This is a genomic window from Mesorhizobium sp. LNJC394B00, assembly GCF_000502555.1.
In the GTDB taxonomy this organism is placed as follows: Bacteria; Pseudomonadota; Alphaproteobacteria; order Rhizobiales; family Rhizobiaceae; genus Mesorhizobium.
Genome location: NZ_AYWH01000001.1, coordinates 731,423 through 843,793, shown reverse-complemented (window position 1 = coordinate 843,793; position 112,371 = coordinate 731,423). Strand labels below are relative to the sequence as shown.

Here is a 112,371-nt window from a genome sequence, read left to right as displayed (position 1 = left end):
GACGTCACCTATCCAAACGTCAATCTCGTAGTGGAATTTGTGGACAATGGCGGGTGAACGCGATTGTCGAGGAGAGTATTTTTGCCAAATCACCAGCGGCAAAAGGCTCTACATAATAGTAATCCATTTCTCACCTATATATTCCGAGAAGTGGAATGAGTGACCCAGAATTGGCAACTCTGGTGGATTAGGGTGACTTATTCATTGCATCGGCCCTCGTCATGAGTCTCTTTCGCCAAAAGGCTCAATCACCGCAGAGGGAATTCCTAGTCTTTCAAACAAATCAAGGACTCGCTCTGATATGACGAGATCGTAATTCGAAGCGATGCCAAAATCGTCGCGACCTGCTTGCCCGTCCACTTTTAACCAGACGAAATGTGGCAGTTCCTGCCCAGGCTGCAACTCATGAAATTCCTCCGACTCTGCCACCTCAGCATCGGAAAAATCAGCACCAGATATCCCCATCTTCAGCAACGCCTCCTTTGCTTCATCCGTTACAAGAAAGCATGGAAAGGTTGTGACAAGCGCGTCGCCGAACCATCCTTCTACCTCATAGTGCAGCTTGTGGACGACTGGTGGGTGAACGTCGGTGTCTAAAACCGTATGGTTACCCAGCCCACCAGCCACATCCGGCCTGATATCAAAATATCGCATTATTCACCTATCGGCGGGTCGAACAAATGGCCATATTTCTTGTCGATTTCTGTAATTTTATCAAGCCATTGCTCGCGCGTGAAATTGGGGTTGCGTTTATAGAATTCATCCCATTCAAACCTGATTACCTTTTTGTGTAGGTTTCTATCTCGTTTTTTTGGGATTCCTCGAAGATTTTCGTATGAATTTATTTCTTCTATATTTGTAATTCTTGGATCTCTCTCGACAACCTGCCTCTCGCTAGCATGATGAACAACGTTATCACTGCTCTTTAATTTCGGATTTCTGGCGTAAAAAATCTTGCGGTAATCCTCTGACTCGGCAACGCCTAGTTTTGCGCCGGAGTATCTGACCTTGTCTGGATCCCGGGCGAGCATTGCGCCTAGCATTGCATTGTCAAATGCGCGGTCGGATTTGGGGACCGATTGGAAAGCGAAGCTGGCCAGCCCCTGCTGGTATCGGAGCGTTTGGGCGTCCACGCCACCAACAAGCGCCTCGCCTTCGTCAGCTAACTCGCCCGGCCGCTTGGCGACGAGGCCTTCGGCTCGCTCGGCCGCGATAGCGCTCATAGACTCAACTGCTCGCGGTATGCCTTTCTCGGCGGCTCGGCCAAATCCGGGCATCGGTATCGCCCAGCCGAATGCGTCACCTCCCTGACGCATCATCACTTTCTCGGTGGGATTTGCAGGCTCGTAGTAGCCTTGGCTGAAATCGGGAGGGTCGATTGATCCGAAGGAAAGCCCGTAGCCAACTCCCTTCGTCAATTTGCCCGCGAATATCCCGGCATTTGCACCCGCCTTGCCAAGCGCCTTGGCGTCAGCTCGAAACACCTCGCCCGCTGAAAGGCCAGGCTTGCCGCCGGGGAGTATGCCGCCCAGGCCGGCTTCATCCAATTCCCGGACCAAAGCTGCCCGCGCGACAGGATCTTTGGTGCGCGCAAACAACTCGCTCGCCTTGGCGTAGCGGTCCATCAAGTACGCGCTTCCGCTGTCGCGCTGTTCGGCAAGCTCGAGCAGGTAGGAAAACGTTATTGGCTGAAGATTTTCATCTTCGATGCCCAATACTTTTTGCAGAGCGACAGACAAGGCTATCGTCTGATCGTAAAGGTTCGGATCATAGTTCCCCGGATTCGAAGCCCCGCTGCCAAACACGGCTTGCCAGCCCTCGAAGGTCTTTTGAGACAATCCGCTGACGTAGCCACCGGCACCGACCCGCCGCCTCTCCCGCACCAGCTTTGCCGCGGCGTCGGTGATCTCATAGCGCTCCTGGTCCTCAGGTGAAGCGTTCGGCCCCGGCTCAGCGCTGACAACAGCGGCATCGATCGCCTGGTTCGACATGGTACCCATGTCAAAGATTTTCTTTCCGACCCCGGCTCGCCATTCGAGAACCCGCCGGCGCCTGTCGCCCTCATCGAGGCCATAGATGATCCGGTAGGCATCCTTGCCCGGTATTCCGCCGGAGTAGGCGCCCGTGCGTGCGAACTGGTCCGGCGCTTCCGCCTCGGCGCGACCGATGGCAATGCGCGTCTGGATGTCCTGCGAGAACTTGGCGACCTTTGCCTTTAAGGCCAGGACATCCTGTTCCTCCTGGGGAAGATCGTCCCTGAATGCCTGCGCTATGCGTTCGTCCGGAGTCTGCGTGCCGACGCGGCCTTCTTCCCGGGCGCCATCCTTGGGCCTTCCACAAAGGAGTTGCCCGCAGCCTGCGCGCTGTCGCCCATAGCCCCACTGCCGGCGGCCGGGGTGCCAACGCCAAATATCGCCAGCGCGCGCTTCGGGTCCCTGGAAATCAGCGCCTCGAACCGCGCCTTGGCGGCGGTGCTGTGCCAGTCCTTGGCCAGTTGCTGCCTGATACCAGGATCGACCCCCATCTTGTCGATGAGATCGAGCCCGTCCTGCCTGGCCGCCTCGAAGGTCACGTGGTCGTCGGGGTGCGCCTTGCCGATGGCGATGGCGTTGGTTCGCAGCGCCGTGTCGACTTGGGCCCGCTCATAGTCTTTGCGGCGTTGCAGCTGCTGCGCCGCCATCCGCCAAGCACCCTCGGTGCGCAGCGTCTCCTTGCGAGCGCTGAGGCCGGGGTGCAGCTCGGGCGGCACCTGGCTCAGGAAACCCTTGAACAGGGTGTCGAACCGACCCGTTTGCAGCACGCGCCCCGTGTGCGGGTCGACCTGGCCATACATGCCTTCGTGCAGGCCGGCGCCATCTGCCGGCGCATTGGCTACAGCGTCGGCCTCGGCCTGCGCGATCTCGCCGTTCAACTTGCGTGCGGCGACCTCGGTATCGAAGGCCTGCTGCTGCGATATGAGCTGCTCATAGCGCTCGGCAACCTCCTGCCAGTAGCTGTCGGGCTGCTGGCTTGCCCCGCCTGCCGGCGAGGAGCCAGTACCTTGCGCCGTATTGCCGGGCCGGCGCCGGGCAACCGAGAGAGGAATGATGTGGACCATGTGTCTGGTTCCTGCCGATGGAGCGCTTTGCCGGAGGCATGGCAAGCCGCAACGCACGCCGATCGCGTCGTTTGCGGACTTTTGGAGTGGCGTTGTTGGAAACACGGCAACGGTTGAGCAGAGCGCCGGTGACAGCTAATCTCCCCCCTCGTGGGGGAGATGTCCGGCAGGACAGAGGGGGGCGCCGTAGAGTGCCCGCATCGGGGCTTTCATAATGCCGCACACACCTTTGCCCCCAAGGCATCGTTCAAAAGCCAGATCGATGCGCAAGGTGATGACCGACGCCGAGTTGAAGCTTTGGAATGAACTTCGCGCGCATCGATTGATGGGGCTTGGCTTCCGCCGGCAATTTCCGATCGCCGGCTACATTGTCGACTTCGCTTGCCCTGAAAAGAAGCTCACCGTGGAAGTTGACGGCTCCCAGCATGCGGAAGCGGATTCAGCCGCGCGCGACGGAGCGAGGACGACGCGCCTTGAGGAAGACGGATGTTCTTCGCTTCTGGAACGACGACGTCCTTCGCGACATCGATAATGTTTGCCAGCATATCGTGATTGCGGCTGGGCTTGGCGCAGCGCGTTGATTGGGAAATCGATCTGTAGAAACGGCAAACGCTAGCGGGACAGCGCCCCCCTCTGTCCTGCCGGACATCTCCCCCACACGGGGGGAGATTGGCAGCTTTGCGGATGCCGCCTATCCTTCCGCCCGTGCCGCCTTCTCCAGCGCCGCGAGCTGCGTCTCGTCCAACGTCAGAAATCCCATAATGTGCTGCACCACTTCAGCCCGCGCATTGCTGAGCGCGCTGTGCAATTCGAAGCCGTTGGGCGTCCTGGTCCTGGCCATCCACTCGCCATAGGACGGGCGGCGGTAGTAGCCGACGGTTGCCGCGAGGTCGGCCAGCACCATTTCGCCGTCCTCGCCGGAGAACACCCTGAGATAGGCCTTGGTCAGCGCGTCGCGCGCCTTGGCGGGGCCGCCGGCCTGACTGGCGCGGGCGAAGCGTTTGCCGCTCATGCTCCCTGCTCCGGCGCGGCCGCTCCGGCCGTCGCCCGCGCGGCCGCTCCGGCCGTCGCCCCTCCCCCGCCGCCCCCCCGCCGCATCAATGCCNGCTCCGGCCGTCGCCCGCGCGGCCGCTCCGGCCGTCGCCTCTCCGCCGCCGCCCGCCTGCAGCATCAATGCGTCGAGTAACCCGCTGTCGCGCGCCTGGACGGCTGCGGGCACGGCATCCTTGGCGACCTTGCCGGCGGAAGCGATCGCCGCCATGCCGGCCTGTGCCTGTTGGGCCTGTGCTCTTGCTCCACGCAGACCCTCCACCTCGTCCTTGCGGCGGAAAATGCGCTGCGGGCTGCGGCCGGCGCTCTGCACGATCTTCAGCGCCTCGTCGCCATCGATATTGTCCATGATGCCGGGATCGAACTGCGCCATCTGCATGGCCGTCGTCACCACCTGGATGGTGTCGCGCGCTTCGGCCGAGCGGCGCAGCACATCGAGCGGGCCGGTGAAGGTCGGCCGCACCGCCTTGCCGGCGAGGCTGTCCGGCGGCGCGAAGCGGCTGTCCTCGTCATAAAGGCCCTTGTCCTCGAGAATTCCGAGCTCGCGGTCGAGATTCGAGGCAAATCCGGCCTGGATGATCGAGCCCGAGGGGCCGAGCAGCGCGCCCTTCTCCTCTTGGCGGATCAAGGCTTCGGTCGCCGTCATCTGCGGGTTCTGCACCAGCGTCTGGAACAAATTGACGAACATCATGTCGCGGATTTCCTCCGCCCGGCTCGCCGCATAGTTGAAGGCATAGGTCGGGTTCTGTCCGGTCGCGATCGGCTGGATCAGCGGCCTTCCATTGTCGTCGATGAGGCCGGGATAATTCTCACCGGGGTTGAGCACCGGGACATAATCGAGCCTGGCCTTGGACGCCGTGGCCGGATCGGTGATCTGCTGCAGGGCCCGAAGGCCCGAGCGGCGCACCGCGTTCTCCTCGCGCACCGTGGTCAGCGCCTCGATAGCAGGCGAAATGCCATAGGGGTCGCCCTCGTAGCGGCGCCAGTTGAAGGTCGACACCGGGAAGGACCGAAAACCGCTCTCCCTGACGATCTCCTCCTCGTCCTCGATGACGTGATAGGAGGCAAAGGCCGTGTCGAGATACTGATAGTCGCCGGAAAGCCGGTACATCTTGCGCTCGTCGCGCGGCTGGATGCACTGGATCAGCGAGATTTTCGTCTCGCATTTGGCGGGATCGTCGACCAGCATCTTGATCCGCGCCGGCATTTTTTCGTAGCCGAGCAGCTGCGCCGCCTGTCTTGCCGTGCGCTCGTAGCGGCGGTGGAAAATGTCGACCTGGCCCCAGCGGTTGCGGGCGAGATAACCCTCGACCACGGGGATCGAGGCATAGCGGATCAGCGTGCCGCCAAAGCCTTCCTCGGCATAGAGATAGGCCGGGCCATAACGCACGACATTGCGCAGGCAGGCTTGCGTGGCCGGCACGAAATTGGAGTTGGCGGAATAGCGCAGCGCAAACAGGAAGTCGCGCAAGCCTTCCGCCCATTCCTTCTCCTCGTCGGTCTCCTCGTCGTTCATTTCTGCGGTGGTCAGCCCGTGCCATTTTTCCGACTGCGGGATGATCAGGCTTTCGAGCCCGGCGGCGAGGCGATTGGCGGCCGAGTTGATGGTGTTGGCATAGACGCGGGCACCGCGCCGCTCCTGCCGCTCGGCCTGCGAATGCAGTCCGCCGCTCCTGCGGCCGCTCCAGACATCGGGCGCATCGGGATCGCAAAATTCCGCCACCTGCTCCCACACCGCCTCGTACTGAGAGCGCTCGGTCTCGAGCTCGGATTGGCGGGACAGGATATCGCGGGCACGGGAATCGGTCATGAGGGGCTCGCTGGGTAGGATGTGAATGGACGGCGAAGCGGCGCTTCTCCCCACTTGAGGGGGGAGATGGCCGGCAGGCCAGAGGGGGTCGCCGCGCGTAGAGCGCTAGCCTCATCTGTCGGTGGCGGGAGGTCGCGTCCGGTCGCACCGACCCCCTCTGTCGCCTTCGGCGACATTTCCCCCTCGAGGGGGAGATCGGCAGCGTCAGCCGACTACGCGCTGCGCTTGATGCCCTCGAGCACCGGCGCAGTTTTCCGGCCAAAGCGCTGGACGACGAAGCGGCCCGCCTTCTGGCCGGGGACCTCGATCAAAGTATAGGTGATCCAGGACAGCAACGTCACCGTCGGCAGCACAACGGCAACGACGATGGCGAAGCGCAGCGGCGCCGACAATTGGTGGCCGAACTCACTGATGACGAACGCCGCGACGGGCTGCAGCACCAGCAGATGGATCAGGTAGATGCTGAAGGAAAGCTCGCCCATCAGGTGGAAGAACCGGTTGCTGAGCGTCACGGCGATCGCTCGCGCCAGCGTTCCCGCCCTTCCAGGCAGCATGCGGTAGAGAACCAGCGCAAAGAAGCCCGCCACCAGCGCTTCACGCACCAGAACCTTGCCCAGCCCCTGGTCGCCGCCAAAGGGCAGCGCCGCCAGCAGCAGCGCCAGTGCCAAGTACAGGATAGATCGCGGCTGGCTCTGATGCACGACTCCGGCCAGCAGCATCCCGCACAGGAATATCTGTATCTTGAGCGGCAGAAAGGACGGCATCGGAAAATGGATCGACAACAGCCGCATCGCAAACACGATGACGCAGCCGGCCGCCGCGACCACAAGGGCGCTCCTCATCCAGTCCAGCCTGCGCACCAGCAGCATGACGGCCGGGAACACGGCATAGAACTGCATCTCCAGCCCCAGGCTCCAGTCAGGCAGCGGCGTGCGATAGGCGAGGTTCGGCACCAGCCCAAACAGGAACGTGAGATGAGCGACGATGTTTTTCAGGCTGCCGTCGAGGTAGCGTTCCGGCGCCTGGTGCGATCTGGAGAGGAAATCGTCGATGATGATCCTGCAATCGTAGAGATAGGGGCCAAGCGCCAGCGCCAGGCAAAGCATGACATAGAACAGCGGCGCGATCCTGAAATAGCGGCGCGTCCAGAATTTCAGCCAGGTTTCCGGTCTTTGCCAAGGCTCCTTTTCCTGGCGCAGCTGATAGTGGAACACCATCAGGAAGCCGGACAGTGATGAACAGGTCGACGCCGAGATCCGGCTCGCCGACGATCGGAATTTGCCAGCCGGTCAAAAGCATGCAGTGCCCGACCAGCACCCAGATCGCCGCAAGCGCGCGAAGCCCGTCCAGGCATTCGATGCGCGACGACTTGATGATGCTGGTTTCGTAGCTAGCCATGTTGCACTGCAGCATGGCGCCTGAGGGGCGATTGTCAAGCCGCTGAGAGATGACGAATTGCTACACCCTCCCCCTTGTGGGGAGGGTCGGCGAGTTCGCTTTGCAAAGCAAAGCGAGGGAGACGGGGTGGGGGTGCAGCGCAGACCCCACCCCGTAGGCTGAACCGCACGTACCGTGCGGCTCAGCCTACGACCCTCCCCACAAGAGGGTAAGATGCGTCACCTCCGCTTCACCAGCCTGGCATGCCGTCGCCAGTACCACCACGCCAGCACGCGCTTGCTGAAACTGCGCTTCATCGCGGTCATGGTCATACCCCCAGCAGAACGCGGCGCTGGCCGGTGAGGTCGCCGGGCGCGAGGTCGGTTTTCACCGTCGCCGCCGTGCCCTGGCGCTGTTCGAGTTCAGCCCGCAAGGCTGCCTCGCGCGCCTGCACGTCCTTGTCTTCAATGGTCGGGGTCGGTGGCAGCGGCTTCAGCGCCGGCGGCTTTTGAAAGAGACACATGGTTCCAGCCTTCTCTTGTCCAGTCGTAAAGGAAAAAGTCTTCGCCGTTGCGGCCATATCCAGGCAACCGGCAGCGTTGGGTGGCGCCGAGCCGGCCGAGCCAGCGCAGAGCCAGTTCGTTGGCGGCGAGCGCCCGCGCCTCGACCCGCCAGGCGCCCCGCGCCGCAACCTTCGGCCCAAGCACCGCATGGAAGTGGCCGGTGATGCCAGGCACGCAGCGCTTCATGCGGCGCGTGCCCCAGCTCCAGGCGATCCACAGCCCGCCGCGCTGTTCGGCGGCGCCAAAGCCGGCCTCCGGATTGCCGTCGAGCTCGGCAACATAGGCAAAGCCCTGCAGCGCGGTGACCGCCAGCAGGGCCGGCGACCAATGGTCAAGCTGGCAGTCGATCTCGGCCCGGTCCTCGGCACGCAGATTGGCGGCGATGTAGGAGAGATCGCGCAGCGTGGCGGGAATGATGCGGACGGCCATGGATATCCCATCCCGCGCGAGGCAGCGTTGCGAAGACCCTCGGAATCCTGCCATCAAAGGCGTCGGAAGATGACGTCGATGCTTTCGCAGCGCTTGCCACAACCATAACAGGGCTATAACGTTCGAAATACAACCATAGGAGGTATCGTTGCGATCGCTCATTCTCGCCGCGATGGCGGTGTTTGCGTTGCCATTTGGCGCGGCTCAGTCGGACGACGTGGATAAGACGGACACTCTGTGGCAAAGCTGCCCAAAGGGCGTGCTCTTCAAGGAACTCGAGTCGGGGATTGTCGTGACCGTCATCAGACAAGGTTCCGGTAAAGCCGCCTTCACGGCGGATAAGAAGCTTTTGCAGCCGGCCACGGCGGCGGAGCTGGTGACGAAAGAGGGCGACCACGGATTTATCAGTGGTCCGATGCCTTCCTATATGTTTGCGGTAGGTCCGGATACAGTCAAGAACTTCAATTGGAGGTCCGCTGAAACTTACCCAGATGCATTCTATACCGTTCGGGACGATGAAGGCGTCGAACCACTACTAAATTTTGTTGATGTTGGCTGCGCGCCGTAGCTGAACGGATGATGATTGTTTTCACAATAAAGGACACCGCCTAATAAAGAGGTGGCCCTTTCTGAGCGGCACCGATATCGATCTATTTTACGGCCAAGCTGAATAGTAGTCCTCTGGTAAATTGATACCAAATTTTCCCGGAAGGAACCGCAGCAAATCGGGAGGCGTACCATGCAAATGAAGACCACGCTTCATTTTTAATTTCAGTAACCACTTAAGACCAGATTCGTCTGCATAATCTGGACTACCATAGCTAAGATTATCATCAACCGATGACGGCTCGCCTGATGCACGCTGCATTAGGTATTCGTCAACTATCCTCGATGCTTTAGGAAAACGTGGGTCGCCGATGGGTACTTGATCGATGTCGGATCGATTATGCTTAGACCTGGAGGTCGGACCATTAACGTCTGAGAATTGATCCTTGCTTTTTACTACGCTTTCAATGCTGTAGCCCCAATCCGTGTCTTTGCCGTGCTATCCCGCCACGCGGCTTCGGCCTGCAACTTGCCCTGCGGGTCGAGGCCCATCTTGTCGCGAACATCGAGGCCGCGCCGGCGAGCGGCGTTAAAAGCCACAGTGTCGTTGGGATTGCTTTGAGCGATGGCGTCAAGCTCGGCGCGCTGGACCCCGGACCATTGGTTCTGTTCATAATCCTTGCGCCGCTGGAGCTGCCGCTGCGCCATGCGCACCGCGCCTGCCATGCGCATCGCCTCCTTCTGCTTGGCAAAGTTGGCGCGTTGGCTTTCGGGCATGCTCGGCAAGACCTCGCCGAACATCTTCTCGAACAGACCGGGCTTCACCGCTCGGCCGTCATACGGGTCCAGCTGGCCGTACATGGCCTCGTGCATGCCCGCGCCGTCGGCCGGCGCCTTCGCCGCCAGCTCGTCTTCGGCCAACGCGATCCGGCCGTTGAATTGGCGGCGTGCGATCTCGGCGTCGAAGGCCTCCTGTCGCTCTGTCATCTTCCGGTAGTGCTCGGCCAGTGCGGAAAGCTCGTCGCCAAAACCCTGCATGGCGCCGCCGATGGGCGACCCTTGCGGATACTGCACTGCGTTCCCCGTATCGAGCCGTCGCCGACCAACGGAGAGTGGGATGATGTGTACCATTGTTGGCTGCTCCCTGGCTTTGAACAAAGGCGCGCAGCGCTGGCGACCACAGCAGGGCCGGGCCACACGCGTTCGCCGCCCGCCTCGCGGGCTTTGTCGGATCGAAGACTCTTGGAAAGATCGAGGGCGCTTGCCCCTCACCGAAACGCCCCCAGCGGATCACTCTGCCCGGTCGTCCGCCTCGCGCTCTTGAACTCCGCGGGATCAACCACCGCTTCCCGCAGCATCATCACGCCATAGCGCGTCGCGGCCATCAAATCGTCGCGCAGTTTCACCACCTTGCCGTCCTTGCGATGGTAAAGCCGAAATTCCTCGAACCAGGGCAGCAGCGACGAGAACACCTTGAAGCGGCCGGACTGCATGCGGTCGAGCATCTCCATCAGCCCGGCCTCGACCGAGACCGAGCCGTCGGCGAAGCGGGCGTGGCCGGTGAGCATGTTCAAGCCGTGGGCGGCATATTGCCTGGCGAGCGCCGTGCCCGCCCCTTCCAGCGTCTCGCGGCGGCCGTCGCGCGGCCAGGCCCAGGGCAGCCATTCGCCCCATGGCTTCAGCGCCAGCACCTGCATCGCCGGCGTCTGCTGCGAGGCCCTGGCTGCTTTGGTGACGTAAACGATATCAGCCTCCGTATCCCAGGCGAGTTCGACGGCGGCCGACGGATGGTCCCAGCCGAAATCGAGGGCGCCGATCCGCGGCCAGTAGCGCGGCAGCCGGAACGGCTCGCAGGCAATCAGCTCCTCGGCAATCGGAAAGATGCGGCCGGAGCCCAGCACCGGAATGCCGCGCGCCCGCGCCTCGCGCTCATGCTCGGGATAGGCGGCAACGATCGCGGCGCGCTCGTCCGGCGAATAGTGTTCGGCGTCGTCTATGGTCATGAAGGTGACGTGACGGGTCATGCAAGCATGCTCCAATAGAGTGTGGCCATTGATACCACCGCTCATCAATGCGAAGCTGACCCAAGACTTGGGGGAACACATGATTCGGATTGCAATCGTTGTCGCCATTGCCGCCAGTGCATCGGCATGCACCAGCCAGGCGAATGTTCCTTACGATACGAGTAAAAAAATCTGCAGAACCCGTACCGATCCAGGAACAGGGTTCAAACGCGAGGTCTGCGTCCCCGACACTCCCAATCAATCCTGTATGCTCTATATATACCAGTATACCGGTCGAGAGAAAATATTGTGCGGCCCATTAACGCGCAAATCGCCAACCGCCGAGGGTCGTGCCAGGCAGCTTGCGGGCACCAAATATCCCTGATTGGACTCATCAACTGCCTTTGATGCGGATCACCTTTGGCGCCTGCGCATCCATGAACATGTAGCACCTGCCAAGCAGCGCCTTTTTGCCGAGCTCATCGAACACATTCTGCCCCAGCGGCGTGATCAGCACCTCGCCCGTAGCCAGCCCATCCTGGTGGCGGGCCTCGATCTCTTGCCAATGCGCATTCGCAACGTCGGAAAGCACGACATTGAAGGCTGGATGATTGTAGCTGACCAGCACGTTGCCATCATCCATGTCGGACGGCTTCATGTCCGGGTGATAGTTGTAAATCATGGCAAGCGTCTGGATGGCGGCCATGGCTGCCGCCTCATCGGACAGGCCGGCTTCCGTCAGCACGCAGGTGCCGTTTTCAAGGATGGCAAAGTCACGGCCTCTGTCGAAGTAATAGCCGAACCGTTCCTCGATGCGATCGATGGGTTGTGAAAACGAGGGTCGCCATTTGGGCACCTGGGGCTTTGATACCTCAGCACCACCCGCCGGCGACACGACAAGCGACGACAAACCGCCTGTCAATACCTGCCGCCTGTTCATGGACTTGGTTCCTCGACAACCTAGCCACTAGTCGCGGTTCGCGATTCCGCAACGCGCCGAAACGGGAAAGCTTCGCTCTCATCTTTTCCTTTATCGCTTTATGCGGTAGGTCTTGCCGTGCATCGGCGACATCGATGCGTCTGGGCTGGTGCATTCTGCGCGGCCTGTACTCTACGCGGGTGGGACAGCCACTCTTTGCCATGACAGATCTATTTGAGGCGATGCGCCTGTCCGCCGAGGACAGCGAGGTTGCTCATCTTTTTTTCAGCGAAGGCGGTAAGATCCTGCTGCCACTCGGCAAATCGACAAATGCCATGACAGGTCAGGAGATGCTGGAGCGGCTGCTGTCGTCCCCGCATGATGACGATGGCGCGCTTGCCAACGACCTTCTCGGCGAGCTCGGCAAGACGGTGCCGTTGGAAAGCCTTCGTCTCCTGCTGACATCTGCCAATGCTGAGACGCGAGCGGCGGGTGCGTTTATTGCCACCTTTCAAAACCAGAACATAAGTTCGATGGTGGGTGAGCTGGCCGCGCTGCTTGGGGACAGCAACCCGCGCACGCGCTTCGATGCCGTGGAGTCTATCTTGCGATGCAGTACGCGGAACGATGGTCAGCATCTCGCGCAGGCGTTGTTTGCCCTTGATGATTATCACGATGGTGTACGCATGGGAGCCGTCAAATTTGTGCGCTTTGCAAAAGACTGGCAGTTAAAGCTTGCGCGTCAGCACGCCGCGTTGCTCAGGCCGCAAACGCCGTTTTCGGCGATCGCCGATATCTCCGGGCAATGGCGAGGTGATGCATCAGGCATGATCCGTGCGATGCTCGACCATTCAGAGCCGGTAGTGCGCCGTTACGGCCTGGGGCTGGCCAGCCGGGCGAGGTTGGTCGTTGTTGACGCGTTCGTCGAATGGGCGCAGGCGTCCGCCGATCCTGAAATCAGCAAACTGGCAACCGATTGCATCGAGCACAACCAGATATCGCACCACGCCGTATGGCAATCATCATTGCCGGCAATCGCCTGAGGCACCGCTGATCTCGGGGTCAAGATAGCGACGTGACAGGACGTAGAGCCTGCCGAACTGATTCAAAGTAATGTCGCATGATGTTGTCCGAGCACGATATTTGCGCCGGGCGTGGCGATTCTTACCTTCTCCCCTTGTGGGGTGAGAAGCGGTCCGCGTGGCGGACGAAAAGCCAATTGATTGGCTTTTCGAGCTTCGAACGCCCTGAGCCTGCGAAGGCCCGGGTGGTGGCCGATCCAACCTGCCGGGTCCCCGCTGCTCTGCAGCGTCCCGGCGTTCGCCGGCCTTTCGTCGTGCCACTGGCACGACGAATTCGCTTCGCGAACCAGCTGCTCACCCCACAGGGGGAGAAGGAAGAGCCTCCTGCGCAGACAAAAACCGCAGCACTACGTCGCTCATGCCCAGCAGCGGCGTAAACGTCACGATGGTGATGCCGCCCGTCGCGTTGGTGCGGGTCAGGCCTTCGGAATAGATATCGAGCGGCGGCTCCTCGTCGAACCAGACGCCGTGCAGGGTTTCGCCCTGCCACTTTTCGCGGCCCTTCTCATAGCTCTTGAACGACAGCACCGATTCATCGGCCTGCACGTCGCCGCCGCCGCCCCAGCGCACCACGATGCTGTCGAGCGCGCCCGGCGCGCAGCGGCCCATCGTGGTCTGGCGGATGGCATCGGCGGGGATCATGCCGGTGCCCCATGCCGCCTGCTGCTGCGGCGGGCCGACCAGCACGCGCTGCGGGTTGTCTCGCGTGCCCTCGCCGGTCACGCCGGCAGCCCATAGCCTGACGGCGGCGTCGAAGGTCTTGCCCTGCCACCACGCGGGATAGCGGCCGGTGAGATGCATGGCCCATTCGGCGCCGCCGGCCCTGGTCTTGCCCAACTGGTTGCCGGCCATGAACAGACGTTCCCGGTTCTGCGCGCCGGCGGCGTGAAACTGCGCCTGCCTGGGATAAGGCCGGTAGGCGGCAAGCTGGTTAGTCCTGCGCCTGCGGTCCAGCTCCTGCAGCAGCGCCAGATAGTGGCGGCGCGTCTTCAGGCTGGTCGCCAAACGGCCCGAGGACGGCTTCGAGGCCACGGATGCGGCGGCGGATCTCGTCATCGCTCAGGGCTTCCAGATTGTCAGATGAAACATGCAAATCCTTGGCCAGATCCTTGGGCAGCACCGATTGCACGATCTTCAGATACTGGTCGGGCTTGTCGGCCCGGACCGCGGCAATCACGCCGGCGCCATGGGCGCTGAAATCGGCGCGAACCGCGTCGAGGAAATCATCGCCAAGCGTCTTCTTCGTCCGCTTCGGCTTGGCAGCGGCGGCAGTCGCCTTGCGGCCAGGGCGCGCACGCGGCGCCGTCCGGTCAGCCATGATCCGAGATCCCGGCGGGCTCGGCGGTAGGTGCCTGTTTCGCTGGCCGCTTGATCTTGCCGGACTTGATCTTGCCGGACTTGCGCCGTGCCGATTTTGGCCCTGACCGTGTTGGGGCGGCCTTGCGGGCTGCATCAGCGGCCGGCGCGTGGCGCTTTCCGGCAGACGCGGCTTTCAGGCTTGCCCTGGCGATCGCCCTTGCGTCGTGCGCGCCGCGCGGAAAGCCGAAGCCGCCGATGGCATCGACAGGACCACCGCGAACCATGCCGATCAGCACGCCCGGCACGACCGGCTCGATACGGCCGATGCGCGCCTGCGGGGCAGCGCCCTCGAACACGCCAATGGCGCTGACGACCTCGCGGCCGTCATCGTCGGTGATGATGGTGGCATAGCGGTTGGACAAGGGAGGCCTCGCGGATAAGGCAGAATGAACCGAGGATAGCGTTCCTTCACGCCCCCCTCTGTCCTGCCGGACATCTCCCCCTCAAGGGGGGAGATTGGCAGCTCCAGGGTCGCGACCAATTTGCAGCGCTGACGATTGGCGAAAGCAAGGCGGCAGTCCGATCTCCCCCTTTGAGGGGGAGATGGCCGGCAGGCCAGAGGGGGGTGCTGTCCCGCCGACATCCGATATCCGCACGTTGTGGCATCAGGAAAACAAAACCCGCCTCGTGGGCGGGTCGGTGGCGCAAATCAGCACCATGGACAAATCATAGCAAAGCTGCCCTCACCCGTCAATGCAAAAAAGGAAATAATTCCTACTTCGGTCAAAGCCGCGTCTTGGCGCGGCCGCGCATTGCGCGAGGGCCGCTTCGATGGGATGCTGGGCCTCGTCGGAGAGCGCAATGAGCGATGTGACCAGTCACTATGGCAGCGGCGGCATTGTCGAGCGCATCCTGTCGGCTGTGCCGGACGCAAAGGCCGGCAGCCTCGCAGCCAAACAACTCTATCCGTTCGATCAGCTTCATGGCCGCGAGCTGATCGCCACGCAGGACCATGCCGCGCGTCTTGCGCCCTCCGCCGGCGATCGGGTTCTGGACATCGGCAGCGGCATTGGCGGCCCGGCCCGGTTCCTTGCCGAGACCTATGGGTGCAGCGTCGACGGCGTCGACCTGACGCAGGCGTTCGTCGAGGCATCCCGCCGATTGACCGAGCTCTGCGGCCTAGGCGACAAAGTGCGTTTCCATGAGGCCGATGCGACAAGGCTGCCTTTTGCGGACGACACATTCGACGCGGCAATCTGCTTCTATGTCGGCATGAATATCGCTGACAAGGCGGCGGTCATCGGGCAAGCGTGGCGCGTGCTGAAGCCGAAAGCCAGGCTTGTCTGGACCGAGGCGGTGCTGGCGGACGGCGAGCCTTACTATCCCTTGCCTTGGGCGGTGTCGTCGGCGGCCAGTCATCTTGTCGACGGCGAGACCCTGAAGGCTCTGTTTGCTTCAGCCGGATTCCGGGTCGACGATGTCATCGACGAAACCGGCGATCATGTCGAGCTGGCGTTGAAACGGGCAAATTCCGGCATCGTGCCCTCGCCCGCCCAGCAGCAGGCCAATGAGATCGTGCTCGGCGCCGAGTTCGTGCATCGGCGAAAAAACTACATAAGCAGCCTGAGCGAGGGAAAACTCGCGTCACTGGCCATCATCGCTTCCAAGCCGGCCTGAAACAAAAAACCCGCCTCGGCGGCGGGTTGGTGGCGCAAATCAGCAACATCGACAAATCATAGCATAGCTGCCCTCACCGGTCAAGATATGTCAGGAAAGAATTCCTACATCGACATCGATCGGAGACTCGGCGATGCTAGCGCTACCACATCCGGCGTCAAGTCATATGCATATGTTCTAAAGTGCCATGCCGTCGGCGGATGTTGTCTGATAATTTGTCCTTTGGCATCAAGGGGGCAAAAGAAGCCATGTCTGAGGACAAAATCCGAAATATAAATCTGACCGCCGACATCGTCGCGGCATTCGTGCGCAACAATTCAGTGCCTCCGGATAGCCTGCCGGCGTTGATCGAGAGCGTCAATGCAGCGCTCGCGGCCGTGGACAATCCCGTTGCTCCGCCGCAACCTGCGCCTGAGCCCGCGGTCAACCGCAAGCGCTCGGTAACGCCGAATTTCATTTACTGCCTCGAGGATGGCAAGAAGTTCAGGTCGCTGCGGCGTCATCTCGGCTCCGCCCATGGCATGACGCCGGAAGCCTATCGCGCCAAATGGGACCTGCCCGGCGACTATCCGATGACGGCGCCCAGCTACGCCGCCAAGCGCTCGGAGCTGGCAAAGGAGTTCGGGCTCGGCATCAGGACACCCGAGGCCCCGGCCGCCAAGGCGCCGGCCAAGAGCAAGACCAAGGCGTAAAGGCACGCCCCCTCCGTGCCGTACGCCTGCTGGAGGACGATCGTGGTGGCCGGAGAGCCCAATGACGTTCGCGTGGAACGTGTGGACCGCCGCCAATGGGCGGTGCTGGTTGCCGAGAATGGCACGGTGACCCAGCATCTGTTCATGGCCCAGGAAGCGGCCGAGGAGTTTGCCGACGGCGAGCGGACAAGGCTCGGCCTTCCCGCCAGGCCGCCGGCGGCGGATCCGCTGGCCTGAACAGTCCTTCAACGGGCTGCAGGATACAAGACGCAGCCTTCGACAGGCCGTCTAGCGACTGGTCATTAGCTGGCTCTTATGGAATCATTCCACTCCAACTCGGGGGAGAGCGGGATGGACAAACCAGCCATGGCATCCGTGTTCAGGATGCGGCAAGCGCCAGCCACTGTTTCGGGCGTTCGCAGCGTCGGCCAAGGCCAGGCCGATCCGGTCATCGGCAGAAGGCCGCTCGGCGAGGCGATCCGCTTCGTCATCGACGCCCATCCCCATTACGACATCAGCTGCGTTTCGATCGCCTATGGCGACGGCTCGGCCCCGCGCCTCGGCAGCCGGGAGGTCAAGGCGCTGTGGGCCGAATATGGCCGCCGCTGGATGGAAGAGTAGCGCAGGCCATCGGCCGACGCCTATCGCTTGCATCCCCGTCCGGATCGTAACAGCGGCTCATGCGTTGAGCGTGAGCCAAATGGGAGCAACAGCCATGAACGTCGCCAATCTGCAACTCGAAGGCCTGCTGATGGCCGTCGCCTCGATCAATCAGGTGCTGGTGCGCAAGGGCCTGCTCACGGTGGAGGATATCGACATTGCGCTGCGCAAGGCCGAGGCCATCGAAACCGGCGAGGAGCGGTCCGACGGCATGTCGGAGTCCAACCGCGACGCCGTCAACTTTCCGATCCGACTGCTGGAACTGGCCAATCAATGCCAGCCGGAGGCGGACATGCCGTCCTTCTCGAAACTGGCCCGCATGGTCGGTCAGATGAAGGAACCCTACAACGACCAGATGTGAGGCGGTCTGCCGACGCGGGGCCTCACCCTCGGCCAATCTTCGAGGCCAGCACGCTGCCCGGTCCATGCACGGCGGCGAACAGCAGGCCGGCGGCGAACGGGAAATGGGACATGAAGGCGCCGAACTCGGCCTGGTTGCCGGTCCAGTGCGACGGACCGTGGAAGGCAAAGCCGAGGAAGACCACGTAGACGGCGGCGACCAGGGCGGCCGGCGTGAAGAACGCTCCGGTCAGCAAGGCGATCACCAGCAGCGTTTCGAGGATCGCGGCGCACCAGGCCAGAAACAGCGGGAACGGGAAGCCGGCGGCGGCGATGTAGCCGGCGGTCATGTTCATATCCATGAACTTGAAGGCTGCTCCCATCGCGAACATGGCGGCCAAGGTCAGGCGGGCGATGAGAATGGCCGCGGTCTGCCACGGCGATTGAACGGCTTCCATGATGTGCTCCAAAGGTTTGCAACGGGTTTCGCCCCAAGGACGGGCGCCACGCCGCCGATCCTACACCAGCCCGCGAAATTCTTTCGCGGCAAAGCCGGACCTCGCAAAAGGAGGCGCTTGCAATCCTCTTGCCGCGCGTGGCCGCTCAGAGCTTCGCCATCAGCTCCCGCCCCAACCGTTTCGGCGGCTCGGCGCGCAGCACCACATTGGTCGTCACCGCGCCGTAGCGGCCGATGGCATCGACGATGCTTTCGAGGTCGGGCGGCGACGGCACGACCACCTTGACCAGAAAACAATCCTCGCCGGTCACCCGCAGCACCTCGACCACTTCCGGCATGGCCGCGAATTTCTTCAGGCAGGTCTGGATGTGCTCATGCGTGGTGCGCAGGCGGATCATGGCCATGGTGCCGAGACCGAGGGCGGTGGGATCGATCGCGGCCCGGTAGCCGGCGATGATGCCGCGCTCCTCCAGCCGCTTCACCCGCTCCGACGTCGCGGGCTGGGACAGGCCGACGCGGCGGCCGAGTTCGGAAATGCCGATGCGGCCATCCTCCTGCATGATCTCGATGATTGCCATGTCGGTGGGGTCGAGCCGTGGCCGGTAATCGCCGTTTGCCATGAACACCTTCAATCCATCGGAATTCTTCATCGCTTTCCGATGATCTCTCATTCCGCGAACAAGGAGAAGCCCTAGGATTGGGACATCATCTGCGGCGAAGAAACAGGATTTTCCATGACCGACTTCATCATTCTGCCGGGCAGCGGCGGATCGGGCGAGGCCCACTGGCAGACACGCTGGCAACAGGCCGACCCGGCGATGCGCCGCTTCAGCCCGGCAAGCTGGGAGCTGCCGGATTTCGACGACTGGGTGGCGGCGCTGGACGTCGCGGTGTCACAGGCACAGACCCCGCCGGTGCTCGTCGCCCACAGTCTCAGCTGCCTGCTGGTCGCGCATTGGCAGGCGGTGTCGAGCCGTCGGATCGGCGGGGCGTTTCTGGTTGCGGTTCCCGACCCGGCCTCGCCGGTCTATCCCGCTTACGGAATTCCCTTCGCCGATACGCCGCGCGGGCCGCTTCGCTTCCCCTCGCTGATCGTGGCCAGCACCGACGATCCCTATGATCCGAACGGCTATGCCGGTGAGAAAGCCACACAATGGGGCAGCGAACTGCACATCGCCGGGCCGCTTGGTCACATCAACAGCAATAGCGGGCTGGGCGACTGGCCGGCGGGAATGGAGCTGCTGACGGCCTTCGTGAGAGACAGACAGGCCGACCACGCAATCGCACCGTAGGCGCCCGAAGCGTGCGCGCGGGCTTGCCCCGACTTGTCCCGCCAGCTATCTCTCGGGAGGGGCGTTTGTGAGGGAGCCTGCGAATGGTGTCCGTCCGATATCTGGTCCGCGATGTCGATCTGTCCATCGCGTTTTATACAACCCATCTGGGCTTCGCGCTGAAGCAGCAATTCGGTCCGGCGATGGCCATCCTGACGCGCGGCGACCTCTCGCTCTGGCTCGCCGGCCCCTTGGCGTCGGCAGCCAGGCCGATGCCGGACGGCCGGACACCCGAGCCGGGCGGATGGAACCGCTTCGTGCTCGAGGTCGAGCAATTGCCGTCAATCGTGACTAAGATGGGCGAGGCCGGCGTGGGGTTCCGCAACCAGATCGTCGAAGGTCCGGGCGGGCGACAGATTCTTTGTGAAGACCCGTCCGGCAACGTGATCGAGCTGTTCGAGCCCAGCTAGACTTCGGCCGTCGCCTCGGATTCGGCGCCGGGCTTTGCCTGGCCTTCCCACTGCCGCTCCGCCTCTGCTTTGCGCTTCGGACAATCCTCGTAGTCATGCTCTCGCGAACCGCAATAGGAGCAGCATTTTGCCGGCGTGTCGGTTCGAAGCATTGTGGCCATGCACAAGAATGCACGAAAATTCATCCGGTTGCAGCAGCGTCTGCGACGTCGCTGCTGGGATGCGTGACCGCCAGTCTGGCGACGCCGCTCAATAGCCGCCGACGATCGGCAGACTCTCGCCGGTGATGTAGCTTGAACATTGCGGCCAGGAACACATAGGCGGGCGCGATCTCCTCCGGCTTGGCCGGGCGCTTCATCGGGGTTCTTGGCGCCGAATTGCGAGACATCGCCGCCTGCTTGTCGGACGGGTGACCAGCAAAGGTGGCGGCAGACATTGCGCGCGGCGCGTATTCGTCCGGCCTATATCAAAGTTAAATGCGGATGGTGGGGGTGAGGTGGTAGGTGATCGCCATGGGGGGACTCTCAACGCGCTCGAGGTGTCCCATGGACGTTCGAAATCTGATTGCCAAATTGTCAGCCGCGGTATTGCACCGCCGCGCCGCGTCTTCGCCGATACTGTTCAGGCCGATCCGCAACTCGCTCGCCGACATCCCGTTGAAGCCGGCGCCGCGGCCGCCTTATCGTCCGCATCGGCCGATCTGGCCGGCAAGCAACATGTAGCTCGCCGGGCTGCAACCAGTTTGTGATTTCCTCGTTTATGGCGATCCCGTTTTCAAGGAGGCAAGTGATGAGATCGATCCGGGCGAGACGCGAATGGTTTGGATGGTGAGCGCATGAGCCGTTTTCTGCCCCTGACGATCAGATTCGTGGACGGAAGCGCGATGACGGTGTCGTCGATCGCCGACGCCAGGAGGGCGCTAGGCGGAACATGGAAGAACAAGCAGACGGCGGCCTACAAGGCGGCCGACAGGCTGGTGGACGACGCGTTGAACGGCATTTGCCGCCCGGACATCGCCTTTGCCGCTTTCCAGAATGCCGCCGCCCAACAGGGCTTGCTGAAGCCGGCCAAGCCAAGTGCCGCCCTTGCCATGCTCGACGAATTGGCGTCGCTGGATGGGCATCGTTGAAAGACCGGCTGACGGATTGCCGGCGATGTCATGGCGAACGGCGGATGGCCTATCTCGGCTCGCGGTTCATGCTGAGATAAGTCGGGTCGAACTCGGCGATTTCCACCAGTTGCTGCCAGTCCAGAATGGTCACCATGTAATTCGCCCAGCCGATCACACCGATCTTGCGCAGCGCGCCGATGACCCGGTTCATGTGGACGACCGAAAGCCCAAGCACATCGGCCAGTTCCGCCTGCGACAGGGGAAGCCGGAAACTCATGCCGTTGGTCTGCTTGACGACCTGGAGCCGCACGAACAGCTCGCACACAAGATGCGCCAGATGCGAAGTCTTGGACCGCCGGCCCATGGCCACGATCCATTCCCGATGGATGGCGCCATCGACGAGCGTGTCCAGCCAAAGCAAGCGGCTGAGATGAGGCGCCTGTTCGGTGATCGTCCTTAGCCGACTGTGGTCGGCGGCAATCACCCGGCATGGCGACAAAGCTATAATGCCATGGTCCATTGTCTTGAGCAGGAAGGCGTGCAAATCGACAAAATCGCCGGGCACCTGCAACGAGGTGAACTGGCGGCCGCCATCCTCCAGCACCTTGTAGCGCGCCGCCAGACCCTCGATGATGAGCGTGCTGTAGCCTGGCCTCGATCCCTCGGAAACGATGTCCTGACCGGTGGCAAAATCCATCTCGATGGTCATGGCGGCGGCCAGCAGCCCCTTTTCCTGCTCGGACAAAGCGTCATGCTGGCCAAGGTTGAGATAAAGCGGTTCTAGCATCGAGGATCCAGTTCGAGATTTCGTGGACATTCGTGGCCTAGCCAAACGCCGGAGATCGGGTGCGGTTGCAATCGGCCGGCACGGCGACGGCTCCTGGCAGGAAATCTGCTCAGGACACAGTCGCATGGAACCATGGGTGCGGGTTGGGATTTAATCCATGTCGCTCAAAAAAGGCCCCGATTTTGAGACAACGACTTGCATAAAAACACAGACCTGAAGCGCGTCGCCTGCGTCCTTTCAACCGCGATGCGCCTTAGCGTTCTCACGCAGGGATCCTTGCACACATGGAACGGTTCTACTTCGACTTGTACAACGCCGAGACCCAGATTGATGAAGAGGGGCAGCTTTTTCCCAGCCGGGAGCGTGCGGGAGCCGAAGCGCTGCGCATATTGCACGATGTGGCGCGCGACGAGATTCCGGAGGGCGACCACCGGCGGATCACCGTCAAGATGCTGAACGAGAACAGGGAGCAGATATTCGAAGCGTCGCTGACCATGGCGTCGCTGTGGAGTTGAACTCGTCGACCCTGGAGGACTGTATGGAACCTCTTGCCCTCCCCTCTGTTTCCTAAGGAGGGGCCAGCGGCAGAAGCTGCACGGCTGATTGACTGGAGGCATCTATGTCCTTGCAAAAGCTTCATCCCGAGCAGGTCGACGACACACGCAGGCTTGCCTATTCGACCTTTGCCCCGGCGCTGATCGGTTCGCTCACCAAGCGTCTGGCGCGGTGTCAGGGCGTCAAGGAACTGGGCGCCCTGGAAAAGTCGCTCATCCGCCTGATCGAAGACTCTGATGTCGATGGGCCGCAAGCCGAGGCGATGAAAGAGTTCGCCATCGAGCTGGTGGTGTCGACGATATCGGAAGCCCGCGCTCACCCCGACACCAAGAGCGATGTCGAAGCCGTTGGCGAGCGCCGCGCCGAAGGCCGCTCCGAGAACCCGCAGACGCTCGAGGAGCAGTTGCAATCAGGCCTCGAAGACAGCTTCCCGGCCAGCGATCCGCCGGCCGTCGTCTCGACCGCCATTTCCGGCGGCTCGAAGGACCTTGTCGGCACCGACGAGGTGTTGCGCCGCAAGAAGGAGGCGGCGCAACGAAAGCAGGAAAAGGCCGACGCCGGTTAGCCGGGCAAGTCGCCAGCTCGGGCGATGACAAGCCGTCAGCCGAAGCGCTTTTCCGGTGACTGTCCGCTGGATGGTGACTGTTCGCCGGCCCGCGCGACGATCGCCTCAAGCGGCTCCGGCCGGTGCAGCAGAAAACCCTGGCCATAGGCCACGCCCATGCCGCGCAGAATGTCGAGCGCTTCCTGCTGCTCGATCTTTTCGGCCACCACCGCGCAGCCGAGACTTTTGGCGATGCCCGCTATGGCCGAGACGATCTCGCGGTCGAAACGGCTTTCCGCGATATTCTCGATGAACGAGCCGTCGATCTTGATCTGATCGACCGGAAAGCGCCGCAAATATTCGAACGAGCTCATGCCGGCGCCGAAATCGTCGAGGCTGACGCGGCATTGCCGCTCGCGCGCCTTGCGCACGAACTGCTCGGCGGCGTCGAAATTGGTGACGGCCGCGGTCTCGGTGATCTCGAAGCCGATGCCGGAATGCGGCGCCCCGGTCTCGGCGATGACGGCGTCGACGAAATCCCACAGCAGCGGATCGCTCAGCGTCTGCGCCGACAGGTTGAAGCCGAGCATGATGGCGCCTGAGCGCATCGCCTCGCCATGCTGCGAAAGCGCTGTCCTGATGATCCAGCGGTCCAGCCGCGAGGCAATGCCGAAGCGCTCGGCGACCGGAATGAATTCGTTGGGCGGGATCAGCTTGCCATTGCGCCCGGCAAGCCGCGCCAGCACCTCGACATGGCGGCTCTCCTGCCAGGGCTGGCCGAGCAGATGGATTTCCTGGCCGAACAGTTTCAGCCGCCCGTCATCCATGGCGTCGACCGTGTCGGCGGCGACACGCGCCGCGTTGAGGCCGCCGGAGCCCGACGCCGCATCGGCCGAAAACACCGCGAAGCGATTGCGCCCGGCCGCCTTGGCCGCATAGCAGGCGTCGTCGGCGCAGGCCAACGCATCGGCAACCGTGGTGGTGGTGTCCTCGACGAAGGCGATGCCGATGCTGGCCGCGAGCTTTCGCGAGGTCGCCGGCAGTCCGAGGTCGGCGTCACGGACCGCCGCAAGGATGGCGCCGGCCAGCGCCTCGGCCTTGGCCGATTGGCAATTGGGCACCAGCAGCGCGAACTCGTCGCCGCCGAGGCGCGCGGCACGTGCCGATGCCGGCAGGCAGCCCAGAATACCGGCGGCCACGCCCTTCAGCGCCAGGTCGCCGGCGGCGTGGCCGGCAAAGTCGTTGAGCGCCTTGAAGTAGTCGAGATCGACATAGAACACCGCCAGCGGCAAAGCCCGCTCGGTGGCGATATGCACGGCCAGCAGCCGGTCGAAGGCGGCACGGTTCAACAGGCCGGTCAGCGCATCGTGGTGAGCGGCGTAGGCGAGTTCCCGCTCGCGTTTCTTGTCCTCGGTGATGTCGCGCACGGTGCCGAGAATCTGGCCCGCCGTCTCGGGCGCCGCGATGAAGCGCACCAGCGATTCGACATGGCGGATTTCGCCGTCGCGCCTGACGATGCGGTATTGCGCGGCGACGACGCCGTCGGTCGAAAGCGGCGCCAGATGGGCGCGCTCTGCGGCATCCTTGTCGTCGGGGTGCAGATAGGAATGCCAAAGGTCGGCAGCCACCTCGTCGGTGTCGGCGACCAGGCCGAATATCTCCCTGGTGCGGGCGTCCCAATAGCTCTTGTTGTCGTCGATATCGTGATGCCAGATGCCGGTGCCGCTGGCCGCCAGCGCCAGGCGAAAGCGCACATTGACCCGCTCCAGTTCGGCTTCCGCCTCTTTCTGCCGGCTGATGTCGGTCTGCACGCCCATCAGCCTGACCGGCTTGCCCGTCTCGTCACGCTCGACAATGCCGCCGCGGTCCAGCACCCAGATCCAGTGGCCGTCCTTGTGCTTGAGGCGCAGCTCGGTCTCGATCGAGGCGGTCAGGCCGGAAATGTGCCGCTCGCCGCTGGCCAGCGCCCGCTGGCGGTCGTCGGGATGCGTCAGCTTCAGCCAGAGGTCGTCGCTGTTGGCAAGCTCGCCATCCTCATAACCCAGCATGTGCGACCAGGTCGGCGAATAGAAACAGTCGCCGCTCAAAATATTCCAGTCCCATACGCCGAGATGAGCGCGTTCGAGCGCAAGCGCCCAGAATTCGCCGTTGCGTATTTTCTCTTCAGCCATGCCCTGGTTTCGCTCACTCCGTCGCCGCCACTATGCACGCAAGCAGAGAAGAAACCGTTACCGGGTGCGCCGCGCCCACAGTGCGGACAAGGCCTGCAATCGTGCCGGACCATGCCGTAAGGCGTCATCATGCGATTGGGGCTCGTCATGCCATTGGCGCCCTGATTGGAACCGCCCTGCCCGGGCCTGGCTCGACGATCCTTATCGCGCGGCGGCGCGCATTGTCCTCAAGCAGGCCGCGCAGTTCCTCGCGGCCGCGCGCGATGCGCGACATCAGCGTGCCGGCCGCCACGCCGAGCATCTCGGCGGCCTCGGCATAGGAGAAGCCCTCGATGGCGACCATGGTCAGCGCGGCACGGCGGTCGGGGCTGATCGCCTGCAGCGCGTCGATGATCTCGCGGGCCGCGACATTCTCCAGCTGGTCGGCGGGAGAGGCCTGCACCTCGCCGGCCTCCAGCGGCAGCATCGAGGCCTCGCCTCGCCGGTTCACCTTGCGCATCTGGTCGATGAACAGATGATGCATGATCGTGAACAGCCATTTTCGCGGGCTCTCTCCCGTCTGCCAGTTGTCCAGCCGCAGCAGCGCCCGCTCCAGGCAGTCCTGGACGAGATCGTCGGCGGAATCGCGGTCGCGCAGCAGCGAGCGCGCATAGCGGCGCAGGCGCGGGATTTCGTCGAGAATTGCTCTCTGCTTTTCGTCCATGACCTTTTGTCTTCGTTTCGGCATGCCGTTGCCGCAAAACCGCTGCGCCCCCGGGTGAGGACAGCTTTGGCTGATCTGAAAAATTCCTCTGTTCATGCCTGTCGTCGGCTCCAAAAACGCTGGGCACTTTTGGGCGACAGGCATGACGCGCTCAGCGCGGCGCGGCGTCGATGGTGACCCGGTGTGGGTAGAAGGCGCCGTGGTCGCGAATTTCAGTCATCTCGTCGAAAGGCTGCTCATAGGCCCACATCGCGTCGTTGCCGGTTTCACCCGCCGGCAGCACGTTCCAGTAGCTGGCGTCGCCCTTGTAGGGGCACAGCGTCGACCGCTCCGTCTTCTTGAGCTTGCGGAAGTCGATGTCCTCGAACGGGATGTAGAAGGAGAAGGGATGGGGCGGCTCGGTCACCATTTTGGCTTTTGCCGAGGAAGCGATGATGGTGCCGTTTGCAAACACGACGACACGCCCGTTGAAGGGCTCGACGGTGATCACCTTGCCCGGATTGCGCCTGAAGCCGGGTGACGGGTTCGCATGCTGATCCATGACTGCTCTCCTCGTCCGCTGGTGGTTCGATGCCGGTCGACGGCGTCAGCTCTCACTGGTCACTGATGGGCCGGCGACAGCGGTCACACGCGACAGCTTCTGGCGCTTTTCGAGCTGTGGCTTTTCATAGGTCTTCTTCATCGTTCTTCCTTTTCTGACGTCTGGCAGCCGGTCCGCGCGGCTGCCGGTCGTGGATCATGGCTCCAAGGGACAACAGGCGCATCTCCCGTCCGGCCGATGCGCCGCCGAAGGAAATCCGGGCCAGCGTGGCAAGAACGATTCGCATGTGTTTCGCCGCGATCCGACGGCGGTGGATTTATCTCAGCCGGGACGGCCATGCTTGGGCCGGGCGGAACACGGTTTTGGCGAATGCGGCCCTGTCAGCACGACCGCAAGGCTTGGACAGGCGCGAACAGCCACCCGCGCGGCTATATGGCGATGGCTGCTTGGCGCCGGTGCGCGCCGCGAAATATCGATAATAAAGGACGGCAGGTGAGACTCTACAAAATTAAGATGATTTGCCAGATATTTTCGCCTTTTCCGCACGAGAACTAAAATAAATTATCGACAGACGAACTTTCACTTTGGAAAAATGTCCGTTTTATCTCTGTTAACCAAATATTAACCAAAATTATCCGATACATACCGAAGTTATTCGCTGTCGCAATCCGAATCTAAGTTGTAATAATCATTGCACAGTTCGCTTGTGACATTACTGTACCGTTGATGTCTTGCGAAGCATGCAGCGGAGGAGCTGTAGGGGTGAAATCCGGGTCAAGACCGTTTTGCGAAGAACGATCTGCCCCGACGGAGGGCCATCGCATGAGATTGCTAAAATACGCGCTGCTGCTGGGTGGGTCGCTGCTTGCAACCCTTCCCGCGACCTCCACCGTCTTGACCACCAACTTTAACGTGAAGATCACGATCACAAACGAATGCAAGATCCTGACGGCTAGCGATCTTATTTTCGGTTCGCACGGTATCATTGATACCAATGTGGACCAGACCAGCACCATTGGCGTGCAATGCACCGCCGGACAGACCTACGTCGTGGGTCTGGGTCTCGGAAATGGCGTGGGCACAACCGTCGGGAGTCGCAAGATGACCGGGCCGGGCGCAGCGGTGGTCAACTATAGTCTTTACCAGGATGGCGGCCATGCGCAGGTCTGGGGCATCACATCCGGCACCGACACGCAAGCGGGAACCGGCAATGGCAGCGTCCAGAGCCTCACGGTCTACGGGCGCGTTCCGATCCAGCCGACACCGGTGGCGGGCGACTATGCGGACATCGTTCAGGTCACCCTAACCTACTGATTATCGGCACCAATTACGAGGAAGACCATGCGATCCATGCTTTCATGCATTGGCGCCACGGCTCTTTTATTGCTCTGCGCCGGGACGTCACACGCTGCCTCGCTGAGAGTAGCGCCGACAGGCCTCGAACTGATCGCTCCCGACAGCGCGGCGGTTCTCAACCTCGCCAACGATGACGCCAAGCGGCCGATCAATGTGCAGATCCGGGTCTTCGCATGGAGCCAGGCCGGCGGCATCGAAACGCTGACGCCGACCACGGACGTGGTCGCCAGCCCACCATCGACCAAACTCGGACCCAATGCCCAATACGTGGTTCGCATCGTGCGCGTGTCGAAGGCGCCGGTGCGGGCCGAGGAAAGCTACCGCGTCATCGTCGACGAACTGCCGGACCCCTCACGCAAGAAGGCCGGTACGGTCGCGCTCGCGCTTCGCTATTCGGTGCCGGTGTTTTTCCGCAATGCCGATGCAGCGGCGCCGGCAGTTGCGTGGAGCATTTCGCGCAAGGGCGGCGGCCTTGTGCTGACCGCCAGCAACAGCGGCGAAAGTCGCCTCCGCCTGTCCAACCTATCCCTGACCCAGAACGGCAAGAAGCTTGGCAGCCGAAACGGACTCGTCGGTTATGTCCTGGGCGGCGCCACCATGCAGTGGCCGATCGGCAGCAGCAAATCACTGTCCGCGGGCTCGGTGCTTTTGAAGGCACAGAGCGATCTTGGACCTTTCGATGCCAAAGTTGCCGTCAAGGGCCGCTAGCACCGCGATTGTCGTCGCGCTCGCGACTTTCACACCTTGCCCGGCAGTGAACTCGCAAGAGCTGCCGGCCGTGACGAACCCTGAAGAGCCTGAATCCGTTTTGCCAGCCGGCCGCAGCCTCTATCTGGAGGTGTTCATCAACGACGCCTCGACGAAACTGATCGGCAATTTCACCGAAATGCCGGGCGGCGGCCTGGCGGCGACTCCGGAAGAGCTGAAAGGGGTCGGCCTGAAGCCGCCGGAGGGCGTAGCCGACGCCGGCGGCCTGGTCAGGCTCGACCAGCTGGCGGACGTGTCGTTTCAGGTCGACGAGGCCACGCAGCGCCTCTATGTCACGGCGGCCGATGACAGCCGAGAGGCGCGCATCGTCGATCTCGGCTTACGCTTGCAGGAGGACCGGCCGGCGCCGCAGTCGGGCTTGGGCGCGGTTCTCAACTATTCGCTGTTTGCCAGCTCCAACTCATTGTTCGACAAGGACGTCGAGCTGTTCCAGGGCGTTTCCGGCGGTTTCGATGCGCGCGTGTTCAGCCCCTACGGGACGCTCAGCCAATCCTTCATCGCCGGCTATTCCGACGGCAGGCTGGGTGGCTTCACCCGGCTCAATACGACCTGGAGCTATTCCGACCCCGACCGGCTGATGACCTACCGAGCCGGCGACTTCATCTCCGGCGGATTGTCGTGGACGCGTCCGGTCTATCTCGGCGGTATCCAGGCGCAACGCAACTTCCACCTGCGATCGGACCTGGTGACGCTGCCCCTGCCCTCCTTCGCCGGCACCGCGGCGGTGCCGTCGACGCTGGAGGTCTATACGCAGAACGTGCGCACCTATTCCGGCGACATCCAGCCCGGGCCGTTCCAGGTCACCAACCTGCCGGTGTTCACCGGCGCCGGACAGGCGCAGGTGGTGTTGCGCGACAGCCTCGGCCGCGAGACCACGGCCACCTTGCCATTCTATGCCTCCAGCATGCTGCTGCGCCAGGGACTGCTCGACTTTTCCGTGGAGGCAGGGATGGCGCGGCGCAATTTCGGCATCTCCTCCGACGATTACGACGGCCGCGTCATGGGGGTCGCCACGGCGCGTTACGGCGTGACCGACCGGCTGACATTGGAAGCCCATGCCGAGGGCGGCGCCGACCTGATCAATGGCGGCATAGGCGCTGCCTTCCCACTCGGGGCATATGGCGCGGCTTCGCTGGCAGTCGCCGGCAGCCATCATGACGGGCGCACCGGTTCGCTGGTCGATGCCAGGGCCGAGTTCGGTTATGACGGCTGGGCGGTCAATGCCCGCATGCAGCGGGCGTTCGGCGGCTATGATGACATCGCTTCGGTGACGGCACAGCCGGTCATACTCGATCCCGATGATTTCACCCGTTTCAGCGCCGGTGTGCCGCGGGCGGTCGACCAGGTGACGCTCAGCGTGCCGATGCCGATCGATTTCTCCAGCCTCAACCTGTCCTATACGCATTTGAAGAGCGCCGAGGGCGAAAACAGCCAGATCGTCGGCCTGTCCTACAGCCAGGCGATCTTCAAGCGCAGCACGCTCTATGCCACCGCCTTCGCCGATCTCGACGACGACAGCAGCTATGGCGTGTTCGCCGGGATTTCGATCCCGTTCAACGACGAGATCTCGGCGTCGACAGGCGTCGAGCAAGGCCCTGAGGGCCTCAATGTCACTGCCGACCTCGCCAAATCGGAGCGGGCCGAGGACGGCAGCATCGGCTGGCGGCTGCGCACCTCGGAGGGCGAGGTCCCCAATCGTTCGGCAGCGGTCAGCTACCGCGCGCCGTTTGCGCGTTTCGAGGCCGGCGCCCAGCAATTCGACAAGGACTTTCGCGTGACCGGCCAGATGGACGGCGCCATTGCGGTCGCAGGCGGCGGGGTGTTCGCCACCAACCGCATCGACGATGCCTTTGCCGTTGTCGATGTCGGCACGCCTGATGTCGAGGTCTTGCATCAGAACCGGCCGGTAGGCAGGACCGACAGCAAAGGCCGCATCCTGGTCACCGGGCTCAACTCCTATGAGCTGAACACGGTCTCCATCGACCCGAAGAATCTACCAGTCGACGCGGATGTCCCGGCTACCAAGGAGACCGTCGTCCCAGCCGACCGCAACGGCGTCGTGCTGAAGTTCGGCGTGTCCGAGGCGGCGCAGGCCGCGCTGGTGACGCTGGTCGACTCGAGCGGAACGCCGCTCGAAGCCGGACTGTCGGGACGCGTCGATGGCGGCACTGAAGACTTTGTCGTCGGCTATGACGGGCAGGCCTACATCAAGGGCCTCGGCAAGCAGAATTCAGTGCAGGTCGAGCGCGCTGACGGCGGTTCATGCCGGGCAGAGTTTCCCTTCGAGGCGGCGCGCGGCCGGCAAGTGGTGATCGGGAACGTGGTGTGCCAATGAGAGCTGGAGGAAAAATGCTGCGCGCCGTAATCATCGCCCTGCTGCTGGTGCTGCTCCCGTCGCTCGCCCGGGCGCAGAGCTGCAGTTACACCGTCACCAGTTTGAATTTCGGCCTCATCGACACGCTGTCGGGCACCGCGGCGACATCGACAGCCACCTTCACCGCGACTTGCAGCGGCAGTTTGCCATTGCTGCTGCCCGTCCTGGTCTGTCCGCATATTGCCGCCGGCACCGGCGGTGCAACCTCGGCGGCGGCCCGGCAGATGGCGAGCGGCGTCAACAGCCTCAACTATCAACTCTATTCGGACCCCGCAATGAGCGTTGTCTGGGGCACCTATAACTGGGCCTACGCCTCGCGCCCGCCACCGCTGCTGCTGAGCCCCAATCTCTTCGGCAACTCAATCGACACCCTGACGCTCTATGGCCGGGTTCCCGGCGGCCAGGCGACCGTTCCGCCGGGCACTTATCTGTCGACATTTTCGGGCGGGCAACTCGAGTTCCGCTCCCGGACAACCCTGTTGAGCAGCAGCTGCAACACCGGCGCGGGCAACTTGGGCACCAGTCCGACCTTCACCATCAACGCCACGGTCGCGGCAAACTGCCTGGTCGCCACCCAGAACATCGATTTCGGCTCCAAGGGCGTGCTCGACGCCAATGCCGATGCCACCGGCCAGGTTACGGTCACCTGCACCCCGTCGACCGCGTACACGGTTTCCCTCAATGGCGGCACGACAGGGGGCACACCGACCAATCGCAAGATGTCGAAGGGCGCCGAGAGGATCACCTACGGCCTCTACAAGGATCTGGCGCGCTCGCAGCCTTGGGGTGACGCCGGAACGCCGGGAAGCACGGTGGCCGGCACCGGAACCGGTACGGCCCAGGCGCTCACCGTCTATGGCCGCGTGCCGCCGCAGACGACGCCCTCGGCCGGCGTCTACACCGACACGGTGGTGGTGACCATCACCTATTGATCGCGGCCCGCCTCGCCGTTGGCCGGCGCCAGCCAGCGCGCGTAAATCTCGCCGACGATGCCGCGGCGAAAGACCAGCACGCAGATCATGAAGATCAGGCCGGTGGCGATGGTCACCGGGAAGCCTGAGGTGGCGAGCGTGTTTTCCAGGCCGACGACGAGGCCGGCGCCGACGACAGGACCGACCATGGTGCCGATGCCGCCTAGCAGCGTCATCAGGATCACCTCGCCCGACATCTGCCAGGTGACGTCGGTCAGCGTCGCGAACTGGAAGATGATCGCCTTGGTCGCGCCGGCAAGCCCGGCAAGGGCTGCCGACATGACGAAGGCGGCGAGCTTGTAGCGGCCGACCGAATAGCCCAGCGAGATGGCGCGGTTCTCGTTCTCGCGGATCGAACGCAGGATCATGCCGAACGGCGAGTTGACGATGCGCCAGACGGCGAAGACGCCGATGAGGAAGACGGCAAGCACGACGAAATACATGTTGAACGTGACGTTGAGATCGACGATGCCGAACAGATGCCCGCGCGGCACGCCCTGTATGCCGTCCTCGCCTTCGGTGAACGGCGCCTGGACGCAGAAGAAATAAAACATCTGCGCCAGCGCCAGCGTGATCATCGAGAAATATATGCCTTGCCGGCGGATGGCGAGGAAGCCCATGACCAGGCCGAGCACGGCCGCTCCGGCGGTGCCGAGCAGGATGCCGGCCTCGGGCGGCCAGCCCCATGCCTTGACGGCGTAGGCGCAGAAATAGGCGGCGGCGCCGTAGAAGGTGGCGTGGCCGAACGACAACAGCCCGGTGTAGCCGAGCAGCAGGTTGAAGGCGCAGGCAAACAGCGCGAAGCACAGCATCTTCATCAGGAAGATCGGATAGACGAAGAAGGGCGCGGCTATCAGCGCCAGTATGGCCAATGCCAGCAATACCCGCTCCAGCCGCACGGAGGCGGCGGTGCGCTGTTGGTGAAGGGTTGCCTCGCTCATCTCAGGCGTCCCTTCCGAACAGGCCGGCGGGGCGCAGGAGCAGCACGACCGCCATGATGACGAAGACGACGAGGTTCGACGCCTCGGGATAGAACACCTTGGTCAGGCCCTCGGCGAGGCCGAGCATATAGCCGGTGACGATGGCCCCGAGGATCGAACCCATGCCGCCGACCACGACGACGGCAAAGACGACGATGATGATATCGGAGCCCATCAGCGGACTGACCTGGTAGACGGGCGCGGCGAGAATACCGGCAAGGCCGGCGAGCGCCGCGCCGAGCCCATAGGTGAGCGTCAGCAGCAGCGGCACGTTGACGCCGAAGGCCTGCACCAGCTCGGGATTTTCGGTCGCGGCGCGCAGATAGGAGCCGAGCCTGGTCTTTTCGATCAGGAGCCAGGTGCCGATGCAGATAATGAGCGAGGCCACCACCACCCAGCCGCGATAGTTGGGCAGGAACATGAAGCCGAGATTGGTGCCGCCGGCAAGCTGCGCCGGAACGGCATAAGGGTTGCCCGACACGCCGTAGTAGAAACGGAACACGCCTTCGATGACCAGCGCCAGTCCGAAGGTGAACAGCAGCCCGTAGAGCGGATCCAGGCGGTAGAGCCGCGACAGCGCCACGCGCTCGACCGCCATGCCGAAGACGCCGACGATGAGCGGAACCAGGAGCAGCGCCGGCCAGTAGCCGATGCCGAGATGGACGAGCAGCAGGTAACCGATGAAGGCGCCGAGCATATAGAGTGCGCCATGGGCGAAATTGATGATCCGCAGCAGGCCGAAGATGACGGCCAGGCCGAGGCTCAGCATGGCGTAGAAGGAGCCGTTGATCAGCCCGACCAGCATCTGGCCGAGCAAGGCCTGGACGGGGATGCCGAAGATCATGGTCATGGCGTCACCGAGGGTGTTGCAAGCGGGATGCGTCTGTGCGGCACGTACCCCCACCCGGACCTTCGGTCCGACCTCCCCACAAGGGGGAGGTAGGGCGGTGGCCCTCCACCCTCCCCCTTGTGGGGAGGGTCGCTGCGCAGCAGCGGGGTGGGGGTACTGCCGTGGGCTGTCGTCATCATACCCCCAACACCTCGTGCAGCTGTTGCGTGTGAGCGGCAAGCTCGCTTACGGCAAAACCCTCCACCACCTTGCCGTGCTCCATCAGGTAGAAGCGGTCGGCGATGCGGGCGGCGAAGCGGAAATTCTGCTCGACGAGCAGGATGGTCATGCCGCGCTTTTTCAAGGTCGCCAGCAGTTCGCCGATGCGCTGGACGATGACCGGCGCCAAGCCCTCGGTCGGCTCGTCGAGCAGCAGCATCTGCACGCCCGTCCGCAGGATGCGGGCGATGGCCAGCATCTGCTGTTCGCCGCCGGAGAGTTTGGTGCCGGGGCTGTTGCGGCGCTCCTTGAGGTTGGGAAAGAGATCGAAGATCTCGTCGACGCTCATGCCGCCCTTGGCCACCACCGGCGGCAGGATCAGGTTCTCGTCGACGGTGAGCGTGGCGAAGATGCCGCGTTCCTCCGGCACGAAGCCGATGCCGCGATGGGCAACACGATGCAGCGGCAGGCGCATCAGGTCGCTGCCATCGAAGGCGACGCTGCCGCTGCGCTTGCGGACCAGCCCCATGATGGCGCGCAGCGTTGTGGTCTTGCCGACGCCGTTGCGGCCGAGCAGCGTCACGGTCTCACCGCGAAAAACGTCGAGGTTGACGCCATGCAGCGCATGGCCCTCGCCATACCAGGCATGGAGATCGCGCACGGCAAGCAGCGGCTCACTCATGCTCGGTCCCCCTGCTCGGTCCCCATGTAGGCGACCCTGACGCGCTCATCGTTGCTCACCGTCGCGTAGTCGCCGGCGGCGAGCACCTGGCCGCGCTGCATGACGGTGATCCAGTCGCAGAGGTCGGCGACGACGGTGAGATTGTGCTCGACCATCAGCACGGCGCGGTCCGTTGCCAGCGAGCGGATGATGCCGGAAATGACGCCGACATCCTCGTGCCCCATGCCGGCCATCGGCTCGTCGAGCAGCAGCACTTTCGGGTCGAGCGCCAGCGTGGTGGCGATCTCGAGCACGCGCTTTCGGCCATAGGAGAGATCGCCGGCCGGACGATGCGCGACATCGTCGAGACCGACGACGGCAAGCAGTTCGCGCGCCCGTGGAGTCAGTTGGTCAAGCGCGGCCAGCGAGCGCCAGAACTGGAAGCCGAGCCCGCTCGGCCGCTGCAAGGCGACGNGATGCGGAAAGATCGCCGATATCTGGAACGAGCGGACGAGACCCATGCGCGCCACCCTGGCCGGCGCGGTGCGGGTGATGTCGTTGCCCAACAGTTCGATCCTGCCGCTGCTCGGCTGCAGGAACTTGGTCAAGAGGTTGAAGATCGTCGTCTTGCCGGCGCCGTTCGGCCCGATCAGTGCATGGATCTGGCCGTGATGGACGTCGAGGTCGACATTGTTGACGGCGACGAAACCGGCAAAATCGCGCCGCAGGCCGCGGGCGGAGAGCACCACCCGCGGCTTGATTTCGGCACCGTCCGGCTGGACGGCCACGGCTTGCGCCAGCGTCACTTGGTGACGAGCGGGCAGCCGCTGTCTTCAGCCTTGATGAAGGCCTTGTCGCCCGGAATGGTCGCAAGGTAGGTGTAGTAGTCCCAGTCCTTCTTCGACTCCTCGGGCTTTTTGACCTGATAGAGATACATGTCGTGCACCATCGAGCCGTCGGCCTGTACCTTGCCGTTGGCGTTGATGATGTCGTCGACGGGCATTTCATGGAGTTGCTTGGCGACCGCCTCGGTCTCGTCGGTGCCGGCCTTGTCGATGGCCTTGAGATATTGCAGCACCGCCGAATAGGTGCCGGCCTGGATCATGTTGGGCATGCGGTTGGTGCGCTTGAAGAAGCGCCCGGCGAAGTCGCGGCTCTTGTCGTCGCGGTCCCAGTAAAACCCTTCGGTGAGCACCACGCCCTGCGCCGCCTGCAGTCCGAGGCCGTGCACCTCGGCAAGCGTGAACAGAAGTGCTGCCAGCCGCTGGCCGCCGGCGACGATGCCGAACTCGGCCGCCTGCTTGATGGTATTGGAGGTGTCGAGGCCGGCATTGGCAAGGCCGATAACCTTGGCGCCGGAGGACTGCGCCTGCAGCAGGAAGGAGGAATAATCCGTCGATCCCAAGGGGTAACGCACCTCGCCCAGCACTTTGCCGCCGCTTGCCTCAACAACCTTTGAGGTCTGCTCCTTCAGCGAATAGCCGAAGGCATAGTCGACGGTGATGAAATACCAGCTGTCGCCGCCCTGCTGCACAAGCGCGCCGCCGGTGCCGACCGCCTGCGAGTGGGTATCGTAAGCCCAGTGGAAACCGTAGGGCGAGCATTGCTTGCCGGTCAGGTCGGCCGATGCCGCTCCGGTAACGATGTCGATCTTCTTCTTTTCCTTGGACAACCCCTGGACGGCGAGCGCCACCGAGGATGTCGTCAGTTCCATGATCGCGTCGACCTGCTCGGTGTCGTACCACTGGCGCGCAATGTTGGAGGCAATGTCGGGCTTGTTCTGGTGATCGGCGTTGACGATCTCGATTGGCGCGCCCTGCACCTTGCCGCCAAAATCCTCGACCGCCATCCTGGCGGCCTCGACCGACCATTTGCCGCCGAAATCGGCATAGACGCCCGACTGGTCGTTGAGGATGCCGATCTTGACCTTGCCGTCGGAAATTTCGCCGGCCGCCGCCGGCATCGCAGTCGCCGCAAGCAGCACGGCTGAGACGAGATAGGATGCTTTCACAGGTGGTTCCTCCCTTGTGGCCGACGCTGGAAAACGCGGCGGCCTTGCAATGGTTCAACAACTCCGTCCGGTTCTCGCTGAAATCCGGGCCAGCGCCCGCCACTTCTCCTCTTGGCAACCCCTCCGCCCTGGGTGCGCCGGGAACCGTAGCATCACATTTCGCGAGGCGAGAATGCTATTTTCGTAGCATGGCGTGCTAGCGCGGCCGCTACCAGTCGGGCTCAATTGGAGAGTCTTCGGAAAAGCCGCTCGGGCCAGGCAGAGAGAGCGTTGCGGCCGCAGCGTCCAGCAGTGCCCCCGGAAGCCCTTTGAGATGCTCGCTGTCCAGCGGAAGCGCAAGATAGCCCGTGGCAATGCGTGCAGCCGCTTCCGCCTGTTCACGATCTCTCATTGCCTTGACCGCAGACCGATCAGGCCGCGTGGCCAGCCAAGCCTTGTGCAGAGCGAACATTCGAGGGTCGACCGTCGGCATGCTTACGGGATAGCCACGCTCATCGATCGCCACAGCCTCCACCTTCGGGGCGTTGATGAGCCATTGCAGCCCCTTCATGGGTGCGCTGTCGAGGTCGTCGGCAAGCTGTGTAATCGAGGTAGTGGCGTTGTCCTTGAGGACATGTCTTGCCCGCGGACGGATCAGGTCGACCAGATAGCCATCACGGTTCGCTGCCCTGAAGGCCCGGGGCTGGAGCGGCTTGAAGGACCTGTCCACTTTACGCAACACGCCTATCAGGCCGGACTGGCTTACCCTCTCGCCGGTCACGAAGCTGATGCGGCGTCGGGAATCGAAGAGCAGGTCGATGTCGCCGGTTGCCGTGAGACCGCTGGTGATCTGGACGCCCGCCAGAGCCTCGTAAGCGAACAGCGCATTCGTGCCGACGACCAGCAACTGCTTGCCCAGCGGGTCTGTTTCGGCGCACCGCCGCAATATCCGTGCGGCGATGGCCGGTACCCTGCCCAACCCCATTGCCACATTGACTTTCGCCAGGCCGTTCAGGCGATCGGCCAGACCTGCCAGCAGATCCTTGTTCTGCACCCTGCCCTCGGAAAACGCAGCGAACGCCTTCTCCGTCTGGCTGCTTTTCGGCCCGAGTGAATTCTCGACCTGCCGGACCTTCCGCAGCAGGTATTCAGCACCGCTGCGCTCAACCCAGCGCATGCTGCCTGCAAAGCGCCTTTGGCGCTGGTCATCAGCACGCTGCCAGGCCTCGTAGACCTGTTGCGTATCTATGAGTTGGCGCCGCTGCTCGCCGGTCAACTCTCTCAGCATCGTTTTCCACTCTTAAGCCAGGATCAAGTTAACATAGTGGAAAACTCTTAATTAACAATAAGTTGCTATGTTTTTTCCACTATCGCATCTATCACCCACACGCCGAGTGGAAAATACCGTAAAAACAATAGGTTATGTCCGAGAAAGGGAGGCCAGAACCTCACACGCGGGTTTTTAGCTGCGCGCGCCATGGCAGCCGCTTGCCGTCGCCTCACCGCTTCTGCGGATAGATCGGCTCGCCGCGCTTCAGCATCTCGACAAAAGCCTCGATCTTCTTCCTGCGCCCCGCCTCCGTCTTCATGTTGTGCGTTCGAAACGCCAGCGCGAACCGGTTCTGGGCGGAAAGCTTTGCCAGCATCTCCTTCGCCTTCGGCTCGGCGTCGATGGCGGCCTGCAGATCGTCAGGGATCTTCATGTCCTTGCCTGAGGCATAGGCGCGGTCCCAGCGGCCGTCGGCCTTGGCCGCCTCGACCTGTTTCAGCCCGTGTTCGGTCATGCGGCCCTCCTCGACCAGGCGGGCGACATTGTCGATGTTGATCTTGCTCCAGATGCTCTTCTTGCCGCGCGGCGTGTAGCGCTGCAGAAAGCTCTTGTCGTCGAGCGGCTTGCGTATGGCGTCGATCCAGCCGAAGCACAGCGCCACGTCGATGGCCTGCTTCGGCGTGATCGAGGCGAGGCCCGAGCCGACCTTGTGGACCTTGATCCAGACCTCGCTCTCGCCGGCATGATTTTCGCGCAGCCAGGCGTAAAAACTGTCGGGATCGGGGAATTCATGAACCTTGTCGGGATCGACCTTGAACGGCGCCATCATCACCTCGTTGTTGCCGGGCCGGCTGTATCGGCTGTCGATGCCAGTTTCCGTCAGCGGCGTCGATACCCCCTAGCCTATTGCGAGCCGGCTTGCGCCCAAGCCGGCGCTCATGGCAGTTTCCCGGCTGGTCGAGCCGGGCAAGGCAGACTGCAATTCGGGGGAAATGCCATGCGATCGATGTTACTCGGCCTCATCCTTCTGCTGCCGGCCTCGGCGCTCGCCGAACCCATCGAAACCCAGAAGATCATCACCGCGCTGACCGGCGACTTCAATGGGGACGGCGCCGCCGATCTGGCGATGATCGTCGAGACCGAGCCCGAAGACGATACCATGGACATGCATTTCTTCCTGAGGGACAAAAAGTACAATTTTCTGAAACCCGCCGGCGTCGTGCATGAGCAGGTCTACGGCGAATGGAACGACTACGACCAGCCGCATTATGAGGGCTCCGGCATCGAACCGGAGTTGACCTTGCTGCCCAACGGCTCGATCAAGATCTATCTGCCGGGGCTGATCGGCCCCGGCGAGCGGACCGACATGACGCTGACCATCGCCTGGCGCAACGAGGCCTTCGTCGTCGCCGGCGTTGCCTATGACCATTACAAATACCAGTCCGTTGTCGTCTACAGCAGCTGCGACTACGACGTGCTGACCGGCAAGGGCAAAAGTATGCAGACGCAGGATGATGACAGCAAGGTGAACAGTATCGTGTCTGTCGAAGGCCAGGTCGTGCCCTTCGCGGAGTGGGACACGGGGACGCCTTTTAGGGTATGCGGGGATTGAGGGGGCAGCCAATCTCCCCCCTCGTGGGGGAGATGGCCGGCAGGGGGGCCGCTGTCCCGCCAACGCACCGGCCAGTGTCAGCCACGTTTATCCCGCGATTCTTGTCAGAAAATATAGATTGAGAGGTCGCGATCCTTCGCGCCCCCCTCTGCCCTGCCGGGCATCTCCCCCACTTGGGGGGAGATTGGCTTCACTGCAGATGCGGTTTCTTCAAAAAGCTGTTTCGGTCGGCGGATTTCACTCGCAGCCAAGTCTCACGACCGTCACGCACGACCCTGAGAGGAATCTCCGAACCCGCCGGATTCTGCCATAGCTTGCGGTAGAAATCGGCGAGACCGTCGACCTCGCCATCGCGCACGTCGGAGATGATGTCGCCCTGGCGCAGGCCGGCCTTGGCGGCGGGGCCGCCTTCGGCGACGCTCATCACCACGACCGCACCGTTCGACTCGGCCGAGAAGGCGCCGAGCCATGGGCGCGGCGGCTTCGCCACCTGGCCGCGCGTCAGGAGATCGTCGAGGATCGGGGTCAGAAGGTTGATCGGCACGACCATGTTGATGTCGGCGACCTCGCCGTTGCGGCTCATCTGCAAAAGCAGCGAACCGATGCCGAGCAGGCTGCCATCCTGGCCGATGAGCGCCGCGCCGCCCCAGGACGGATGCGCCGGGGCAATGAAGATCGCCTCGTCGAGCAGATATTCCCAATAGCCGGCGAATTCCTGCTTGGTGACGATGTGTGCCTTGACCGAGCGGCCGGTGCCGTCGGCAAACACCACGGGGTCGCCGATCTTCGCCTTCGAGGCGTCACCCAGCGCCACCGCCGGCAGGCCGAGCGGCGCCAGCGCCTGCACTAGGCCGAAGCCTGTCTCCTGGTCATAGGCCAGCGCATGCGCCGGCACGACGCGGCCGTCCTGGTCGGTCAGCCAGACCTCCTCGGCCTCGGTGATGAGATAGCCGATGGTGAGCACCAGCCCGTCGCCGCGGATGACGACGCCGCTGCCTTCCCGGCGCGTGCCCAGGGCATTGGCCGTGAAGGCATCGTCGGGAACCATGGCGCGCACGCCAACGACGGAGCGCAAGAGCGGGGAAACGGGATCGATCGGCATGCGGTCATCCTGGCAGATATGCGTGGGCAGTATCCTCTATAGGTATGCCGCGCTGCACAGGGCGCAAGGGCTTAGGCAACAAGGCAATCATTTCAGAGGCTGGCGCTGCCCCTCATCCGCCTGCCGGCACCTTCTCCCCGTATAGTGACGGGGAGAAGGGAGATGGCCGCAACATCGGCGCTCTTGGCAACGCTGGCAATTGGGGAAATCAGTAGGCGACAGCGTCCTTCTCCCCGTCACTATACGGGGAGAAGTGCCCGGCAGGGCGATGAGGGGCGGCGCCGACATCGATAATAGTTCAACACAAGTTGAACCTTTCTGAATTGCACCTATGTGTTCCCGTATCTAGGTTCCGCCGACTTTTCCGCCATCAGTCTCGCGCCGTCGCGCAAGTCGTTTCGCCCGCCAAACCAAGGAATTTCCCGCATGACCGAATACACCCCGCCGAAAGTCTGGAGCTGGAAGAAAGCCAATGGCGGTACGTTCGCCAGCATCAACCGGCCTATTGCCGGTCCGACGCATGACAAGGTGCTGCCGGTCGGCAAGCATCCGCTGCAGCTCTATTCGCTGGCGACGCCGAATGGGGTCAAAGTGACTGTCATGCTGGAGGAGCTTCTGGCGCTCGGCCACAAGGGCGCCGAATACGACGCCTGGCTGATCCGCATCAACGATGGCGACCAGTTCGGCTCGGGCTTTGTCGAGGTCAACCCCAACTCCAAGATCCCGGCGCTGCTCGACCGCAGCGGCAAGACGCCTGTCCGCGTCTTCGAGTCCGGCTCGATCCTGCTTTATCTCGCGGAAAAGTTCGGCGAGTTCCTGCCGACCGAACAGCCGGCGCGCGCGGAAACCTTGTCCTGGCTGTTCTGGCAGATGGGTTCGGCGCCCTATCTCGGCGGCGGCTTCGGCCATTTCTACGCCTATGCGCCCGAAAAAATTGAATACGCCATCGACCGCTTCGCCATGGAGACCAAGCGCCAGCTCGACGTGCTCGACCGGCGGCTGGCGGAGACTGAATATCTCGGCGGCGCCTTCTATTCGATCGCCGACATGGCGGTATGGCCCTGGTATGGCGGCCTTGCGCTCGGCCGCATGTACAATGATTCCGCCGAATTCCTGTCGGTGCAGGACTACGAGCACGTACAACGCTGGGCCAAGGCGATCGACGCCCGCCCGACGGTGCAGCGCGGCCGCATGGTCAACCGCGCCTTCGGCGACCCGGCCATGCAACTGCACGAGCGCCACGACGCCAGCGATTTCGAGACGAAGACGCAGGATAAATTGGTGGTGGCGGAGTGACTTTTTTACCCTCCCCCTTGTGGGGAGGGTCGATCCGCAAAGCGGATCGGGGTGGGGGTCGGCGCCAAGCACCCCCACCCGACCTTCGGTCGACCTCCCCACAAGGGGGAGGTAGGGCGCCTAGCTCTTCATCAATTTCGCCAGCCTCGGCACGCCTTCACCCACGGCGCGTTCATCTGCGAGCGTAAAGCTCATCCGCATCGTGTTGCGGCCCGAACCGTCGGCGTAGAATGCGCTGCCCGGCACGAACGCCACGCGGGCTTCCTTGACCGAGCGGGCGAGCAGCGCGGTGGCATCCGAACCCTCAGGCAACGTCAGCCAGACGAACATGCCGCCTTCCGGTCGGCTCCAGCTGACGCCATCCGGCATTTCCGCTTCGAGTGCCGCAAGCAAGCCGTCGCGGCGCTGGCGATAGGCGCCGATCAGCTTTTCCACCTGGCCGTCATACACGGCCTCGGAGACGCGGTGCATGACCAGCTGGTTGATCGACGGGCTGTGCAGGTCCGACGCCTGCTTCATCAGCACCAGCCGCTCGACGACGCGGCGCGGCGCGCAGACCCAGCCGACGCGCATGCCCGGTGACAGGATTTTCGAGAACGAGCCGCAATAGAGCGTGCGGGCGTTTTCGATGCCGCCGGAGCGTTCGCAGTCGAGCGCCAGGATCGGCGGCTGGCCCTCGCCGTCATAGCGCAGCGCGCGATAGGCGGCGTCCTCGATGATAGCAATGTCGAGCTCGTCGGCGAGGTCAAGCACCGCCTCGCGCTGCTGGCGGTTCAGCGTCTCGCCGGTCGGGTTGGCGAAATCGGGCACCAGATAGGCGAATTTCACCTTGCCGCCTGCAGCGGCAGCAGCGGCCTGGTAGGCGGCAGGCGTCATGTTGCCGCCGTCCGGCGTCAGCCGGTCGTAGCGCGGTTCGTAGGCGTTGAAGGCCTGCAGCGCGCCGAGATAGGTCGGCCATGTTACCAGTGCTGTGTCGCCGGGCGACAGGAAAAGCTTGCCGAGATAATCCAGCGCCTGCTGCGAGCCGGAGGTGATGAAGATGTTGTGCTCGTCGCAGGCAATGCCGAGCTTGCCCATCTGGCCGGCCAGCCATTTTCTGAGCGGCAGATAGCCTTCGGAGACCTGATACTGAAGTGCTGCGCTCGCCTCCGCACCGCCCAGCACCGAGGCATAGGCATCGGCGATCGCCTGGGCCGGAAACAAGGCCGGATCGGGGATGCCGCCGGCAAAGGAGATGATGTCGGGCTGGTCGAGCAGTTTGAGCAGCTCGCGGATTTCCGACGCCTTCATGCGCGAGGCGCGCGACGCCAACAGGTCCATCAAACTCACGAGCCCACCTCCCGGGATACGGCATCTGGTCCAGCATGACCGTTCTGGCCATGCGATTTAGGTCAATCTGACTGACCTATTATCAGGCTCCCTCACCCGCTGGAATAGCCAAACCCTCATTCCGCGTGGCCCAGACGAAAAAGCAAACACATTTCTGCCCTGGACAGGGAAAATTGTTGCGCGCCGAGGGGCGCGGATGCAACCTCATTCCGAGCGGACCGGCATAAAAAGAAAAGCGGTCTCAACAAGGGGGGTAAAATGACGCTTGAGCTCATCGGGGCCGGATTCGGCCGCACCGGCACATGGTCGACCTTTGCCGCGCTGAACAGGCTGGGCCTTCCCAGCTATCACATGCAGGAAGTCATCCTCAACAAGGCCAACAAGGGCCATCTCGACTTCTGGCGCAAGGTGGCCAACAGCCCGCCCGGCAGCCAGCACGACTGGACCAGAGTCTTTGCCAATTACAAGGCGACGGTCGACAATCCGGGATGCTGCGTGTGGCGCGAATTGATGGCCGCCTATCCCGACGCCAAGGTGCTGCTCACCCTGCATCCGCGCGGCGCCGAGGCCTGGTACGACAGCACCATCGACACCATCCACTTCACCGAGACATTGTGGCAGTTCAAGGTGCTGGAATGGCTGACGCCGTTCGGCCGCAAATTCGGCGACATGTCGCACAGGCTGATCTGGGGCCGCACGCTTGCCGGCGTGATGGACGACCGCGCCAAGGCGGTGGCGCGCTACAACGCCTATACCGAGGAGGTGATAGCGGCCGTGCCGCCGGAGAAGCTTCTGGTGTTCAAGGTCAGCGATGGCTGGGCGCCGCTCTGCGGCTTCCTCGGCGTGGCGCTGCCCAACGAGCCTTTCCCCAACCTCAACGACCGCGAAAGCGTGAAGAAGATCATCCGCGACATCATCAAGGGCAGCTACATCATGCTGGGGCTGTCGGTGGCGGCGGTGCTTGCGGCGGTCGCGGCGCTGTGGTGGTGGCTGGGGTAGCCGCCGGACCGTCAGAATATTGCTACTTGCGCGTGATCCAGCCGAGCAGATCCGGCTCGACGTCTTCGTGGTCGGTCAGGTCGCGAACCAGGGAGGCGGCGAGCGCGCGCCACCGCTTTTCCGGGACATTGTCTTCCATCACCGATTTGATGAAGGCGGCGCGCAGGATGGCGCAATCGAAGGCGGATACATCGAAAAGCAGTTCTGCCATTTCGGTTTTCCCCGTTCACATCGGGCGCGCGAGCCTGTCGAAGTCTCAGGCGCCAGCGCCCCATACAATGGTCGACGACAGCGGATTCATACTCTTGCCGAACCAAGGTTCAACACAATTCGATTGTACGGTTTTTACCAAGCGATTGCGGTTCGTTGCCCGCTTTTGCGCCGATGCTAGATTTGCCGGGCGGCCTCTCCCCAGATGGCCGCAAATGGCCGGCGCGGCTCTGGCAACATGCTTTCACCGGCATTCGCGTCGGCCATTTCCAGCCCGTGCCAGGCTCAGCCCAGCAGCCGTTCGTATTCGGCCTCGGCCTGGCCGTAGAAACCATCGGCGACGGCGATCAGGCCATCCCGGTCGCGAATGACGATCTCGCCGCGCCGCGACCGGATCAGGCCGCGCCCTTCCAGGATCTGCAGGCCGATGGTGACGCCCGGACGCCTGACGCCGAGCATGACGGACAGGAACTCATGCGTGATCTGGATCTGATGGCCGACCACCCTGTCGTCACACATCAGGAGCCATCGGGCCAGCCGATCCTCGAGCTTGGCGCGGGCATTGCTCAGCGCCGTGGATTTGGTCTGGCCGTGCAGATAATGGGCATAGCGCAGCAGGAAGGCGCGAAGCGTCGGGCTTTTCTGCAACGCTGCCTTGAACGGCTCGGAATCGATGCACACCGCCTCGCCCGGCATCTGCATGTAGCAGTCATGGGGCGCCCAGTCGGCGCCCATCACCAATGCGGAGCCCGACATGCCTTCGTGGCCGATGATGCCGACCTCGGTGTCCAGGCCCGGCCGGTTCCTCGCCACCACCGAGGCCAGGCCGCTTTCCAGGAAGCAGACCGAGGCGACCGGCTCGCCCGCCATTTCGAGCGGGGCTTTGAGATCGAGCACACGATGGTGCAAATGCGGCGCAAGCAGTGCGAAGTCGGCCGGGTTCATGCGGCGCAAAAGGCCGCTTTTCTCCTTGCTGACCGACTGGTCCATCGCTCTCTCCCGTCAAGGGCAAGAGCACATGTCATCTCCCAGCCGTCGGCGCCCTGCCCAAATGCAAACGGTCATTGGACGATAGCTGACTCGGATTCAGCCATTGTACTTCGTACAAAACCGACAAATCAGGGGCGACGCCCCATCAATCAATCCAGCAGCTTTTTCCTGGATCAGCGCTTCGGGCGGTCAGCCGCAACCATGCGCGCTTCGCGCACGATGGACGAGCGATCGTTGCCGATCAGCGATGCGATCTCTTGTATCTGCTGCTCGGAGGCCCCGGTTTCCCGCGCCAAGGCCGCGAGCGTCTCGGCGCTCAGACCGGACTGTCTCGGTTGCTCCGCCATGGCTCCAATGCCTCCTCTCGGGGCAGGAGTGCGATGGTCGCTCCCAAGCGTCAGCGCCCATTGATGTGGCTGACGATGCTATACTGTACGCTTCCGAACAATCGATGGCGAGCGATATATTAGCGACGCTGGATGCGGCCCTAGAACGGCAGCCTTATCTCATCGATCGACCTCGACTCCGTCCAGCCAATGTCCTTCTGGATCTCCGTCGGCAGCGCATTCAGTGCGCGCACGGTCTTCCTGTGCTTGCTGGCGCGCGCCAGGGCAGCACGAATTCTGCTGAGACTTTCAAACATCGGTTACCTCCATGCAGCAGCAAAGCGCTGCCTCAGGCCCGCTCTTGCACGGCCTCTGTAACCGATCGATTGCGCGGCAACGGTGAAGCGCTTCACAAACCGATGTCGCCCAGAAACATTTGTATACAAATCAATTCAGGGAACGGGAGAGTCGCTAAGGAGGCCGCGCCAGACTGCCCGCGTCCAAAAGGCCGATATCCGCGTCGAGCTTGCGGGACGCTGGACCAAGGGCATCTGCAATTTCGAGAAAATGGGCGCGATGCACCATTTCGGCGGCACGGCGAGCGAGCAGACCGACTTCCGCCATAGCGTGGCGGTGAAGCTCGACCATGCGAAGTTTTGCGATCTGATCGTCGATGCGTGGGCCGGTTCGTGTAGGCCAACGGGTGACTCCCTCTTCCCGGGCAATCGCATGGGATTGCGCCAGCCCCTTATGCGATTGCCCTGCCCTCCTCCGCACCATCGCCCGCATCCTCGTCCCCCCGCTCGGCTATGGACGAATCCCATCATGCGCAATAAGGATGGGGTCTGCCGTGGCGCTTTCGCGCCGGGGCAGGCGACGTTCGATCAATGACGCTGCGCCGGGCGCCTTTGACGCCGCCCCGCAAAAGTGTCGACACCGGGGGATCTGGTCATGACCGACAACAAGCCGACCGTAGACGTTACCAAGGACTGGCAGGCAACGCAGGGCCAGAAGTCCGGGGCCACGCGGCTGCGCCTGTTCGCCGTGCTGTCGTGGGTCATCGCCATTGGCGGCGAGATCGCCGGGATCGTACTGCTCTACAAGCACAAGTTCGACCAGGGCAACCTGCCGCTGCTGATCGGCATCCTGGTCGGGATCGCGATCTTCGCCATCGCCGGCAGCCTGCTCTGGAAGGCCGCCAACCGGAAGGACCCGGCCCGCGAATCCGACACGTTCCGGTTCTTCGTCCAGAACCAGCTCGGCGCGATCATCACGCTGATTGCCTTCCTGCCGCTGGTTCTCTTGATCCTCAACGACAAGAACATGGACCCGAAGAGCAAGAAGGTGGCCGGCGGCATCGGCGCCGTGCTGGCCGTGCTGGCGACCCTGATCGGGGTCAGCTACCAGCCGCCATCGGTCGAGCAGTACACGCAGGACATGAACACCTGCGCGGAACAGATCAAGGCGGGGCAGCCGACCACGGCCTGTTCGCCCGAAGTCGCCGCCCAGGCGCAGGCGATCGCCACCGACTCCACCACGGTGGCCGCGGCGACGAAGGACGCGGCGCACCCCAATGGCCAGGATATCGTCTACTGGATCGCGCCGGAAAACGGCGCCGCCAAGTCCGACACCGAGCATGTCTTCCACCTCTGCGCAGCGGTCAGCCCGCTGAAGGACAAGACCGTCAACAGCGGCTCGGTAACGCAAGCCTACGCCCAGAACGCCATCCGCATCACGAAGCAGATCGAGATGGAACAGAAGCAGTGCGGGTTTACGGCTGCGCCGTGAATGAGGCTGCGGGCTGGCGTGGCCGATTGGGTGCGCCAAACTGGTGGTCCACATCATAGTTGTCCGTCAGTGGCGTGCGGTCCCTCGTGGCGCGAAGGCTTACATGGCGGGACTAGACGCAACGTAAGCGGCTGGGGCACGCCAAATCCCTGGCAGGGGCACGACGAAAATTGAATGTCGCATTTGGGCCGCTTCCTGCCTGTCCGGTTTCGGGTGGTAGCATTCGGAAAGCGGACACACTCGTTGACTGGCGCGACAGCTAAATCCCGTTTGCCGGACACGGCGAGGATGCCGAGGGCCTCTCGGATATCGATGTGATGAAGCCTTTCGCGTTCGTGTCGACAGGATTCAATGGATCTCGGCCGGCGGTGACAACCAGGGCGCACAACATGGCCATCGTGCGGAACTCCCGTCGCCAGTTATGTCGCCGAGCCGATGCGCCCCACGCCCGCCCTCTAGACCGAGGACAGCCCCGAGACCAAGACACGGAAGGCCGTACCCAACCCGCGGAATGAGAGTCTGATCAACCGTCGTCTCTGAGCTCCACCCCCAGCCCTGTGCAGCTTCAGCCGATCCGACTGCATGGCAAACCTGCCAAGCAGGCGAGCCTTCTTGCCTTCAACCTTTGACAGGGAACATGAGAGACTAGTCGTTCAGCTTTCCGCCACGGTGTCCCATCGTCATCTTGGATGCGTACATCGTCGGTGAACGCTTGCCTGGAAGGTTCGCCTCGAGGACGATCTGTTCGACAAAGCCCTGGTTCATCTCCAACTCCACGCATTCGTTGAGCTTATCGACGAGCCAAACCGCGTAGCCTTCAGGTTCCTTGGCGTCAAATTCCGAATCGTCCGCCGGAATCTTGGGTTCCGGAAACGCCGGGATGATCATTATCTTGGGCTTTGGCAAATCGTAGGTATGTCCCTCATAGGCATAACCGACAATTATCCCGCACGATGTTTTCTGTTCTGGAGATGATCCGAGCATGAAGGTACTGCCTACCGTTGAAAGGACCGCAGCGCCAAAATTCTTCAGGTCGATCTTGAAATGGTAGGAGACTCTGATTGGTATTTTTGGAAATGGGATATTTCCATTTATTATATCTTGGCGGCCTTTGTTGCTGTCATACTTCTTCAATACTTCAAGTGCGTTGACATGTTGCTCGTCGGTGATAGGTTCCCCAGGCGCGGTTTCGACATACATGCCGGTGTCACCAAAGGGTGCTGGCGCACCGGGCACGCTGAGTCCAATTTCCGCCCCCAAGCCATAGAGCCTAACCTGTGTTGCGTTGTAAGCGCCTGACGGAAAGGTTAGTGTCGGTCGGTGATAGTCGTCGCTCATTTTCCTCGCTCCTTTTTGCTGCATCCTTCAGTTCACAAGATCTCCCGCCAGCTGAAATTCTCATCGAATTTTTCCGCGAGCATCGGCGCGACGCGATCGCTGGAGTCCACCACCAACGCCGCGGCCTTTTCGAACGACAGGTCGTCCGCATCGAGGCGTGGCCATGCCTGAGCAAGTGCGAGAGCCACCTCGTCCCTTGCTCTGATCAGCATGCTCTTGAACATGAAGGGCCGAGCGCGGAAGGCGCGGGACGTGAAATCCGAAATGCGCTGCATGTCGGATTGGTCGACATCCTTGATATCGATCCCCAGCAGCCGCTCGTCGGCCAACCCCTCGTGCACCAGTGCCGCGTGGTAGACGTGGACGATCGTGTCGAACACAGCCCCCGTGAATGGCCGTGACCTGTCATGGATTTCCGCCGTCACCTCCGACATGCGGCGTGCGTTGCTGGCGAGGCGGATCTGCCGATCGCCAGTCAGCTCGGCAATCCGGTTCAACTCATTGAGAACAAGCAGGTTGCCATTGCAGTGCCGCAGCAGCCGGTCCATGCCGCTGTCGAAATTCAGGAAGGACAAGAGCGAGACCAGATCCGAGCTGGCTTCGTGGAACGGTCCGAAATCGCCTTGAGTCAGGCCGCCAGTTGGTGTCCCGAACAGCGAAAACAAGATTGCGTGGCCGACCTCATGTGCGATCACATCGAAGTTGAGCGCATAGGGATAGTTGCCTCCGTCGATGCCGCGCTCTCGGCCGAGTTCCAGATAGCCATAGCCCGATTGCGCATTCTCCCAGTCGACGAAGGGGATGATTTCGAGCCGCTCGAACGTCTCGGCGAAATACCAGACAATCGGTTTGCCGAGGTAGCTTTCCCAGATGTCCAGCACGCGGCTGACCGAGGCGAAAGCGTGCGCAGAAAGGAACTGCCGCGAGGTCAAGGAAAGCTGATCGAAATGGCCGTCAAAGCCAGCCTGTGCAGGTGGAAAGGTTTCGCCGACAAACGGTGGCAGATAAGGGTAGTCGTAAGGCTCCTTGTCGAGGAGCGGATCGCGAACGTAGATGCGGTGATCTTCCGGGCCGGAGCGGATCAGATCGGGTGGAGTAGAAATCCATACTGTTTCGGGTGTTCCGTAACCCGAAAGGTGAGGGACCTGCGGGTAGACCAGGAACCGCGTACCCAGCACACCTTGCGCAACGGCACGATCGACCGCGTCCAATTGCTTGGCCCCCTCTGACGATGCCACGCTATCACGGTGCTTACGTTACGTAAATCGTCGGCCGCCAAGAGGTCAGGGCCTATAGCGCCAGCCCCGCATCATCCATATCCTTGGAGAAGGCCGTGGTTAGCTGTAATTCCGGCACGGGGTATGCTTTTTCAAATGCTTGCTCCCGCAAAAGTTCGAGTGCCCGCAGGGCATCTTGCTTTTTTTGCTGGACGAAAGCGGCGCCGAGCTCCCTGCACAATTTCTCGACGTCGTCCTTGCCGTCGTGCGCATCCCGGACCATCCGTGCCAGGGTGCGATCGCGAAAATTGACGGCCTGTGCCGCACCCTCGAGCCTCGCCTGCTGTTCGGGTGAAATCACGCCGCGCCGGCAAGCAGCACGAAGGGTCCGGCGCAGGTCAATCAGCGCATGCGTCAATTGAGCGAAATTCACCTCGGCCGGTCCATGCAATACCGCTACTGCGTCGTCGGGTGCAAAGGCGCAGCGGCGATACCATCGGTAGATAAGCCCGACGCCTTGCATATGGGGGAACAGCTCGGCTGCTCGAAGGGCACCCATGCTGGCCGCGCCGACGACATGAATGCCGCGGCTGAGGGCCCACAGGATTTCCTTGTGCCGAACCGCCGGCTCGGTCTGAAAACCGCCATCTATGAGAAGGATCGCACTCGGGTCGAAATGCTGCACGGCCGAAACGATCGAGCCTTGCACGGCCGGGGGAAGGCATACCGCATCGACGACCTTCAACGCGTCGGAATGGGACACGGTAGGGCCAGTGAAGACGAGTTTCGGGCGCATAATCCCTACCCCTGCAAGAGCGGCTGCAAGGCAGGGATGACAATCCTGACAACCGACAGGGCGTCGAACGGTTTCGTTCCCACCCGGATTAGGTGAACCGCATCGAACCCTCTCTCTTCGAGAATTGCCAAGAGGACCGACAGCCCGTCCGACGCCGTGTTGAACTTCTGCTCGGCGAACGCGCCGAAATCCACGCTGCGCGGGCCGTCGCGGAGGAGCCGGCGATGCGCTGCAATCACCTGCCGATCGGGGTATTTCGGATAGGACGCGCGCGTCAGGTCATCGCGCGCGCCCGAGATCGCCGCCAGACGGGCCTGGGCCGCTTCGTAGATGGCGTGCACCGCCGCGCCGGCGGGACTGAAACCGGCAGCCGAGCCATCAGCCGGATGATCCAAAAGGACCGTTTCTGTCGGTTCGTCTTCCAGCAGATGGCACCACACCACCGGTATGCCCAACGGCGACAAAGCTTGCCAAAGGCCAACCAGCACGTTCTTGGCCGCCAAAGTTTCCAGGAGATCGCGGAGCGACGGATCATCGATCGTCTCGGGATCGATGCGTTGACGGTGGAAAAACCCGTGGGTCCGGTATGCCGTGGCGATCGCGTCGCGTTCGATGCATTCAAGCATGCCATGAACGATGGCATCCGGCTCCGCGAAGCCTGCTGCCAAACCGCTCGTCGATGCCGCGAAAATGCCGTCATGGGGCAGCGACGGCAACACATAGGCGGTGTGCACGAGCTCGAACGGGACCAGGTCGCGGCTGCCGGTAAGAAGATTGTCTGCGGCTACCCACGCGGTCTCCCTGCCGCGCCATCCCGGCGCGGTGCCCCCTTGGAGATACCTTTCGAAACGATCTGGCGGGATGCCCAATTGATCGGCGCAGCCGACGACTGGTTCGAAATTCGCCACCTGCTCTGCAAAGAAGCTCTCGGCCGATTCCAGCATGGCCGATATCCCGGCTTGCACCAGGGTGGCGCCCTTGCCTTGCGCGACCGCGTTGGAGAGCGAGAAAGGTCTTGTCACCTGCACGACCGGGATGCCGAGCTGGTCGAGCCCGGTGATGTCGGCGATCCGCGTGATGCCCAGGCCTTCGCGCATCTTCATCAGCCTCGCCAGCGCCTCGTCGGGCGGCGGACCAAGGCGTTGATATCGCTCCAGCATCGCGGATGCTCTTGCAGGGCCCGCTAGTGCCGAACGGCCGATTCGGGATTGACGATCAGCGCGGCGCCCGGCTCGAGAGCGGATTTCGCACGTTCGACCCGATCGCGATAGCGCGACGACAGTTCAGGCGACAGGCCTGATGATTGAAGGGTCTCGTATGTACTGACGAGGAAAGGCACGGCACTTTGCTCCGCGGCTATGGCGATGCTCTTTTCGAGGGCAGCGATTACGTCCGCCTCCGCATCGCCCTGGAGAAGAAGTAGCTCCGCCCTTCGCCTGTAGAGCTCTGCCAGCCAGAAGCGGCTGCCGCCGGCCTCGGCCTGCGCCACAGCCGAGCCCAGCAACGCGAGCGCCTCATCGACCTCGGCAGTTCGTGTCAAAAGCTCTGCCAGCATGCCGCAATAGACCGGTTCGTCCTCAGGCGTCTGGAACTCGCCATGGAGGCCAAGGCCTTGCCGCATTTTCTCCCTGCCGCTCTCGACCTGGCCGGCGTTGCCGTCGCACCAGCCTTCGAAGATTTGCGCTGCGGCGGCGAGAGCGGGCATATAATGGCGCTCCGTCAAGTGGCGCAGATCCGCTATCACGCTTCGTAACCTCGAAAAATCTCGGCGATAGCAATGCAGCATCGCCTCGTTGAGATAGGCATGTGCGATGCTGCCGGCATGTCCGGTTTGCTGCGCCCAGCTCCTAGCTTCCGACATCGAATGGATCGCGCTTGCCGGCTTTCCGACAAACCAAAGCGACAAGGCGCGGTGGGCGAGCCCGCAGACCCTCGCGTCATGCCCGCCGAACAACGCAGCATTGGCTTTGCCCTGGCCGTGCTCATAGAGCGAAAGTCCTGCGTCGACTGCCGCGATGCAGCGGTCGTGGCGGCCAAGATTGAAGTCGATTGCCCACACGCAATGCCTGGCCTGGAGTTGCACTTCGGCATCCTCGACATCCCTGAGATCGCTGAGCACCACTTCCGCGCGCTCGCCGTCCATGACGGTATCCGTGAACCACCAGCCCCAGTAGATCGGGAACCACTTGGCCCGCTCGGCCACCGGCCGCCGCCGGGCTATCACCACGCCGTCCTCGTACAATTTGCGGGCGGGCCCCGAGTTCGGACCTTCGACAGCGGTCAGGATGGGACCGAGCACGATCATGGCCGATAGCCGCAGCGCGTCTCGCCTGTCGGCTGCCGCAACGTGCTCGCAGAGCGCCAATGCATGCTCGAGTATCTGCCTCGCTTCCGCCATTGCCGAGCGCGACGAGCTTTCCGTGCCTGCGATCACGAACTGAGCGATCGCGTCCTCCATAAGGCCTGCGCGCTCGGCGTGCTCGGCGACCTCGGCGGTGCTCAGCCACCCGGCCAGGTTTCGGTTGCGGCTCACCGCGGCAAACAGGTGGCGATGCAAGGCCTGCCGTTTCTTGCGCAGCGTTGCGTTGTAGATCGTCTCCTGGATAAGCGCATGGCGCACGCCATAGACCGGAACGCCAAAAGGCCGCACGCGGATCAGGAACCCGGCCTCGCTCAGTGAATCCAGCGCGTTTGCGATGATTTCGTCGTCGAGCTCCGGCAACAACGCGCGCAACAATTCCTGATTGAAACGATTGCCCGCGACGGCCGCGGCGCGCGCGACTTCGCGTGCCGGCCCTAGCGTTTCGAGCCTGGCCTCGATCACGCTTTCAAACACCGAGGCATGACTGCGCGTCGCGGTCTGCGCCAGCCGATCCGTTGCCGAGGCCGCGTTCTCGGCCATCCACTGGCAGATTTCTTCGATGAACAGCGGGACGCCTCCGGTCACGCGTTCCACCACGTCGAGCAATTCCGGGGAAGTTGAAGGCTTGCCTTGCGGCCACATGGCCGCGATCGCCAGCCGCGTTTGCTCGCGGTTGAGCGGCTTTAGCGAGATATGCCTTGGATTCGATGCTGCCAGCCAGCTCCCGGATTCAGGGCGCGTGGTCGCGATGACAAGCGCCCGGAAGTGACGGGCCGACTGTGCAAGCTCAGCCAACAATTGTCTAGACGTCAGGTCGATCCAATGGATGTCCTCGACCACCAGGACGATCGGTCCGCTGGCGCACAGGGCTTCGAGCGAGTGGCGAACCGCCCAATTGGCTTTCGCGCGCATCGCCTCGGCGTCGATTTCCTTAAGCATCGGATCGGCTCCCGCAGCGCCGAGCAGGAACGAGAAGACGTCTATGATTTCAGGATCGCGGACGTCATGATCGCGGAATACTTCTGCCACAGCGGCAGCGCTCAGCTGTCCTTCGTTGCCGGCGAAATCGCCGCGTACGTTCTGTAGCAGCGGATGCAGCGCCGAGCGCAAGCCGCCGGGCGTGCACTGGAAGAGCAGCAGTTTCGCGCGCTGGTGACGCGTGCGCCGGCGCACTTCGTGAAGAATGCGCGACTTGCCGATCCCGGCCTCGCCCTCGATCACCACCACGCCGCCGTTTCCTGCAACGGCGCTGTCCCATGCTTCGGCGATCGTGGCAAGTTCGGCCTCGCGATCGACGAGCGGACTGCTCAGCCGCCCGAAGGCGAAGAAGCGGTCGACCTCGCGCTTGTGACTCAGCGCGCGCCAGACCAGCTCCGGCTCGGCAAAACCCTTGATCGTATGGCTGCCCCTAAAGCTGAACACATGCGACCGTCGCGCCAGGTTGCGTGTCGCCTCCGAGACTAACACCGTATCCGGCTGCGCGATGGCCTGGAGCCGCGTGGCCATCGCGAAGGCAGGGCCGGTGACATTGTCACGACCCGTCTCGGCGTCACCCTTCTGGATCAGGGTCATCGATGTCGCGATTCCGACCCGGACATGCAAATCGGCGCGGCCTTGGTTCGAACCGACGCGCCTGCAGGCGTCGATGATTTCGAGCCCGGCCCGGATCGCCAGCGATGCCGCATCCTTGGCGTCTATTTCGGCAGGAAACAAAGCAACGCCGCCATCGCCGACCTCGACCTCTACGGCACCCGAGCACGACGCGACCGCCTGTCTCGCCGCCCGCTGGAAGGCTGATATCAGTTCCTCGAACTCTTCGATGTCCAGGATGCCAAGAAGGTCGGTCGATCCGACCAGGTCGTAGCAGAGCGCGGTCAGGATCCGGCGCTCATGCCGGGCTTCCGACGCATTGTTGCCGTTGCCGCCCAGAAAACCTGTTGCCACCGACGCCGCCGGCAACGCGACCGGACTCTTCTCCGACATGCTGGGATTTCCTCGCCGAGCACAGTGACGGCAATATTAGCAAAGTGCGATGCTGTTCACAAAACACTTGATCGGTGGGCAGGGCAGGAAAAAGCCGATGCTGGGATCATTATGGAGAGATATGCTCACGGCGCAAACTCCCCATGGCGTCGACACCAACTGTGACCGCTTTTGGCGGGCGGCCGGGATGACTTCGATGACCGAGATGAGGCGCGAAGCGGCCGTTCCCATACGTTGCCGCAATGCAACAAGGCCCCTCGGGGCCTTGCGCATCACCTCAATAGACGCGCTCTGCCCGCCCCTCACTTCCCCATCAACTGCTTGGCATTCTCGGCCGTGATCGCGGTGGTCTCCACCGTCACCGTCTTGTCCACCTCGGTCGCGCAGTCGAGCAGGATCTTCTTCGACATCTCGATCGCTTCCTTGGCGCCCGTCGGGTAGGTGAAGGTTGCGACCCAGTCGCCCTTGGCCACCGCCTCGATGCCGCCAGCCGGGCCCGGCAGGCCGTCTGTGCCGATGATCTTGACGTCCTTGCCCGCACCCTTGGCGGCGAGCAGCGCGCCGGCGGCCATCATGTCGTTGCTGGCGTAGAGCACCTTGATGTCGGGGTGCGCCTGCAGCATGGCGGCGAAGGCGACCTGCGCTTTATCCGGGACCCAGTCGGCGGCCTGCTCGGCGACGATCTGGACTTTCGGGTTTCCCTTGACGCCTTCCTTGAAGCCGTTGAGGCGCTCGACGGCCGGCGTCGAGCTTGGCAGGCCTTGCAGCACCGCCGCCTCGCCGCCATCGGGCAGCAGCGTCTTGGCGGTGTATTTTCCGGCTTCCTCGGCGATCTTGAAATTGTCGCCGCCGATGAAGGCGGTGTAGTCCTTGCCGGGGTCGCCGACCGTCTTGCGGTCGAGCTCGATGACCGGGATGCCGGCATCCATGGCGCGCTTCACCGCCGGCGTCAGCGGTGCGGCCTCGAAGGGCGAGATCAACAGGATGTCGACCTTCTGGGTGATGAAATTGTCGACCTGCGAGGTCTGCGTGTTGACGTTGCCGGCGCCGTCGGCGATCTGCAGCGTGAAGCCGGGCACTTCCTTGGCCGCTGCCTCCAGCTCGTCATTGACGTGCTGGCGGTAGGGCTCGGCATTGTTGGCCTGCGAAAAGCCGATGACGAACTGGCCGTCCTTGGCGCAGGCTTTCACCAGCGGCTCGGCGGCGTAAGCGGAGCCTGCAATGCACAGGCCAGCGCCTGCCAGCAGGACGGCCTTGAGGGTCGATCCTCTTAGTGTCGTTTTCATAACTCACTCTCCTCCTCGTCTGGCCGGGGGGCCAGACCTTGGTTTGACGTTCACGTGTTGCCGTCTCCTCCTTGTTTGTTGGTGCATGTCGTCATCGCAAAACCTCTTGCGCGACATGCACTAACGACCCAACCCCTCGCGGCGGCGAACGAGGGATTGAAGCACTGCCGCCAGCACGATGATCGCGGCGGTCGCGAGCAGCTGCATGGCGGGCGTGATGTTGTTGAGCTGCAGGATGTTGGCGAGCGCGCCAAGCATGATGGTTCCGGCGACGGTGCCGACCATCGAGCCGGCGCCGCCGAACAGGCTGGTACCGCCGATGACCACGGCGGCGATGGCCGTCAGCTCATAGCCCATGCCGTCATTGGCGCTGCCGAAATTGAACTGGCCGGCATGGACGATGCCTGCGAGTGCAGCGGCAAAGCCGGTGATGGCATAGACCGATATCTTCACCATCGAGACCGGCACGCCGGATATGCGCGCGGCGCGCTCATTGCCGCCGACGGCAAAAACATAGCGGCCGAAGCGCGTGGTGTTGAGCACGATGGTGGCGATCGCGGCAAAGACGACGAACACAAGCGTTGCCACCGGCACGGTGTTGTTGAACAGCCGCTCGCCCAGCACGGCGAACACCGGCGGCGCCAAGCCCGGCCCTTCGCCGTAGGAAATGTTGATGTACTGGTTGCCGGAGACGACCAGCGCCAGCCCGCGCGCGGCCTGCAGGCCAGCCAGCGTGACGATGAACGGCTCCAGCCGGAAGCGCGTCGAGATGGTGCCCTGGATGGCGCCGAAGACGATGCCCAAAGCGAGCACGGCGAGGATGGTGGGGATCAGGCCGAAGCCGCCGGAGATCATCATCGATGCGGTGACGACGCTGGACAGGCCAAGCACCGCGCCGACGGAGAGGTCGATGCCGGCGGTGATGATGACGAAGGTCATGCCGATGGCGATGATGCCGGTCTCCGACACCGCGCGCACGATGTTGGCGATGTTGTCGGGGTTGAGGAACAGGATCTCGCCGTGGCGGCGCGGCGAGAAGATGATGCCGCCGATCGCCACCAGCACCAGGCCGATCAGGCTCTGGAAGCGCACGATCAGCGCCAGCGGGTCGCGATGCTTTTGCGCTGCTGCTGTGACTGGGCTTGCTGCCACGGAAATCTTCTCGTCAGACATCAGGCCTCCCTGCCGTTAGCCGCGGCAAGCACCGTGTGCTCGTCGACGCCGCCCAAAAATTCCGCCACATTGCGCCCCTGGCGCAGCACCACGATGCGGTCGCACAGACCGATCAGCTCCGGCATCTCGCTGGACGCCACCAGAATGCCCAGCCCTTGCGCGGCGAGTGCCCTGAGCCGCTGGTAGATCTCGCCCTTGGCGCCGACATCGACGCCGCGTGTCGGCTCGTCGAGAAGCAACAGGCGCGGGTTGCCGAGGATTTCCTTGGCCAGCACCACCTTCTGCTGGTTGCCGCCCGAGAGCGCGCCGACGGCGATATCGGGGTTCTTCGGCCGGATATCGAACTGACCGAAGGATTCCTTCACCGCCTCGGCCTGGCGGCGCGGCGAGACCAGCCAGTTCGGCGAGATTCGGGATATGACCGACATCACCAGATTGAGGCCGACGGCCATGCGCAGCATCAGGCCCGAGCCCCGGCGGTCGTCGGTGACGAAGGCGATGCCGGCGTGGCGGGCAGCGCTGATCGAATCCAGTTTCACCGGCTTGCCGCCGACAGCGACCTCGCCCTCCCAGCGGCCGGACAGGCCGGTGCCGTAGAGCGCGGACAACAGTTCGGTGCGCCCTGCCCCCATAATGCCGGCCAGGCCGACGATCTCGCCTTCATGGACATCGAGCGAAACGCCTTGCGGCGCCTGCCAGCCGGCGCTGTCGCGGGCGAGCTTGAAGCTGGCGTTCCTCAGGCTGAGCAGCGGCTTGCCCGCGGCCTTGGCGCGTTGCGGATAGAGTTCGTCCAGCGGACGTCCGACCAGCAGCCTGACCAGCTCGGCCTGCGGCGCGTGCGGCTCGGTGATGCCGGCGACACGGCCGTCGCGCATTACCGTCACCCGGTCGGCAATGCCGGGCACTTCCTCCAGCCGGTGCGAGATGTAGACGATGCCGACGCCGGTGGCGGCGAGCTTGCGCATGATATCGAACAGCCGCTCGACTTCGCCGACGGTGAGTGCGGCCGTCGGCTCGTCCATGATCAGCACGCGGGAGGCGTAAGACAGCGCCTTGACGATCGCCACCACCTGGCGCTGGCCGATCGACAGATCCGCCACCATGGCGGCCGGATCGATGGCGATCTCGATGGCTTCCAGCCGCTTCTTGGCCTCGCGGCGCATTGCCGGCACGTCGAGGAAGCCGCCCGGACGCATCAGTTCGCGGCCGAGGAACAGATTGGCGGCGACATCCAGCGACGGCACCAGGTCGAGCTCCTGGAAGATGGTGGCGATGCCGGCCGCTTGCGCCTCACGCGGGTTGTTGAAACGCACGGGTTTGCCGTCGATCTCGATCGTGCCTTCGTCCGGCGTGTAGACGCCCGACAACAGGTTCATCAGGGTCGACTTGCCGGCGCCGTTCTCGCCGAGCAGCGCGTGGATCTCGCCCGCCTTGAGGTCGAAGTCGACGCCGCGCAGCGCCTGCACGCCGCCGAAGCGTTTGACGGCGCCGGTCATCACCAGCAGCGGCGCGGTCATGTTAGCCTCGTGTGGGTCGGCCTCCCGCAGGAGGCGCGCGCCCGCAGCGTCGCCTGCAGCCGCACCGAACGCGGCGCGGAACCGGTCGCCGCGATGCGGGCGCTGAGCAGGGCCGCGGCCTGCCTGCCTATCTCGGTGCAGGGCTGCGCGACCAGCGTCAGGCGCGGTTCGAAACAATCGGCCCATTCGAAATCGTCGAAGCCGGCCAGCGACAGATCGCCCGGAATGGTGAGGCCTTTTTCGCGGATGGCGCGGACGGCTCCGATCGTCGTCATGTTGTTGCCGGTGACCAGTGCGGTTGGTGGCGACGGCAGCGACAGGATGGCGTGGGTGGATGCGGTCGCCGCCGCCGTGTCGACATTCTCGGCCGAGAGATAGTGCGGCACGCTTTCAAGTCCATTGGCGGCGAGCGAAGCCTGGAACGCCTCGATGCGCTCGCGCGTCGTCGTCAGGCCCGGCTGTCCGGCGATATAGCCGATGCGCTTGTGGCCGAAGGAGGCGACATGGTCGATCAGCGCGCGCATCGACGTTTCGTTCTCGACGCCGATCTGGTCGAAGCGCTCGTCGGCGAAACGGTCGATCAGAACGCATGGCATCTTCTTGTCGGCGAGGTAATCGATGGCGCGCTGCGGCGAGCCCGACGGGGCCAGGATGACGCCGTCGACGCGGCGCTGATGGAAAGCGCGCACCACCTGCAGTTCGCGGTCGGGATCCTCCTGGGTATCCGACAGAAACACCATCAGCCCAAGCCGTGCGCATTCGGCCTCGACCGCGCAGATGATGTCGGTGAAATAAGGGTTGGAGATTGCCGAGATCGCCAGGCCGACGCTGTTGGTGGTTGAGGCCTTCAGCGAGCGCGCCAGCTCGTTGGGCTGGTAGCCCATGGCGGCAATGGCGTCGTTGATCAGCCTCGCCTTTTCCAGCGAAACGAAGCGCGTGTTGTTGACGACATGCGAGACGGTCGACACCGACACGCCGGCGCGCCGCGCCACTTCAGCCATTGTCGGCAAGACATATCAGCGCCTGCAAGCGCTCCTCCCTTATGCGTTTCCCGTCCGCTCTGATGGCGGATTTCAAGGGAGCTTAGGGTGATCGAAACGTTTGCGCAATCGATTCGATGGAAATTTTTAGCGGGGCTTATCTCCCCCTCAAGGGCATAGGCGCTAAGATAGCTTTGGCATGGACTGAAACTTGCGCTTTCGTGGTGGCTCACGCCAGCGATATCGCAAGGCACGGAGATTGTGGCGCAGGGTTGCCAAGGGAGGTTGAGCGAAGATCGCTGCGATCAGAGAGGCGACGATCTGGCGGGTGGCGCGCCACAGCAGCGGGCGCCCGTCGCTCAAGGGGGAGAGACACCCAACTCCTGCGAGAGGGGTTCGGTCACGAGCGCGATGAGGAAGTGTGCAAGGATCCAAGGCTTTGCGATCCTTGGGTCTTTGGCGGGAGGAGAGCGCAGCCCGATCAGGCTCTTCAGGCGCTTGAAGGCGAGCTCGATGCGCCAGCGCATGCGGTAGAGCTTGAGGACCGTATCGGCGGGAAACTCCTCCCGGTCAAGCGAGGTCACAAGCAGGACGAAGCCGGCCGCAATCAGCGTCTGCGGTTGAACCTTGTTGCCCTTGGCCCTGGCTTCCTTGTTGATTTTGCGCCGCGCTTCTTGTGCCGCGGCCTCGGATTTGCGCAAGGCGATCAGGCGCATCTTCACAGGCTCGCCCTTCTTGAGTGCCAGCCGGGCAGGCGTTTCGCAGACTTCCTCCCGGCAGCTCTCCAGGTAGCCGATGAGATCGAACGCCCTGCCGTTGGCGTCGAGCCATCGCGCGTTTTTCCACGACGCGCGCACAACAACATCGCCGCCTTGCGCCATGACCTTTGCGATCCGCTCGGCCTGCAGATAGGCGCGGTCACCGATGCGGATCTCGCCCGGCACCACCGGCACGCGGTCGATCAGCTCGGCTTCGCTCTGGTCGGTGATCTCGAGGAAGTCGAACTGCTCGCGCTCAAGCTCAAAGGCGCAGTGCATGCGCCAAAGACCATTGTTCTTCTTCTCATACGCACCGGCCTTGGCAACCGCTGTCGCATCGAGGATGCGAACCAGTCGGCCTTTGGCCAAACCTGCATCCTCGCGCTTCAAAAGGTGCCCAATCAACTGCTGCAGCCATGGTCCTGCATTGCGCAGCCGGCCGAGCAACGCCACGTCCGAAATGTCGGCAATCCCGCTCGCCGCCGCCCAGGCCACGACGCCCCGCATGCCAACCTTGCCAAGGCAGTAAGCCAGTGTCAGGCGCAACAGATCGCTCGCCGACCTGACGCCCCGCGGGCGCAGGAACGCCTTCGTCTCGCGGGCACTTCCTGCGATCAACTCTTCGCCGCCCAGAAGCTCAATCGTCTCGGCCCAGCCGTCATCAACAAGCGATTCGTGTGTCATCGCAGTGTAGAATCACACCCGATTCCGCAGGGCAATACCTATCTTNCCGTCATCAACAAGCGATTCGTGTGTCATCGCAGTGTAGAATCACACCCGATTCCGCAGGGCAATACCTATCTTAGCGCCTATGCCCTCGAGGGGGAGATGTCGCCGAAGGCGACAGAGGGGGTCGCCGCGCGTGAAGCGCCAACCTTCCATCTGCAGCAAGGACGTCGAGCCCAGTCGCACCGACCCCCTCTGGCCTGCCGGCCATCTCCCCCTCAAGGGGGGAGATTCGCGGTTTCACCGAACTCCGCCACCAGCCCCTCATATTCCTCAAAGGCCGGCAGCGCCTCGTAACTGTGCACCGCAGGCGTCGTTGCCCAGGGGAGTTTCTCGCTGGTCCATGTCTCGATGAACGGCGTGAACCAGCCGGGCTCGTCGAGCATGGTGGGGCGCAGATTGACGAACCAGTCGAGCTCTTCGGGCTGGGTGAACATCCAGCTCATGCAATGCGGGCAGAAGTAATGACGCGAGGCGCCGTGCAGCCCGCCGATCACCGGCTCGCCTTGCATGATTTCGAAGCCGTCCGAGGGAATGGCGGCGCTCAGTGAATAGGCGCTGGCCGACATGCGCTGGCAGCCGGTGCAATGGCAAGCCATGGTCAAAAGCGGTTTTGCGGAAATCTTGAGCCGCACACGTCCGCAGCGGCACCCGCCTTCGGCCGGCAATTTCAGGGTTGGCACGGTAGTCTCCCAGTATTCGAAGCGCCGGCGCTTCAGTCGCCGGTCAGCGCCTTCGTCGTCACCAGCGTGGCGCCGGCATCGGTGAAGTCCGCATTGTACCGGGCGATGATCTCGGTCGCGGTTTCGCCTTCAGTGTCCAGCGTGGAATGGGCATCGGAAACGACGGTAACGCCGAGGCCCTCGGCCAGGGCGCCCTTGACGGTGCCGGCGATGCAGAAATCGGTTTGCGCTCCGGCGAGCACGACTTCGCCGGCCCCCTGCCCGGCCACCCAGGCGCCAAGCTCGGCATTCGAAAAGGCGTTACGGACGGTCTTGGAGAATGTCGGCTCGTCCTTGGCCTGGCCGAGTTCCGGCCATACCGGCCAACCCGGCTCGCCCGGCGCCAGCGGATCGCTGGCCGGCCCGTCATGCCGCACGAACGCTATCCGGCGCCCCTCGCGCCGCGCCCAGCCGATCAGCGAGCGGGTACGCTCGGCTATGCCCGGCGCATCATGGATCGGCGGCTCGACGCGCCCGTCGAACATGTTGGTCTGGAGATCGATGACGATGAGGGGAGCGAGTTTTGACATGGCGCGAAGATAACGCGGGCGATGGGAGGGTCAAGACGGCGAAGCTGCTGATCTCCCCCTTGGGGAGATTACCTGTACCCTCACCCGATTCCACCCGCGACCACGTAAGCACCAGCCGTGCGTCCATCCTCCAGCCGCATGACGGCCGTAACGATCGAGCCGTAAGCGCCTCGCCGCACACTGTGCATTCTTTCATGCTCGCCGGCCGGCACCAGGATGCGACCGTGAAAGCTTGTGCCGCTGCGCCGCAGAGCGACCGGTTCGCCATTGACGTGAACCTTGAGGTCAGCGGTCTCCGCATCGAGTTCAACCGTCACGGCGATCTCGGCCTGGTCTCCTCGCCGCATCGTTTCAGCGGCAAGCCTGAGTGCCGGCGGCAGCGCATCGCCGACCCGCAAATCACCGCGTTCCGCAAAGACATCGTCCGGCAATTCCGGCGTGCGCGGCGGGCTGGTGCGGCGCTGGGTGGCGCGCTCGTAGTCGCCGGCGAGGCGCAGCAACTCCGCATCATCATAGGCCTTGCCCGCAAAGGTCAGCCCGACCGGCATGCCGATATCGGCCATCGTTCCCATCGGCACGGTAACGGTCGGGATGCCAAGATGACGCCACACCAGATTGCCATTGGCAACCCAGGTGCCGTTGCGCCAGGCGATTGCTGCAGAGGTCTCGTTGACGTCGGCATCGGCCGGGCCGACATCGGCGACCGCCGGCAGCACGACGGCGTCGAGCCTGTGCTCGTCCAGCCAGTCCTCGAAGTCGATGCGCCGCGTCGCCTCCAATCCCCTCAGACCTTCCGCCAGCGCTGGAATGTCCAGCAATGGCATCACGCCCTGCTTGGCGCTCGTGACGTAGTCGGCCAGATCGAAACCGTCGTCGCCATAGCGGTCCGGCAGCGCGCCCGGCGGCTGCGGGAAAATCTTTGGGCCGTCGACCGCAGCCAGATCGGGGATCGCCGGATCGGCATTGGCGCGCAGGAAATCGTCCCAGCCCCACATGCAGAGATCCCAGATTTCGCGCTCGGCGAAGGCTTCCGGCACCAGCCCGCGTTCGACCATGGTTTTTGTGCCCGGACGGTCGCGCTCATAGTTCGAGACGACGGGGAAATCGACCTCGACCACCTCCGCGCCGAGCTTTTCCAGGTCACGCGCTGCCTGCCGCCAGAGGTCGAGCACCGAGGCGCGGGTCTCGATGGGTTTGGGCGCGCCGCCGTCGCGGCCGATATACATTTTCGGCACGCCGAGGCGTTTGCCTTTCAACGAGCCCTCCAAGGCGAGTGTAGTGTAGCTTGGCGGCCTGAGAGCAGCGCTTTTCGCGATCGACACCCAGGGCTGCGCGCGCCAGAAATCGCCGCGCGTCTCGGTATCGTCGGCGACGATCACGTCGAGCAGCTCCAGCATGTCGGCAATGCCGCGCGTGTGCGGCACCACCACATCCATGGTCGGCACCAGCGGCCAGTTGCCCCTGACCGAAATGACGCCGCGCGACGGCGTGTAGGCGACAAGTGCATTGTTGGACGCCGGCGCGCGGCCGGAAGACCATGTCTCCTCGCCCAGCCCGAAAGCGGCAAAGCTGGCGGCGGTGGCCGTGCCCGAGCCGTTGGACGAGCCGGAAGCGAAGGCGGCGGTCAGGTAATCTGCATTGTAGGGGCTTTCGGCCCGGCCATAGACGCCGCGCTGCATGCCGCCATTCGCCATTGGCGGCATGTTGGTCAGCCCGATCAGCACAGCACCACCGGCCCTCAGCCTGGCAATGGTGAAAGCGTCCTCATTGGCGACGAGATGCTCGACGGCGGGCGAGCCGGCGGCCACCGTCAGGCCCTTCACCTTATAGCTGTCCTTGGCGGTGTAGGGGATGCCGTCGAGCGGCCCGAGGGTGGCGCCATTGCGCCGCCGCAGGTCGGACGCCGCCGCCTCCTCGAACATTGCCGGGTTAAGCACCGGCACGGCATTGAGCGCGATGCCATGGCGGTCGTAGTGCGCGATGCGCCTGAGATAAGCGCCCACCAGCTCGACGCTGGTGACGGTGCCGTCTTCGAGGGCATGCCGCAGATCGGCAATCGAGGCTTCGACGATGTGGAGGTTGGGCATGGGATTCTCGAGATGCAGCGGCAAATGAGTCTTCGCATCGTGCGATGCGAGTGTCATGCCTCAAACGGAAGGCGTGACGGCGACGCTGCTGGTCTCCCCCCAATTTAGGAGATGGGCCGGTAGGCATAAGTGGCCTCCGAAATTGACTGATGAAAGACAGTTTTGGTGTCCGCTGCCGATGTCCGTTATATGACACGATCTCGGCGATTTCAGCGGAGTTGCCTGACCTCAGCTCACAGCGTCTTGCTGTCGAACTGGCCTTTTTCCTTCATCATTTCGAGGAAGATCCTGGCCTCGGCGTTTCCGTGGCTTGCCGATGTGGAAAACCACTTGGCAGCTTCCGGATAGTTCGGCTTGCCGTCGATGCCGGTGTAATAAAGCTTGCCAAGGTTGAGTTCTGCTTCGACATTTCCCACCTTGGCTGCCTCCAGCAACCAGAATTCGGCGGATTTGTCATCCTTGGCTATCCCTCTGCCGCGGGCATAGGCAACAGCCAGGTACAGTTCAGACGAAACGTCCCCCTGCTTTGCGGCCTTGAGCCACCACGAAACGGCATCAGCGTCGCTCTGGGTCAGTCCGGCGCCCGTCCAATATGCAAGGCCGAGGTTCGCCTGCGCATAAGCGTCTCCCTGGCTCGCCGCCTTCAGCCACCAGGACGATGCTTCGGCATCACTTTTGGCAGTGCCCTTGCCCGTAGCATAGGCATAGGCCAGCGCAGACTGCGCCGGGACATTGTCCTGTTCCGCCGCCTTGACCAACCAGGCGAACGACTGGGCGTCGTCCTTGCCGATGCCTTTTCCCAATTCATACGCGTTTGCTAAGGAGTATTGCGCTTCCGGCACACCGGCGACCGCGGCCTTCATCCACCATTCGAAGGCCAGGCGGTCATCCTGACCGACGCCGTGGCCAAGCGAATACAGCGTGCCCAACAGAGACTGGGCACTCGGCTCACCCTTGTCGACCGCCTTTCGCACCCACGTCACGGCGAGCTGATCGTCCTTCTCGACGCCTTCACCGAGATAATAGGATCGACCGATGCAGTAGGCAGCTTCGGTACTGCCGCCATCGGCTGCCTTGCGCCACCAGGAGAGAGCTTGCTCATAGCTTTGCGGAACACCTTGGCCCTGCGCGTACAGGGTGCCGATGGCATAGTAACCATTCGCGTTGCCCTTGTCGGCCGACTGTGTGGCAAATTTTAACGCCAGCTGGTCGTTTCTTTCGACACCTCGGCCATGGGAATAGGCCTGGGCGAGCAAGGATGCCGCATCTGCATTTCCTTGCTCGGCTGCTTTGCCCCACCAGTAGGTCGCCTGCCTGTCATTTTGGGCAATACCCTGGCCACGCCAGTACATTAATCCCAGATTGTACTGTGCGTCAGCATTTCCCAGGTCGGCCAGCACGGAGATCTGATGGAATTGCTCGCGATAATCCTTTGCCAGGACAGCCGCTTGAATCTTCTTAATGGCCGACCACTGCACATAATAATTTCGGCCAGGACCGAGCAGCACATAAGCCGCCAGCAACACCAGAACGACGGTAAGGACCCCTCGGCGACGCGACTTGGGCGGGCTGTAGACAGGTGTATCCACTTTGGGCGCCCAGTCGTTGTTGCTCACCGTCCCCAATCCATTTGCAGCCACCAGTAATCCATAGCGCAAGCGAGGCTGTTCTGGAATATCCAAAGCATTTGATGTCGCTACTGCGGTGCGCCGGCGAACAGGATTTCGCCATCGCCGCCAGCCGCCGGCCAATCCCTGATGGTGCGATCGTCGCCGCCGGTGACCAGTGTGCCGTCGGTGGCGAAGGCAACGGCGTAGATCGGGCCGGTGCGGCTGTCGAACATGGCGATCTGGTCTCCAGTGCCGAGATCCCACAGCCGCGCCGTGCCGTCGAGCGAGCCGGAGGCCAGGCGCTTGCCGTCGGCCGACAGCGCCAGCGTATAGACGGTGCCTTCGTGGCCCTCGAAGCGGCGCAATTCCCTAAACGTGTCGAGGTCCCAGAGCTTGATCGTGTAGTCGCCGCTGCCGGTGACGACATGATGGCCGTCGGCGGTGAAGACGGCGCCGTAGGTGCCTTGCTCGTGGCCGTGCCAGCTTCGCAATTGCTTGCCGCTTTCAACGTCCCACAATTTCAGCGTGCCGTCGATGGAGCCGCTCAGCGCGCGCGTGCCGTCGGGCGAGATTGCGACCGTGCTGATCGGCCAGTCATGTCCGGTCATCACATGCAGCACCGACTTGTTGACGAGATCCCAGACGATGACGTTGCCGGTGTCGTGGCCACTGACGGCGCGCTTGCCGTCCGGGCTGATCGCCAGCTTGCGCACGCCGCCATTCGCGCCCGACGAGAAGACATGCAGCACCGCGCCGTCGGCAAGCTTTCGCAGCACGATCTCGCCATCGTCGCCGGCGGTCAGCGCGGTGGCGCCGTCGGGCATGAACAGCGCCGTGCGCGCCATGTCCTTGTGTTCACCAAGGTTGCGGATCAGCCGCTTGCCGGCGACGTCCCAGAGCTTGATCATATGGTCGGTGCTGGCGCTCATGATGTCGCGGCCATCGGCCGAGACGGCGAGCCAGACGACGGCGTCGCGGTGGCCGTCGGGCTCGGTCGGCAGCGCCGGCGGAGGCGGCGGCAAGGGCGCGACGGTTTGCGGTGGCGTGGCCGGAGCCGGTGGTGGAGCAGTCTCCGGTGGCGGTGTCGCCGGAGCGAGTGCGACTTGTGGCGGCCGAGGGGGAGCAGCCGGAGGCCTAGGGTGCGCCGGTTCCGGCGGTTTGGCAGCCTGCTCAGGCGGGGTTGGCTCGGGAGGCATGGCGAGCGGCGGGGAACTCGGTGGAACCGCCGGCGTCGCCAAGTCCGGTGGGACGCCGGCGATATCCTGGCCCTTCGGCTCGGCTTTGGGCTCCTTCGGGGCGACGACCTCAGCGCCCGGGCCGGCGTCACGCGCCCAAGGGAAGTGGTCGGCCAGCAGCGCCAGAACGGCGAGCACCGGCAACATGAGGAAGGCGCGCCGCCAGCCCGGGCGACCCTTAGATTCGATCCCGGCGTCGCGGCCAAAAAGCGGCGTTCCAGCAGGCTGGCTTCGCCGACCCGGCAGCAGCCCAGCCCAGAACAACAGGGCGCCAAGCAGGCAAAGCCCGCCGACGGTCAGGAACACCACGGGCTGCAGCGTGGCTGGGCCGTGCAGCATGTGGTCGATCCCGCTCCAGCTGAAATCTCTGTCGCCGAGCAGCAGATACGCCCGCACCAGACAAGCCAAAGCGGCCGCCAGCAGCGGAAGCGCAAACAGCCTTTCGGCCAACCTGTCCATCGGACTCCCCCTCCGGTGCCGCACCTTGCTCATCATGCGGCCGCCGCAGCGAAACAAATAGCGCAAAACTGCGCCCACGAAAGTGGGCGCGATCACGCAGCCAAATTCACTTCAATTCGACCCATACCGGCGCGTGGTCGCTGGCGCCGTCCTCACCTCTGACATCGCGGTCGATGCCGGCAGCGGTGAGGCGGCGCGCCAGTTTCTTCGACAGCAAGATGTGGTCGAGCCGCAGCCCGGCATCGCGCAGCCAGCGGTTGCGGCGATAATCCCAGAATGTGTAGAGCGTTTCCTTCGGATGCTTCTTGCGGAGCGCATCGGTCCAGCCCTGCTCGAGCAGACGCTGGAACGACGCCCGGCTTTCCGGCTGCACCAGCGCGTTGTCGTCATAGGAGCGGGTGGCGTAGATGTCGCGCGGCTCGGGCACGATGTTGTAGTCGCCGACCAGCGCCACCGGCAGGCCGGTGTCGAACAGTTCTGCGGCATGCGCCTCCAGCCGCGCGTGCCACGCCAGCTTGTACTGGAATTTCGGCCCCGGCTGCGGGTTACCGTTGGGCGCGTAGAGACAGGCGATGACGACGCCCGACACCGCCGCCTCGATGTAGCGGCTCTGCTTGTCGGCGGTATCGCCGGGCAGTTCGTCACGGGTCAGCACCGGCTCGGCTCCTCGCGCCAGTATGGCTACGCCGTTCCAGGTCGGCTCGCCCTTCCACACCGCGCCATAGCCGGCGTCGGCCAGTGCCGTGCGCGGAAACTGCAGGTCGCGCGCCTTCAGCTCCTGCAGGCAGACGACATCGGGCTTGGCTGCCGCCAGCCACGCCAGCAGGTTTTGCAGCCGGCTGTTGACGTTGTTGATATTGAAGGTGGCGATTTTCATTTGGCGATCAGGAAACGATCCGCCCTGTCCACGCCTTCACCGTCCCGGCCAGCGTCTTCAGATGATCCGCCGTCGAAAACCCCGACACGCTCTTGCGCGGCTTCAGGTCGTGGTCGCCATCCTCCAGCCAGATCACCTCGATGGCTTTGGAAAGGCCGTAGGTCCCGACCTCTTCTTTCGTGCCGAACTCGTCGCGGGTGCCCTGGAAGATCAGCGTCGGCGTCTTGAAGTCGGCGAGATGTTTTGTCCTGAGTTGCTCGGGCTTGGCCGGCGGATGAAAGGGATAGCCGAGGCAGACGAGGCCCGAAATCTCGCCCTTGGCGAACATCTCGTCGGCAACCATCGAGGCGACGCGCCCGCCCATCGACTTGCCGCCGATGATCAGCTTCCCGGTGACGCCCCTCGCCCTGAGGTCCGCGATTGCCTTGATGTATTCCGGGTTGACCGTCTCGGCACGCGGCGGCGGCTTGCGCTGGCCATAGCGTCGCGCCGCCATATAGTGGAATTCGAAGCGCGCAACCTGGAAGCCGGCTGTGGCGAGCGCCTTGGCGGTGTCGGTCATCGAGGGGGAATCCATCGACGCGCCCGCGCCATGGGCAAGCAGGATGGTGAGGGGGGCGGTGTCGTTGCCGTCGAAGAGGAAGGCGGTCATGGGGTGCGCTGCCGGTAAAGGCCGAGTTCCTTCGCGCCCCCCTCTGTCCTGCCGGACATCTCCCCCTCAAGGGGGGAGATTGGCAGTTTCAGCGCCTCACGGACCTCGCGACGATAGTGATTGGCGAAAGCGATGGCGACACCCAATCTCCCCCCTTGAGGGGGAGATGGCCGGCAGGCCAGAGGGGGGTGCTCGCGCGCCAACATCTCACCCCGCCGTCCGCGCCGTCTGCAGATCCACGAACTGTATCCCCTTTTGCGCCATCCGCGCCCACTCGGACTCAGCATCGAGTTTGAGATAGCGCACCCAGTTCCGCCGCGCCTCCAGTAGATCCCCGGCGTCGAATTCCAGTCGGGCGAGGTTGAACACTGGATCGGCATAAGTCCTGTCGAGCGTGATCGCCTTTTGCAGATGGCGGCGCGCAGAAGGCACCTTGCCCTGCTCACTCATCAGGCCGGCGAGGTTGAACCAGGCCTCGACGAATGCGGGATCTAGCTTGATCGCGCGGGCGTAGTCGTGCGCGGCCTCACTGACACGCCCTGCGCCGCGCAGGCAGTTGGCGCGGTTGAAGGCGGCGATGGCGTCGCTCGGATCGATGGCAAGGCAGCGCTGGTAAAGGGCCGCCGCCTGCTCGTGATCGCCCTGTTCCTCCGCGCTTTCAGCCTCGGCGAACAGGTCCTCCAGCGTGTCGTCGCCGGCTGCACTGCCGAGATCAAACAGCAGCTGGCCGTCGAGTTCGCTCTGGCCGCCTTCGAGATAGATCGCACCGGGCCGGCCATGCTGCGAGCCGACATTGAGCGATTTGGCGGTGAGCGAAGCGACCGGACCGGAGCGATGCACGGAGCGCGCGATCGCGCCCCAGGATGCACCGCCGGCGACCAGCCCGGCATATTTGCGGGCAAGGATCAGATCGCGGAACGAGTAGGGTTCACAATCGTGCTCGAAGGCGTCGAACAGGCTGAGCAGGTCGAGGTCGGCACCGGACAGTCTGGACTGGTCGACGAGAGACTGCCTGGACAGCGAAGACGCCTCCGGCGCCTTCATCAGACCAAGCAGGCGCAGGAAGCCATTTTCGCTAAGGAGTGTTCGGCCAGCGGAGCCCTCGGCTGCAACCCGGCGCTCGATCTCGGCATCGCCGCCCTTCGCCGTGCCGGCCTTGGCGATCAGCGTTCGGCCGAACACAACATGGCTGGTGCGCCTGGTGACGCCGCGCCGCAACTGGCCGTGCTGACGCTCCACCTCACGGGCCGCGAGCCGCAGCGGAAATGCCGCCAGCGCGCCGATGGCGCCGAAGACGNCGAAGACGGCGCCCGGGATTATACCGGTCGGCGCCGTCACCCCTTGCTCTTGCCGACGGCCTTGAGCAGATTGGCCTTCAACGGGTTTTCCTTGGCCGCACCCGCCTTACCCTTGGCGGCAGGTTTTTCAGCGTCGTCGGCCTTGCTCTTCGACTTGGCCGGCGGCTTGGCTGATTGCGACAGGCTCGCCTTCAACGCGTCCATGAGGTTGATGACATTGCCACGCTCGGGCGCCGCCGCAATGATCGGCTTATGGCCCTTCAGTTTCTCGCGGATCATCGTCATCAGCGCGATCTCGTAGCGGTCCTCATAATTCTTCGGATCGAAGGTGGTTTCCTTCTGCTTGATCAGCGCTTCGGCCAATTGCAGCATTTCGGGATCCGGCTTGCCAGCCGGGATGTTGCCGAAATATTCAGCCGTGCCGCGCACTTCGTTCGGGTTCCTCAACGTACACACGAACATGCCGTTCTCGCGCGCGCCGATCGTCACCACGCGCTCGCGGCTGGACAGGACAAGGCGGGCAATGGCCAGCTTGCCGGATTTGCGCATTGCCTCGCGCAGCACGGCGAAGGTTTCTTCCGCCATGGCGCCATCCGGCGCCATATAGTACGGCGCATCTTGATAGATGACGTCAACCTCGTCTTCGTCGACGAAGGCCTCGATGTTCATCGTGTGATTGGATTCGATGCGCACTGCTTCGAGGTCGGCCTCATCGATGATGATGTACTGCTTGTCCTCGTATTCGTAACCCTTGACCAAGTCCGCGCGCTCGACGAGGCCGAGTTCAGGGTCGACCGGCTTCATGTTGATGCGGTTGTGGGTCTTCTTGTGCAATTGGTTGAACGATATGCGCTCGCTGGTCGTCGTTGCCGGATAGAGCCGGACCGGACAACTGACGAGGCTGAGCTTGAGGTAACCCTTCCAACTTGCCCTGGGCGCCATGATACTCTCCTACGCGGCCATGCACTGACATTTCAGACTGAGCATGATCTTAACCGAAAACCGGTTCCCACGTTTCGGGGTCATGCTTACTGCAGCGCTTCGTTCCGAGGACGATTGGCACTGCGCAAATCCTACACCGGCCCCAAACATACCGGCAAATTCCTGACGAAACCTTCCAGGTGAGCTGGAGGGCACCGACGGAGGATAATTCAAATTGTCCGCATGGTCGATGGACTTGGGGAAGTAAGTCATGCCGGAGGGACAGCACCCCCCTCTGTCCTGCCGGACATCTCCCCCGCAAGTGGGGAGATTGGCAGCTTCAACCTTATCGCTCCTCTTGCAAGGTTTGCGATTGGCGAAAGCAGAGGCGACATCCGATCTCCCCCCTTGCGGGGGAGATGTCCGGCAGGACAGAGGGGGGGTGTGCCGGATCGCCAACACCTCCCGATCTACTTCCCCGAAAACAACGGCAAATCTCTTGCGAAATCCTCCATGTCCGCCCACGGATCGCCCGACGTCGCCAACAGCCCCGGCAAGGACGAATAGTTCAGATCCTGCGGCGCATCGATCGTCTCAAGGTCTGCCCAACTCACCGGCGTCGACGCCGGCAGGTTGGTGCGGGCGCGCAGCGAATAAGGCGCCGCGGAGGTGTGGCCGCGCGCGTTGCGGTGATAGTCGATGAAGATGCGGCGCTTGCGGTTTTCCTTGCCCATTGTGGTGGTGAAAGTGTCGGGCGCGGTGGCCGCCAGGTGCGTGGAGATGGCGCTGGTCGCCTGGTGCAGCTTCTTCCAGTTCTGCTTTTGCGTCACCGGCACGGTTATGTGGATGCCGCTGCCGCCGGATGTCTTGGCGAACGGCACCAGGCCGAACCGCTCCAATTCGCCCTTGATGTGGACGGCGGCCTCGACCACCTCGCGCCAGGCGATGCCCTCACCCGGATCGAGATCGAAAACGATCTGGTCGGGCTTGTCGAGGCTCAAGCGATGCGTGCCCCAGGTGTGGAACTCAACGACGCCGAACTGCGCGAGTGCCAGATAGCCTTTTGCTCCCTCGACCGACAGATAGGATTTGGTTTCACCTTCGAAGTTGGTGGCGTCAAAAGTGACCACCGACGGCGGCATGCCGGTGAAGGCGTGGCGCTGGAAGAAACAGTCCTTCGGCAGGCCCGTCGGGCAGCGCACCAGCGACACCGGGCGGCCCATAATGTGCGGCAGCATGAAATCGCCGACCAGCGCGTAATAGACGGCGATGTCGAGTTTGGTCGGTCCGGTCTTGCCGAACAGCCGCCGCTCCGGATTGGTCACCCAGATGGTTGCGAGATCGGCTTCGGCGATCAGCCGCTTGCGCTTCGGCGACACCGGCGTCGACAGGCCGACATCGCGCAAGCCCCGAAACACACCGTGGCGCAGCGAATTGTCCGCCGTTCGGTTGGCGTAGTGGATGCGGGCCGACAGCATCGGCCGCACCCATTTCATCTCGCGCATGATCTCGCGCGGCACACCCTCGGGTGCTGTCGCGCCGTCTCGCAGCGGCTGCAGCCGGGCCAGCAAGTCGCCCGCCGTCGCGGCATCGAAGCCGGTGCCAACCTTGCCGCGATAGTGCAGTTCACCATCCGCGAATTCAGCCATGCCGATTGCCGCCAGTCCTTCGGCCGCGTCGGAAACGGTGTAGCCGGCGATGATGAAATCGCCGGTCTCAAGCGCTTTGACCTTGGTCCAGCTCTTCGTGCGGCCGCTCTGGTAGATGGCGTTGGCGCGCTTGGAGACGACGCCCTCCAGCCCAAGGATCGAGGCCTGATCGTACAGCCCCTGTCCGTCGCCTTCGACATGGTCGCTCAGCTGGATGGCGGAGGTGGCGCCCTGCCCGGCTAGCAGTTCGGCGAGCAGGGCCTTGCGGTTTGCGAGCGGTGCCTTGCGGAGGTCCCAGCCGTCGAGATGCAGCAGGTCGAAGGCATAGAAATGGAGCTTGCTGCCCGCACCCGCCGACAGCGCATCCTGCAGCAGCGCGAAACGCGAGATGCCCTTCTCGTCCAGCACCATGATCTCGCCGTCGATGATCGCCTGGCTGAGCGGTAGCCGGGAAAAGGCTTGCGGCAGGTCGCCGTAACGCTTCGTCCAGTCGATGCCGCCGCGGGTGATCAACCTGACCTCGCCATCTCCGACATGCGCCATGGTACGATAGCCGTCGAATTTTATTTCATGCAGCCAGAGTTCACCTGTGTCTTCCACCGGCCCGCCCGGCGGTTTCGGCACCTGCGTGGCGAGCTGCGGCTCGATGCGCGACGGCGGATCGCCCCTGACCGCACCGGACAACGCGCCGGGTTTCAGCGCGCCGGGCTTGGGCGGCAGGCGGGCCGGCTTCCTCGGCGGCGCCACCAGCTCCTCGATCCGCTTGCCGGACTTCACGCTTTCCGGCCGCGCTTCCAGGATGTCGAGGCCGGTATCGGCGGCGAGATCGCGCTCCTTGAACAGCAGCCAGTTTTTCTTCTCGCTGTCTTCGCCGGGCTTGGGCTTCAGACGGGTCAGCATCCAGCCGCCATTCAACTTGTCGCCGGCCAGCCGGAACTTGAAGGCGCCGGTGCGCAGGCTCTTGTCGACATCGTCCATCGGTGCCCAGGTGCCGGTGTCCCAGACGATCATCGGCCCGCCGCCATATTCGCCTTCGGGAATGACGCCCTCGAAGTCGATATATTCGAGCGGATGGTCCTCGGTCTCGACTGCGAGCCGCTTGTCGGCCGGGTTGAGCGAGGGCCCGCGCGGCACCGCCCAGCTTTTCAGCACGCCGCCGACCTGCAGGCGCAAATCGTAATGGTCGGCGGTGGCGTGATGCTTGTGGACGACGAAGCGGTTGCCGTCGCCTGAAATGACCCCGCCCGCCGGTTCCGGCGTCTTCGTAAATTCGCGCTTGGCGCGATAGGCCTTGAGTGTTGGCGGGGTTGGCATGGGTCAGGCGGGTGCGGCGGCGGCGGACGAACCTTCCCTGCGCAGCGTTCCTGCACAGTGCTGTCCCGCCAACATTTCAAATTTCCCAGCGCGGTGCGAAGGAACGGCGTTCACACTCAATCGTCGGTGGCCGGCGTCAGGTCTAGCTCGGCCGGGGACAGCCCTTGCTGGAGCTGGCTCAGCCGGAACTCGTCGACCCAGTAGGCCTCGCCGTCGACCAGCACGCGGGCCGAGTAGACGCCGCCGGAAAAGCTTTGCGCGGTGACGTAGACCTTGTGGCGGTCGAGCGCCTTGCGCACCGCGGCGCGCTTGGAATTCTGGCTGGTGACGGAACTGGCCATGGCTCACTCATACACAAGACCGCAAGACATGGCGGCGGCCTAAGGATGCTGGAGATCGGCTGCTCTGTCAATTTTGACCGCCTGCTTCTGGCAGCGCTACGATCCGGCGGCAGCAAAAAACCGCTGCGCCTCGGCAGTGGGCTTTGCAATGGCGACGACAATATTCGGTTAGTGGTCCGAAGGAATTATGAGCGCGGTGACGCGCGAGAGCTGCTGACGCCGGTTCCGCGTCGGCTTCTCGTAGATCTTCTTCATTGGTATCCCATGGCCCCCAATGGCCGCCGGCAAAGGCGCTTGCGGCTGGGGTTTTGTCAAGGGAAGCGCTGTTCTTCCGCCGAACAGCTATGGAAACTGGAGGAGCGGCCGCTATAGCTTTCCTCAGCCCCAAGGAGAACGGCAATGACCCTCAGCACCCGCAAACTCGGCAGCCAGGGGCTGCAGGTCTCGGTGATCGGCCTCGGCTGCATGGGCATGAGCCAGTCCTACGGCCCTGCCGACGAGGCGGAATCGATCGCCACCCTGCACCGAGCCATCGAACTCGGCTGTACCTTCCTCGACACGGCGGAAGTCTACGGCGCTTATGCCAATGAAGAACTGCTCGGGCGGGCGCTGAAGGGCCGGCGCGATGAGGTGACCCTTGCCACCAAATTCGGCTTCCGCATCGAAAACGGCAGACAGGTCGGCACGGAGCGTGACAGCCGGCCCGACCATATCCGCGAGGCGCTGGAGGGCTCGCTGAAGCGGCTCGGCACCGACCATATCGACCTTTACTATCAGCATCGCGTCGATCCGGCCGTGCCGATGGAAGACGTCGCCGGCACGATCGGCCGGCTCGTCGCCGAGGGCAAGGTGCGCTTCTTCGGCCTGTCGGAGGCTGGTGCGGCCAACATCGGCCGCGCACATGCCGTGCATCCGGTCTCGGCGCTGCAGAGCGAGTATTCGCTGTGGGAGCGCAATCTGGAGCCGGAAATCATCCCGCTGCTCAAAAAGCTCGGCATCGGCCTGGTGCCGTTCGCGCCGCTCGGCCGCGGTTTCCTCGCCGGCGATGTCAAGCGCGCCGAGGATTATCCGGAAGGCGATTTTCGGCGCGGCGACCCCCGCTACCAGGGCGCAAACTACGACGCCAATGTCGCGGCAGCGGCTGCGGTGCAAGAGGTGGCCGCGGCCAAAGGGGTAAAGCCCGCACAGATCGCGCTGGCCTGGGTGCTCGGCAAGGGCGACGGCTTCGGCATCGACATCGTGCCGATCCCGGGGACAAAGCGGCGCAAGTATCTGGAGGAAAATGTCGCTGCCGCAGCGATCACGCTCGAAGCCGCCGAGATGGCTGCGCTCGACGCGGCACTCGCGCCGGGCAAGGTCTCAGGGCCGCGCTACAATGAGCGGGTGATGACGACCATCGACAGGTAGAGGCGTCTAAGCTGCCAATTTCCCCCCTCGTGGGGGAGATGCCTGGCAAGGCAGAGGGGGCGCGAAGGATCGCCCGCATCAAGTATTCTGCGTAGGGGTTAGCTCAAAGATGTAAGTGAAATTGGCCAATGTCGGCGGGACAGCGCCCCCCTCTGTCCTGCCGGACATCTCCCCCACAAGCGGGGAGATTAGCAGTTTCAGCCCCTCGCCTCACCTTGCGTAATCGATTTTCCTTGGCTAGCATCCTCGGGTCGGCGCCGTGCGGAGGAGAACGTTGCGGCGGACCGGCTGGAGCGCCTCGCGTCCCCTCGGGGCGTTCACAGGACACTCCATTTTTGAATTGACGCAAGGACCGTCCCGAGCCGCTCCCGGTTTCGGGCTCCTGCGTTCATGTGGAGGATATCTGATGAACAGACGCGAATTCCTGTTGTCGACCGTGGCGACCGGCGCCATGGCGCTGGCCGCGCCCATGGCCTTTGCCGCCGACAAACTGACCATATTGGGCTCGGTGCCCAATCTCGGCTTTCCGTTCTTTGTGCACATGCTGAACGAGATCAAGGCGGAGGCGCAGGCGCAAGGCGTCAATCTGACCGAGAGCGACGGCCAGAACTCGGCGCCGAAGCAGACCGCCGACATCGAGGCCGCACTTGTGCAGAAGGTCAACGCCATCGTGATTTCGCCGCTTGACGTCAACGCGCTGGCGCCAGCGATCGAGGAAGCGGTCAAGGCCGGGGTTCCCGTGGTCACCATCGACCGCCGCGTTGACGGCGTCGAGGGCATTCTGGCCCATGTCGGCGCCGACAATGTCAAGGGCGGCGAGGCCGAGGCGCAAGCCATGGTGGCGGCGTTCCCCAACGGCGCCAAGCTGTTCCATTTGCAGGGCCAGCCGGGTGCCGGGCCCGCGATCGACCGCAACAAAGGCGTCCACAATGTGCTCGATCCGCTCAAGGACAAGTACCAGATCATCTTCGAGCAGACCGCTAATTTCGCCCGCGCCGAAGCGCTGTCGGTGACCGAGGCCGGGCTTGCCGCCAACGGCAAGCCGGACGCCATCATCTGCGCCAATGACGACATGGCGCTCGGCGCGCTCGAAGCCTGTGCCGCGCGCAACTTCACCGACGTCAAGATCTACGGCTTCGACGCGCTGCCGGAAGCGCTGGTCGCCGTGCGCGACGGCAAGCTCGCCGGCACGGTCGAGCAGTTCCCCGGCGAACAGTCGCGCAAGGCGGTGCAGATCGCGGTCGCCTTCGCCAGGGACAAGACCGAGCCGAAGGAGAAGCTGGTGCTGTTGACGCCGATCGTCATCGGCAAGGACAATCTCGACAAGGCGGAGAGGTTGAACGAGACGAAGTGAGAGTAGGGCCCATGACGGGTGGAGGTCGCGCTCTGTCGCGCCCCCCTCTGTCCTGCCGGACATCGCCCCCACTTGGGGGGAGATTGGCCGTCACGTCTGCTTTCGCCAATCGCCAACGTTATAGAAATAGTGCTGCCGGCAAAACTGCTGATCTCCCCCCGTGTGGGGGAGATGTCCGGCAGGACAGAGGGGGGCGCTGTCCCGCTGCCTATCGCAATCCGGGAGCAATGCTTGTCCGCCGTTGAACCCACCGCATCATCGCCCCCGCTCCTTTCCGTCGAAGGCGTGACCAAGCATTTCTCCGGCGTCACCGCACTCAGCGATGTCTCGCTCGAGGTGCGGCCCAGTGAGATCCTTGGCCTGCTCGGCGAGAACGGCGCCGGCAAGTCGACGCTGTTGAAAATCCTGTCCGGCGTGATGCCGCCGTCAAGCGGCCGCATCGTCTTCGACGGCGCCGACTACGCGCCGTCCAGTCCGCAGGATGCGAAGCGGCATGGCATCGTCACCATCTATCAGGAACTGAGCCTGATCCCGACGCTGACGGTTGCGGAAAACATTTTCATCGGCCGCGCGCCGCTCGGGCCGCTCGGGCTGGTCAGCTGGCGCAGGATGGAGGACGCCTCGCGCGCGATCATCGCCCGCGTCGGTCTCGACATCGATCCGGCGACGCCGGTGTCCTCGCTGTCGGTAGCCGAACAGCAGCTGGTCGAAATCGCCCGCGCTCTGTCGCTGGAAAGCCGCCTGATCATCATGGACGAGCCGACCTCGGCGCTGACCGAGACCGAGGTGCAGAAACTGATGTCGATCATGGACAGGCTACGCAAGGACGGTGTCGCCATCATGTTCGTCACCCACCGGCTGGAAGAAGCGTCCGCCATTTGCGACCGCATGACCGTGCTGCGGGACGGCAGGCTGGCCGGTCATCTCGACCGCGATGGGCAGCCGATCCAGATTCCGAAGATCATCGAGAAGATGGTCGGCCGCGCCGCCTCCGAACTCTACGCGCGGCCGACGCAGCGCGACGTCGCCGGCGAGGTCCGGCTCTCGGTGCGAGGCTTGCGAACGGTGCGCGATCCGCTGGCGCCGCACGCCATCGTGCTCGAAGGTGTCAACCTCGATCTGAAGGCCGGCGAAATCCTCGGCGTTGCCGGTCTCGTCGGTTCCGGCCGCACCGAGCTTGCCCGCGCCATTTTCGGCGCCGACCGCATCGCGGCGGGTAACATCACGCTGGACGGCAAGCCGATCGCCCCGGCCTCCCCCGCCGACGCCATCAAACTCGGCATCGGGCTGGTGCCGGAAGACCGCAAGCACCAGGCGATCTTTGCAGCACTTGGCATTCTCAACAATTTCTCCATCGCCTCGCTCGGCCGCTACAGCAATGGGGCCGGCTTCATGGCCGAACGGCGCGAGCGCGAGGCGCTGGCCGGCTATCGCAAGGCACTGTCGATCCGCATGGCCTCGCCCGAGCAGGCGATCGAGGGCCTGTCCGGCGGCAATCAGCAAAAGGTGATCCTGGCCCGCTGGCTGGCGCGCGACCCGAAAGTACTTATCGTCGACGAGCCGACGCGCGGCGTCGATGTCGGCGCCAAGGCCGAAGTGCACCAGATCCTGGTGCAGCTTGCCGCACGCGGCATCGCCATCATGATGATCTCGTCGGAGCTGCCGGAGGTGCTGGCAGTGTCGGATCGCATCGTTACGATGCGGCGCGGCCGTATCACCGGCGAAATGCCGGGCATCGAAGCGACCGAGGAAAAACTGATGGAACTGATGGCGCTCGACCGCAAGCAGGACGCAACGCAATGACCAGCACCACCGAACAGACCCAGCGCAGCGGCATCAACATCGCGCGGCTTCTGATGAGTTTTGGGCCGCTGATGTTCCTGGCGGTGTTGATCGTCATCTTCACCGTGCTGAAGCCGAGCTTCATCGATCCAATCAACCTGTTCAACATTTTGAGGCAGATCTCGATCACCGGGCTGATCGCGCTCGGCATGACTTTCGTCATCCTCACTGCCGGCATCGACCTGTCGGTCGGCTCACTGCTCGCCTTCTGCGGCATGGTGGCCGCGGTGGTGGCCAAGGGCGGCACCGCCAACACGCTGTCGCTGTCGACCACGGGCTCGCAAGGCTATGGCTGGTTCGCCGCCTTGCTTGCCGCCGTCATCGTCGGGGCGCTGGCCGGCGGCGTCCAGGGCTTTGCCATCACCCGGCTGAAAGTACCGCCCTTCGTCGTCACGCTGGGTGGGCTCACCGTGTTTCGCGGCCTGACGCTGACCATCTCCAATGGCGGACCGATCTCCGGTTTCGACGCCTCGATGCGCTGGTTCGGCACCGGGCTCATCGGACCGGTGCCGGTGCCGGCGATCATCTTCGCGGCGGCGGCCATCCTGTGCCACATCGTGCTGCGCTATACGCGCTATGGCCGCGCCGTCTATGCCGTCGGCGGCAATGCCGAGGNCCATCCTGTGCCACATCGTGCTGCGCTATACGCGCTATGGCCGCGCCGTCTATGCCGTCGGCGGCAATGCCGAGGCCGCACGCCTGTCGGGCCTGCGCGTCGACCGCATTCTGATCTCGGTCTATGTCATCGTCGGCTTCTTCGCCGGGCTGGCCGCCTTCGTTTTGTCAGCACGGCTCAACTCCTCCGAAGCCGTGGCCGGCATCGGCTACGAGCTTACGGTGATTTCGGCCGTGGTCATCGGCGGCACCTCGCTATTCGGCGGCATCGGCTCGGTCGGCGGCACGGTGGTGGGCGCAGCACTCATCGGCGTGCTGCAGAACGGGCTACAGTTCAACAATGTCTCTTCCTACACACAAAGCATCGTCATCGGCCTGATCCTGATCCTGGCCGTGGCCTTCGATCGTTGGCTGAAGTCGCGGGTAAGGCGGTAAGGGATCGGCCATGGTTCAGATCAGGGCGATGACAGAGAACGATGTAGCGTCGGTATCGCGGCTGCTGGGAGAGTCTTGGCGGCGCACCTATTCGTCGATCCTGGGACCTGAAAATACCGCGCGGCTCTCGGACGACAAGCATGCGCCCGAGCGGCTGGCCGAGGAACTTGCGGACGACAACAAGATGTCGTTCGTGGCCGAACGGCCGGACGGTTCGATCGCCGGCTACGCGATGGCGGCGATGGACGATCGTGGCGATGTCCTGCTCGACCGGCTGCACATCGACAAGACAGAGTTCGGCAGCGGGCTCGCCACCGACCTGCTGCACGCGGTGCTTGTCGCGCATGCCGGCATCCCCAGCATTGCGCTGGAAGTGATCGAGGGCAACGACCGGGCGATCGCCTTCTATCGCAAGCACGGTTTCGAAGTGGTCGAGCGCCGCACGGCCGCGCACGGCGTTGGCGGCCACGCCTCGCTGATCATGCGCCGGCTGCTGTCGAGGGCGTAAGGGGAGGGAATAGGCCGTAGGGAATAGGGAAAAAGGTGGCGCAGACCGATACCCTACGCCTACAGCCTACTGCGCCGCCGCTTGCCGGCCGTCCTCGTCGTCCGGCATATCGAGAATTTCGATCAGCCGCGCCACCTTCGTTCCCGGCAAGGGGCGGCCCTCGTTGACCAGCGCCTCGTCGGCACCGAGCCAGGCGAACGCCTCGCGCAGTTCTTCAAGGGTGGCGCCGGTCAGCGCGATGTCGGCTATGACTGCCTCGTCTACCGGCCCCAACACCGAAATGATGTCGTTGCGTGTCATGGTCACCTCCATGCTAAGTGCCGGCCGGTCGTCGAGATGACGCCGAGACCCGGCCATCCAGCCAACGGATTGCGAGTAAAAACCGCCGACAAAGCAGAATCTGGGTCTTCTTTTCGACTAAGCAAGGTGAACGCGCGCGCCTTTTGCCGTCAAGCAGTCGAGTGCGGATCGATGCTGTAGAGATGCACGGAATAGCCGGGACCGATGGCGTCGCGCACCCGGTCCGTCCAGGCGAGGACCGCCGGGTAAGCCGCCAGCGCAAAGCCGCAATCTTCGGCACGGTGGCCGCAGGCATAAACAGCAATGTCGGCGATGGTGAGCGTGTCGCCGACAAGGAACGGCGTGTCGTTCAGGCTGCGCTCCAGCGCTGCCAGCGTGCTGGCGCCGGCTTCGCGCTTGGCCGGAACCATCGCCTGGTTGCGCTCCAGCCTTCCGGCCAGCGTCCAGAAGCGCAGGGAGCCGATGACCGGCTCGACATGGTACTGTTCGAAGAACAGCCATTGCATAATTTTCGCGCTGACATAGCGATCCGCCGGCAGCAAGGGCGTGCCTTCGGCGGGATAAATGAGGATCGCATTCGATTCGGCGATCGCACGGCCATCCTCGAGTTCGAGCACAGGAACGGCGCCGGCCGGGTTGAGCTTCAGGAAGGCGTCGGTGTGGCTCTCGCCCTCGAAAATCGACACCAGGCGGCTTTCATAGGGAATGTTAAGCAGGCCGAGGACGACCCTCGCCTTCCAACCGTTTTGCGACGGCAAATAATCATGAAGCGTGAGCATGGCTGTCCTTTCGCTGGGGTCGACGCCTGATTTGCACGGTGCCACGATACCAGCCACCCGAATCCTGCAATGTGTACGCGCGAAAACAGATAAACTATACGCATGTAAAGTTTTATTGACTTCGCTATATGTGCGATTTACCCGATAAACACTTGCGTCGGATAACTGCGCGGGCAAGCAATCAGTCTGCGTGTGAGAGGAATCGCAAGCATGAGCCTTTCGCGCCGCAGCGAGATCGCCGCCGAGGCCGTGGGGCCAACGATCGTCGCCGGCGAAATCCTGGTCGAGATCATGGCGACGGAACGGGGTTTCGGCTTCCTCGAGCCGCAAACGCTCGTCGGGCCATTCCCCAGCGGTGCGCCGGCGATCTTCATCGATCAGGTTGCGCGGCTGGGGGGCGGCGCCGGCATTATCGGCTGCGTCGGCCGCGACGATTTCGGCACGCTCAACCTGGACAGGCTGGAGCTCGACGGCGTCGACGTCTCAGCCGTCGATATCAGCGACCGCTTCCCGACGGGATGCGCCTTCGTGCGCTACCGGCCCGATGGTATCAGGGACTTCGTCTACAACATCGCCGAATCCGCCGCCGGGCAGATCCACCTGACCACTGCTGCGCGCCTGCTGGCGGACAGGGCCGGCCATCTGCATATCATGGGATCGACGCTGTCGGTGGCAGGGCTGAAGGAGATCGTCAGCCACGCAGTGCAGGCGGTTCGTGCCCGCGGCGGCTCGACCTCATTCGACCCGAATGTGCGCAAGGAGCTGATCGACGGCTCCGACGGCGCACTGTTTTCCGCACTCATCGACGATGCCGACCTGCTGCTGCCGTCCGGCGACGAATTGCTCGCTACGGCGGGCGTCGATGACGAGCATCAGGCGGTGGCGGCGCTGTTTGCCAGGGGCGTCGGCGAGATCGTGCTGAAGCGCGGTGCTGACGGATCTTCCTGGTTCGGCGCCGAGGGCGCCAGGACCGACTGCGCCGGTTTTCAGGTCGAGGAAGTCGACCCGACGGGCGCCGGCGATTGTTTCGGCGCCACTTACCTGACCTGCCGGCGCCAGGGGATGGAGCCCGGCAAGGCGCTGCTTTATGCCAATGCCGCCGGCGCCCGCAACGTCACCCGGCGCGGCCCGATGGAAGGCACCGCCGGCTTCGATGCGCTTGACCAATTCATCAAGGGAACAGCGAGACGGACATGAGCGCCAACCCGCTTGCAGGCCTCGCCAGCGCGCGCAAAAACGGCTCGCCCTACGGCATCACCTCGATCTGCTCCGCGCATCCGCTGGTGATCCAGACGGCGATCAGGCGCGCCGTTGCCGACAGGGAGAAAAACCTGCTGATTGAGGCAACCTGCAATCAGGTCAACCAGTTCGGCGGCTATACCGGAATGACCCCGGCGCTGTTCGTCGCCTTCGTGCTGGAGATTGCCTGCCGCGAAGGGCTGGAAGCCTCGCGCATCATCTTCGGCGGCGACCATCTGGGACCGAACCCGTGGCGCGCAGAGCCGGCGGCGCAGGCGATGGACAAGGCCGAGGCCATGGTCGGCGCCTATATCGCGGCCGGCTTCACCAAAATCCATCTCGACGCATCGATGGGCTGCGCCGGCGAGCCGGCGGCGCTTGACGACGAGACCATCGCCACCCGGGCGGCGCGGCTGGCAAAGGCGGCCGAAACGGGCGCGCACGCCGCAGGCAGCACCTTGCCGGTCTACATCATCGGCACCGAAGTTCCCGCCCCCGGCGGCGTCGACCATGCGATCAGCGAGTTGAAGCCGACCGAGGCGGCGGCGGCGAGGCGCACGATCGAGGTTCACCGGGAGATCTTTGCCCGCGAAGGCCTGACCGAGGCGTTCGGCCGCGTCATGGCCGTGGTGGTGCAGCCGGGCGTGGAATTCGGCAGCCAGAACGTCGTCGCCTACGCGCCCGAGAAATCCAAGGGCCTGACCGGCTTGCTCGATGAGCAGCCGTCGCTCGTCTACGAGGCGCATTCGACCGACTACCAGAGCCGTGCGGCTTTGACCGCGCTGGTCGCAAACGGCTTTCCCATCCTCAAGGTCGGCCCCGGCCTGACCTTCGCCTTGCGCGAGGCGCTTTACGGGCTCGACCTGATAGCATCCGAAATGGCCAGGGACTATGGCGACCGGTCGCTCGCCCGGACCATGGAAGGCGCGATGCTGGCAGCACCCGGCCATTGGCACAGCCACTATCACGGCAACGAAGCAGAGCTCTATGTGCAGCGGCATTACAGCTACAGCGACCGCATCCGCTATTATTGGAGCAACCCCACCGCTGTCGCGGCCGTCGAGCGCCTGCGCAAGGCGCTGGACGGGGTCGCCATTCCCGAAACGCTGATGCGGCAATTCCTGCCGGCGCTGCCGGCCGAACTCGGGTCGGCGGGCAATCCCGAGGCTATCCTTCTCGAAGCTGTCGATCAGGTGCTGGCCGACTATGACGCGGCCTGCCGTGGGACCTGAGTGCATTTGCGCCGGGTTGATCTTTGCCTCAGCCCAGTGTCTCTGACGTTTCCATGAAACCAGCCATGTTCTTTCTCCTGTTCGCGGCCTCTCTGCTGGCGTCGCCGGCACGCGCCGACTGGAAGCCGGTCGAAAAGGTCGAGACCTACGCCATCGCAGGGCGGACCGGCCCGGAACTCTATGCCGCGATCGGCGAAGCCGGCCCCTTGCTCGGCAAGGGCCGGGTCATCGCGCACACCAATTTCAAGCTGACCTGGACCAGGGACTACAGGCCGAAAGGCGACGCCTGCGAGCTGGTGTCGGCGCGGCCGAAACTGATCATCACCTACACCTTGCCGAAGCCGGCCGAACCGTTGCCGGCTTCCGTCCAGAAGAACTGGACGGTGTTCATCGCCGGGCTCGCCGCCCACGAGAGAGTGCATGGCGCAGCCATCGCCGAGATGGTGCGCAAGATCGAGGCGGTGAGCGTCGGCCTGACCGTTACTGATGACCCCGGCTGCAGCAAGATCAGAACCGAGCTGACGAGGCAACTCGCCCAGATCTCGCTGGCACAGCGGCAGGCGAGCCGCGACTTCGACCGAGTCGAATTCGGCCCCGGCGGAAACCTGCAGAAGCTGGTGCTGGCTTTTGTGAATGGGAGGTAGTTTGCCGGTGTGCCGGTCATAGCGCCGAGTGTTCCGAACGACAAGAGTACCGGCCGCATGGCCGCTTTACAGGCAGGCTTGGTAGCGCTACCGTCTGATTGTCGCGCGACCTGTTCGGGGAATGGGAGACGGTCGCGAGGCGGGAGAGGAGCGGTTTCCTTCGGGGCGTCGCAAGAAGCATTCGGGAGGAGATCGATGGCGTCTGTCGCGATCGGCGACGTTTACAAATCGTTCGGGACCGTCGAGGTCCTGCATGGCGTCAGTGTGGATATCGATGACGGCGAATTCGTCACGCTGGTCGGCCCGTCGGGTTGCGGAAAATCGACCCTTCTCAGGATGATCGCCGGCCTGGAAAAGATTTCTCGGGGCGAGATCGCCATCGGGGATCGGGTCGTCAACAACGTTGCCCCGAAAGAGCGCGACGTTGCCATGGTGTTCCAGAACTACGCGCTCTACCCGCACATGACGGTCGCCGAGAACATGGCGTTCTCGCTCATGCTCAAAGGTGTTTCGAAGGCCGATTGCGCTACCAGCATTCAGCGCGCCGCCGAAATCCTCGGGCTGGTGCCATTGCTGACGCGATATCCGCGCCAACTTTCCGGCGGCCAGCGCCAGCGCGTCGCCATGGGCCGGGCGATCGTGCGCGATCCACAGGTTTTCCTGTTCGACGAACCGCTCTCCAATCTCGACGCCAAGCTCAGGGTGCAGATGCGCGCCGAGATCAAGGAACTGCACCAGCGGCTCAAGACGACGACAGTCTATGTCACCCACGACCAGATCGAGGCCATGACCATGGCCGACAAGATCGTCGTCATGCATGACGGCATCGTCGAACAGATCGGACCGCCGCTGGAGCTCTACGACAGGCCCAACAATCTCTTCGTCGCCAGTTTCATCGGCTCGCCCGCCATGAACCTGATCAAGGGCGAGATCGTCACCGACGGGTCTCCGTCCTTTCGCGGCGCCGGGGGAATTTCCGTGCCGCTGGCCGGCGCGCCGGCCGTTGGCAACGGTCATCCGGTGGTGCTGGGAATACGGCCCGAGCATTTGCGGCTATCGTCAGACCAAGGCATTCCAGTCACCGTCGCGGTGGTCGAGCCGACCGGGTCGGAAGTGCAGATCATCGGCCGCACCGCCGGCGGCGACGAGATCGTCGCCAATTTCCGCGAACGCCATGCCTTCACACCGGGCGAATCCATACGGCTCTCTGCCGCGCCTGGCCTGATTCATCTCTTTGACGGCAAGACTGGAACACGATTTGAAACGCGTAACGGATGGTAAGGACCGCATAGCAAGGAAGATAAACCGGAGGAGACGACCATGAAATTCACGAGACGCGATGTAATCCGCACGACCGCAGGTGCCGCGGCGGGAGCTCTGGGAAGCCGGTTCGTCGGCTCGCCGGCTTTTGCCCAGGAGGGCTTGAAATACAAGCCCGAGGAAGGCGCAAAGCTGCGGCTGCTGCGCTGGTCGCCCTTCGTCAAGGGCGATGAGGATCAATGGCTGGCCAACACCAAGCGCTTCACCGAGGCGACAGGTGTCGAGGTTCGTGTCGACAAGGAAAGCTGGGAGGACATTCGCCCCAAGGCAGCGGTCGCCGCCAATGTCGGTTCCGGCCCGGACCTCATGTTCGTCTGGTTCGACGACCCGCATCAATATCCAGACAAGCTGCACGACGTGACCGAGCTCGGCGAGTATCTGGGCTCGAAATATGGCGGCTGGCACGACGGACCAAAGCAATATGCGACGCGGGACGGCAAGTTCGTCGGCCTGCCGCTGGCCACGATCGGCAATGCCATCGTCTATCGCGAAAGCTGGGTGAAGGAGGCCGGCTTCTCCGAATTTCCGAAGGACACGGCAGGGTTCCTCGAGCTTTGCAAGGCGTTGCAGGCGAAGGGACATCCGGCCGGCTTCACGCACGGCCACGGCGTCGGCGACGGCAACAATTACGCGCACTGGCTGCTGTGGAGCCATGGCGGCCAGATGGTCGACGAGAGCGGCAAGGTGGCGATCAACAGCCCCGAGACGCTAAAGGCGATCGGATACGCGCAGGAACTCTACAAGACCTTCATTCCCGGGACCGAAAGCTGGCTCGACGTCAATAACAACCGCGCCTTCCTGGCCGGCGAACTCGGCGTCATCGCCAACGGCATTTCCGCCTACAATACGGCCAAGATCAACAAGGACAACGATCCGAAGCTGGCTGAGATCGCCAAGGACATCCGCACCACCAACCTGCCGATCGGTCCCGTCGGGAAATCGGTCGAACTGTTCCAGGTGACCACCGCCGTCATCTTCAACTACACGCCCTACCCCAATGCGGCCAAGGCCTATCTGCAGTTCATGTTCGAGGATCCGCAGATGACCGACTGGATCACCTCCTCGGCGGGCTATTGCTGCCAGACGCTGAAGGCCTTCGACAACAATCCAGTGTGGACGGCCGACCCGAACAATGCCGCCTATGCCAAGGCCTCGGCGACGCTGCGCCCCAACGGCTATGCCGGGCCGCTCGGCTATGCCTCGGCGGCGACCATGGCCGACTATGTCCTGGTCGACATGTTCGCCAAGGCGGTGACCGGCCAGGCGACGCCGCAGGAGGCGATGGAGGAGGCGGAGAAGCGCGCCAACCGCTACTACCGCGTTTGATCACGGCACCGCCGGGCAGCGTCTAGTGCGCTGCCCGGCCCGTCGCACAATCCCATGGCGGCCGTTGACGCCGTGACCTGATTCCCCGATGAGGAGCCCTTCATGGCCGTGCCGTCCGTTGCCGCCCAGCCGCGTCCGTCGATGCTTTCGCGGATCTCCGAAAGCCGCAACGCGCTGGGCTTCGGCTTCATGCTGCCGGCGGCGGCGCTGCTGCTGGTCTTCCTGACCTATCCGCTCGGGCTGGGCGTCTGGCTCGGCTTCACCGATGCCCGTATCGGCCGCCCCGGCATCTTCATTGGCACCGAGAACTATCAGTATCTGTGGAGTGACGCCGTCTTCTGGCTGTCCGTCTTCAACACCTTGCTCTACACGGTCAGCGCCTCGATCCTGAAGTTCGTGCTCGGCCTGTGGCTGGCGCTCATTCTCAATGAAAACCTGCCGTTCAAATCGTTCTTCCGCGCGATAGTCCTGCTGCCTTGGGTGGTGCCCACCGTACTGTCAGCCATCGCCTTCTGGTGGATCTACGATTCGCAGTTCTCCATCCTGTCCTGGGCGCTGCAGCAAATGGGCCTGATCGACCACCGCATCAATTTCCTCGGCGATCCGGAGAATGCGCGCGCTTCGGTTATCGCCGCCAACGTCTGGCGCGGCATTCCTTTCGTCGCCATCACGCTGCTCGCCGGCCTGCAGACCATTCCGCAGTCGCTCTACGAGGCGGCCACGCTCGACGGCGCCAGTCGCTGGCAGTTGTTTCGTTATGTGACTCTGCCGCTGCTGACGCCGATCATCGCCATCACCATGACCTTCTCGGTGCTTTTCACCTTCACCGATTTCCAGCTGATCTACGTGCTGACCCGGGGCGGACCGGTGAATGCCACGCATCTGATGGCGACATTGTCTTTCCAGCGCGGCATTTCCGGCGGCCAGCTTGGCGAGGGCGCGGCCATCGCGGTGGCCATGATCCCGTTCCTGCTGGCGGCGATCCTGTTCAGCTATTTCGGCCTGCAACGCCGCAAATGGCAACAAGGCGGCGGAGACTGACATGGTCAAGACGGCCGCGACAAGGAAGGCGAAACGTGGGGATATCGACGAAGGCGGCATGGGCTACCTGCAGAGCCTGCCGCGCCGCGTGGTGACGGTCTATCTGCCGCTGCTGGTGTTCGTCTTCGTGCTGTTGTTTCCGTTTTACTGGATGACGATCACGGCGGTTAAGCCCAATCTCGAGATGACCGACTATGCGCAGTTCAATCCGTTCTGGGTGGTGCATCCGACATTGGAGCACATCCGCTATCTCCTGTTCGAGACCTCCTATCCGGGCTGGCTGCTCAACACGATCATCATCTCGACCGCCGCCACGTTCCTGTCGCTGCTGGCGTCGGTGTTCGCCGCCTATGCGATCGAGCGGTTGCGCTTCTCCGGGGCGCGGCAGGTCGGCCTCGGCATCTTCCTCGCCTATCTGGTGCCGCCCTCGATCCTGTTCATTCCGCTGTCGGTGATGGTGTTCAACCTCGGGCTCTACGACACGCCCTTCGCGCTCATCCTTACCTATCCGACCTTCCTGGTGCCGTTCTGCACGTGGCTGTTGATGGGTTACTTCCGCTCCATCCCGTTCGAACTGGAAGAATGCGCGCTGATAGACGGAGCGAGCCGGTGGCAGATCCTCACCAAGATCGTGCTGCCGCTGTCGGTGCCCGGCCTGATCTCCGCCGGCATATTCGCCTTCACCCTGTCATGGAACGAGTTCATCTATGCGCTGACATTCATCCAGTCCTCGGAAAACAAGACCGTGCCGGTGGGTGTGCTGACCGAGTTGGTGCGCTCCGACGTCTACGAATGGGGGGCGCTGATGGCGGGAGCGCTGATCGGCTCGCTGCCGGTGGTGGTGCTCTATTCGTTCTTCGTCGAGCACTATGTCTCGTCGATGACCGGCGCGGTGAAGGAGTGACGCGCCGGCTCACGCGAGGCGACCGGCGCGGTCAGATCGCGCCGATGATGCCGCCGTCGACGCGGATGTTCTGGCCGGTAATGTAGCCCGCACCTTCGGAAGCGAGGAAGGCGATGGTCGCGGCAATTTCCTCCGAGGTGCCGTAGCGCTGCATCGGCACGCTGTCGCGGCGCTCCTCGGTGGCCGGCAGGCTGTCGATCCAGCCGGGCAGCACATTGTTCATGCGCACATTGTCGGCGGCGTAGGTGTTGGCGAAGATCTTGGTGTAGGCGGCAAGACCGGCGCGGAACACGGCGGATGTCGGGAACATCGGGCTCGGCTCGACCACCCAGGCGGTCGAGATGTTGATGATGGCGCCGGCCTTCTGCTTGACCATCTGCGGCGCCACGATGCGCACCGGCCGGATGACGTTCATCAGATAGACGTCGAGACCGGTGTGCCACTGCTCGTCGGTGATTTCGAGGATCGGCGCGCGTGGCCCGTGGCCGCCGCTGTTGACCAGCACGTCGATGCGGCCGAAGCGCTCGAGCGTCAGGTCGGCGAGCCGCTGCAGATCGTCATTCGACTGGTTGGAGCCGGTGACGCCGAGGCCGCCAATCTCCTTGGCCAGAGCCTCGCCCTTACCGGAGGACGACAGGATCGCGACCTTGAACCCGTCCGCCGCCAGCCGCTTGGCCGCCGCCGCGCCCATACCGCTGCCACCCGCGACGACGACTGCCACTTTTTCTACACTCATTTTTCTCTCCTTGGGGTTTTGCGGCGTGTGTCTCGCGACTTCAAAGGATGATATAGCCGGTCTTGCCATCTGGTTCGAACCAGAAAGCCTGAAATCAAGCTGTAGAAAAACTCCTGCATGCCCGAAGCCTTCCTGAGCCTGCCGCCGTTGAATGCGCTGCGTGCCTTCGAAGCCGCCGCGCGTCATCTCAACTTCCGCATCGCCGCGCAGGAGCTGAACGTGACGCAAGGGGCGGTGGCGCAGCATATACGCGGGCTGGAGGCCGATCTCGGCACAAAACTCTTCGACCGGCTGCCGCGCGGCCTGGCGCTGACCGATGAGGGCCGCGCCTATATGCCCAACATCCGCCGCGCCTTCGAGCTGATCTCGGAGGCCACCTTGCTGCTGCGGCCCGAACCGGCGCGGCTGACGATCAGCGTCACGCCGAGCTTTGCCACCAAATGGCTGATCCCGAAACTGCCGGAGTTCGTCGCGCACAACCCGCTCGTCGATCTGCGAATCCTGGCCAGCGAAAACCTGTCGAGTTTTCAGGCCGACGGCGTCGACATTGCGGTCAGGCAAGGCCGCCCGCCCTTCGGCGCCGGCCTGATGGTCGACCTGTTGTTCCCACAGCAGATCGTCGCCATCTGCAGCCCTGCCCTGCTGCCTACCGAGGCGAACGAGATCGCGACGGCCGATATCCAGCATCATGTCCTGTTGCACGACGCGCACAATCTGTGGCCGGAATTCATGGAGAGAGCGCTCGGCCTGAGGATGGCCACCGGGGCCAAACGCATGCGCTTCAACCAGACAGGCCTAGCCATCGACGCCGCCATTGCCGGCCAAGGCATCGCACTGGCCAGCCGTTTCCTCGTCGCTGCCGACATTGCCGCCGGCCGGCTGGTGCAGCCGATCAACGCGGAGATGCGTGGGACGCACGATTTCTATGTCGTGATGCCGCGCAAGCAACGGCACCCAGAACCGACGCAAGCCGTGCGGCAATGGCTGCTGGATGAGGGCGATGCGGCGCGGCTGTGATAGATAGCCGATCTCCCCGCAAGGCGGGAGATCCGCAGCTTGGCCGACGCCGCCCCTTTCAGCCTCGCCGAGCAATGTCGGCCGCCACTGCCTTCGCCTCGCGTCCAATTTCCCTGAGCAGACCGGTGACCGGATTGTAGAAGCCGACGAGGTAGAGGCCGAGTTGCGAGGCGCGGGCGTTGACGCCACTGCGCTCCGGCTGCAATTCCACGGGCAGAAACTTTTCGTAGCCCGGGCGATAGCCGGTGGCGAGGATGACGGCGTCGAAATTTTCCAGCCTGCCGTCGGTGAACGCAGCGCCGCGCTCGGTGAAGCCCGCTATGTCGGGTGCGATCTTGATGGCGCCTTTGGTGATGGCGTCGACCGTGCCGACGTCGATGACCGGGATGCGGCCGACTTCGTCGATCTGTTGCAGGATGCCCTGCTTCGGCCTGACGATGCCGTATCTCTCGAGCTTGCCCAGCGCGAAATCGAGGATGATCGGAAACATCCACTCGTTCAGCGCCTGCGGCATTGGCCGGCTGGCGATGCCGACCATCTGGATCGGCACGCCAAACAGCTGGCGCGGCACGATGTGGACGCCCTTGCGCACCGAAATGGTCGGACGCGCGCCACTTTCCGCCAAGTCGAGCGCGATCTCGGCGCCGGTGTTGCCCATGCCGACGATCAGCACCGAGCGGCCGGCAAAGGGCGCCGCTTGCGTATAGTCGGCGCTGTGCAGCACCTCGCCCTTGAAAGCCTCGATGGCAGGGAGCCGGGGGACGATCGGCTCGGCATTGTTACCGCTGGCGATGACGACATGGCGCGCCTTCAGGTTGTCCGAACCTGTCTCGACCAGAAAACCGCTGTCGGTACGGCGAATGGCTTTCACCGTTATGCCGAAGCGCGGGCGCAGATCGAATTTTTCCGCATAGTCGTCGAGGTAACGGACCACCAGTTCGCGCGGCACGTAGCGCGGATAGTTTTTGGGAAAGGGCAGGAACGGCAGCGACGAGAACGACTTGACCGTATGCAGATGCAGTCGCCGATAGTGCCGCCGCCAGGCGGGCGCGATCTCCTGCGATCTTTCGAGCAGGATGAAATCCACTCCTGCCCGCTTCAGGCAGGCACCGACCGCAAGGCCGGCAGGCCCGGCGCCGACAATAACGACAGTGGTGTCCAAGCGATTCTCCTCCCGCCGGGTTGGCAGAGGTTATGCGCAGAGGCGCAGGCGGGACAAGTCACCCGTTGCGCAGCATCCCGGCCGCGAAGGGAGGGCTGGCGTTCCTCCCTAGCCGACATGCTCGGCGCGCAGCTTCTTCTTTATCTGCTCGAGCGCTGCCTCGCCGCCCCTCGCCAGTTCATCGGCGTTCCTTGCCAGCTTGTCATCGGCGTTGCGGTATTTGCTGCCCCAGGCGCCGAGCGTCGCCAGCACCGGCAACAGGTCGATGCCCGCCTCCGTCAGCTTGTAGATCGCCTTGAGCTTGTGCGTGGGGTCGTCGCTTCTTGTGACGATGCCCTCATCCTGCAAGGTCTGCAGCCGCTCGGCCAGGGTGCGCGACGAGATGCCTTCGCCTGATAGCAGGAACTCCCGGAAGTGCCTTTTTCCCTCGAAAATCATGTCGCGGATGATCAGCAGCGTCCAGCGGTCACCGAGCAATTCGAGCGATAGGCTGATGGGACAGCCGGATCTTTCCCTGGTCGACATTTAAATGCTTCCATTTTTAAATCACTTTACTATTGACATCATTTTTCACTCATGTCAATGGCTCCGAAAGTAAAGCAATAACCAACGCCGCCTGACCTGGCGCTGGTGACACCAGAGCTCAGGAGAACGACGATGAGAAAACTGATCCTGCAGATGCAGATATCGGTCGACGGTTTTGTCGGCGCGGCCGGCGATGAGCACTGGCAGCTCTGGGAATGGGGCGCCAACTGCCCGTGGGACGACGACTTGAAGCAGGATTTCAACACGGTGTTCGCTGGCATCGACACCATTCTGCTCAGCCGCAAGATGGCCGAAGAAGGCTATCTAACCCATTGGGGCAATGCCGCAAAAAGCTATCCGCGCGATCCCTTCTACGCTTTTGCGCAGCGCATCGTCGAGGCGCGCAAGGTGGTGCTGAGCGACAAGCTCGCGGCATCGCGGTGGGAGCGCACGACGGTTGCCAGCGGCGACCTGCCGCGCGAGGTCAAGGCGCTGAAAGCTGAAGGTGAAGGCGACATGGCGGTATTCGGCGGCGCCGGCTTTGCCTCGGCGCTGATTGCAGCGGGGTTGGTCGATGAGTTCCAGCTGTTCATCAATCCGGCCGCGCTGGGCGACGGCGAGCGGATTTTCGACCGTGGCGGCTTCCGGAAATTGCGCCTGCTCGGCTCTAAAGCCTATGCCTGCGGAATGGTGGTGAACCGCTACGCGCCGGCAATGTGAAGCAGTTCAGCGATTGAATCCGTGGACCGCTTCAACTCTTTGTTTTTACGAGAACTCCGGACGGATCACCGCAACCCGCTCCTCGTGAACCTGCGCTAGAAATTGATCTCGACCGAAGCGGCACTTCGCTTTGCCGGCCCGTGAAACACCGCCTCGATGTTGTTGCCGTCGGGGTCGAGCAGGAAGGCGGCGTAGTAGCCGGGGTGGTAGGGCCGCTCACCCGGCGCGCCATTGTCGGCCCCACCGGCATTGAGGCCGGCCCTGTAGAAGGCATCGACCATGGCGTTGTCCCTGGCCTGGAAGGCCAGATGATGGCGCCCGGTCAGTTGTCCTCTCGCCGCCCGGCTGTCGAGGCTTGAGATGAACAGTTCGTCGGCCCAGAAATAGTCCTCGGCCTCGCCGCCGATCGGAATGCCGAGCACCTTGAAGGCGGCTTCATAGAAGCCCCGGCTCGCCTTGAGGTCCCTGACCACCAGCTGGACGTGGTCGATGAGGCGGCCGCGATGCAGTTCCATGAGCGATCTCTCCCGTCGCGAGACCACAAAGCTAGTGCCGCGGAGCGGCTCGTCAATTCGGCAGTCTATTTGTCGGCGCGCTTGGCAGCCTTACACCCTGCTTTTGTCATATCCGGATGGACTTCCACGCAGACCGGATAAAAAATGCAACCGGATTGTCGGATTCGAAATCCCGCCAACGTCCTTCGGACGCAAGCGGCGCAACGGAGCTGGAGCGAGTGGCGCCGCATCGAAACCGATCTCGGGAGAAGAGCATGAACAGTTCCTACCGTTGGGTGATCGTCGCGTGCGGCGCGCTGATGACCTGTGTGGCGCTCGGCGCGATGTTTTCGCTGGCGATCTTTCTCGAGCCGATGGCGCTCGACACCAACTGGTCGCGAACCGGCATTTCCAGCGCCATGACGCTGAATTTCTTGGTGATGGGCGCAGGCGGTTTCGCCTGGGGCGCCATCTATGACCGTGTCGGCGCCCGCCCGGTGGTTTTTGCCGGCGCGGTGCTGCTCGGCCTGTCGCTGGTGGTGGCGAGCCGAGCCCAATCGCTGCTAGTCTTCCAGCTGAGCTATGGCGTCATCGTCGGGCTGGCGGCCAGCGCCTTCTTCGCGCCGATGATCGCGCTGACCACCGCCTGGTTCGAGACCCATCGCAGCCTGGCCGTGTCGCTGGTCTCGGCCGGCATGGGCGTGGCGCCGATGACCATTTCACCCTTCGCGCGCTGGCTGATCACCGCCTACGACTGGCGTACCGCCATGTTCGATATCGGCATCATGGCCTGGGTGCTGTTGCTGCCGGCCGTCTTCCTGGTGCGCCAGCCGTCGACGGCGGTCGCGGCAGCGGATGGCAGCGCGCCCGCGCCTGCCGCGGCCCCCGGCATGTCAGTCGGCCAGGCGCTGCGCTCGCCGCAATTCCTGGTGCTGGGTATGACCTTCTTCGCCTGCTGCGCAGCGCATTCGGGGCCGATCTTCCACATGGTGAGCTATGCCATGTCGTGCGGCGTGGCGCCGATGGCAGCCGTGTCGATCTACAGCGTCGAGGGCCTTGCCGGGCTTGGCGGGCGCGTGCTCTACGGCGTGCTCGGCGACAGGCTGGGCGCCAAGCCGGTGCTGATCGTGGGCCTCGCCATCCAGGCGGTGGTGATCGCCGCCTATCTCGCCGTCGGCAATCTCGAGCAGTTCTATCTCCTGGCGATCATCTTCGGCGCCACCTATGGCGGCGTCATGCCGCTCTATGCGGTTCTGGCGCGCGACTATTTCGGGCCGCGCATCATCGGCACGATACTTGGCGCCGCGACCCTGTTGTCCAGCCTCGGCATGTCGTTCGGCCCGCTCGCCGGCGGCATGATCTTCGACGCCTATGCCAGCTATTCCTGGCTGTTCATCGGCTCGGCGCTGATCGGACTCGGTGCTGCCGGCATCGCCATCGCGTTCCCGCCGCAGCCCGGCCGAGAGAGGCTGCAGGCGGCATGAGCGAAATTTCCCCTCGAGGGCAAATACTCATCACCCTGTCGCCGTTCCCGAGCGCAGCTCTTCCCTGACCTCGTCGTCGCGGCTGAGCCTGGCGTCCGAGATCAGCACCACCGGGCATTGGCAGCGCTGCAGCACGCCTGTGGTCGTCTCGCCAAAGAAGAGTTCCTCGCCAGGGCGCCGCGCCACGCCCATGACGATCAACGCCGCCCCCCTGCCGGCCTGGCGGGCAATGGCATCGGCGGCGGCGGCCCGGCTGCGGATGGCCGTCTCGATCTCGACGCCATAGCGGTCGGCTAGTGCGACGGTATCCTTCAGCACCGCCTCCCTGCGGCGATGCGAGACAGTGTCGCGCGGTTCATCGCGGCCGACGCGCGCTACATAAAGTATCTTGACCCGCGCACCCGTGACCGCTGCAATCGCCAGTGCCATTTCGGCACCCCGGCGGGCGATCGCGGTGCCGTTGACCGGAACCAGAATCTTCCCGCCTTCAGGTCCTAGCCTTGGCATCTGGCGGCCGGCGCCGGTCGCCTTCAGCACCAGGCATAGCGGGCCCTCGAAGGCGCCGGCGATCTCGTTGATGCGGCGGGCAAACCCACCTTTCGACGTGACCGCGCGGCCGAGCCCGATCAGCAGCAGCCCATAGCCTTTGCGCGCCTCCTTGGCAACCGTTTCGGCCGAAAGCTCGGCCTCGTGGCGCCGCGTGACAGGCGCCGCGCGGGCCAGTTCCTCGTCCGAACTCCTGGCGGCCTCGCGGCTGTCCTCGGCACCCTTTTCGATCGGCCCGAGCTTCGCATCCGTGCCGGGCTCGGCCTCCTCCCCCTCGCCTCGGGCATGCAGCACCGTCGTCGGCCTGCCGGCGCCCACGACTCCTGCGAGGTAAGCAGCAAAGCGGCCGACAACGCCCTCATCGGTCACCACCAGCAGTCGTTCCAGATTGGCGATGAAGCCGCGTTGGTCGATCTCCTCGCGCTCCAGACGCTTCTTCTCGTTCTCGCCCATCGGCAAGCGGCCGAGTGCCCAACGCAAGGTCGGCGGCATGGCGAGCGTGGTGATGACGGCCATGGTCACGATCATGGTGAAAAGATTGTGCGACAGAACGCCGATCGACAGGCCAATAGAGGCGACGATGACTTCGGTCGAGCCGCGCGCGTTCATGCCGCAACCGACGGCGATGCCTTCCTTGCGGCTCATGCCGGCAAGCTCGGCGCCGATGAAGGCGCCGGCGAATTTGCCGAAGCTGGCGATCAGCACCAAAGCGGCCGTGAGTAGCGCAAGCTCGTGGTCGACAAGCACGGTGAGATCCGCCGAAAGGCCGGCGACGCCGAAGAAAACCGGCATGAACAGCGCCATGATGACGCCGCGCAATTGCCCTTCGATATGACGCGACAGGATCGGCGATTCCCCAACCAGTATGCCGGCGACGAAGGCGCCGAGCACGGTGTGGACGCCGATCAGATCGGTGATCAGCGCCATTGCGCCCATGATGGCGAGAATGACGGTGACGACGGCGTATTCGCTGCGGAACGTATCGTTGGTCCAGCGGATGGCGTCGAAGACGATGCGGCGGCCAATCGTGAAGGAAAACCCCATGAAGGCGGCGACGCCGACAATGGTGAAGGCAAGGCTGCCGAGCTCGATGCGCCCCTTGGTGGCGATGCCGATGGTGATGGCGATGATCACCCAGCCGATCGTGTCCTCGATGATGGCCGACGAGACGATGATCTGATCGAGATCGCGGCGCATGAAGTTCATCTCGCGCACCACCATGGCGACGATCTTGACCGAGGAGATCGACAGCGCCGTGCCGAGGAAGAGACCGGCGACAATGCGCTCGGTTCCGTCGGCCAGCAGCGAGGCCGGCATGAACTGCGCGGCGGTGAAGCCGAGCGCGAAAGGCACGGTGACGCCGCGGCGGAGATGGAAAAGCACGCACGGCCGACCCTGCGCACCAGCCGCAGATCCGTCTCCATCCCGGTGAGCAACAGAAGCATCAACACGCCGAGCTGGGCGATGGCGCTGATCATGCTCTTTTGGGTGGCGTCGCCTGAAAAGATCACGCGTTCTGCTTCCGGCAATAGCCAGCCGAGCAGCGATGGCCCGAGCAGGATGCCGCCGATGAGCTGACCCATCACCGCCGGCTGGCCGAGACGCTCCAGCAACTCGCCGATGCCGCGGCCGACGAGAAGCAGAAGGAGGATTTCGAGAACGAAAATGCCCTCGCTGGACATGCCGGTCTTTTCGGCTGCCAACGATGCGGCCGGCATGAATGCGAAAGCTGCCGCGGCTAGCGCGACCGACCGGCGCCGGTTGACCACGAAGGACATGCACCCCCTCATTGTGCCCGGTATAACGTTTTAAGGGCGAGATCGGTTGCACGCCACGCTCCCTTGGCGCGCCGCAGGTTCCTCCTTACCTGAATCGCATAACGGGCCTATCTGACTGCGGATAAACCGCCGAGACCCGGGCCGGCGACGGAACATTTTCAACCGATTGCGCGTTGCGCGGATGGGGATGACCGGCGTCGTTTCGGCCGGCCATGGCGTTGGGAGGCGCGTGGCAAGGGATGTCCCAGGTCAAGACCGTGAAAACCGACGAAGCGGCTGCAGCGCCGCGGGCCTCTGATGCGTTCGCGCTGAAGCTCACCTCATCGGAATTCGTGGCCACCATGTCGCATTTCCACCGCGCCGAAATCGCCCGCATGGCCGGCTGGCGCGACCGGCTGGACCGTACCAGCAACTGGGCGATTACTGTCGTCGCCGCCATGCTCTCAGTCTCACTCTCGACGCCCAGCGCCCATCATGGGGTGCTGCTCTTTGCCATGCTGCTGACCACGCTGCTGCTATGGATCGAGGCGCGGCGCTATCGTTTCTTCGACGTCTACCGGGCCAGGGTGCGCCAGTTCGAGCGCTATTATTTCGCGCAGATTTTCTCGCCGCAGCCCGACTACGCCTCCAACTGGCTGGCCATCGTCGGCGAAGGCCTGCGTTCGCCGCGCTTCCTGATCTCGCAACGCGCGGCGTTGGTGCGCCGGCTGCGCCGCAACTACATTTTCATGTACACGATCCTGATGCTGGCGTGGGTGCTGAAGATCACGACGCCCAGTCTGCAGCGCGAAGGGTCGCCGATAGGCTTGGGCGCGTCATTTCTCGACGCCGCGCGCGTGGCGCAGCTCGGCCCGGTTCCAGGCATCTATGTCGTGTGCATGGTCGGGCTGTTCTATGTCGGCCTACTCGCAGCCGCTTTCCTCATCTCAAGCGACGAGGGCGAGCTTTCGCATGGCACCGTGCATGTCTGAGAGCGGCCTCGAAAAGCGCAATCTGCCGCGGTGATCTTCAGCAGACATTGTCGACCATCAGAGCGGTCGCTTCCGACCGGCTTGCGGCTTCCTCAACCGGAAGCCGTGCGCGATGGCGCTTGTAGGCGGTGAGCGCGATGACCAGCACGCAGCATACGGCGTTCAGCCAGTTGATCGCCGCCAGAGCGGGATCGTTCAGATTGATGTGGGCGTAGAGTCCCGTCGTGGCGTTGGCGCCTGTCCACAACAGCCAGGTCGCGTAGGAAATCGCCGACGCCCCGTGCCTGTCCCGGGCCACCCGCACGATCTGCGGCAGGTAGGACACCACCCGCAAGCCATTGAAAATAGTGAAAAGATAAAAAGACAGATCAGCAAGTGTCATCCGAAACCCCTGTCATGGCCGGACGTCCCATAGCGTTCCTTGCAGTGGCGGCATGTGAGCCCGTTCACATGCCGGTTTCGATTTTCCTGTTGCGGCCCGGCATCCGGATTCTTTCGCCATGGGGGCGTTCGCCGTGAGCCAGCCCGACGAGGTCGACATGAACCAGATCTTGTTTCGGCCGACGGCGCGGGAGTGCTAAACAGATCTCGTGCTTGGGCAAAGTTCGGGTTGACCGCTGCCAAGCGCGCGGCGACTATCCCTGCAACGTGCAGGAGGACATGAGAATGGACGAACCCGATCGCTGGCGGCACATGGCGAGCGCCCCCAAGGACGGCAGCCGCATCCTGGTCACGGTCAGGCCATCGGAACAGGGGCCGGCCGAGGTCGACCTCGCTTACTGGTCGCGCGCCGACCAGTTCGGCACGGAGGGCTGGCGCTCTTCCGATTCGTCGCCAGGACGGGTGATCGAATACCCCGAACCGGAGTTGAAATGCTGGATGCCGCTGCCGACGGCCAATCTGAGCCGGGCTTCAATGCCAAGTCCGTGGCAAGGCGAAGACGTCCCGCTGCTCGACGGCTCCGGGATATGATCTCGGCGGGATGACCGTAGGAAATACGCTGCCGGCCCAATACTTGACGGCCTTACTTCGGCCGACGCACCGATCGCACCATGCCGCCAGGGCCGCTGCCGCAAAAGAGGCGGTCGCCGCCGTCGGATTCGAGCCCGGAAACGCCCACCCCCGCCGGCATGTCGAGCCGTTCCAGCACCTTGCCAGTTTGCGGATCGACGCGCCGGACATCGCTCTGGTCGCCTTCCCAGGTGCCGTGCCAGAGCTCGCCATCGACCCAGGTCACTCCGGTGACGAAGCGGTTTGAGTCGATGGTGCGCAGGATTTTCCCGGTCTCGGGATCGATCTGGTGGATCTTGCGCTCCCGGTTCTGCCCCACCCAGAGCGTGCCCTCGGCCCAGGTCATGCCGGAATCGCGGCCGCCGCCGGGCGCCGGGATGGTGGAGAGCACCTTGCCGGTATCGGGGTCGATCTTCTGGATGCGGTCCCCGGCGAGCTGGAACAGATGCCGGCCGTCATAGGCGGTGCCGGCATGTGCCGCGACATCGATCGAGCGCAGCGTCTCGCCGCTTGCCGGATCGAAGGCGGTCAGCCGCTCGCCCGTCGCAAACCAGACATTCTGTCCGTCGAAGCTCACGCCGTGCACGGTGTCGACATCAGGAAAGGGCCCGTATTCGCGCAGGATTTCCGCTGCTGAATGTTTCATGTCCTGGTCCTCGATCATGGTCACCTTTCCTAGCCGTTCGGCAGCGGCGACGGGAGTAACAAGGTGGTCGTGAAACCAGCGACCGGTGGCGTCATCCAGCGCCGCGCCCGGCCGTGGCCGAAGGACTGCACTTTGCCGGTCTCGGCCAACTGCTCGAGCGCCCGCTGTACGCTGCGCTGTCCGGCGCCCAGCGCCAGCGCCAACGCCGAGCTGGCCCAGGATTCACCATCGGCCAGGAAGGCCAGCACCGCGGCGTGCCGCTCCTCGATCGGCCGCGCCAGCACCGCCACGGAGCCTGCTTCGCGCGGCTTTAGCGCAAAGCCCTGGCTGGTCGCGCCGATGCCCGCCAGCGGCCGCAATTCGGCGCGCAGCCGGCCGATCTCGACCCGCAGCCTGGCGCGATGCGATTCATCGGCATGCCGGCCGCCAAAGGCGCGGGCAACCAGCGTCGCCCTCGGCACATCCGCCGGCCAGGCTTCGGCAAGCGCGCGCGCCAGCGCAAACAGCACCGGCCGCGTTGCCAGCGAGATCGTTGTTTCCTGCTTGTGCACGATATAGCGGAACGTATCGACGACCAGCGCGCGCGACGCCTGCAGCGCCTCGACTTCTTCGAGCAACAGCGGATGCTCCTCGCCGCCTGCGATCAGCCGCGCCGCCGGCGTCTCCAGCGCCAGGAAGGCGCTGTCGACCTCCGCCATGAGACCCGGAATGCCGGCCCGGCGGGCGGCATGGCGCGCCCACTCAAGGGCTGCGCGCGCGGCCTTCGTCTTCAGGCGCCGCATGGCGATGCCGGCAACCGCGAGTTCATGCGCGGCGCGTGAGGCCGGCGGAAGCGGCGACGGATCGAGCCCAGCCAGCACGTCTTCAGCCTCGTCGAGGCGGCCGATCAGCAGCAGGCGGCGCACTTTGAGATGCCCGGCATGCGCCGCGTTCAGCCGGTCGCCATGCTTTTCCAATGTCGACCGCGCCGCGTCGAGCGCCTTGGACGGCCAGCCGAGATCACGCGAAACAAGTGCGATCTCGGCTTCGGCGACAACGCACCTGGCGCGCGCCACCGCCTCCTTTGGACCGAAGGCACGGCCGGCCCTACGCAACAGTACTTTGGCGCGATCGAAATCGCCGAGCTGCGCCATGGCAATGCCGCGCAACGCCAGCGCCGGGGCATCCTCGCGCAAGGCGACGCGGTCGAGTGCCGCCAGCGGGTTGCCCGCCGCCAGCGCCAGCCCTGCCGCGGTGATCAGCGAGTCCATGCAAATCCCGTCACATTTGTAACTCCCACCGCTCCCCTTATCGGCCCTAACTTAAGTCACCACCGCCAAGCAGCAAGCCGCGGACGGCGACCTAGCCATCTGGACTGGTTGAAGACGCCCGGGCCTGCGTTGACGGCAATATTCGCATTCGCTAGCCTGAGCATCTCAGACAGTCGCGTTAAGCTTCTCAATAAGGAAAAACCGACCATGCCTGCTTCCGAGGACTTCGAGCCCACCGTGCGGCCTCGCCACCCCTGCTGCGGTGGCCCGCCTGCAAATGCCGTCACATTTGTAACTCCGCCCTCGCCGCCTCGCGGCCCTAGCCTGCCTCACGATCAACAGGCAACGACAAGCCACAACGGCTCAACAACTGGCAAAGGAAACAAGCAATGACCAAGCACGTGGCAATGAAGACCCCACCGGTCGTTTCAAGGCAGGAATGGGAAGCCGAGCGCGAAAAGATGCTGGTGAAGGAAAAGGCAACGATGCGCGCCAGGGACGCGCTGTCGGCCGAGCGCCGGCGCATGCCATGGATGGAAGTAGACAAGGCCTACGTGTTTGAGGGTCCCAACGGCAAAGCGAGCCTGCTCGATTTGTTCGAGGGCCGGCGGCAGTTGATCGTCTACCGCGCCTTCTACGAACCCGGCGTCCACGGCTGGCCCGAACATGCCTGCCGCGGCTGTTCGCTCGGCGCCGACCAGGTCGGCCATCTCGCCCATCTGAACGCCCGCAATACCACGCTTGCCTATGCCTCCCGCGCGCCGCAGGCCGACATTGCCAGCTTGAAGCAGCGGATGGGTTGGGAGATGCCCTGGTACACAATCACCGACAGTTTCGACAAGGATTTCGGCGTCGACGAATGGCACGGCCACAACGTGTTCATCCAGGACGGCAAGAAAGTGTATCGCACCTACTTCATCAACAACCGCGGCGACGAGCAGATGGGCACGGTCTGGAGCTACCTCGACGCAACGCCGCTCGGCCGCCAGGAAATCTGGGAGGATTCGCCCGAAGGCTATCCGCAGACCGAGCTCTACAGCTGGTGGAATTGGCACGACAATTACGACGCCGCACCCGACAAGACGTGGGAGGAAGTGTCGGCGGCCGGCGAAGCCGCGTTCCGCAACAAGGACGGCAAGTAAGGACCTGGAGCGACCCATCCAGCTTGGTTTCCTGTCCCTCACGGGACAGGAAACCCGGGCATTGATCATCAAGGGATTATGACCATGAGCGATATCGGCACAGGCACCGGCAGTGAGGTCCCTCAACGCTCCGATGCAGTTTCTCTCCGCACCGCCGACTGGCTGTGCCTCGCCGCGGCCCCTGTTTTCGCCGTGATGGCGCTGCTTACCTGCATTCACGCTGGCGACGGCGCCATGTCGTGCCTGGGGGCCGATGCCTCCCCGCTCACCGGCATGCCGCTGATGTATCTCTTGATGAGCGCCGTCCATCTGGCGCCCTGGCTGCGCGTGATTTCCGGCCGGCCGGTCCGGCGATAGGCTGGACCGCCGCCGCCATGCTAACGCTCTTTACGTCGGAGAGAGACTATGAAGCTGGTCAGGCTGAGAGCGCCGGGCGGGTTGGACAAGCTCGACCTGGTCGAGGAGGATCAGCCCCGGCCTGGGCCGGGAGAAATGCTGGTCAGGATTCGCGCCTGCGCGCTAAACATGCGCGACGATTTCGCCGTACAAGGCAAGGTGCCGCTCGCTGACGGCCGCGTGCCGCTGTCGGATGGCGCCGGCGAGGTGATCGCGATCGGTGACGGCGTCGACACGTTCAAGCCGGGCGACAGCGTCGTCAGTGTTTTCTACCCCTGGTGGCTGGCCGGCGACATGAGATCCGATACAAGCCGCGACATTCCCGGAGACAGTTTCGACGGCTTCGCCAGCGAGTATGTGTGCATGCCGGCGCAGGCCTTCACCAAGGCGCCGGCGGGCTATACGCATCTCGAGGCGGCAACGCTGACCTGCACGGGCGTCACCGCCTGGCGCGGCCTGGTGACATGCGGCAAGGTAAAGCCCGGCGACACGGTGCTGATCCTTGGCACCGGCAGCGTGTCATTGTTTGCGCTTCAATTTGCCAAGGCCGCCGGCGCAAGGGTCATCGCCACGTCGTCCGATGAAGAGAAGCTGGAGAAGCTCAGACGACTCGGGGCCGACAGCGTCATCAACTACAAGGCGGTGCCGGAGTGGGGCGGCAGGGCCAAGGAACTGACGGACGGACGCGGCGTCGATCATGTGATCGAGGTCGGCGGACCGGCGACGCTGGCGCAGTCGATAACGGCCTGCCGGACAGGCGGGCATATCGCACTCATCGGCGTCCTGACCGGCTTTGCAGCAGAAGTTTCAATCCCGGCGCTGTTTTCAAACCAGATCCGCATCAGCGGAATTTCCATCGGCAGCAAAGCCGACCAGCAGGACATGATCCGTGCGATAGAGGTCAACCGCCTGAAGCCCGTCATCGACAGCAGCTTTCCACTGCAGGATATCGCCGCCGCCTTCAGGCACTACGAAGCGCAAAGGCATTTCGGCAAGGTCTGCCTCGAGCTTTAGATCCTGCGATCGGCATTCCTACCCAGCGGCCGGCGCCAGCGTCCCGCTTGCCATCAGGCCCCAGAGCTGATCGGCGGTCAGCTGTCTGGCCGAGCCGTCGTAAGCCACCCTGCCGAGGCTGAGCACGACGATCCTGTCGGCCAGCGCCCTGACCGTCGACAGGTCGTGCGTGACCAGGATGACGCCGGTGCCGCTGGCGGCGATCGAACGGATCAGCTTGACGACCTGCGCGGTCTGCTTGACGCCGAGCGCGGCGGTGGGCTCGTCGAGGCAGATCAGCTTGACGTGATCGGCAAGCGCGCGGGCAATGGCGATGGACTGCCGCTGGCCGCCCGACAGCGAGCGCACCAGAACGTTTTCGTCGCGAAGCGTGACGCCCAGCGCGGCAAGCCGGGCACGACACTGCTCGGCGGCCTTTCGGTCGTCGCGAACCGGGAAGACACCGAGCCAACGCCGCGTTTCCTCACGCCCGAGGATCATGTTGTGGGCGACGCTGAGGTTTGGGCAGAGCGCCAAATCCTGGTAGACCGTCTCCAGGCCGGCGCCGCGTGCATCCTGCGGGCTCCTGAAGGAAATCGGCTGGCCCTCGAGGGTCATCGCGCCGGCATCGGGCTGGATGGCGCCCGAAATAATCTTCACCAGCGTCGACTTGCCGGCGCCATTGTCGCCGAGCAGACAGACGATCTCGCCTTTGCCGACCGTGAAGCTCGCCTCTTCCACGGCCGTCAGCGCGCCGTAGGATTTGCGGGCGCCGGCAATCGAGAATGCCGGACCTTGCGGGGCTTCTGCATTGCCCGCCGTCGCGGCAGGGCCGGCCGAGGCGACGGCACCATTGTCCGCCACCGTGAAGTTGGTCGCGGCCGCCCGAGCGCGCCGGCCGCGAAAACCGATCGCAGCCTGGTCGGCCACCAACGCCAGCAACAGCATGCTTCCCACCGAAATGGATTGCCACCATGATTGCAGGCCGACGAAGATCAGTCCTGCATTGAGGATGCCGATGGTGGCAACGCCGATGGCGATGCCGAGCGGCCGGCCGGAGCCGCCGGAAAAAGCGACGCCGCCTAGGATGGCGGCGGTGAGCACGTCGAGCTCGAAGCGAACGCCGATGGTCGGCGTGATGCTGCCGAGACGACCGGCGATCAGAACCGAGACCAGGCCGATCAGCAAGCCATTGGCGGCGTAGAGGCCAACCACCGTGCGCCCCACCGGAATGCCGCAGAGTTCGGCTGCGCGCGGGTCGCCGCCTATGGCGTAGAGCCTCAAGCCGGTGACCGTGCTGGTCAAGACAAAGGCTCCGACGACAAAGACAGATGCGGCGATGATCACGGTGTACTGGATGCCGAAGATCTTGCCCCGCCCCAATTCGAGCAGAGCCTCGGGAAAACCATAGACCGCGGTGCTGGAGACGACGAAGGCAAGGCCGCCATAGAGCGCCAGCATCGCCAGCGTGACGATCAACGGCGAGATGCTCAGCCTGCGCACCAGCAGACCGTTGAGCAGACCGAGCAAGAGGCCGAGACCCAGGCCGACGCAGATCGCCAGCAGCGCACTCTGCGTCGCCACCGCAACCTTGGCGGTGATGATGCCGATCAAGGCGACCATGCTGCCGATGGAGAGGTCGACATAGCCGGCGATCAGCAGCGCGGAGGTGCCGAGCACGGCGATCAGGATCGAGGTCGAGTTGACGCCAATGACGACGAAATTGTCGAGGCCGAAGAACGATTTGTTCAACAGCGAGAAGGCGATGATCAAGCCCAGCGCGACCAGCGCCAGCCCGATGCGGCCAGAGGCTTCGCCCGGTGCCTTGACGCCCGGCAGCAAGGATGAAAACCGGCCCGTTTGCAGCGGTGTCGTCCCCGTTCGAAAGCTGTCTGTGCTCATGCTTGCCTCTCACTGAAGCGGGCGGTTTCAGGTCAGGCTGAACCCGCCCGTATCGCGTGGGAAAAACAGGCGCTACTTTGCCTCGGATGACCAGGGGAAATTCACATACTGGTCGCGCGTATCGTAGCAGATGTTGCCGTACATCCTGAGATAGATATCGCGGCGCTTCGGGTCCTTGTAGACCGCGGCCGGGTCGGCGACATCGGCCTCGTACTGGGCCATGTAGTCGCTGGTCAGCGCCACGGGCAGGATATCCATCGCCTGCGGGATGCTCTTGCCCTCCAGCCAGTCGGCCGCGTGCTGGCCCATGGCATAAGCGAAGACCGGCGACGCCAGGCTGATGCTTGCCTTGTAGGGACCGCCGCCTTTCTTGATCGCGGCGACTGCCTCCGGTTCGCCGTCGATGCCGCCAAGGAACTGGTCCGGCCGCGCCTTGCCCGCCGCTTCCAGGGCAGCCAGCGCGCCGAGCACGACCGTGTCGGCGCCGAGCACGACATCGACGTCGGGATGGGCCTGGAGAATGGTGCTCATCGTGGCAAAGCCGCCTTCCTTGTTGACGGGATTGGGTGAGATGTCGGCGACGATGGTGACATCAGGCATGGCCTTGAAGATGTCGCGCATGGCGGCAAAGCGCGGCGCCAGGAATTCCATGCTGTCATGGGACAGGATGACGACATTGGCCTTGCCGCCGAGCTTGTCCTTTATGTAGGCCGCGGCCGCTTCGGCCAGCACCTTGCCGGTCTCGTATTGCGGCGCATTGAGCAGCGACGTGGCTGGCGGCGGCACGATGGTGCCGACATAGGCGCCCGACCAGATAAGCTCCTGCAGGCTGCGGCTCATGGAGGCCGGGTCCACAGGCGCCGCCACCAGACCGCCGATCTTGGAGGCGAGAAACAATTGCACCTGCTCGACCCCCTTGGCGGCGTCATTGTTGGCAAGCGCGCGGCGATATTCCAGCCCGCGATCCTTGGCGGCGGCGGCCAGGCCGCGGTCGACGCCCTGCATGAATTCACGCTCGTTATCCTGCGCGAAGGCCAGCACCTTGTTCAGGCCGGGCGGTGGGCTGCAGGCCGGCGCCTTCGGATCGAACGGCGCAAATACCGCCGGCTTGGTGAGCCCGGCCGGGCCGTCCTGCGCGCCTGCCAGAATGGTACCTCCCGCGAGCACACCGGCAACGCCGAGCAGCGTCGCCAGCATCATGTTCCTGTCAGATCGCATTTCACTTCCTCCCTGTCGTTGATTGTTGCCGCGCATCGCAAGCCTCGCGGTCGCTACTCTTCCCAGTCTCCCCAGATACCCACCTTCCCGCTTGCAAGTCAAAAGTTTTTCCAGTGGAATTAATTAATCAGAGATAGTCGGGTGACTCGCCCACGCGATCACGCCTTGGCGATCAGCGACTGGACGGCTTTGGCCAATTCCGTGCCGAGCACGCGATGCGCGTCGCTGTCGAGGTGAATGCCGTCTACCGCGCTCGACTCGACGACGTCGCCGGCGTTGAAGAACGCGGCGCCGGCGCGCCGGGCGGCATCACGGAACAAGCCGGCAAAGTGCATCGACTTTGAAGCGCCGCCCAGGAACATCTGGCCGAACCAGTCGACCTCCAGCATCGGCGGCGGCGCAACAATCAGGACCGCGGGCGCCACGCCTGCGGGGCCAGCTTCGCTGCGCAGCACAATTCTGGCCAAGATCTCAATAGAATCAGCGACATCATTCGGCGTTACCGAGAACCTATGCTTGAGATCGTTGGTGCCGAGCATAAGGATGACGAGGTCGAGCGGCATATGCGTTTCCAGGCACACCGGGAGCGATTTGAGCCCGTTCTTGTGGAGACCTTCGATCGGATCGTCGTGCACGGTGGTGCGCCCGCCCTGCCCTTCTTCGATCACATCCCATCCGCTGCCGAGCTGGCGGCGCATGATGCCCGGCCAGCGCCGGTCGGGCGTGAAGCGGCGCCGTCCGACGCGGGCCAGGGTGGGAATGGCGCCATAGGTATTGGAATCGCCAAAGCACATGATTGTCCGGGTCTGCGTCACGGCATTGCTCCTCCAGGCTTGCATACTTTGAACGACAGCAGGCCGGCCGGCGTCAACTACATTTTTCCATCGGGTGGATTTAAGTGTTGCCTTGCCGTTCCCGCATTGCTACGTCAGCGCTTTGATCGGCTCGCCTTGCGGCCAACCTCCTTGCGCAGGGGAAAGCGTGACCGGCACCAGCTTCTTCAGTCTCGAAAAGATCGCCGAGGGCCGCAGCGGCGGAACCACGCAGGCCGAGAGCCGCGTCTACAACGAACGCCTGATCGTCTCGCTGATCCGCCGGCACGGCCAGCTGGCCAAGACCGATTTGACGCGGCTGACCGGGCTGGCCGCGCAAACCATCACCACCATCGTCAACCGCGCCGCCGACAACAAGCTGCTGCTGCGCCTGGAGCCTTTGCGCGGACGGCTGGGGCAACCCTCGGTTCCCTATGCGTTGAACCCGAAAGCCGCGTACGCCTTCGGCCTCAAGGTCGACCATCGCAGCGCCGATGTCGCCCTGGTCAATTTCGTCGGCGACGTGATGGCGTTCGAACGCACGCTGTTCCACTATCCGACGCCCGTCGAGGTGATGAAATTCGCCAAGGGCGCCATCGCGCGCATGTGCCGCAAGCACAGATCGATAGAGCAAGACCGCATCGCGGGTCTTGGCATCGCCTCGCCATTCCATCAGTGGAACCTGAGCGAAGAGGGCGCGGTGCCGGCGAGCAGGCTGGATGCCTGGAGGGAAATCGACATTCGCGCCGAACTGGACCGGGCGTTCGACTGGCCGGTGTTCCTCTACAACGACGCCACGGTGTCGGCCGCGGCCGAACTGATGTTTGGCGCCGGCGGATCGCGCGCCGACTTTCTCTATGCCTATGTCGGGCACTTCATCGGCGGCGGCCTGGTGCTCGATCATCACTTGTTCCCCGGCCGCAACAAGCTGGCCGGGGCGCTGGGCGACATGCCGGTGCCCGCGCCGGGGCGCAAGGGCGACCGGATGACCCCGTTGCTGCGCGTCGCTTCGCTGCATTCGCTGGCCGGCAAGCTCAACGACCAGGACAATGGGGACGAGGGCGCCGGCCGCATCTGGTCGTCGCCCGACGACTGGGGCGACCTTGGAGAGCCGCTCACCGCGTGGATCGATGAGGTTTCGGACGGGCTTGCCTATGCCGCCCGCAGTGCCGTTGCCTTGCTCGACATCGACAATGTGGTGATCGACGGCGCCATACCGAATGGCGTGCGCAAGGAGATCGCCAAGGCCATGCGCAGAAAGCTGGCACGGATCCTTGTCGATCGCCCCGAGCCGTTCTCCGTCATCGAGGGGACGTTTGGCCATCTCGGCCCCGTTATCGGCGGCGCCAGCATTCCGTTGCTGGTGAAATATTCGAACGACAAGGAACTGCTCTTCAAGGAATAGGCGCGCAGCCGCCGGCACCAGGCATTCCCCAAACAGCGAACTGTGAGACTTGTCACATACCTGCTCGTGAAGCGCGTGCTACTTGCACCCTGCGGTCGGTCGACGCCGAAAGAAATCGCCTGCCATGGTCTGGCGGTGACGGGCCTTTCACTTTATGCTGTGGCAGGTTGCATACTCTCAACGGACCTTGATGCCGCAAGCGGTGTTCTCGTCGGCGTCAGGCCGCGACCAGGAGTTTTGTCATGCTCCGACTTTGCGGATTCATCGCGGCCTTCATCCTTGCCGGCTTCACAAGCTTCGAGGCCTGCGCCGATCGAAGGGTCGCGCTCGTCATCGGCAATTCCGATTATCGCGACATCCCGGCGCTGAAGAACCCGGCCAAGGATGCCCAGGACGTATCGGCCACGTTCCGGCTGGCCGGCTTCGAGGTTTTCGTCGCCGAGAACCTCACCAAGCAGCAGTTCGAAGGCCAGTTCCGGGACTATCTGGCCGCCGCCGACGGCGCCGATCTCGCCGTCGTCTACTATTCCGGGCACGGCTTTCAGATCGGCGGCGAGAATTTCCTGATACCCGTCGACGCCTCGTTGAAGAAGGCGGCCGACATCGAGGTCCAGGCCATCAAGCTCAACGACGTGCTGGAGCAGCTGCGCTCGAAGTCGAAGATCCAGGTGATCATCCTCGATGCCTGCCGCAACAACCCCTTCCCGCGCAACAATTACTGGCTGCGCGACCAGCTTGTCACCGCCGGCAATACCGGGCTGGCGCAGGTGCGAAGCTCGCTCAACACGCTGATTGCCTTCGCCACCGAACCAGGCGCGGTCGCCTATGACGGCAGCGGCGACCTCAGCCCGTTTTCATCGGCCTTTTCGCGGCGCGCGCTGGCGCCGAACCAGGAGATCCGCACGGTCATGTCGGCGGTGCGCCGCGATGTCGTGCAGGCCACCAACGGCATGCAGGTGCCCTGGGAAAATTCCTCGCTGATCGATGACGTGGTGCTGGTGCGCCGCAACAACCGGCCTTCGCTGCCGCCAGTGCTGGAGAAGGTAGTGCTCTCGGGGGTCGGTCCTGTCGCTCTCGGCCTGCCGGAGCCGGTCGATGTCGATGGCGGCGCTATCAGCGTCAGCATCGAACGTCCGCCGGCAATGGGCCGTCTGGTGCTGGACGGCAAAGACGTCGCGGTGGGCGAACCGATCGCCGGCAAGGACCTGCCGCGCCTGCAAATGGATGTCCCCAAAGGCGCCGCCACGCAGGACGAGGTGGATATGCTGGCCTATGCCACGCATGACAATTGGGGCGGCGGGAGCCAGGGCATACTCGTGTTCCGCGTCAAGAGCGGCGAAGGTGCGGCGGGTCAGCAGATCATGGCTTCGCTCGAGGCCGAGCAGAAGCAGCAGGTGCTGGATCGCGGCATCCACATCACCGGCGCTGCCGAAGCGATCGAGAACCGCAAGCTTGATATTCCCGTCGGCGTCGGCCCGGTCGCGCTCAATCTGGATTTCCCCACCGACGATCCGGCGGTCAGCCTGAAGGTCACGGGGTATCCGGCAACGGGAACGCTGTCATTGCCTGATCGAACCTTGTCGCCGCAATCCAGCCTTCTGGCCGGTGAAGTCGACCATCTCCGTTACGAGCCGCAGATCGGCGCCGGCGCGCCGGTCGAGGTCGGCTTCGAAATCCGGGCCGACAGCAGCTCGGCTAAGCCCGCGACAATGAAGCTGTCGCCGACGGTCGATGCCTGCGATACCGCCGCCGGCGAGCCTCTCGACCTGCAAGGGGTGGTGCCCGGCCTGCTGCCGAACGAGATCGGCGCCGGTGCGGTGGCAGCCTGCGAGGCGGCCGTGAAAACCTATCCAGACGTCGCCCGCTTCCACTACGAGCTCGGCCGCGCCCTGCTTGCGGCAGGCAGGGTCGGCGAGGCCAGGTCAGCCATCGAGGACGCCGCCAAGAAAGGCCATGTGCGCGCCGTCTTCGAACTCGGCTATCTCAACGCAACCGGAACCGGAACGACCATAGACCGCACCCAGGCCAACGCTCTCTACAAGGCTGCCGCCGACAAGGGTGATCCTTACGGTATGACCTCGTGGGGACGCGCGCTGTTCAATGGCTATGGCGTCAACCGCGATACGGCCAAGGGCCTCGACCTGCTGCTCAAGGCGGCGGCCA

Annotated in this window: 110 protein-coding genes and 6 pseudogenes (1 of these 116 running past the window's edge); 46 read left to right on the top strand and 70 right to left on the bottom strand. The window is 63.6% G+C overall.

The window, feature by feature from the left end:
- Nucleotides 1-219: 219 nt before the first annotated feature.
- The 3 genes from X751_RS159465 to X751_RS159475 all read right to left on the bottom strand — a co-directional run bounded on the left by X751_RS159465 (nt 220) and on the right by X751_RS159475 (nt 3,097).
- Nucleotides 220-654 (bottom strand): hypothetical protein, encoded by a 435-nt coding sequence (locus X751_RS159465; RefSeq protein ID WP_023743946.1) that lies wholly within the window; start codon nt 652-654, stop codon nt 220-222.
- Complete coding sequence (locus X751_RS159470) at nt 654-2,000, bottom strand: hypothetical protein (protein WP_023743945.1); 1,347 nt, start codon at nt 1,998-2,000, stop codon at nt 654-656. The genes X751_RS159465 and X751_RS159470 overlap by 1 nt, the downstream gene beginning before the upstream one ends.
- A 269-nt stretch (nt 2,001-2,269) precedes the next feature.
- Nucleotides 2,270-3,097, bottom strand: coding sequence for a hypothetical protein (locus X751_RS159475; RefSeq protein WP_023743944.1), 828 nt, complete (start codon nt 3,095-3,097; stop codon nt 2,270-2,272).
- 214 nt (nt 3,098-3,311) lie between these two features.
- Here X751_RS159475 and X751_RS01000000163490 point away from each other — a divergent pair.
- Nucleotides 3,312-3,678 (top strand): annotated as a pseudogene (locus X751_RS01000000163490) (endonuclease domain-containing protein).
- Between the two features lie 110 nt (nt 3,679-3,788).
- On the opposite strand, the gene X751_RS0132640 reads toward X751_RS01000000163490, so the two are convergent.
- The 4 genes from X751_RS0132640 to X751_RS24755 all read right to left on the bottom strand — a co-directional run bounded on the left by X751_RS0132640 (nt 3,789) and on the right by X751_RS24755 (nt 8,326).
- The gene (locus X751_RS0132640; RefSeq protein WP_023743943.1) at nt 3,789-5,957 is read right to left on the bottom strand and encodes a portal protein; all 2,169 of its coding nucleotides are present in this window, start codon (nt 5,955-5,957) and stop codon (nt 3,789-3,791) included.
- Nucleotides 5,958-6,169: 212 nt separating this feature from the next.
- Complete coding sequence (locus X751_RS01000000163485) at nt 6,170-7,174, bottom strand: acyltransferase (protein ID WP_348524572.1); 1,005 nt, start codon at nt 7,172-7,174, stop codon at nt 6,170-6,172.
- 488 nt (nt 7,175-7,662) lie between these two features.
- Complete coding sequence (locus tag X751_RS1000000166770) at nt 7,663-7,857, bottom strand: hypothetical protein (RefSeq protein WP_155924219.1); 195 nt, start codon at nt 7,855-7,857, stop codon at nt 7,663-7,665.
- Nucleotides 7,799-8,326 carry a hypothetical protein gene (locus tag X751_RS24755; protein ID WP_023743942.1) on the bottom strand — a complete coding sequence of 176 codons (528 nt, stop codon included), beginning with the start codon at nt 8,324-8,326 and terminating at the stop codon, nt 7,799-7,801. Before X751_RS24755 ends, X751_RS1000000166770 begins: the two co-directional genes overlap by 59 nt.
- 148 nt (nt 8,327-8,474) lie before the next feature.
- Here X751_RS24755 and X751_RS159480 point away from each other — a divergent pair, with 148 nt between their 5' ends.
- On the top strand, nt 8,475-8,894 hold the full coding sequence (locus X751_RS159480) for a hypothetical protein (protein WP_156929835.1): 420 nt from the start codon (nt 8,475-8,477) through the stop codon (nt 8,892-8,894).
- Nucleotides 8,895-9,328: 434 nt separating this feature from the next.
- On the opposite strand, the gene X751_RS159485 is transcribed toward X751_RS159480, so the two are convergent.
- From X751_RS159485 to X751_RS159495, 3 genes are all read right to left on the bottom strand, one after another.
- Entirely contained in the window at nt 9,329-10,003 is a 675-nt protein-coding gene (locus X751_RS159485) for a hypothetical protein (RefSeq protein WP_031246912.1), read from the bottom strand.
- A gap of 137 nt (nt 10,004-10,140) precedes the next feature.
- A complete protein-coding gene (locus X751_RS159490; RefSeq protein ID WP_023743940.1) occupies nt 10,141-10,896 on the bottom strand; it encodes a terminase family protein in 756 nt (251 codons plus the stop codon).
- Between the two features lie 373 nt (nt 10,897-11,269).
- Nucleotides 11,270-11,815: a hypothetical protein gene (locus X751_RS159495; RefSeq protein ID WP_023689873.1), complete on the bottom strand. Its 546-nt coding sequence runs from the start codon at nt 11,813-11,815 to the stop codon at nt 11,270-11,272.
- A gap of 134 nt (nt 11,816-11,949) precedes the next feature.
- Between X751_RS159495 and X751_RS159500 the strand changes: the two genes are divergently transcribed.
- Nucleotides 11,950-12,837 (top strand): HEAT repeat domain-containing protein, encoded by an 888-nt coding sequence (locus tag X751_RS159500; RefSeq protein ID WP_023712570.1) that lies wholly within the window; start codon nt 11,950-11,952, stop codon nt 12,835-12,837.
- Nucleotides 12,838-13,170: 333 nt separating this feature from the next.
- On the opposite strand, the gene X751_RS159505 is transcribed toward X751_RS159500, so the two are convergent.
- Genes X751_RS159505 through X751_RS159510 form a run of 3 tightly spaced genes read right to left on the bottom strand, consistent with a single transcriptional unit; the run spans nt 13,171 to nt 14,597 of the window.
- Nucleotides 13,171-13,908, bottom strand: coding sequence for a terminase family protein (locus tag X751_RS159505; RefSeq protein WP_245265734.1), 738 nt, complete (start codon nt 13,906-13,908; stop codon nt 13,171-13,173).
- The gene (locus X751_RS1000000165265; protein ID WP_023671450.1) at nt 13,808-14,194 is read right to left on the bottom strand and encodes a hypothetical protein; all 387 of its coding nucleotides are present in this window, start codon (nt 14,192-14,194) and stop codon (nt 13,808-13,810) included. Before X751_RS1000000165265 ends, X751_RS159505 begins: the two co-directional genes overlap by 101 nt.
- Nucleotides 14,187-14,597, bottom strand: a complete 411-nt coding sequence (locus X751_RS159510) for a hypothetical protein (protein WP_023671449.1) — start codon at nt 14,595-14,597, stop codon at nt 14,187-14,189. Before X751_RS159510 ends, X751_RS1000000165265 begins: the two co-directional genes overlap by 8 nt.
- A gap of 439 nt (nt 14,598-15,036) precedes the next feature.
- Between X751_RS159510 and X751_RS159515 the strand changes: the two genes are divergently transcribed.
- From X751_RS159515 to X751_RS159535, 5 genes are all read left to right on the top strand, one after another.
- On the top strand, nt 15,037-15,852 hold the full coding sequence (locus tag X751_RS159515; protein WP_023743936.1) for a class I SAM-dependent methyltransferase: 816 nt from the start codon (nt 15,037-15,039) through the stop codon (nt 15,850-15,852).
- Between the two features lie 248 nt (nt 15,853-16,100).
- On the top strand, nt 16,101-16,544 hold the full coding sequence (locus X751_RS159520; protein ID WP_023671447.1) for a MucR family transcriptional regulator: 444 nt from the start codon (nt 16,101-16,103) through the stop codon (nt 16,542-16,544).
- A gap of 72 nt (nt 16,545-16,616) precedes the next feature.
- Nucleotides 16,617-16,781: a hypothetical protein gene (locus X751_RS159525; RefSeq protein ID WP_023685951.1), complete on the top strand. Its 165-nt coding sequence runs from the start codon at nt 16,617-16,619 to the stop codon at nt 16,779-16,781.
- Between the two features lie 114 nt (nt 16,782-16,895).
- On the top strand, nt 16,896-17,165 hold the full coding sequence (locus X751_RS159530) for a hypothetical protein (protein ID WP_023671445.1): 270 nt from the start codon (nt 16,896-16,898) through the stop codon (nt 17,163-17,165).
- A gap of 94 nt (nt 17,166-17,259) precedes the next feature.
- On the top strand, nt 17,260-17,565 hold the full coding sequence (locus X751_RS159535) for a hypothetical protein (protein ID WP_023671444.1): 306 nt from the start codon (nt 17,260-17,262) through the stop codon (nt 17,563-17,565).
- A 22-nt stretch (nt 17,566-17,587) separates the two neighbouring features.
- On the opposite strand, the gene X751_RS159540 is transcribed toward X751_RS159535, so the two are convergent.
- Together X751_RS159540 and X751_RS159545 are read right to left on the bottom strand one after the other, a co-directional pair.
- Nucleotides 17,588-18,001, bottom strand: coding sequence for a DoxX family protein (locus X751_RS159540; protein ID WP_023700688.1), 414 nt, complete (start codon nt 17,999-18,001; stop codon nt 17,588-17,590).
- Nucleotides 18,002-18,146: 145 nt separating this feature from the next.
- A complete protein-coding gene (locus X751_RS159545) occupies nt 18,147-18,650 on the bottom strand; it encodes an Lrp/AsnC family transcriptional regulator (RefSeq protein WP_023671442.1) in 504 nt (167 codons plus the stop codon).
- Nucleotides 18,651-18,734: 84 nt separating this feature from the next.
- Here X751_RS159545 and X751_RS159550 point away from each other — a divergent pair, with 84 nt between their 5' ends.
- Both X751_RS159550 and X751_RS159555 read left to right on the top strand, forming a co-directional pair.
- On the top strand, nt 18,735-19,292 hold the full coding sequence (locus X751_RS159550; RefSeq protein ID WP_023697757.1) for an alpha/beta hydrolase: 558 nt from the start codon (nt 18,735-18,737) through the stop codon (nt 19,290-19,292).
- A gap of 83 nt (nt 19,293-19,375) precedes the next feature.
- Nucleotides 19,376-19,741 carry a VOC family protein gene (locus X751_RS159555; protein ID WP_023743935.1) on the top strand — a complete coding sequence of 122 codons (366 nt, stop codon included), beginning with the start codon at nt 19,376-19,378 and terminating at the stop codon, nt 19,739-19,741.
- Here X751_RS159555 and X751_RS1000000166765 read toward each other — a convergent pair.
- Both X751_RS1000000166765 and X751_RS1000000166760 read right to left on the bottom strand, forming a co-directional pair.
- Nucleotides 19,738-19,902, bottom strand: a complete 165-nt coding sequence (locus X751_RS1000000166765; RefSeq protein WP_023685945.1) for a hypothetical protein — start codon at nt 19,900-19,902, stop codon at nt 19,738-19,740. The two genes, X751_RS159555 and X751_RS1000000166765, sit on opposite strands and share 4 nt — an antisense overlap.
- Before the next feature lie 88 nt (nt 19,903-19,990).
- Nucleotides 19,991-20,105 (bottom strand): annotated as a pseudogene (locus tag X751_RS1000000166760) (SDR family oxidoreductase); the annotation flags it as partial.
- A gap of 181 nt (nt 20,106-20,286) precedes the next feature.
- Between X751_RS1000000166760 and X751_RS1000000166755 the strand changes: the two are divergent.
- Together X751_RS1000000166755 and X751_RS159565 are read left to right on the top strand one after the other, a co-directional pair.
- Nucleotides 20,287-20,463 carry a hypothetical protein gene (locus tag X751_RS1000000166755; RefSeq protein WP_023671438.1) on the top strand — a complete coding sequence of 59 codons (177 nt, stop codon included), beginning with the start codon at nt 20,287-20,289 and terminating at the stop codon, nt 20,461-20,463.
- Nucleotides 20,464-20,576: 113 nt separating this feature from the next.
- The gene (locus X751_RS159565) at nt 20,577-20,870 is read left to right on the top strand and encodes a DUF982 domain-containing protein (protein WP_023685943.1); all 294 of its coding nucleotides are present in this window, start codon (nt 20,577-20,579) and stop codon (nt 20,868-20,870) included.
- Nucleotides 20,871-20,919: 49 nt separating this feature from the next.
- Here the strand turns inward: X751_RS159565 and X751_RS159570 are convergent, their stop codons facing one another.
- Nucleotides 20,920-21,639, bottom strand: coding sequence for a Crp/Fnr family transcriptional regulator (locus X751_RS159570; RefSeq protein WP_023671436.1), 720 nt, complete (start codon nt 21,637-21,639; stop codon nt 20,920-20,922).
- A 284-nt stretch (nt 21,640-21,923) separates the two neighbouring features.
- Here X751_RS159570 and X751_RS159575 point away from each other — a divergent pair, with 284 nt between their 5' ends.
- Both X751_RS159575 and X751_RS159580 read left to right on the top strand, forming a co-directional pair.
- Nucleotides 21,924-22,154, top strand: coding sequence for a hypothetical protein (locus tag X751_RS159575; RefSeq protein WP_023671435.1), 231 nt, complete (start codon nt 21,924-21,926; stop codon nt 22,152-22,154).
- A 104-nt stretch (nt 22,155-22,258) separates the two neighbouring features.
- Nucleotides 22,259-22,663 (top strand): annotated as a pseudogene (locus tag X751_RS159580) (hypothetical protein); the annotation flags it as partial.
- Nucleotides 22,664-22,794: 131 nt separating this feature from the next.
- On the opposite strand, the gene X751_RS159585 reads toward X751_RS159580, so the two are convergent.
- The 3 genes from X751_RS159585 to X751_RS159595 all read right to left on the bottom strand — a co-directional run bounded on the left by X751_RS159585 (nt 22,795) and on the right by X751_RS159595 (nt 26,153).
- On the bottom strand, nt 22,795-24,909 hold the full coding sequence (locus X751_RS159585; protein ID WP_023743933.1) for an EAL domain-containing protein: 2,115 nt from the start codon (nt 24,907-24,909) through the stop codon (nt 22,795-22,797).
- 145 nt (nt 24,910-25,054) lie between these two features.
- Nucleotides 25,055-25,612 (bottom strand): RNA polymerase sigma factor, encoded by a 558-nt coding sequence (locus X751_RS159590; protein WP_023743932.1) that lies wholly within the window; start codon nt 25,610-25,612, stop codon nt 25,055-25,057.
- A 151-nt stretch (nt 25,613-25,763) separates the two neighbouring features.
- Complete coding sequence (locus X751_RS159595; RefSeq protein ID WP_023689855.1) at nt 25,764-26,153, bottom strand: DUF427 domain-containing protein; 390 nt, start codon at nt 26,151-26,153, stop codon at nt 25,764-25,766.
- An 822-nt stretch (nt 26,154-26,975) separates the two neighbouring features.
- Between X751_RS159595 and X751_RS159600 the strand changes: the two genes are divergently transcribed.
- The 4 genes from X751_RS159600 to X751_RS159615 are packed head-to-tail and all read left to right on the top strand — an operon-like array spanning nt 26,976 to nt 31,583.
- Nucleotides 26,976-27,467: a spore coat U domain-containing protein gene (locus tag X751_RS159600; protein WP_023743931.1), complete on the top strand. Its 492-nt coding sequence runs from the start codon at nt 26,976-26,978 to the stop codon at nt 27,465-27,467.
- A gap of 27 nt (nt 27,468-27,494) precedes the next feature.
- Nucleotides 27,495-28,217 (top strand): molecular chaperone, encoded by a 723-nt coding sequence (locus X751_RS159605; protein ID WP_023743930.1) that lies wholly within the window; start codon nt 27,495-27,497, stop codon nt 28,215-28,217.
- Entirely contained in the window at nt 28,189-30,612 is a 2,424-nt protein-coding gene (locus X751_RS159610) for a fimbria/pilus outer membrane usher protein (RefSeq protein WP_023743929.1), read from the top strand. The genes X751_RS159605 and X751_RS159610 overlap by 29 nt, the downstream gene beginning before the upstream one ends.
- 14 nt (nt 30,613-30,626) lie before the next feature.
- Nucleotides 30,627-31,583, top strand: coding sequence for a spore coat protein U domain-containing protein (locus X751_RS159615; protein ID WP_023712558.1), 957 nt, complete (start codon nt 30,627-30,629; stop codon nt 31,581-31,583).
- Here X751_RS159615 and X751_RS159620 read toward each other — a convergent pair.
- The 7 genes from X751_RS159620 to X751_RS159650 form a co-directional block, all read right to left on the bottom strand.
- Nucleotides 31,577-32,563 carry a branched-chain amino acid ABC transporter permease gene (locus X751_RS159620; protein WP_023743928.1) on the bottom strand — a complete coding sequence of 329 codons (987 nt, stop codon included), beginning with the start codon at nt 32,561-32,563 and terminating at the stop codon, nt 31,577-31,579. The two genes, X751_RS159615 and X751_RS159620, sit on opposite strands and share 7 nt — an antisense overlap.
- A 1-nt stretch (nt 32,564) precedes the next feature.
- Nucleotides 32,565-33,452, bottom strand: coding sequence for a branched-chain amino acid ABC transporter permease (locus X751_RS159625; RefSeq protein WP_023671423.1), 888 nt, complete (start codon nt 33,450-33,452; stop codon nt 32,565-32,567).
- Between the two features lie 175 nt (nt 33,453-33,627).
- On the bottom strand, nt 33,628-34,332 hold the full coding sequence (locus X751_RS159630) for an ABC transporter ATP-binding protein (RefSeq protein WP_023671422.1): 705 nt from the start codon (nt 34,330-34,332) through the stop codon (nt 33,628-33,630).
- Entirely contained in the window at nt 34,329-35,099 is a 771-nt protein-coding gene (locus X751_RS159635; protein ID WP_031204810.1) for an ABC transporter ATP-binding protein, read from the bottom strand. The genes X751_RS159630 and X751_RS159635 overlap by 4 nt, the downstream gene beginning before the upstream one ends.
- A gap of 14 nt (nt 35,100-35,113) precedes the next feature.
- Entirely contained in the window at nt 35,114-36,322 is a 1,209-nt protein-coding gene (locus tag X751_RS159640; RefSeq protein ID WP_023685930.1) for an ABC transporter substrate-binding protein, read from the bottom strand.
- A 208-nt stretch (nt 36,323-36,530) separates the two neighbouring features.
- Complete coding sequence (locus X751_RS159645; protein ID WP_023685929.1) at nt 36,531-37,589, bottom strand: nucleotidyltransferase domain-containing protein; 1,059 nt, start codon at nt 37,587-37,589, stop codon at nt 36,531-36,533.
- 211 nt (nt 37,590-37,800) lie between these two features.
- Nucleotides 37,801-38,397: a YdeI/OmpD-associated family protein gene (locus tag X751_RS159650; protein ID WP_023743926.1), complete on the bottom strand. Its 597-nt coding sequence runs from the start codon at nt 38,395-38,397 to the stop codon at nt 37,801-37,803.
- A 171-nt stretch (nt 38,398-38,568) separates the two neighbouring features.
- On the opposite strand from X751_RS159650, the gene X751_RS159655 reads away from it, so the two are divergent.
- Nucleotides 38,569-39,183 carry a hypothetical protein gene (locus X751_RS159655; protein WP_023715162.1) on the top strand — a complete coding sequence of 205 codons (615 nt, stop codon included), beginning with the start codon at nt 38,569-38,571 and terminating at the stop codon, nt 39,181-39,183.
- A gap of 190 nt (nt 39,184-39,373) precedes the next feature.
- Here the strand turns inward: X751_RS159655 and X751_RS159660 are convergent, their stop codons facing one another.
- Nucleotides 39,374-40,285: a S1C family serine protease gene (locus tag X751_RS159660; protein ID WP_023671416.1), complete on the bottom strand. Its 912-nt coding sequence runs from the start codon at nt 40,283-40,285 to the stop codon at nt 39,374-39,376.
- Between the two features lie 426 nt (nt 40,286-40,711).
- Here X751_RS159660 and yghU point away from each other — a divergent pair, with 426 nt between their 5' ends.
- Nucleotides 40,712-41,581: a glutathione-dependent disulfide-bond oxidoreductase gene (gene yghU / locus X751_RS159665; protein ID WP_023693764.1), complete on the top strand. Its 870-nt coding sequence runs from the start codon at nt 40,712-40,714 to the stop codon at nt 41,579-41,581.
- Between the two features lie 120 nt (nt 41,582-41,701).
- Here the strand turns inward: yghU and X751_RS159670 are convergent, their stop codons facing one another.
- A complete protein-coding gene (locus X751_RS159670) occupies nt 41,702-42,901 on the bottom strand; it encodes a PLP-dependent aminotransferase family protein (protein WP_031246904.1) in 1,200 nt (399 codons plus the stop codon).
- Between the two features lie 267 nt (nt 42,902-43,168).
- Here X751_RS159670 and X751_RS159675 point away from each other — a divergent pair, with 267 nt between their 5' ends.
- The gene (locus X751_RS159675) at nt 43,169-43,909 is read left to right on the top strand and encodes a sulfotransferase family protein (protein WP_023697773.1); all 741 of its coding nucleotides are present in this window, start codon (nt 43,169-43,171) and stop codon (nt 43,907-43,909) included.
- A gap of 22 nt (nt 43,910-43,931) precedes the next feature.
- On the opposite strand, the gene X751_RS24960 is transcribed toward X751_RS159675, so the two are convergent.
- From X751_RS24960 to X751_RS1000000166750, 5 genes are all read right to left on the bottom strand, one after another.
- A complete protein-coding gene (locus X751_RS24960; RefSeq protein ID WP_023671412.1) occupies nt 43,932-44,120 on the bottom strand; it encodes a hypothetical protein in 189 nt (62 codons plus the stop codon).
- Nucleotides 44,121-44,404: 284 nt separating this feature from the next.
- Complete coding sequence (locus X751_RS159680; protein ID WP_023685922.1) at nt 44,405-45,109, bottom strand: Crp/Fnr family transcriptional regulator; 705 nt, start codon at nt 45,107-45,109, stop codon at nt 44,405-44,407.
- Nucleotides 45,110-45,282: 173 nt separating this feature from the next.
- Nucleotides 45,283-45,456, bottom strand: a complete 174-nt coding sequence (locus X751_RS1000000167435; RefSeq protein WP_023671410.1) for a hypothetical protein — start codon at nt 45,454-45,456, stop codon at nt 45,283-45,285.
- A 140-nt stretch (nt 45,457-45,596) separates the two neighbouring features.
- Nucleotides 45,597-45,752 (bottom strand): hypothetical protein, encoded by a 156-nt coding sequence (locus X751_RS1000000167430; RefSeq protein ID WP_023671409.1) that lies wholly within the window; start codon nt 45,750-45,752, stop codon nt 45,597-45,599.
- 154 nt (nt 45,753-45,906) lie between these two features.
- Complete coding sequence (locus tag X751_RS1000000166750) at nt 45,907-46,224, bottom strand: hypothetical protein (protein WP_023743924.1); 318 nt, start codon at nt 46,222-46,224, stop codon at nt 45,907-45,909.
- Nucleotides 46,225-46,386: 162 nt separating this feature from the next.
- Between X751_RS1000000166750 and X751_RS159690 the strand changes: the two genes are divergently transcribed.
- Nucleotides 46,387-47,223 carry a hypothetical protein gene (locus X751_RS159690; RefSeq protein WP_023743923.1) on the top strand — a complete coding sequence of 279 codons (837 nt, stop codon included), beginning with the start codon at nt 46,387-46,389 and terminating at the stop codon, nt 47,221-47,223.
- A 645-nt stretch (nt 47,224-47,868) separates the two neighbouring features.
- Here X751_RS159690 and X751_RS1000000166745 read toward each other — a convergent pair.
- From X751_RS1000000166745 to X751_RS159780, 21 genes are all read right to left on the bottom strand, one after another.
- Nucleotides 47,869-48,561 (bottom strand): hypothetical protein, encoded by a 693-nt coding sequence (locus tag X751_RS1000000166745; RefSeq protein WP_155923581.1) that lies wholly within the window; start codon nt 48,559-48,561, stop codon nt 47,869-47,871.
- A gap of 32 nt (nt 48,562-48,593) precedes the next feature.
- Entirely contained in the window at nt 48,594-49,772 is a 1,179-nt protein-coding gene (locus X751_RS159695) for a hypothetical protein (protein WP_023689836.1), read from the bottom strand.
- Between the two features lie 79 nt (nt 49,773-49,851).
- A complete protein-coding gene (locus X751_RS0132625) occupies nt 49,852-50,574 on the bottom strand; it encodes a TfuA-like protein (RefSeq protein WP_031244619.1) in 723 nt (240 codons plus the stop codon).
- 5 nt (nt 50,575-50,579) lie between these two features.
- A complete protein-coding gene (locus X751_RS0132620) occupies nt 50,580-51,734 on the bottom strand; it encodes a YcaO-like family protein (protein ID WP_023689834.1) in 1,155 nt (384 codons plus the stop codon).
- Nucleotides 51,735-51,757: 23 nt separating this feature from the next.
- Nucleotides 51,758-54,919 (bottom strand): AAA family ATPase, encoded by a 3,162-nt coding sequence (locus tag X751_RS159700; RefSeq protein WP_023743920.1) that lies wholly within the window; start codon nt 54,917-54,919, stop codon nt 51,758-51,760.
- 302 nt (nt 54,920-55,221) lie between these two features.
- Nucleotides 55,222-56,205 carry a substrate-binding domain-containing protein gene (locus X751_RS159705; RefSeq protein ID WP_023689831.1) on the bottom strand — a complete coding sequence of 328 codons (984 nt, stop codon included), beginning with the start codon at nt 56,203-56,205 and terminating at the stop codon, nt 55,222-55,224.
- Between the two features lie 120 nt (nt 56,206-56,325).
- On the bottom strand, nt 56,326-57,378 hold the full coding sequence (locus tag X751_RS159710; protein ID WP_031199588.1) for an ABC transporter permease: 1,053 nt from the start codon (nt 57,376-57,378) through the stop codon (nt 56,326-56,328).
- Nucleotides 57,378-58,895 carry a sugar ABC transporter ATP-binding protein gene (locus X751_RS159715; protein ID WP_023743919.1) on the bottom strand — a complete coding sequence of 506 codons (1,518 nt, stop codon included), beginning with the start codon at nt 58,893-58,895 and terminating at the stop codon, nt 57,378-57,380. Before X751_RS159715 ends, X751_RS159710 begins: the two co-directional genes overlap by 1 nt.
- Nucleotides 58,892-59,905 carry a LacI family DNA-binding transcriptional regulator gene (locus X751_RS159720; RefSeq protein WP_023743918.1) on the bottom strand — a complete coding sequence of 338 codons (1,014 nt, stop codon included), beginning with the start codon at nt 59,903-59,905 and terminating at the stop codon, nt 58,892-58,894. Before X751_RS159720 ends, X751_RS159715 begins: the two co-directional genes overlap by 4 nt.
- Nucleotides 59,906-60,234: 329 nt before the next feature.
- Nucleotides 60,235-61,140 (bottom strand): transposase, encoded by a 906-nt coding sequence (locus X751_RS159725; RefSeq protein ID WP_348524574.1) that lies wholly within the window; start codon nt 61,138-61,140, stop codon nt 60,235-60,237.
- Nucleotides 61,141-61,577: 437 nt separating this feature from the next.
- A complete protein-coding gene (locus X751_RS159730; RefSeq protein ID WP_023743916.1) occupies nt 61,578-62,042 on the bottom strand; it encodes a GFA family protein in 465 nt (154 codons plus the stop codon).
- 32 nt (nt 62,043-62,074) lie between these two features.
- On the bottom strand, nt 62,075-62,611 hold the full coding sequence (locus X751_RS159735) for an isochorismatase family protein (protein WP_023743915.1): 537 nt from the start codon (nt 62,609-62,611) through the stop codon (nt 62,075-62,077).
- Between the two features lie 80 nt (nt 62,612-62,691).
- Complete coding sequence (locus tag X751_RS159740; protein ID WP_023743914.1) at nt 62,692-64,698, bottom strand: amidase; 2,007 nt, start codon at nt 64,696-64,698, stop codon at nt 62,692-62,694.
- A gap of 233 nt (nt 64,699-64,931) precedes the next feature.
- Nucleotides 64,932-66,314 (bottom strand): tetratricopeptide repeat protein, encoded by a 1,383-nt coding sequence (locus X751_RS159745; protein ID WP_156936353.1) that lies wholly within the window; start codon nt 66,312-66,314, stop codon nt 64,932-64,934.
- Between the two features lie 80 nt (nt 66,315-66,394).
- Nucleotides 66,395-68,002: a WD40 repeat domain-containing protein gene (locus X751_RS159750; RefSeq protein WP_023743912.1), complete on the bottom strand. Its 1,608-nt coding sequence runs from the start codon at nt 68,000-68,002 to the stop codon at nt 66,395-66,397.
- A 106-nt stretch (nt 68,003-68,108) separates the two neighbouring features.
- Complete coding sequence (locus X751_RS159755) at nt 68,109-68,879, bottom strand: exodeoxyribonuclease III (RefSeq protein ID WP_023743911.1); 771 nt, start codon at nt 68,877-68,879, stop codon at nt 68,109-68,111.
- Between the two features lie 7 nt (nt 68,880-68,886).
- Entirely contained in the window at nt 68,887-69,531 is a 645-nt protein-coding gene (locus X751_RS159760) for an alpha/beta family hydrolase (protein WP_023743910.1), read from the bottom strand.
- Between the two features lie 207 nt (nt 69,532-69,738).
- Nucleotides 69,739-70,869: a tetratricopeptide repeat protein gene (locus X751_RS159765; protein WP_023743909.1), complete on the bottom strand. Its 1,131-nt coding sequence runs from the start codon at nt 70,867-70,869 to the stop codon at nt 69,739-69,741.
- Nucleotides 70,866-71,771 carry a Ku protein gene (locus X751_RS159770; protein ID WP_023685883.1) on the bottom strand — a complete coding sequence of 302 codons (906 nt, stop codon included), beginning with the start codon at nt 71,769-71,771 and terminating at the stop codon, nt 70,866-70,868. The genes X751_RS159765 and X751_RS159770 overlap by 4 nt, the downstream gene beginning before the upstream one ends.
- A gap of 449 nt (nt 71,772-72,220) precedes the next feature.
- Nucleotides 72,221-74,713 (bottom strand): DNA ligase D, encoded by a 2,493-nt coding sequence (gene ligD, locus X751_RS159775; RefSeq protein ID WP_023743908.1) that lies wholly within the window; start codon nt 74,711-74,713, stop codon nt 72,221-72,223.
- A 116-nt stretch (nt 74,714-74,829) separates the two neighbouring features.
- Nucleotides 74,830-75,054, bottom strand: a complete 225-nt coding sequence (locus tag X751_RS159780; protein ID WP_023699154.1) for a hypothetical protein — start codon at nt 75,052-75,054, stop codon at nt 74,830-74,832.
- Nucleotides 75,055-75,099: 45 nt separating this feature from the next.
- On the opposite strand from X751_RS159780, the gene X751_RS1000000166740 reads away from it, so the two are divergent.
- From X751_RS1000000166740 to X751_RS159800, 6 genes and pseudogenes are all read left to right on the top strand, one after another.
- Nucleotides 75,100-75,426, top strand: coding sequence for a hypothetical protein (locus X751_RS1000000166740; protein ID WP_156936352.1), 327 nt, complete (start codon nt 75,100-75,102; stop codon nt 75,424-75,426).
- Between the two features lie 27 nt (nt 75,427-75,453).
- The gene (locus X751_RS159785; protein ID WP_023743907.1) at nt 75,454-76,461 is read left to right on the top strand and encodes an aldo/keto reductase; all 1,008 of its coding nucleotides are present in this window, start codon (nt 75,454-75,456) and stop codon (nt 76,459-76,461) included.
- Nucleotides 76,462-76,867: 406 nt separating this feature from the next.
- Entirely contained in the window at nt 76,868-77,815 is a 948-nt protein-coding gene (locus X751_RS159790) for a substrate-binding domain-containing protein (protein ID WP_023673481.1), read from the top strand.
- A gap of 231 nt (nt 77,816-78,046) precedes the next feature.
- Nucleotides 78,047-79,618, top strand: coding sequence for a sugar ABC transporter ATP-binding protein (locus X751_RS159795; protein WP_031246896.1), 1,572 nt, complete (start codon nt 78,047-78,049; stop codon nt 79,616-79,618).
- Nucleotides 79,615-80,707: pseudogene (locus X751_RS01000000163480) on the top strand (ABC transporter permease). The gene X751_RS159795 and the pseudogene X751_RS01000000163480 overlap by 4 nt, the downstream one beginning before the upstream one ends.
- Nucleotides 80,708-80,717: 10 nt before the next feature.
- Nucleotides 80,718-81,215 (top strand): N-acetyltransferase, encoded by a 498-nt coding sequence (locus tag X751_RS159800; RefSeq protein ID WP_023743905.1) that lies wholly within the window; start codon nt 80,718-80,720, stop codon nt 81,213-81,215.
- A gap of 66 nt (nt 81,216-81,281) precedes the next feature.
- Here the strand turns inward: X751_RS159800 and X751_RS159805 are convergent, their stop codons facing one another.
- Both X751_RS159805 and X751_RS159810 read right to left on the bottom strand, forming a co-directional pair.
- Entirely contained in the window at nt 81,282-81,515 is a 234-nt protein-coding gene (locus X751_RS159805) for a hypothetical protein (RefSeq protein WP_081731640.1), read from the bottom strand.
- Nucleotides 81,516-81,664: 149 nt separating this feature from the next.
- Nucleotides 81,665-82,294 carry a glutathione S-transferase family protein gene (locus X751_RS159810; protein ID WP_023743903.1) on the bottom strand — a complete coding sequence of 210 codons (630 nt, stop codon included), beginning with the start codon at nt 82,292-82,294 and terminating at the stop codon, nt 81,665-81,667.
- A gap of 210 nt (nt 82,295-82,504) precedes the next feature.
- Here X751_RS159810 and X751_RS159815 point away from each other — a divergent pair, with 210 nt between their 5' ends.
- The 7 genes from X751_RS159815 (at nt 82,505) to X751_RS159845 (ending at nt 90,000) form a co-directional block, all read left to right on the top strand.
- Entirely contained in the window at nt 82,505-83,491 is a 987-nt protein-coding gene (locus X751_RS159815; RefSeq protein WP_023827251.1) for a sugar kinase, read from the top strand.
- Complete coding sequence (locus tag X751_RS159820; protein ID WP_023743901.1) at nt 83,488-84,765, top strand: D-tagatose-bisphosphate aldolase, class II, non-catalytic subunit; 1,278 nt, start codon at nt 83,488-83,490, stop codon at nt 84,763-84,765. Before X751_RS159815 ends, X751_RS159820 begins: the two co-directional genes overlap by 4 nt.
- Nucleotides 84,766-84,830: 65 nt before the next feature.
- Nucleotides 84,831-85,409, top strand: a complete 579-nt coding sequence (locus X751_RS159825; protein WP_348524529.1) for a DUF922 domain-containing protein — start codon at nt 84,831-84,833, stop codon at nt 85,407-85,409.
- 195 nt (nt 85,410-85,604) lie between these two features.
- Nucleotides 85,605-86,690, top strand: coding sequence for a sn-glycerol-3-phosphate ABC transporter ATP-binding protein UgpC (gene ugpC, locus X751_RS159830; RefSeq protein ID WP_023689809.1), 1,086 nt, complete (start codon nt 85,605-85,607; stop codon nt 86,688-86,690).
- Between the two features lie 39 nt (nt 86,691-86,729).
- Nucleotides 86,730-88,055: an ABC transporter substrate-binding protein gene (locus X751_RS159835; protein ID WP_023693796.1), complete on the top strand. Its 1,326-nt coding sequence runs from the start codon at nt 86,730-86,732 to the stop codon at nt 88,053-88,055.
- 102 nt (nt 88,056-88,157) lie between these two features.
- Nucleotides 88,158-89,096: a sugar ABC transporter permease gene (locus X751_RS159840; RefSeq protein WP_023693797.1), complete on the top strand. Its 939-nt coding sequence runs from the start codon at nt 88,158-88,160 to the stop codon at nt 89,094-89,096.
- A gap of 1 nt (nt 89,097) precedes the next feature.
- A complete protein-coding gene (locus X751_RS159845; protein ID WP_023673469.1) occupies nt 89,098-90,000 on the top strand; it encodes a carbohydrate ABC transporter permease in 903 nt (300 codons plus the stop codon).
- Between the two features lie 31 nt (nt 90,001-90,031).
- Here the strand turns inward: X751_RS159845 and X751_RS159850 are convergent, their stop codons facing one another.
- Entirely contained in the window at nt 90,032-90,736 is a 705-nt protein-coding gene (locus X751_RS159850; protein WP_023715144.1) for an SDR family oxidoreductase, read from the bottom strand.
- Nucleotides 90,737-90,853: 117 nt separating this feature from the next.
- Here X751_RS159850 and gcvA point away from each other — a divergent pair, with 117 nt between their 5' ends.
- The gene (gcvA, locus tag X751_RS159855; protein WP_023743899.1) at nt 90,854-91,753 is read left to right on the top strand and encodes a transcriptional regulator GcvA; all 900 of its coding nucleotides are present in this window, start codon (nt 90,854-90,856) and stop codon (nt 91,751-91,753) included.
- 58 nt (nt 91,754-91,811) lie between these two features.
- Here gcvA and X751_RS159860 read toward each other — a convergent pair whose 3' ends face one another.
- Together X751_RS159860 and X751_RS159865 are read right to left on the bottom strand one after the other, a co-directional pair.
- Nucleotides 91,812-92,915 (bottom strand): NAD(P)/FAD-dependent oxidoreductase, encoded by a 1,104-nt coding sequence (locus X751_RS159860; protein WP_023673466.1) that lies wholly within the window; start codon nt 92,913-92,915, stop codon nt 91,812-91,814.
- Nucleotides 92,916-93,023: 108 nt separating this feature from the next.
- Nucleotides 93,024-93,440: a helix-turn-helix domain-containing protein gene (locus X751_RS159865; protein ID WP_023743898.1), complete on the bottom strand. Its 417-nt coding sequence runs from the start codon at nt 93,438-93,440 to the stop codon at nt 93,024-93,026.
- 132 nt (nt 93,441-93,572) lie between these two features.
- On the opposite strand from X751_RS159865, the gene X751_RS159870 reads away from it, so the two are divergent.
- Nucleotides 93,573-94,160, top strand: coding sequence for a dihydrofolate reductase family protein (locus tag X751_RS159870; RefSeq protein ID WP_023740061.1), 588 nt, complete (start codon nt 93,573-93,575; stop codon nt 94,158-94,160).
- A 95-nt stretch (nt 94,161-94,255) separates the two neighbouring features.
- Here the strand turns inward: X751_RS159870 and X751_RS159875 are convergent, their stop codons facing one another.
- Complete coding sequence (locus X751_RS159875; RefSeq protein ID WP_023740062.1) at nt 94,256-94,675, bottom strand: VOC family protein; 420 nt, start codon at nt 94,673-94,675, stop codon at nt 94,256-94,258.
- Between the two features lie 254 nt (nt 94,676-94,929).
- Between X751_RS159875 and X751_RS159880 the strand changes: the two genes are divergently transcribed.
- Nucleotides 94,930-96,138, top strand: a complete 1,209-nt coding sequence (locus tag X751_RS159880) for an MFS transporter (RefSeq protein ID WP_023740063.1) — start codon at nt 94,930-94,932, stop codon at nt 96,136-96,138.
- 30 nt (nt 96,139-96,168) lie between these two features.
- Here X751_RS159880 and X751_RS1000000168400 read toward each other — a convergent pair whose 3' ends face one another.
- Together X751_RS1000000168400 and X751_RS1000000168395 are read right to left on the bottom strand one after the other, a co-directional pair.
- Nucleotides 96,169-98,067, bottom strand: coding sequence for a cation:proton antiporter (locus X751_RS1000000168400; RefSeq protein ID WP_280806689.1), 1,899 nt, complete (start codon nt 98,065-98,067; stop codon nt 96,169-96,171).
- 47 nt (nt 98,068-98,114) lie between these two features.
- Nucleotides 98,115-98,366, bottom strand: a pseudogene (locus X751_RS1000000168395) (potassium transporter); the annotation flags it as partial.
- 335 nt (nt 98,367-98,701) lie between these two features.
- On the opposite strand from X751_RS1000000168395, the gene X751_RS159885 reads away from it, so the two are divergent.
- Nucleotides 98,702-99,433 (top strand): DUF2270 domain-containing protein, encoded by a 732-nt coding sequence (locus tag X751_RS159885; protein ID WP_023673885.1) that lies wholly within the window; start codon nt 98,702-98,704, stop codon nt 99,431-99,433.
- A gap of 37 nt (nt 99,434-99,470) precedes the next feature.
- On the opposite strand, the gene X751_RS159890 is transcribed toward X751_RS159885, so the two are convergent.
- Entirely contained in the window at nt 99,471-99,815 is a 345-nt protein-coding gene (locus X751_RS159890; protein WP_023673886.1) for a PQ-loop domain-containing transporter, read from the bottom strand.
- 106 nt (nt 99,816-99,921) lie between these two features.
- Here X751_RS159890 and X751_RS1000000167775 point away from each other — a divergent pair.
- A pseudogene (locus tag X751_RS1000000167775) lies at nt 99,922-100,014 on the top strand (oxidoreductase); the annotation flags it as partial.
- Between the two features lie 85 nt (nt 100,015-100,099).
- Entirely contained in the window at nt 100,100-100,405 is a 306-nt protein-coding gene (locus X751_RS159895; protein WP_023689804.1) for a hypothetical protein, read from the top strand.
- Nucleotides 100,406-100,457: 52 nt separating this feature from the next.
- On the opposite strand, the gene X751_RS159900 is transcribed toward X751_RS159895, so the two are convergent.
- On the bottom strand, nt 100,458-101,090 hold the full coding sequence (locus X751_RS159900; protein ID WP_023743897.1) for a glutaminyl-peptide cyclotransferase: 633 nt from the start codon (nt 101,088-101,090) through the stop codon (nt 100,458-100,460).
- A 29-nt stretch (nt 101,091-101,119) separates the two neighbouring features.
- The gene (locus tag X751_RS159905; RefSeq protein ID WP_023740067.1) at nt 101,120-102,340 is read right to left on the bottom strand and encodes a hypothetical protein; all 1,221 of its coding nucleotides are present in this window, start codon (nt 102,338-102,340) and stop codon (nt 101,120-101,122) included.
- Nucleotides 102,341-102,729: 389 nt separating this feature from the next.
- Between X751_RS159905 and X751_RS159910 the strand changes: the two genes are divergently transcribed.
- The 3 genes from X751_RS159910 to X751_RS159920 all read left to right on the top strand — a co-directional run bounded on the left by X751_RS159910 (nt 102,730) and on the right by X751_RS159920 (nt 104,892).
- Nucleotides 102,730-103,482 carry a thioredoxin family protein gene (locus tag X751_RS159910; RefSeq protein ID WP_023695474.1) on the top strand — a complete coding sequence of 251 codons (753 nt, stop codon included), beginning with the start codon at nt 102,730-102,732 and terminating at the stop codon, nt 103,480-103,482.
- A gap of 84 nt (nt 103,483-103,566) precedes the next feature.
- Entirely contained in the window at nt 103,567-103,839 is a 273-nt protein-coding gene (locus tag X751_RS159915) for a hypothetical protein (protein WP_023727050.1), read from the top strand.
- A 48-nt stretch (nt 103,840-103,887) separates the two neighbouring features.
- On the top strand, nt 103,888-104,892 hold the full coding sequence (locus X751_RS159920) for an NAD(P)-dependent alcohol dehydrogenase (RefSeq protein WP_023743896.1): 1,005 nt from the start codon (nt 103,888-103,890) through the stop codon (nt 104,890-104,892).
- Between the two features lie 18 nt (nt 104,893-104,910).
- Here X751_RS159920 and X751_RS1000000164690 read toward each other — a convergent pair whose 3' ends face one another.
- The 3 genes from X751_RS1000000164690 to X751_RS159930 form a co-directional block, all read right to left on the bottom strand.
- Nucleotides 104,911-106,773, bottom strand: coding sequence for an ATP-binding cassette domain-containing protein (locus X751_RS1000000164690; RefSeq protein ID WP_084558238.1), 1,863 nt, complete (start codon nt 106,771-106,773; stop codon nt 104,911-104,913).
- Between the two features lie 72 nt (nt 106,774-106,845).
- Complete coding sequence (locus X751_RS159925; protein ID WP_032892399.1) at nt 106,846-107,991, bottom strand: sugar ABC transporter substrate-binding protein; 1,146 nt, start codon at nt 107,989-107,991, stop codon at nt 106,846-106,848.
- Between the two features lie 158 nt (nt 107,992-108,149).
- Nucleotides 108,150-108,806, bottom strand: coding sequence for an SGNH/GDSL hydrolase family protein (locus X751_RS159930; RefSeq protein WP_023743893.1), 657 nt, complete (start codon nt 108,804-108,806; stop codon nt 108,150-108,152).
- A 166-nt stretch (nt 108,807-108,972) separates the two neighbouring features.
- On the opposite strand from X751_RS159930, the gene X751_RS159935 reads away from it, so the two are divergent.
- Together X751_RS159935 and X751_RS159940 are read left to right on the top strand one after the other, a co-directional pair.
- Nucleotides 108,973-110,208, top strand: a complete 1,236-nt coding sequence (locus X751_RS159935; RefSeq protein ID WP_023705134.1) for an ROK family protein — start codon at nt 108,973-108,975, stop codon at nt 110,206-110,208.
- Nucleotides 110,209-110,450: 242 nt separating this feature from the next.
- On the top strand, nt 110,451-112,371 hold the 5' portion of the coding sequence (locus X751_RS159940) for a caspase family protein (protein WP_023705135.1). It continues 629 nt past the right edge of the window; the window shows 1,921 of its 2,550 coding nt (coding positions 1-1,921); its start codon is at nt 110,451-110,453; its stop codon lies off the right edge, out of view.

Coding starts and splice junctions, on each gene's coding strand:
- X751_RS0132625 (WP_031244619.1), bottom strand. CDS start 50,574: ATGCGCCCGAAACTCGTCTTCACTGGCCCTACCGTGTCCCATTCCGAC.
- X751_RS159770 (WP_023685883.1), bottom strand. CDS start 71,771: ATGGCGCCCAGGGCAAGTTGGAAGGGTTACCTCAAGCTCAGCCTCGTC.
- X751_RS159490 (WP_023743940.1), bottom strand. CDS start 10,896: ATGACCCGTCACGTCACCTTCATGACCATAGACGACGCCGAACACTAT.
- X751_RS0132620 (WP_023689834.1), bottom strand. CDS start 51,734: ATGCTGGAGCGATATCAACGCCTTGGTCCGCCGCCCGACGAGGCGCTG.
- X751_RS159465 (WP_023743946.1), bottom strand. CDS start 654: ATGCGATATTTTGATATCAGGCCGGATGTGGCTGGTGGGCTGGGTAAC.
- X751_RS159895 (WP_023689804.1), top strand. CDS start 100,100: ATGGACGAACCCGATCGCTGGCGGCACATGGCGAGCGCCCCCAAGGAC.
- X751_RS159495 (WP_023689873.1), bottom strand. CDS start 11,815: ATGAACAGGCGGCAGGTATTGACAGGCGGTTTGTCGTCGCTTGTCGTG.
- X751_RS159700 (WP_023743920.1), bottom strand. CDS start 54,919: ATGTCGGAGAAGAGTCCGGTCGCGTTGCCGGCGGCGTCGGTGGCAACA.
- X751_RS1000000167430 (WP_023671409.1), bottom strand. CDS start 45,752: ATGTTTGAAAGTCTCAGCAGAATTCGTGCTGCCCTGGCGCGCGCCAGC.
- X751_RS159875 (WP_023740062.1), bottom strand. CDS start 94,675: ATGGAACTGCATCGCGGCCGCCTCATCGACCACGTCCAGCTGGTGGTC.
- X751_RS159590 (WP_023743932.1), bottom strand. CDS start 25,612: ATGGACGAAAAGCAGAGAGCAATTCTCGACGAAATCCCGCGCCTGCGC.
- X751_RS159790 (WP_023673481.1), top strand. CDS start 76,868: ATGAACAGACGCGAATTCCTGTTGTCGACCGTGGCGACCGGCGCCATG.
- X751_RS1000000167435 (WP_023671410.1), bottom strand. CDS start 45,456: ATGGCGGAGCAACCGAGACAGTCCGGTCTGAGCGCCGAGACGCTCGCG.
- X751_RS159710 (WP_031199588.1), bottom strand. CDS start 57,378: ATGTCTGACGAGAAGATTTCCGTGGCAGCAAGCCCAGTCACAGCAGCA.
- X751_RS159690 (WP_023743923.1), top strand. CDS start 46,387: ATGACCGACAACAAGCCGACCGTAGACGTTACCAAGGACTGGCAGGCA.
- X751_RS159915 (WP_023727050.1), top strand. CDS start 103,567: ATGAGCGATATCGGCACAGGCACCGGCAGTGAGGTCCCTCAACGCTCC.
- X751_RS159475 (WP_023743944.1), bottom strand. CDS start 3,097: ATGGTCCACATCATTCCTCTCTCGGTTGCCCGGCGCCGGCCCGGCAAT.
- X751_RS159470 (WP_023743945.1), bottom strand. CDS start 2,000: ATGGGTACCATGTCGAACCAGGCGATCGATGCCGCTGTTGTCAGCGCT.
- X751_RS159905 (WP_023740067.1), bottom strand. CDS start 102,340: ATGGACTCGCTGATCACCGCGGCAGGGCTGGCGCTGGCGGCGGGCAAC.
- X751_RS159925 (WP_032892399.1), bottom strand. CDS start 107,991: ATGCGATCTGACAGGAACATGATGCTGGCGACGCTGCTCGGCGTTGCC.
- X751_RS159780 (WP_023699154.1), bottom strand. CDS start 75,054: ATGGCCAGTTCCGTCACCAGCCAGAATTCCAAGCGCGCCGCGGTGCGC.
- X751_RS159740 (WP_023743914.1), bottom strand. CDS start 64,698: ATGCCCAACCTCCACATCGTCGAAGCCTCGATTGCCGATCTGCGGCAT.
- X751_RS159545 (WP_023671442.1), bottom strand. CDS start 18,650: ATGAAGAATTCCGATGGATTGAAGGTGTTCATGGCAAACGGCGATTAC.
- X751_RS159815 (WP_023827251.1), top strand. CDS start 82,505: ATGAGCCTTTCGCGCCGCAGCGAGATCGCCGCCGAGGCCGTGGGGCCA.
- X751_RS159800 (WP_023743905.1), top strand. CDS start 80,718: ATGGTTCAGATCAGGGCGATGACAGAGAACGATGTAGCGTCGGTATCG.
- X751_RS1000000165265 (WP_023671450.1), bottom strand. CDS start 14,194: ATGGCTGACCGGACGGCGCCGCGTGCGCGCCCTGGCCGCAAGGCGACT.
- X751_RS159540 (WP_023700688.1), bottom strand. CDS start 18,001: ATGGAAGCCGTTCAATCGCCGTGGCAGACCGCGGCCATTCTCATCGCC.
- X751_RS159890 (WP_023673886.1), bottom strand. CDS start 99,815: ATGACACTTGCTGATCTGTCTTTTTATCTTTTCACTATTTTCAATGGC.
- X751_RS159600 (WP_023743931.1), top strand. CDS start 26,976: ATGAGATTGCTAAAATACGCGCTGCTGCTGGGTGGGTCGCTGCTTGCA.
- X751_RS159675 (WP_023697773.1), top strand. CDS start 43,169: ATGACGCTTGAGCTCATCGGGGCCGGATTCGGCCGCACCGGCACATGG.
- X751_RS159585 (WP_023743933.1), bottom strand. CDS start 24,909: ATGGCTGAAGAGAAAATACGCAACGGCGAATTCTGGGCGCTTGCGCTC.
- X751_RS159920 (WP_023743896.1), top strand. CDS start 103,888: ATGAAGCTGGTCAGGCTGAGAGCGCCGGGCGGGTTGGACAAGCTCGAC.
- X751_RS159535 (WP_023671444.1), top strand. CDS start 17,260: ATGAACGTCGCCAATCTGCAACTCGAAGGCCTGCTGATGGCCGTCGCC.
- X751_RS159625 (WP_023671423.1), bottom strand. CDS start 33,452: ATGACCATGATCTTCGGCATCCCCGTCCAGGCCTTGCTCGGCCAGATG.
- X751_RS1000000166765 (WP_023685945.1), bottom strand. CDS start 19,902: ATGGCCACAATGCTTCGAACCGACACGCCGGCAAAATGCTGCTCCTAT.
- X751_RS159630 (WP_023671422.1), bottom strand. CDS start 34,332: ATGAGTGAGCCGCTGCTTGCCGTGCGCGATCTCCATGCCTGGTATGGC.
- gcvA (WP_023743899.1), top strand. CDS start 90,854: ATGCCCGAAGCCTTCCTGAGCCTGCCGCCGTTGAATGCGCTGCGTGCC.
- X751_RS159865 (WP_023743898.1), bottom strand. CDS start 93,440: ATGTCGACCAGGGAAAGATCCGGCTGTCCCATCAGCCTATCGCTCGAA.
- X751_RS159595 (WP_023689855.1), bottom strand. CDS start 26,153: ATGGATCAGCATGCGAACCCGTCACCCGGCTTCAGGCGCAATCCGGGC.
- X751_RS159650 (WP_023743926.1), bottom strand. CDS start 38,397: ATGGCGCCGTTCAAGGTCGATCCCGACAAGGTTCATGAATTCCCCGAT.
- X751_RS159825 (WP_348524529.1), top strand. CDS start 84,831: ATGTTCTTTCTCCTGTTCGCGGCCTCTCTGCTGGCGTCGCCGGCACGC.
- X751_RS01000000163485 (WP_348524572.1), bottom strand. CDS start 7,174: ATGGTGTTCCACTATCAGCTGCGCCAGGAAAAGGAGCCTTGGCAAAGA.
- ugpC (WP_023689809.1), top strand. CDS start 85,605: ATGGCGTCTGTCGCGATCGGCGACGTTTACAAATCGTTCGGGACCGTC.
- X751_RS159565 (WP_023685943.1), top strand. CDS start 20,577: ATGAGCCGTTTTCTGCCCCTGACGATCAGATTCGTGGACGGAAGCGCG.
- X751_RS159550 (WP_023697757.1), top strand. CDS start 18,735: ATGACCGACTTCATCATTCTGCCGGGCAGCGGCGGATCGGGCGAGGCC.
- X751_RS159735 (WP_023743915.1), bottom strand. CDS start 62,611: ATGTCAAAACTCGCTCCCCTCATCGTCATCGATCTCCAGACCAACATG.
- X751_RS159870 (WP_023740061.1), top strand. CDS start 93,573: ATGAGAAAACTGATCCTGCAGATGCAGATATCGGTCGACGGTTTTGTC.
- X751_RS159520 (WP_023671447.1), top strand. CDS start 16,101: ATGTCTGAGGACAAAATCCGAAATATAAATCTGACCGCCGACATCGTC.
- X751_RS159850 (WP_023715144.1), bottom strand. CDS start 90,736: ATGAGTGTAGAAAAAGTGGCAGTCGTCGTCGCGGGTGGCAGCGGTATG.
- X751_RS1000000166745 (WP_155923581.1), bottom strand. CDS start 48,561: ATGAGCGACGACTATCACCGACCGACACTAACCTTTCCGTCAGGCGCT.
- X751_RS159605 (WP_023743930.1), top strand. CDS start 27,495: ATGCGATCCATGCTTTCATGCATTGGCGCCACGGCTCTTTTATTGCTC.
- X751_RS159570 (WP_023671436.1), bottom strand. CDS start 21,639: ATGCTAGAACCGCTTTATCTCAACCTTGGCCAGCATGACGCTTTGTCC.
- X751_RS159680 (WP_023685922.1), bottom strand. CDS start 45,109: ATGGACCAGTCGGTCAGCAAGGAGAAAAGCGGCCTTTTGCGCCGCATG.
- X751_RS159485 (WP_031246912.1), bottom strand. CDS start 10,003: ATGGTACACATCATCCCACTCTCCGTTGGTCGGCGACGGCTCGATACG.
- X751_RS159840 (WP_023693797.1), top strand. CDS start 88,158: ATGGCCGTGCCGTCCGTTGCCGCCCAGCCGCGTCCGTCGATGCTTTCG.
- X751_RS24960 (WP_023671412.1), bottom strand. CDS start 44,120: ATGGCAGAACTGCTTTTCGATGTATCCGCCTTCGATTGCGCCATCCTG.
- X751_RS159620 (WP_023743928.1), bottom strand. CDS start 32,563: ATGAGCGAGGCAACCCTTCACCAACAGCGCACCGCCGCCTCCGTGCGG.
- X751_RS159705 (WP_023689831.1), bottom strand. CDS start 56,205: ATGAAAACGACACTAAGAGGATCGACCCTCAAGGCCGTCCTGCTGGCA.
- X751_RS159655 (WP_023715162.1), top strand. CDS start 38,569: ATGCGATCGATGTTACTCGGCCTCATCCTTCTGCTGCCGGCCTCGGCG.
- yghU (WP_023693764.1), top strand. CDS start 40,712: ATGACCGAATACACCCCGCCGAAAGTCTGGAGCTGGAAGAAAGCCAAT.
- X751_RS159880 (WP_023740063.1), top strand. CDS start 94,930: ATGAACAGTTCCTACCGTTGGGTGATCGTCGCGTGCGGCGCGCTGATG.
- X751_RS159805 (WP_081731640.1), bottom strand. CDS start 81,515: ATGACACGCAACGACATCATTTCGGTGTTGGGGCCGGTAGACGAGGCA.
- ligD (WP_023743908.1), bottom strand. CDS start 74,713: ATGCCAACCCCGCCAACACTCAAGGCCTATCGCGCCAAGCGCGAATTT.
- X751_RS159670 (WP_031246904.1), bottom strand. CDS start 42,901: ATGGACCTGTTGGCGTCGCGCGCCTCGCGCATGAAGGCGTCGGAAATC.
- X751_RS159610 (WP_023743929.1), top strand. CDS start 28,189: ATGCCAAAGTTGCCGTCAAGGGCCGCTAGCACCGCGATTGTCGTCGCG.
- X751_RS159725 (WP_348524574.1), bottom strand. CDS start 61,140: ATGCGGGGCGTCGTGGCCTGGGCGGCGGCGAGCGGGATTGCCGACATT.
- X751_RS159810 (WP_023743903.1), bottom strand. CDS start 82,294: ATGCTCACGCTTCATGATTATTTGCCGTCGCAAAACGGTTGGAAGGCG.
- X751_RS1000000166740 (WP_156936352.1), top strand. CDS start 75,100: ATGCTGGAGATCGGCTGCTCTGTCAATTTTGACCGCCTGCTTCTGGCA.
- X751_RS159615 (WP_023712558.1), top strand. CDS start 30,627: ATGCTGCGCGCCGTAATCATCGCCCTGCTGCTGGTGCTGCTCCCGTCG.
- X751_RS159530 (WP_023671445.1), top strand. CDS start 16,896: ATGGACAAACCAGCCATGGCATCCGTGTTCAGGATGCGGCAAGCGCCA.
- X751_RS159900 (WP_023743897.1), bottom strand. CDS start 101,090: ATGAAACATTCAGCAGCGGAAATCCTGCGCGAATACGGGCCCTTTCCT.
- X751_RS159645 (WP_023685929.1), bottom strand. CDS start 37,589: ATGCTGAGAGAGTTGACCGGCGAGCAGCGGCGCCAACTCATAGATACG.
- X751_RS1000000164690 (WP_084558238.1), bottom strand. CDS start 106,773: ATGAGCACAGACAGCTTTCGAACGGGGACGACACCGCTGCAAACGGGC.
- X751_RS159845 (WP_023673469.1), top strand. CDS start 89,098: ATGGTCAAGACGGCCGCGACAAGGAAGGCGAAACGTGGGGATATCGAC.
- X751_RS1000000166750 (WP_023743924.1), bottom strand. CDS start 46,224: ATGCGGGCGATGGTGCGGAGGAGGGCAGGGCAATCGCATAAGGGGCTG.
- X751_RS159750 (WP_023743912.1), bottom strand. CDS start 68,002: ATGGACAGGTTGGCCGAAAGGCTGTTTGCGCTTCCGCTGCTGGCGGCC.
- X751_RS24755 (WP_023743942.1), bottom strand. CDS start 8,326: ATGGCCGTCCGCATCATTCCCGCCACGCTGCGCGATCTCTCCTACATC.
- X751_RS159715 (WP_023743919.1), bottom strand. CDS start 58,895: ATGACCGCGCCGCTGCTGGTGATGACCGGCGCCGTCAAACGCTTCGGC.
- X751_RS1000000166755 (WP_023671438.1), top strand. CDS start 20,287: ATGGACGTTCGAAATCTGATTGCCAAATTGTCAGCCGCGGTATTGCAC.
- X751_RS159555 (WP_023743935.1), top strand. CDS start 19,376: ATGGTGTCCGTCCGATATCTGGTCCGCGATGTCGATCTGTCCATCGCG.
- X751_RS159885 (WP_023673885.1), top strand. CDS start 98,702: ATGTCCCAGGTCAAGACCGTGAAAACCGACGAAGCGGCTGCAGCGCCG.
- X751_RS159755 (WP_023743911.1), bottom strand. CDS start 68,879: ATGAAAATCGCCACCTTCAATATCAACAACGTCAACAGCCGGCTGCAA.
- X751_RS1000000166770 (WP_155924219.1), bottom strand. CDS start 7,857: ATGTGTCTCTTTCAAAAGCCGCCGGCGCTGAAGCCGCTGCCACCGACC.
- X751_RS159835 (WP_023693796.1), top strand. CDS start 86,730: ATGAAATTCACGAGACGCGATGTAATCCGCACGACCGCAGGTGCCGCG.
- X751_RS159785 (WP_023743907.1), top strand. CDS start 75,454: ATGACCCTCAGCACCCGCAAACTCGGCAGCCAGGGGCTGCAGGTCTCG.
- X751_RS159515 (WP_023743936.1), top strand. CDS start 15,037: ATGAGCGATGTGACCAGTCACTATGGCAGCGGCGGCATTGTCGAGCGC.
- X751_RS159760 (WP_023743910.1), bottom strand. CDS start 69,531: ATGACCGCCTTCCTCTTCGACGGCAACGACACCGCCCCCCTCACCATC.
- X751_RS159910 (WP_023695474.1), top strand. CDS start 102,730: ATGACCAAGCACGTGGCAATGAAGACCCCACCGGTCGTTTCAAGGCAG.
- X751_RS159660 (WP_023671416.1), bottom strand. CDS start 40,285: ATGCCGATCGATCCCGTTTCCCCGCTCTTGCGCTCCGTCGTTGGCGTG.
- X751_RS159820 (WP_023743901.1), top strand. CDS start 83,488: ATGAGCGCCAACCCGCTTGCAGGCCTCGCCAGCGCGCGCAAAAACGGC.
- X751_RS159575 (WP_023671435.1), top strand. CDS start 21,924: ATGGAACGGTTCTACTTCGACTTGTACAACGCCGAGACCCAGATTGAT.
- X751_RS159500 (WP_023712570.1), top strand. CDS start 11,950: ATGCGTCTGGGCTGGTGCATTCTGCGCGGCCTGTACTCTACGCGGGTG.